This window comes from Vibrio tapetis subsp. tapetis, from assembly GCF_900233005.1.
Classification (GTDB): Bacteria; Pseudomonadota; Gammaproteobacteria; order Enterobacterales; family Vibrionaceae; genus Vibrio; species Vibrio tapetis.
Genome location: NZ_LT960611.1, coordinates 518806 through 634148 on the forward strand (window position 1 = coordinate 518806; position 115343 = coordinate 634148).

The window sequence follows — 115343 nt, forward strand, 5'->3', positions numbered from 1 at the left end:
GGGTTTTCTGTGGGTAGGTTTCAAAACGTACCCCCATCATTTGTTCCATACAGTGAACAACCTGACAGCTGTAACCAAATTCATTGTCATACCAGATGTACAAGACGCAACGATTATCTTGAGCAATCGTTGCTGCACCATCCACCACGCTTGGGTGTCTTGAACCAACGATGTCGGTAGAAACCACTTCGGTAGAGTCGGTATAATCTATTTGACCAGAAAGCTCGGAATTGAGTGCCATTGAACGCAAATACTCATTCAGTTCATCTTTATCTACCGTGCTGTCCAAATTCAAATTCGCTACCGCCATCGATACATTTGGCGTAGGGACGCGAATTGAATTACCGGTAAGTTTGCCCGCCAGTTCAGGCATGGCTTTGGCAACGGCGCTTGCTGCACCCGTCGAGGTTAGAACCATATTCAAAGAAGCCGATCGACCACGGCGCTCGCCGCTATGGAAATTATCAATCAAATTCTGATCATTGGTGTATGAGTGCACCGTTTCAATGTGGCCAGAAAGCACACCGTATTTGTCATGTACTGCTTTAAGTACAGGTGTGATGGCATTGGTGGTGCAGCTTGCCGCGGAAATGATCGTATCTTCCGGTTTAATCACAGACTCATTCACGCCGAAGACGATGTTCTTAATGTCTCCTTTGCCCGGAGCCGTCAGTAAGACTTTACCTGCGCCATGACACGCTAAGTGGTTATTCAACCCTTCGCTATCGCGCCACACACCCGTGTTATCAACGACTAACGCATCTTTAATGCCATGTACGCTATAGTCGACTTCAGCTGGGCTATTTGCGTAAATAAACTGAATGTAATTACCATTAACAATGAGTGCTTTGCGTTCTTCATCAACGGTAATACTGCCATTAAAATTGCCGTGAACAGAGTCTCGGCGTAGAAGGCTTGCACGTTTTGCTAAGTCGCCTTTTTTGCCTCCACGAACCACAATTGAACGAAGGCGTAACGGATAGCCTTGGCCACTTTTTTCGACCAGTAGTCGAGTCAGTAGTCGACCAATACGGCCAAAACCGTATAAAACCACATCTTTAGGTTCCGTCATTGGTGCTTGGTTAAGAGGCGTGTCTAGTGCGGTATGAAGGTAGTCATTAAGATTATGAAGATCATCGTGATCTTGCCAATAATCAAAAGCCAATTGTCCTACGTCAATGCGGCATGGGGAAAGCGACATTTCGTTTAAATGTTGAATAATAGGAAGCGTTTGGTCTGTTGTGATGTCTTGGCCAACATAACGGCGTGCCAAGCGGTGTGCTTTGATGATATCAATCGTAGAGGCATTGATCATCATACGGCCAAAGATAGTAACTTCAACGCCTTTGTGGCGGTATAACTGACCAAGAATAGGGGAGATTGCTTCGGAATTGGTTTGGCTTGTTTGCCAATCGAGAAGATAGCTTTCAGGACTCATCGCTGTTTGGACCTTTCACGTTTTTGGGCCGTTTTTGTTGGGTACATTACGGCCGATTGAGGGATCATTACTCAGTAAGTAATGTTTTTCTTTTGTTATTTTTATGTGGCGGGATTGTAGGTTTGAAAGGCTTATTCTGCTAGTAAAATTAATGTGACTGAAACATGACCAATATTGAGTAAGATAAACCCAGTTGTTTGAAAAATGGTGCAATACCTAGCGTGTTTTGTGTGGGAATAATGAAGTTAATTTGCGATGAAAAATGTACTGATCACAGTGAAAGTTAAATACGTAACAGTTTACATAAGTTCACTGTGATCTAAGTCGCCAAAATTGGCGTTGATATTTTAGATAGAGAAAGTATTCGCTGAGTTAAAATCATTAAATTTAGATAGTTCGAATCTTATACTTTGGGCCTCGGTTTCTGGCGAGTTTCGAGCTGATTCTGTTTTAATCGTTGCGAGCGAATTTGCATTTTTGTGATCTGAAAAGTCAACATGGGTTTCATCTCCCTGTTTTTGTACAACCTGATTGTTTGCACTATTTCGATCTGAAACCACATCATTACTTGGCGTGTAACTAATATAGGCTGCCGTAATGGCGGCTGACAGGTAAAATGCCAACCCCGTTTGTTTACGTAATGCTCGCTTGAATCGGGTACGTTTACTTTCTGCTGATATCTTCATAATCGCCCTCAATCACATTTGAATCAGAATTGAACGGTTGCTGCTTTTGCATTTTACTTTGTAGGCGTTTGCCCGTAATTAACGCTGCAATGCCAATAAACACAGCCATGAATAGGCCAGTAAACAAAGTGATAAGACCAACAAACAGTGAAGCAACAGTAAGTAATATTCTTTTCATAGTTCCTCATAAATCAATAAAGCTAACAATTTGTAGCTATTAGGGACTATCTTAAACAGAGTAACCTGAATGGCAGATGAACTGTTTGTTCAAGTTCATTGGTGTTTCTTTAAGGTAATCGTTAAAAATGTTCAATTCAGCGTGCACTAAGACGCTAATCGTTGGCTAATTTGGGCTTAGGTCACAATTGTGTTGCTGTTCAAGGGTAAAAGGCGCAAAATGGCGCACTTTTGTTGAGCACTTTCAACTAATTTCCAGTTAACTGAGATTTTTATATGAGTTTTTCCTCTTTGGGGCTATGCCCATCTATCCTGAAAGCAATTGAAGAACAAGGCTATGATAAGCCGTCGCCGATCCAAGAAAAGGCGATCCCTGCAGTAATTTCAGGTCAAGATGTCATGGCAGCTGCGCAAACAGGTACGGGTAAAACTGCCGGTTTTACATTGCCGATACTAGAGCGTTTAGCAAAAGGCCAGAGAGCAAAAAGCAATCATGTTCGTGCTTTGGTATTAACACCAACTCGTGAACTAGCGGCTCAAGTAAATGGCAGTGTTGTAAAATACGGTAAATATCTAAACCTAAGTTCAAACGTTATTTTTGGTGGCGTAAAAGCGAACCCACAAATGATGAAACTGCGTCAAGGTTCAGATGTATTGGTTGCAACGCCGGGCCGTTTGATGGATCTGCATCAGCAAAATGCGGTTAAGTTTTCTCAAGTAGAAGTGTTGGTTCTAGATGAAGCCGACCGTATGCTTGATATGGGTTTCATTCGCGATATTCGCAAAATCCTTAACTTGCTACCAAAGAATCGTCAAAACTTGCTGTTCTCAGCGACGTTTTCAGACAGCATTCGTGAACTGGCTAAAGGCTTGGTTAAGAACCCGGTTGAAATTTCAGTTAGCCCGCGTAACGCAACAGCAAAAACCGTTGAGCAGTTTATCTACCCAGTAGACAAAAAACGTAAAGCTCCGGCTTTGGCTCGTTTAGTGAAAGACAATAACTGGCAACAAGTGCTGGTATTCTCTAGAACAAAACACGGTGCCAATAAACTGAGTAAATTTTTAGATGACGAAGGTATTTCATCTTCTGCAATTCACGGTAATAAGAGCCAAGGCGCACGTATTAAAGCGTTAGAAGGCTTTAAGAATGGCGATGTTCGTGTTCTTGTTGCAACCGATATTGCAGCGCGTGGTCTTGATATTCCACAACTTCCGCAAGTGGTTAACTTCGATTTACCAAACATTGCAGAAGACTACGTACACCGTATTGGACGTACCGGCCGTGCTGGTGAGTCTGGTAAAGCGTATTCTTTAGTGTGTGCTGATGAAGCCGATGACTTGTTTGGTATTGAGCGCTTAATTCAAAAGCTGATCCCACGTGTTGAACTGGAAGGTTTTACGCCAGTTAATACACTGCCAGAGTCGCGTTTGAATAGCCGTCCAGTCAAAGCGAAAAAGCCGAAGAGAGATCATTCAAGAAATGATCATCAAGATGGTCAACGTTCTGGTGAAGCAAGACGCGGTCATAAACCTGCGGGCAAAAATAAGCGACACTTTGGTCACAATGCTAGCCAATCTTCTGGTAACTCAAAAGAAGGTGGTGAAGCAACGTCAAGTGATCACAAGAATAACGGCAGCAACTTTAAAAAATCGCCAAAGCCGGCAGGCCAAGGTAAACCACGTTCAGGTAATAAGCCTAGTGGAAATGGTAATGGCCAACAGCGTCGCCGTAAGCCACAGCAAAATGCGAAGCCAGCTCAGTAAACAACTTAGCTAGCCCTTAAAAAAACATTCAAGCAGTAACCTAGGTTGCTGCTTTTTTTGTGCCTGTCGCTTTTGCATCATCACCGCTGAGTGCGATGGCGCTTTTCGTCCTATTACCACTTGTGGCAGATTGAATCGCTTTCACGTCAATGGCTTTGGCTTTTTCGGCGCGCTTTTTGGCATAACATTTCGGTTTTCTTGGACACTGCGCACCGCGAGAACAAATCAAACGAGCGCGGTTATCTATGCCGCGTTCAATCCAGTTAATGTTCAAAATACGCGCTACCGTCATAAGAAGCTTACGTACTTTTAACGGAATAACGGCAGTGCCTCCATTTTCGACACAAGCGTCTTTCAAAATGTTCGCGATGGCGACCGCGTCGTGACCTTGCGCTGAAATCGCAGGGTTTAGATCAACACCGCTGCACAAAACGTGCGGGTTCCCGGCCAAATCTTGAACCTTAACCGACTCACAGCAGTAGATGTGAGGCACATTGTTTTGATGAAGGATCGAAATTTGAGCAACACTGGTATTGAAGTCTTTGTCTTTGGTGACCATGCGGAAAACCGACCAATGCTGGCACGGATCTTCTACCATTTTCATGTTGCCCCACGGTAGAGGAATGCCATTTCCTCGATACACGGCTTTAAGCTTCCCAGGATTATACGCATCAAAATAATGCCAATGAGGATAAGGCGAAACCGCGGTCATACGGCGCATTACAATCGACTCAGACACGCCAGCAAGCTTAGCGACACTTAACTCATAACCGTTACGATCAAGCAATTGCCTGAACGGCACGCGAGGGCAGAGCAGAGCACCTGCAAAAAACGAACACTCAAAATCACGCCATGCATGTAGGATTTTGGTTGAATCTAGCTCAACCGATCCTTGTTTCTCATCTCGAATGCCATAACTTGGGTTACTGTCTGCCACCACCATACTTTTTTCACCATCACCATCGTGCAATACCATATGGCCGATGTTAACGGCTAAATCGTATTTCAGCCTGATCTCGTCTTTCTTGAGCATCGTATTAAGGTGCAAGGTGTTAGGCGCTTCAAAATAAGACCGAACCACACGCTGTCGCTCAGTCGAATCCGCTTTGTTTTGCAGTGTACCGCGAACATTGTCGTCGGTGACGCTTTGCGGTGCTTCTTTAAACCACTTTATGTTCAAGCCAATATCAGTACAGATCTCCATTAAATCGGGAACGCTTAATGGCATGCGCTTTTTGCCGACTTCTTCTGCAGCACGCTCTAGATCGGGGAAGTGGTTTTGATGATGCTCTTGGTGAGCACGAATTAATAGGTGAGCAAATTGCCTACCGGTAGTTCCGGTTTGTGCCAGCATTTCTGGAATGGCTATTTGTAGAATTTCATTGGAAAACAAAAAGCTTGGCTCAAGAGCCATTCCGCGAATACCGCCGCGAGTGCCTTTTTCTGGCACCATGTCTTGCTGCTCCTCGGCATCATCGAGAAACCATTTCACTTCTTTTTGAAAAACGGCGGCGATCACTTCCAACATTTCTTCACTCGGAACGCGTTTTCCACGTTCAATCATCGAAAGATAAGAAACTGATGGCGCGTACTCAGCGTCGAGTTTTATACACCTTGAAGACAGATCATCCAAAGTTAAATGGTTACGTTTCCGTAGGTTACGTATCTTTGTGCCTAGAAAATGCGACTGACGGAATAGACTTTTGTTTGTTTTCATATTGTAAAATTCACACTGTGTAATTTTCTTTGTGAAATTTTAGTTATTTTTTAGTTAAAGTAAAAGCGTAAAAGATAACAAGTGAGCAATTAGTATCCAAATAGAGAACTAAGTCACTGAATGAGAAAGTTAACTCGATGAGAACAACATCGAATCAAGGATGAAAAGGAAGGAAGGAAGCCATGAACTTACCACTTACCAAGGAATGTCAAATCCATCAGGGCTTCTATCAGTTTGTGAACAAAGAAGTGTTGCCGCTAACGGGAATGAATGCCGACAAGTTTTGGCAAGATCTTACTAACCTGGTAAACGATCTTACGCCAACGAATCAGGCTTTGTTGCAAACGCGTAGTGACTTACAAACTCAAATAAATGAGTTCCACAAACAACACCGTTCATTCAGTTCAGAGCAGTATCGAGTATTTTTAACAGAAATCGGTTACCTACAAGAAGAAGGTGAAGATTTCTTAATTGAAACAGAAAACGTTGATGACGAAATTGCAACAATTGCTGGCCCACAACTGGTCGTGCCCGTAAAAAACGCACGCTTTGCTTTGAATGCAGCAAATGCACGATGGGGCAGCTTATATGACGCACTGTATGGCACTGACGTAATTAATCAAAAAGAAGCAGGCTTGCAACCGGGTAAAAAATACAACCCGGCTCGTGGCAAGCGCGTAATTGGGTACGCAAAAGACTTTTTAGACCAAGCATTTCCACTGAGTGAGGGATCTCATCACGATGTTGAAAGCTACACCGTATATTTCAAAAACCTGTTGGCTTATTTCCCTGATGGCAGCCAGACCGGACTTAAAAAACCGGGACAATTTGTGGCTGCCAATTCTTTAGAAAGCGAACCAACGTCAATTGTTTTGAGAAACAACGGTCTGCACGTAGAAATTATCATTGATAGCGCAGGAGCAATCGGCAGCCAAGACTTAGCGAGTGTCAACGACATTCAAATTGAATCAGCCATGTCTACCATCATGGACTTTGAAGACTCCATTGCAGCGGTAGATGCAGAAGATAAGGTAGATGCTTACCGAAATTGGTTAGGGTTAGTTACGGGGTCACTATCTGCACAGTTTAGTAAAGGTGGCGAAACTCTAACAAGAAGAATGAATAAAGACCGCACTTTTACAGGAAAAAGAGGAGAGGACTACACCCTTCATGGTCGTTCGCTACTGTTAATCCGAAATGTAGGCCACTTGATGTGCAGTGACTTGATGATAAATGCAGAAGGTGAAGAAACACCAGAAGGCATTGTAGATGCCGCAGTAACCGCATTAATTGCGAGTATCGAGCTTAAAAATCGTGAAGCATGCCGAGTACAAAATAGCCGTACAGGAAGCATCTATATTGTAAAACCCAAAATGCATGGGCCTCAAGAAGTGGCGTTTTCATGTGAATTGTTTGGCCGAGTTGAACAAATGCTAGGCCTAAAAGAAAACACAATAAAAATAGGCATCATGGATGAAGAGCGTCGTACCTCTTTGAACCTGAAAGCCTGCATCCGAGAAGCGAAGTCTCGAGTGGTATTCATCAATACCGGATTTTTAGACCGTACTGGTGATGAGATTCACACCAGCATGCAAGCAGGACCATTTTTGCCAAAAGGTGAGATTAAGAACCAACCTTGGATCAGCGCATACGAGCAAAATAACGTCGCCATTGGCCTTGCGTGTGGTTTCTCAGGCAGAGCACAAATTGGTAAAGGCATGTGGGCAATGCCAGATGAAATGTCGCAAATGATGCAACAAAAAATCGCTCACCCGCAGTCTGGCGCAACAACTGCTTGGGTGCCATCGCCAACAGCTGCAACATTGCACGCATTGCATTACCACCAAATGAGCGTAACGGAGCAGCAACAAGCACTTGAATTCGACCGCCCAGCACTACGCAAGCAAATGCTGAAAATTGCCTTAATGCCACAAGAGACACAGCTATCACAACAAGATGTAGAGCGTGAATTAGAGAACAACATTCAAGGCATTCTAGGGTACGTAGTTCGTTGGATTGAAATGGGCGTTGGCTGTTCAAAAGTGCCAGACATCAACGATGTGGGGTTAATGGAAGACCGAGCAACACTGCGAATTTCGAGCCAACACATTGCCAACTGGTTAACGCACAAAGTGTGCAGCAACAGCCAAGTAGAAACCATTCTTGCTCGTATGGCAAAAGTGGTAGACGAACAAAATGCGGGGGCACCAGGTTACATAAACATGACCCCAGATATTGAAGACAGCCTTGCCTATCAAGCAGCAAGAGCCCTGATTTTTAAAGGCGCGGCACAACCAAGCGGTTACACCGAACCATTATTGCACGACTATCGTCGGAGAGCTAAAAGCTAAAAGCTAAAAGCTAAGTACTAAAGGCGAAGTACTAAAAGCGAAGTGAAGAGCCTAGAGCCTAGAGCCTAGAGCTTAGAACTTAGCACTTAGAGTTTAGGACTTCGAACTTCGAACTTAAAACCAACAACGTCAACGGATTCTAACAAGTCCACCAAGTGAAGCTAAAGAGGGAATACCATGGAAAATTACAGAACGGAAACTAACAACGCAGCGAACACTATCGAGCAGCAAGGCCAAACTTGGGCGGCGATTAACCCTGAATACGTAGCTCGTATGCGTTTGCAAAATCGCTTTCACACAGGTCTAGATATTGCTAAATACACAGCAAAAATCATGCGTGAAGATATGGAATCTTACGACCAAGATTCGGCTAAATACACTCAGTCTCTAGGTTGCTGGCATGGTTTTATCGGCCAACAAAAAATGATTTCGGTTAAGAAGCACTTTGAAACGACTCGCGGTCGCTACCTTTACCTTTCAGGTTGGATGGTTGCAGCGCTTCGTTCAGAGTTTGGTCCACTGCCTGACCAATCAATGCACGAAAAAACCACCGTACCTATGTTGATTGAAGAGCTTTATACGTTCCTAAAACAAGCGGATGCTCGTGAGCTTAACCACCTATACAAAGATCTAGACGCAGCACGCGCTTCCGGTGATACGGTAAAAGCGCAAGCGGTTCAAAATCAAATCGACAACTTTGAAACACACGTTGTGCCAATTGTTGCGGATATCGATGCGGGTTTTGGTAACGAAGAAGCAACTTACCTTCTAGCGAAGAAAATGATTGAAGCGGGTGCGTGCTGTATTCAAATTGAAAACCAAGTATCAGATGCAAAACAATGTGGTCACCAAGACGGTAAAGTAACGGTTCCACATGAAGATTTCTTAGCGAAAATCAATGCGGTTCGTTACGCATTCCTAGAAATGGGCGTTGATGATGGGGTTATCGTTGCGCGTACCGATTCACTAGGAGCTGGTCTTACGCAAAAAATCCCGGTGTCTCAATCTCCTGGTGATTTGGCTGAGCAATACAACGCATTCATCGATGGCCAAGAAATTACGTCTTTGTCTGAGCTAGAAACCGGCGATATGGTTCTGAAGCAAGGTGAGCAATACATTAAACCGACGCGTCTTCCAAACGGTTTGGTTCGCTTTAAGCCAGATACAGGCGAAGATCGTGTGGTTCTTGATTGCATTACTTCGTTGCAAAACGGTGCGGATCTACTTTGGATTGAAACAGAAAAACCAAACGTAGAGCAAATTGCAGGCATGGTTAACCGTATTCGTGAAGTAATTCCAAATGCGAAACTGGTTTACAACAACAGCCCATCGTTTAACTGGACAATGAGCTTCCGTCAGCAAATCTTTGATGCATGGAATGAAGAAGGTAAAGACGTATCAGCGTATGACCGTAATCAACTGATGAGCAGCGTATACGATGAGTCTGACCTAGCAAGAGCAGCGGATGAGAAAATCCAAAGCTTCCAACGTGATGCAGCGCGAGATGCGGGTATTTTCCACCACCTAATCACGCTACCAACGTACCATACCGCTGCGCTTTCAACAGATAACCTAGCGAAAGACTACTTCGGTGAGCAAGGCATGTTGGCTTACGTTAAAGAAGTTCAACGTAAGGAAATTCGTCAGTCATTGGCATCGGTTAAACACCAAGATATGTCAGGCTCTAACATTGGTGATGACCATAAAGAGTACTTCTCTGGTGAACAGGCACTGAAAGCGTCCGGTGAAAACAATACGATGAACCAGTTTGCTTAACCGCAAGGTCGCGTAAGCGAAAGCTAACAGAAGTTTAAGAATAAGAATGGAGAGGGGTGTGCGTTAATCGCCAGCCAATAATGCACTGAGACTTCATTGTTAAAAAGCCAACCTATTATCAGGTTGGCTTTTGTTTTTTCTGTAAGCTTTTGGTTATTTAACCAGCTTTGCCAAATCAGCAGGGCGGTAGTAAACCGATTTCAAAACCTTGCCTTGGCGAATGGTTTTGCTGTCTGTTGTTACGTCTTTCGCACATTTGGCGATAACGTAATTGCCTTTAGTCACAGACATCAGTTCAATATCTTGCTTCGCGTAGAATTCTTGCGTGTCTAAAAATTCCTGCTCATTGCGGCATACTTTGCTCATGTTGCTAGAGTGAACTTCATCCCAGCAAGGTGTGAAGTCAATACCACGATTGGCAGCAACGTGAAGCAATAGATCGATCAAGTAGCTAATGGCAAGGTTGTCTTCCATTTTGCTGTGGCCTAAATGCACTAGGCGACCAACCAAAACATAAACAGAATCGATGATGGCATCGGCTTGCTCTACTTTACAGTCAGCTTCTGCAAGTTCAGTTAGCTCTTCAATCGCAAGAGATGAATGCAGTTGATCCGCTTTAGCATCAAGGCTTGCCGCATCGTTCACAGGAAGATCGAACGTTGAACGGAATTCCGTGATGTCGCGGTAAAGATGATCGTACAGTTCTTGCGTAAGTAGAGTCAGTTGCATAGTTTTGAGTTCCAAAATTTTTTCCGAATACTAGCAGATTAAGGCTATTGAGATAACCGTCTGCATCAACTTTTTTAGTTAAACCGATTTAAAATCCCGTTTGATCAAGGCAGTATGATCATCTGAAGGAATGACGGATCTTAGGCTGAGTAAAAGGGAACACGAAAATGACGAGTATTATTAATGAACAAGCGTTAACCGACTACGTATTAGAGTCTCGCGGAAGTGAGCAAAGTTACCCGTTTGGCCCTGACGCCGCGGTATTCAAAGTGCGCGACAAGATGTTTGCGCTGATTGCTTTTCATAAGGAAAAACTGTGCATCACATTGAAAGCCACTCCCGCAGATGTAGAAGTACTCACTGAACAATTTGATGCGATTATTCCCGGATATCATATGAACAAAAAGCATTGGATTACCGTGACCGTCGAAGGTGACGTGAGCGAAGGCATGATCCAAGATTTGGTGGATGGGTCTTATAAGCTGGTGGTGTCTAAATTGCCAAAGGTTCAGCGTGAGGCTTTATTGGTAAAATAAACTGACCCAGCAGGGCGCTAGGTCAGTCATAAAGATCACTCATTACAGCGGGTGTTTAGTAGCGCTTTTGAGACAAGTAGCGTACGCGGAACTGCTTGCCTTTCAGTTTACCTGCTTCCAATTTCTTGAATGCTTTTTTCGCTACGCTTTTTTTCACTGCAACATATGCGCTCACTGCCGTGACATTGATTTTACCAACGTCTGTGCCTGCAATGCCGTTTTCGCCAGTCAGTGCTCCTAAAATGTCACCTGGGCGTACTTTGTCTTTCTTGCCGCCGTCGATTTGCATCGTGATCATCTGAGCTTGGTACGGTTCGTTATCTAAGTACTTCTCGCTAGGCAGCGCTGAAGGCATGATAGCGGTGTCCATGTACTCATCAATTTGAGCCACTTTGTAGCTTTCTTTTTCGGTAAACAGGCTACATGCAATGCCTTTCGCGCCAGCACGGCCAGTACGACCAATGCGGTGAACGTGCGTTTCTGCGTCACGTGCCAATTGGAAGTTGATGACCGCATCTAGGTTTTCAACGTCTAGGCCACGAGCCGCGACGTCTGTTGCAACTAAGATAGAAGCACTCTTGTTTGCAAACTGAAGTAACGCTTGGTCACGTTCACGTTGTTCTAAGTCACCATGTAACGCGATAACACTAAAGCCGTAGTGTGCCAGTTCATCGGCCACTTCTTGCGCGTCTTTTTTCATGTTACAGAACACAACCGCAGATTCAGGTTGGTGCTGAAGAAGAAGTAAACGGGTTACATCCAGACGGTGTTCGAAGTCGTCTACTTTGTAAAAACGCTGTGCAATGGTCGAGTTATCATGTGTCGCTTCTACTTTAATCAGCGTTGGCTTGTTCATGATACGTTTAGCAACAGACTCAATGGCTGTTGGGTACGTTGCACTAAATAGCAGTGTTTGGCGATCGGTGGGTGCTTCATCAATGATGGCATCAAGAGCATCTTGAAAGCCCATTTCTAACATGCGATCGGCTTCATCAAGCACTAACGTGTTCAATTCGCTTAAATCGATGCGATCTTTTTGTAGGTGATCCAGAATACGGCCCGGCGTACCAACCAAAATATGAGCGCCATGTTCTAAAGAACCAATTTGCGGGCCCATTGGCATGCCGCCACATAATGTCAGCACTTTAATGTTGTGAACCGCACGAGCCAGTTTACGAATTTCTTTTGCCACTTGGTCTGCAAGCTCACGAGTTGGGCATAGCACCAAGGTTTGTACGCGGAAGCGCTTCACATTCAAATTCTGTAGAAGACCAAGACCAAACGCAGCCGTTTTACCCGAGCCAGTTTTACCCTGACCAATCACGTCTTTTCCATCAAGGATAAGAGGCAGGCTTTCGGCCTGAATTTGTGTCATGTGCTCGTAACCTAAAGAATCAAGGTTGCTGGCTAATTCAGGTTTCAGGTTTAGTTGAGAAAACGGTAATTGGCTCAAAGTGGCTTCCTACTGTGGTACAAAAGAATATGGATGTGGAAAGTAACGACCTACAGGCAATATTGCAAACGTTAATTGGTCTAAAACAACAAATAACTCCCCGAGGCTTAGCATTAACTTAATAAGTAAGGAAACAGCTTACGTCTTTCTTCTGGGGTGAGCGATTCTACTCGAGCGATATTGGTATCGGGAATGGCTTCAGGGTTAGGGTAATGCTTCAATACTCTTGCCATACTTTCTTCACGGATCAAGTGAAACAAAGGATACGGAGAGCGGTTGGTGAGGTTCTCTGCGTCTTCTGGTTCTGTGCCACCAAAGCAATAATCTGGATGAAACGTCGCAACTTGGAAAATACCATCCCAGCCTTGTTGTTTGATTAACGCTTCAACCCAATCAATGAACAAGTTGTAGTCGAAGAAGTCTTGCAACATGTCTGGCACGGTAACAATCGTGGTTTCAAGAACGTCCGCTTCCGTTGAATCCAGTTCCATCAGCCACGCCAAAATGTCTTCAAGCAGCGCTTGTTCTTCGGTTGCGTGACTGATCGCAATTTTGATCTGCTTATTGCGGTTTGGTTTGGCGGCAAATGGGCAAAGATTAAGCCCAATAACGACATCCTCAAGCCATTGGTTTACTTGAGCATGAATGTTTTGATCTTCCGGTGTCATGGTGGTTGGCATAAAACGGTACTTTCTCATTGGAATTATGCCGCAAAGGGTAGCATAGCTTTAGCACTGTTGCGGAGACATTCCTTTGTTCGCCGCGAGTACATATTGATTTAAACGCCAACACAAGCCATAGATACCTAAATACAACAGACTAGCGCCTTCAATGACCGATAACCAACCGCCATGCTGCCAGCAGAAAATTAGCCAGAAACCACCAATACTGCCCCCGATATAATAATGAACCAGATAAAGTGCCGTCGCCGTTGCCTTGGCGGTTTTGGCTTGCTGGCTTACCCAACTATAAGCTAAGGAGTGAGTGAAGAACGCGCCAAAACTGACCAGCATTAGCCCACCTAAGATGGCTGGGACGGTTTCAATATACGCCACCAGCATGCCAAGTAAGCTGATGCTGGTGCCGACTACCATGCCTAAAATCTTGCTATGGTTTTGGCTCCATACTCCGCTAAGTCGTGCACTGATGGTGCCGGCGAGATAGCAAAGAAAAATGGTAGAAGCCAAGCTCACTGGCCAGTTGTATGGCGCGGCCGTTAAGCGAAAGCCAGCAACAGAGTAAAGATTCACAAAAAGAGCAAAATTTAAACCACCAATCAGCATCGCTAACAAGAGTTTGGGCTGTTTTAAATGCTCGATAACGCTTTTGTTGTGGTGGAAGAACAAACCGCGCTGCGGCTTAAAGTGACGTTGAAGCTGTAGAATTTCTCGATTTTTCACCGATTTCCCATGTTTTTATCGTCATTAATCCTACTGGCAACGGCGTAAATACTGCTCGATGGTAGCGGCCTTTATCATGGTAAGGAAAGATAGAGCGACAGGATGAGAGTTAATTTGGGTTTTTCGCTGATTTTAGAGGTTTTACCCTCTAGATGATGCAATTCCGTAGCTTTTCCATGTTGTGAAGCATGCTGAACATCGCCCATTGGGCGTTCACTTTCTCTTGTCCTCTTAGCGTAAATCGATTCATCTGTTTGTTGACGGTGATGTTGCCAAAAACAGGTTCAACACACCCAAGCCGTTTACTGTATTGCCGCCTTCCTTCTGGGCTATCAATCTTGTCTTTCATGGCTTGCATGTGGTCAAAGTCTTTGGTGTTTTTGTAGATGAAGAAGACTTGTCGACCGACTTGCTTGCCAGGCGGTTTTCTCATGCACAGCGGTTGATGAACGCATTGTCTGCAGTCGTTTAGGTATCCACAAAACTGAGCACCACGCTCTCCACGGATGACGGCGTTCTTGCTGCTCAGCCGCATCATATTTCCTGCAGGGCATCGGCAAGTCATGTCGTCTTGGTTGAACTCGAACATAGAAATGGAGTAACAGGTTTTACCTGTTTTCGAGCGTTTCTTTCGTTTTTTCGCTTGCTCGGTCTGATAGGTTTCACTGTTTTGAAACAGCGGATTACGGCTGCGAAATCCAGTGTCTGCTATGTAACAATCATAAGGAGTCTCAGACAGGAACTTGAGGTTGGTTTTACTATGAAATCCGCTGTCTGCGGTGAACTTGGTGGTGCGCTTTGAGCTGTTGGGTAGCTTCTCTAATTGTTCTTTCAAAGCGAGCACTGCAGGCTTTAATGTTTGCTGTTCACCAACGCTTCCCCACACTTGGCTGTGTAAAATAATTTGGTGCTTGTCATCCGTGATGGCGATGCCGTTATAACCTTGAATCGTACCTTTTGAGGTGGTCATTTTAGCGCTGTCATTGTCCGTGATGTTGCTTTTTACGGGTTTTTTACTGCTGCCCAATTTGTCTTTAGTGCTCGCCAGAAATGAACCTATTTTATCGGCGCTGCTATCAAGCTTTTGTTTTTGTCTTAGGTCTTGTTCGATAACTTCATTTGGGAGCGAATCTTGGCTTTGATGACGCTCGATAATTCGCTGGCTCGCCCGCTGTAGTTTTTCTTTTTTACGGCGAAGCTCTTCGTGTGTGCCACTCCATTCCTTACTGGCATTGGATGAAATTTTACAGCCATCAATAGCAAACATGTTACGGCCTATTAGGCCTTGTTCATCGCATATCATGAGAACCTGAGTGAACAGTGGTTCGATGGTGTCCTTCATTTGTGCGATGAAAGCCGCGATAGTGGTGAAGTGTGGTCGCTCGTCGCCCGATAAGCACATGAAAGTGACATTGTTGATGCAGGCTCTTTCTATGCGTCGGCTAGTTAACATGCCGAGGGAATAGGCGTAAAAAATAACCTTAAGCATGATGGAGGGTGGATAAGCCGCCGCCCCGTTTTTGTCGTTGTGGTAGTGCGCATCAAAGGGCGAGAGGTCGAGGTGGTTATCGACAATGTGGGAAATCGCATACTCAATAGTTCCGGGGATGAGTTGTTCATCGATGATGATAGGGACGAACATGTTTTGGTTCGAGTAATCGGTTTTGAAGTTGGGCATAACCGTGTCTTGTGGCGAATAATTTAGATTAGATCACAAGGAGTTAGTGCGTTCAAGTTCATATCGTGATGAAATGGCGGCAGGATCAGAATTGAGACGGGCGAGGAGAAATTCTACAGCCTCGTTGGGCTGGCAAGGCCTTCATGACGAGCAAGGCTCCGAGTAAAGAGAATACGGCCATTGCGATAACGGCGGTTTGCCAGTTATACCAGTCTGAAACGATCCCACCGAAAATTCGTCCGGCAATGCCGCCAAGGGAGTTGGCGCTAACGTAAGTGCCCACGGCTAAAGCCAGTGCTTTAGGGCTAAACTCTTCCGCCATATAGGCAACCGCCACGGCGGCAAACCCAGCGAGTGCCACACCCATGGCTCCGCGAGCGAGAGATAACCCCACAATACTGGTACTAAGTAACATGGTTAGGCCAACCACAGGCAATAGAAATAGACTAAGCAGCATCACAAATCGACGCCCTATCATTTCCGAGCAGACAGCCCACGGCACAAGACACACCGCTAAGGTCAGCGTACTAGAAGCTTGCAGCCAATTAACTTGCGTTGCAGACACCGAAAAGGCATCGGCCATTAACGGAAGCATGGGTTGAAATAAATAGAGATTACAAAAAACCAAAAAAGACCCAAAGGCGAGGGCAAAGCTGACGCGGCGGTAAGCGGGCGTTTTAGGTTCTATCATAATGGGCTTAAGTTGGCTGGAATATGTGATCAGGTTATCAAAGTGTTTTTGATATATAAAATATATTGTAATTATTGCATCGATAATAAAAGTATATCGATAGGGCGACACTGTCGACTTTGGAGGAACGTGAATTGGAAAGCAAACCGTTACGCTATTTTTTAGCCGTACACAAAACGGGTAACATGACGCAAGCCGCACGAGAGCTGCATATTGCTCAGCCTGCATTAAGTGTCGCGATTAAAAAGCTCGAAACCCAGCTAGATGTGCGCTTGTTTCGCCGAGATGAACGAACCATGGCGCTGACCCAAGAAGGGGAAGTGCTGTTGCCGTATGCGAAGCGTGTGATTCAACAGTTAGATGACGCCCACCTTGCAATGCAAGAGCTTAAGGGGCTTGAAAAGGGCGAAGTAAAACTCGGTGTACCAAGCATGATGGGCTCTTATTACTTTCCTGAAATATTGATGGGCTTTAAATCTCGATACCCAAAATTAAAACTCACGATGGTAGAGGCGGGCGCACAATCTTTGCGCAAAATGTTATTAGATGGGGAACTCGATATAGCGGTTATCCTAAATGAAGACATTCCATTGTCGCTTGAAACCGATTCAATATTAACGTCCGAGATGGTCGCCGTTACTTCTCCTACGCATCCCTTGGCCCAAAAAAAACACATCAGTTACCAAGAGTTTTTCTCACAAGAGCTGGTGATGTTTAAAGCTGGGTACTTTCATCGTGAATTTATTGATGAGGTTTGTGTTACGCAGGGTTACCAGCCACATTTTTCGTTTGAAACTAACCTCGTGCCAATGATCCTCAAGATCGTCAAACAAGAATTTGCGATTACCGCTTTGCTTAAACTTGTTACAGACAACGAAGCGGATGTGGTTGGAATTTCATTTGAACAGCCTGTCTATCTTGATCTCGCGCTGGCATGGCGTAAAACAGGCTATTTATCGATTGCAGAACGGACGTTCATTGAATACGTCAAAACTCAAACTCATTAGAGGCTTCTGCCTAGGTTATAGAGCATCGACGTATGCGCTGAACGGTTAGTTCGAAGAACTGTTGTACATCTTGTCGAAGTTCTTCTGATTCCATCCGACCATGACTTGATCGCCAATTTTTAACACAGGAATTGAACGGGCGCCCATCGCTTGAAGCTCCTTACGTCCTCTTTGCATTTTCGCATTGGTCAAACGGTAACTGATTTTCTTAGAATCAAGATAACGTTGTGCGTCTTTACAATGTGGGCATTTGTCGCTGATGTACAAAACAACTCTTTTCATGATCGTCTCTCTTTCGCTTTGAGGGCGAGATTCTAGCCTAAAGTCGCATAGGGAAAAAGCCTTACTAGGTCTATGCTGGTAAAAAGTGCAGTGAACAATATGCCACTGTAGAGATATACGAGCACAATTTTGCTCATTGGCTATGCTTATAGAGATTGCTTCTTCAAGTGAGTATGGCTCTGACAGCCCTGTGTATAATTTGATGTTGGCGAACAATGGTGCAGATACCAAATGACGAATCATTTAACGAATGCAATAAACCGCAATGATGAACTGGCTTCACCGCTAGAGTCGGTGAGTGGGCTCAACACTTCTGACGCCATGGCGAGGTTCGGCAACAACAGCAACATTTACCATGATCTCTTAAGTCAATGGATAGAGAGTGAACGTGACTTTAATGTGCGTATTACCTCAGCCATGTTGCAGCATGACTACCAATCCGTCGCCATGTACTTGCATACGTTAAAGGGTACCAGCGCTAATTTGGGCGCGATGAGTATTTCTGATAAAGCCCGAGAATTGGAATTCTTATTAAAAGCCAACCCGAGAGGCGAACGCATCACTGAAAAACTTGGGCAACTCTCGAGTGATCTTTCGTTCTTTTTTGAACAACTCAATGGAATTATTCAAACGGAAGAACAGAAAATCAACGGCTCATCTCAAAAAAGCACAAGCGGTATTAGTCACTGGGCTGAGGGGCATTTCGGTGCTCAAACAGACGATCCAACCCAGGTGCGACGAGTTTTAAATGAGCTGCTTCATTTCTTAGATAATTACGACACGTGCGCCATTGAGTATGTTGAACGGCATTACACCGAACTAGATTATGCCTTAGGAGGCGAGCAGTTTGAGTTTTGCTACAAGCGCATCCATCAGTGTGATTTCGAAGCCGCAGGCAAAACGCTACGCCAGCTATGGCCAGAATTAGAGTAAATTTAACTTAGGTGAACAGACAATGGTTCAAGCAAAGAAATCGAAAACCGTATTGGTTGTGGACGATACCGCAGATAACCGGACACTGCTTACGCAAATATTGAAAGACGACTATAGAGTGTTGGCCGCTGTCAGTGGTTTGCAAGCCATAGAGCTGTGTGAACGGTTTATGCCCGATCTGGTGTTACTTGATGTCGTTATGCCAATGATGGACGGATACGACGTGTGCTTAAGGCTGAAAAACAACCCGATAACGGCGGGTATTCCGGTTGTGTTTTTGACTGCGCGATCGCAAATAGAAGACGAACAACGAGGCTTTGATGTTGGTGCCGTTGATTACATTCAAAAGCCGTTGAGCCCGCCAATCCTACTCGCTCGTGTGAATACGCATTTGAAGTTAAAAATGAGTATGGAACGTTTAGAGCAGCAAAAAGATGAGCTGGAGCTACGCATACGAGAGCGAACTCGTGAACAAGATATATTACAACAAGCGATCATGACCGCAATGGCGTCGTTGGCTGACGCGCAATACAGTGGCAGCCAGCAAAAGCGCCGGGTACGAATTCAGAAATACGTCAAGTTATTAGCCGAGCACGTGGGAAACGACAGGCATCTTTCCTCGGTTGTTGCTGATCAAATCCCGTTGAACTCGCGTTTAATGGTGGTGGCCGAAGTTTACGACGTTTTGATTTCCTCCAAGAGTTTACCTGTGGTGTTGGATCATGATAAAGCAGTAGAAGTGCTGTTGTCGTCGGCTGGCAATTATTTTGATAGTGAAGTAATAGAAGCTTTTTTGTTGGTCGAACAACAGTTAGCTCTTATTGCCTTAGAGTATGCTGAGCAGGATGAAAGTAAAAAAATCAGTGCGAAAACTTAGCCGCTTTCGTAGCTTTATCTTTGATACCCAGTACAATAGCGCGCTCCTAGTATTTACCTCATGTTTAGGCTTATGCCGTTGAAGATGAGGCAAATTGTCTCGTCCTATATTGAAATTCGTTATTATGCCTAAATCTGCGCCTAAAAAAGCTTCGACCACTCATTCCTCTTCAAAACGTCCTACTAGTAAGGGATCGGCTCCTAACAAAAGATCGCCAGCGAAAGCGGGTTCTAATAAGGGCAGTAAGAGCCTGAATAAAAATGCCGGCAATAGCAAGGCTCCGAGCAAAAGAGCGGCACCGAAGGTTTCTCTAAAAGGGGCGGATGACGAGTTATTTGACCTTGGTGAACACGTGAAAACGGTGACCATGACAGAGCTGCACTCTCGCAACGATCACACAGGCCGTTACGACTTTGCTAAATTAGTGGAAGCCTTACCGGGGCTCGCGCCGTTTACAATCGATAATCTTCGCGGTGATACGTCGATCAATTTCTCAGATGACGAATCGGTAAAAATGCTCAATAAAGCCTTACTGGCCTTGCATTATGGCGTTAACGTGTGGGATATCCCTACGGGTTATTTATGCCCACCCATTCCAGGCCGTGTCGATTACGTTCACCACATTGCGGACCTATTGGCTCAATGCAATAAAGGCAAAGTGCCTATGGGTACTAAAGTGACAGGGTTAGATATCGGCGCGGGTGCTAACGCGATTTACCCGATAGTGGCATCAAGCCGTTATAAGTGGGGCATGGTGGGCAGTGATATAGACCCTATTTCAGTAGAGAACGCGCAAAATATTGCTCGTGATAACGCTCACTTAGCTCAGAAGCTGCAATTTAGGCAACAAGAAAACAGTCAGCATTTTTTCGCCAATATCATTAAAGATGGCGAGTTTTATGACTTTACTATTTGTAACCCTCCATTCCATGCGTCTCAGGATGAAGCAAACAAAAGCTCGCAAAGAAAACTGCAAAATTTGGTGATAAACCGAGAAAAACGCGGTCAGAAACCAGAACCTGCCAAACAATCAGCGCTGAACTTTGGCGGCCAGAACGCAGAATTATGGTGTAAGGGCGGAGAAGAAACCTTTATTCGTAATATGGCTTTTGAAAGTGCTGATTTCAAAAATCAATGTTTGTGGTTTACAACACTCATTTCGAAGAAGGAAAACGTTCGTCAGTTAACTCGCGCTTTAGATAGCATCGGGGTGACGAATATCCACGTAGTAGAAATGAAACACGGTCAAAAAATTACCCGCTTTGTCGCATGGAGTTTCTTAACACCGGCGCAGCAACAATTGTGGGCGAGCGCCAAGTGGAAGTAACCACCTATATAGTTAAGTCATAGCACCGTATTGGTGATAACAGTTAGCGAGTGACACCTTGCTAACTGTTCCTTCCTATCAAACCTAGCTGCTCCGATGTCCGCTCAGTATGAAATTTTCAGCCGTTAGCTCCGTTCTTACTAGGTATAGTTATCTATATACGTGGCAGGACAGGGGAGCCAATGCGCGATATTGAAATCTACTTGCCTTGCGATCCAGATTGGTTTTGTGACGGGCTTTTAACCGTTTTTATGGCGATATTTGGTGTGGCCTTAACCATTTTTATTGTCATGCTTTTTCGCGAATACAAAAAACTGTACCCCCGACAAAAACCAAACAAAAATCGAAGCCGAGGTCACTCGAACAATAAGCGGCATTAATCGTCGTCATTCAGAGTGGGATTAACGCTCTATTGCTTGCGCGAACATCTCGGTGCTTGCACTAACCTCTAATTGGTGGTGCTAACATCTAATTGGTGGTGCTAACATCTAATTGGTGATGCTAACATCGCATTCAACCTGGTTTTCTTTTTGAGGTGCCGGCTCACTTAGCCCCCATTCGCCGACGATAAGGTTTGTTAGCCAATGCTGTGCAAAAAGGTGGCTGGGTAATGGTTTATCAAACAAGTATCCCTGCGCCGCTTGGCAACCAATTTCCATAATGAAATCAACTTGCTCTTTTGTTTCTACCCCTTCAGCTACCGTGCCGATATTGAGCGAATTTGCCAGTGAGACGATGCCATTGACCAAAGGTTTGTCAAAGTCATTATGGGCGCTATCGACGATGAATGAGCGCTCGATTTTGACACCATCAAAGCGAAATTCACGTAAATAACTGAGTGATGAGTATCCGGTGCCAAAGTCGTCTAACCACACTTCAATACCTAGACCGCTTAGGTTATTGAGCACTCGGCTTGCGGTGTTGATGTCGTACATAAGCTGGTGCTCGGTTACTTCAACATGTAACTGCTTGGCATTAAGCTGGTACTTATCAATTTGAGCGTTAAAGATACCAACGAGATCTTGGCGACAAATTTGCTTGGCGGAGAGGTTAATCGCGATGTGAAAATCGTCGGAGATCAGTCCTTTCCAACTGTGTAGCTGTTTGGTGGCGGTTTCAATAATGTGCTGACCAATCTCTAGGATCATCAAGCTATCTTCTGCGATAGGAATAAAGCGATCAGGGGAGATAATGCCACGTTCTGGGTGGTTCCAGCGGATCAAGGCTTCTGCACCAATTAAGCGATTACTTCTGACATCGATCTTGGGCTGATAATAGAGCTCGAACTGATGCAAGTTTTCAAGAGAGCGACGCAATTCTCGTTCAATGTCGGTTCTTTCCAGCAATTTTCGGTTCATTTCCTGATTGAAGAAACTAAAGGTGTTTTTACCTTGGCTTTTCGCATCATACATGGCGATGTCAGCCGATTTAATCAACTGCAGAGCATTGGTGCCACATTCAGGGTAAGAAGCAAAACCGATACTGCTACCCACGATGACCTTTTCACTGTCAACCTGAATGGGTTCATTGAGCAGTTTTAAAATGTGATGAGCCATCTTGTTTGCGCCGTGGCGAGAAATGTTTGGCACGCAGATCAGAAACTCATCGCCCCCAACGCGGCCAACCATGCACGCATCTTCTTCATTGAAACTGCATAACTCTGGGCTGATGAGTGCGTTTTTAAGCCGTCTGCCGATTTCAATTAACAGTGCGTCGCCGGCATCGTGGCCAAAGGTGTCGTTCACTTGTTTGAACTCGTCTAGATCGATAAAACACACCAACAGGGAAGTTGTCTCTGGTGAGGCTATCTGTTCGCTAACGTGTTTTACAAACAAAGTACGGTTGGGTAGCAGAGTCAGAGAATCGTGAAACGCCATGAACTTAATGTCTTCCGTTCGGCGGTTAATTTTCTCACCCATGATATTAAAGGCGTGAACTAAATCGCTTATCTCATCATCTTTTCGCTCATGCTCAATGGATTCAAAGCGGCCATCACCGGTTAAAGAGATATGCTGAATGAGCTGTCGAATAGGTTTGGTTAGTGATCGCCCAACAAGATAAGACAAGACAATACCAATTAAGAAGCTGGCGATCGTCACCATGCCATGGGTGAGTTGCAGTTGCTGGTTTTCTGCGTATTTGACTTGCTCTAATAAACGTTGATTAGAAGCGATATCGTGTTTGAGATTATCCAGCCCCATTTCTAAATACACAACGCCCAGTACCACTTGAGCTTGTTGTATTGGCATTGCGATTCTTAAACGATTGTCCGAGCGATCGATGAATGGCTTATTATTCTCAAGTGCGTATCGAATCGCGGCGCGGTTTGGGTGGCGTAAACCAAAGGATTCGAGTGTGGAAGTACCATCGTGAAATATGAGCCCGTGGTTATCCACGACATTGACCATCCGCACTTCGTGTTGCGACATTACTGGCAACAATAGTCGATAGACCGCATCTAAATTATTGGTGTACATCGGGTCGAACAGGCTTTCGGTTAAGAAGCGGGCTAGGCTCATGCCTCTAAGTTGAAGCTGGTTGGTTAAGCTCTGCTCGGTATTTTGAGCAAGCTCTGTGGTTAAGGTTTGCGTATTACTTTCATACAGGCGTTGCTGAAGAAAGTACTGCATTGCAGACATTACCAGTACGATCGCGGCCGTTGCGACGATAAATCGGGCTTGAAGACGCAAGTTGGGGGTCATGGATTACTCGCTAATGCTAAAATATTGCTAATTTGATCCCGAGCCGAATCCATGACTTTCTGATCGCTATCAGACAGGGTTTCAAATTTAGTGGTGGATTGTAGAGCGTCTAAAATGGGCTTTCCATGCGGCTCTAAGTGCAACGAAATCAGAATGTCTTGTATTTTCTGGGCGGTTTCGCTGTCTAATTTGGGTGATGCAGAAACAAAATTTCTAGGAATTTCATTCGTTCTATAAAAGATGTTCATGCGAGCTTGGATATTGACGGGCATACTTTGATGGGTTTGCCAATTGTCGTTACTGAACGCACAAGCATCAACTAGGCCTTTAAGAACCCACAACGACATGTTTATTTCATCTGTGCGCTGTAGGTGGTCTTGTATGAAGACGTAGCCAATCTTATTTGCATCCGGCTTTATGTTGGGTGAACTTAAATGCTGAACTTGATAGCCTTGGTTAAGTAGGTCGATCATCGGTAAGAAATAGGCGCTGGTGGACGTATTTCGCTCAAAAACGATGGTTTTACCTACCAAGTCATCCAGAGAGTTTATGGATGAAGTCCTCAAGCTGAAAAATACCGAATGATAGCTACCTAATCCGTATTTCCATCTTTTGGCCAAGATATTGATGCCATGGTGTTGCTCTAAAATAAGTGCGGAATAGGTACTTGCGCTGGTTAAGTCAATTTCACCACTTTCCGCTAATGATGCGAGTTCAGCATAACTATTGCAGATGCGCACTTCACCGGATTGATAACCTAGCTTTTGCGCCAACAAGTCCATCAAAGGTTGAAAGTGAGCGATGTTTTCTTTGGCTTTGTTTGATACCAACCCAATGCTGAGCGTGTTGGGGTCATTTTGAGCTAGAGTGTTTGCACTATATGTTATGAGCACTAAGAACAGGCTTAACAAGCAGGCTGCTCTTTTATTTGTGCGAACAAACATCAATTAGTATGCCAAAAATTAAATGGGATTACGTTGAACTATATCACTGTTCGTTGGTGATTGAAAAGGTTCGTTGTCAAATATGTTGTGGTGTTGGTTAACATAGCACCTGTGGTCGAGATGATAATGTATCGGCGTGAATTGACTTCGACACGCATCAACGTAAGATCAAATGGTTAGAAATTTATAACCATAACAGAGGGACTGATGAGCAACACGAGCGTAAACAAAGAAGAGCAATTAGGGCCTTTTCAGATCTTCATCCTCTTATTATCAGTATTCGTGCTGATTTCACTCATCGCACAGATGACGCTGTCTTTGCCTGATGATGTTAGGCAAATTCTTCAATGGACCGATGGGTTCATTTGCTTCTTCTTTTTTATCGACTTTCTTGTTCAATTGAAGCACGCATCCAATAAATGGCACTATTTTAAAACATGGGGTTGGATAGACCTGTTGTCTTCGATCCCGATGGCGTCGTATTCTCAGATTGGTCGTATTGTCCGTGTGATCCGCTTACTGCGGGTTATCCGCTCTACGCGTCATCTGGTTCTGGTGTACATGCGAAATAAGGTCAAGAGTTCGTTCTCTTTCGTGGTTTTTGTCTCTATCTTGGTTCTTACCATCGGTGCCATCGCGATTCTTATTTTCGAAGCCGACGTGGAAGGCGGCAATATTAATAATGCTGCAGATGCGTTTTGGTGGGCATTTGTGACGATCACAACCGTCGGTTACGGAGATTTTTATCCAGTAACAATTGAAGGGCGCGTGGTCGCGGCAATGTTAATGACAACCGGCGTGGGCTTGTTTGGTACGTTTACTGGCTTCGTTGCTTCTTGGTTTGTGGAAGATGACGCGGAAGACCAAGGTAAACACATTATTGCCAACCTCAGACGGGACGTCAGCGAACTGAAAGATGACATTTCAGAGCTAAAAGCACTTTTAATACAAAAAGAAGCACCATCAATACAGCAAGAAGAACACGATAAAAACCATTGATCTAGGTAATGAAAGTGAGTCCTTTTATAGATTTCGCAACGTCAGTTTAAAGTCAATTTAGCGCATAAATTGAAAGCATTCACAAGTTTTATAGAGTGCGGTATTTATATGCAATAAATTACATTAGTATGAATGAATCTGAGTAGCGAGCTAAGTTAGGAAACTCTCTAGCACCTCGAGCCATAAACAGTTAAAACCGAACCGTTCATACGAGTAGCCGTGCCGCTGCCGTATTGTGTTCGGTTCACTCTTCTTGAAGCTACTCAAGCGCATTTTACGGTTAGTGTCTCTTTTACGGTTAGTGTCTCTTTTACGGTTAGCGTCTCTGTGCGAGGTTCAATATGTCTGTGTTTGATCTAAATGGTAACTGGCAACTCTCATCTCCTGAACACCCTCAAATCTGCGTTCCTTGCGTTATTCCTGATCCTTACTTTGGCTGCCTAGAGCAAGAAGTGCAGTGGGTTGGAGAGTCTCGTTGGTTATTATCTCGCACCATTAACGTGGTTGAGCAAGATTTGGCGGTCACCGCCATAGACGTTACGTTGTCTCGTGTTGATACCTTGGCTGTATTTAAGGTAAATGGCGTTAATGTTTTGCAATGCAGCAACATGTTCAAGCAATACAAAGTAGATATTCGCCCTCATCTAAAGCTTGGACAAAATGTACTGCAATTTGAGTTCTCCAGAGCAGACGAAGAAGCCCTAAGTCGGGCACGCCAATTGCCATTTCCTATTCCATATTCTGAAGGCAACAACAAAGTTCCTCATATGAATACCCTCCGTAAAGCGCAGTGTCATGCAGGTTGGGATTGGGGTATTTGTTTAATGGTCAGCGGGATCTACGACAAGATAAAAACAGACGTCGTCAACAACATTCGTTTGCACAGTATGGATTACCAACAAAAATGGTTGTCTGACGATCTCGTGGCCATTTCTGTTACCGCATTTCACGATGACAGTTACAGTAGCGATTTACGGGTTGAATTTGGCGAGCAATCCCATTCGGTTAGAACAGAGCTGAACAGCCAGAGCACCAGAGTTGAATTCATCATCAATAACCCTAAGCGTTGGTGGCCAGCAGGTTACGGCGAACAACCCCTGTACGATCTATTGGTAGAACTTGATGGGCAAGTCATAGAGAAAAAAATCGGGCTACGTGAATTAGAAGTGGTAACAGAAAGTGACCACATTGGCAGTGCGATGACCATTAAGGTGAACGGTTACGCAATTATGGCCAAGGGGGCGAACTGGATACCAATGGATGCCTTACCACAGCGAGAAAGCAACCCGCGTTATGAGCAATTGCTGCAAGACGCCGTAGACGCAAACATGAATATGATCAGAGTGTGGGGCGGTGGGCAATACGAAAGCGATTTCTTCTATGAAAAGTGCGATGAATTAGGGTTGCTGGTATGGCAAGACATGATGTTTGCATGTTCATTGTACCCGTCAACAGACGTATTTTTGCAAGACGTAGAAGGCGAGTTACGTTACCAAATTAATAGGCTCAAACACCATGCGTGTATTGCTTTGTGGTGCGGCGACAATGAAGTGATTGGCGCGATAGGCTGGTATGATGAGTCCAAGCATCAGCGAGAGAAGTTTACCGTGAACTACGATCGCTTAAATCGCCATTTAGAAAAGGTCATTTTTGAAGAAGACAGCAGTCGTTGTTTTTGGCCAAGTTCACCGTGTAATGGCGAATTGGATTATGGCGACGCATGGCATGATGACACCAGAGGAGACATGCACTTTTGGGATGTATGGCACTCAGGCAAGTCGTTCGATGCGTATCAAAAAGTAAACCCTCGTTTTTGCAGTGAGTTTGGCTATCAATCTTGGCCTTCACTCGCAGAGGTGAAAAAGTTTGTGCCGGAAAGTGACTGGAACATTACTTCACCCACATTTGAAAATCACCAGAAAAACCCGCGTGGTAATAGCATAATCGCGGAAAACTTCACCCGTTATTTCCGTTTCCCGTCGGGGTTTGAAAACATGCTTTATTTGAGCCAAGTACAGCAAGCAATGGCGATTAAAACAGCCTGTGATCATTGGCGCTCAATTAAGCCCATTTGTCGGGGCATGTTGTTTTGGCAGTTAAACGACAATTGGCCGGTTAGCTCTTGGTCAAGCATTGAATACAGTGGGCGATGGAAACAGTTGCAATACCATGCGAAGCGATTCTTTGCGCCGCTATACGTGGCCTACGTAAACAAAGGAAATAGCATTACGTTATGCGCGCTTAATGATGCGAAACACACCGAAAAGCTAGAAGGTAAAATAAGTTGGATAACGTGGCAAGGTGAAGTGCTTAAAGAATGGACTGTAAATACCACCATTGCAGCGGATGGCAACCAGCCAATATGGGAACTCGCTAAAAAAGAACTCAATGCCAATATCGGCTTTTTGCACCTTAGTTTTAATGATGGTGACATCGAATCAAGCTGGTTTGCGGATGTGCCGAAAGTACTGCCAATGGAGAAAGCTCAGATAGAGTGTCGAGTAGAAAATAAAACGATCAAGTTAACCAGTAATAAACCGGCGTTTTTTGTTCACTTAGAGCACGATGGTAAAGGGCGATTCTCAGATTCATCCTTTACGGTATTAGCCAACGAGCCAAAAGAAATAGAATACATAGGGGATGACGAACAAAGCTTAAAAGAGTCATTACGAGTCTATGACCTAGCCAGTAGCTATTAAATTCAACGCGAGACAAGAAACAAAAAAATGAGCTCATCAAGAGCTCATTTTTACAACGGAATCATTTGCCTTCTTCACCCAGAACCCTATACCTCAAGCCTTTGCCTTATGTCCAAAGCCTTATGCCCTTTGCCTAAATTCCGCCTCATGCCTAACCCCCCTTAACAGTAGCGGTTTAACATGTATTCATCACCGCTTTTGCTGGTAAATTCTTTTTCAACACTATGAGCAATTGGGTCACCTTTTGCTCCGCACTCCATCAAACTTATCCAATATCTGTGGCTGGATTGACTCTGAGTACAAAGTGACGTTCTTGACTCGAGCTGTACGTCAGTGATCTCGGCTAGCGTTTTTAGCCCTTGGCGAGCGCCTAGACAAATTTCTAAGTGACTGCCTTGATCGTCTTTTAGCAAGATAGAGTCGGGTTCCAGTTTGTGCCCAGCAAGCGCAACAAACTGGCTTGGGTTTTTAAGGCTAGTTAAACGGCCATCTGCGAAACAAGCAACAAGGTTACAGTAGTAAACCATGTAATTGGTGACATCTTGGTGAGATCCTTCATCTAGCGGAAAGGCTGAATCTAGAATTTCTTTTGCTCGTTGTTGTTTTTCTGTCGCTCGTTGTGCTTTCACATTTTCAGCATTGAGGACAGCGTTCGCATCAAACATAGGCTCGGTTTGTAGGTTTTGGTTATTCGTAGCTGTTGACATCGTCATAGTGGTGTCCTCGGTAATGGTATTTATCAGTATTGATAGAACAGAATGACTTTTCGCTATTGGGTTGCGTAGGTGACTCTGTACATTTTTAGATTAACCAACTTTTCGTCAAAAATTCACAATAAAAATTATACAGTGTAAATTTTACAAAAATACGGTGTAAAATTTACACGGCATTATTTGAAAACAAATTGAAGTAACGGCTACGAATTGGTCTAGAAAACTAATTCAATCATCCCCATAACAAGAAAGAAGGCGTAGTATGGTGGAGAAGGCTGAAGTGAATAGGTGTGTAGATCTTGTTGTCCCATTTTTTGACAACACCGATTTCATCAGCAAGAGGAAGCGACATGACGATTATTTCAACTCTAGAGCTACAAGAAAATTTTGACTACTTCGACAAAGACAGCGACGGCAAGATAGAACTCAGCGAATTTAAAGCGTTGCTGGAAGCGCTAGATTCTCTTGGGCAGGGTGAGTCTTGGAAGTTAGGATTCAACGAAATTGATTTGGATGGCAATGGCAGTATCGATTTCGAAGAGTTTTCAGCATGGTTTAATCAACAGTAAACACTAAAAAGGCGCAATTAAGCGCCTTTGTTTAACTGTTCGAGCTTCACTTCGCGTACAGAACTTAGCTTATCTCGTTCATTGTCGCGAACTGGCTCTCACGTTAAGTTACTTTTCACTGAGGTTTTGTAACATATCAATTAAGTCGTTTTCAGACGTAGGTTCCCTTCCTAAGTCAATCTCAGGTGATGCGCCACCCTTGAGCATATAAGCTTCTGTACCACAGTGGTCATAGTGAAACCAACGACCATTTACACAAACATCGGTGTAGCAACGCGGATCTTGTTTTAACATATCTGGCTCTCCCTTTACAGTATGTTTACATTTACACTAACCAGAAAAAGCCGTATTAAAAATGATCTAAATCAATTTACTTGCTTTAAGTAGGGTTATTATCTGTTTTTGTTGAACTCACGCGACCGCCAATACCTGTCAGCCTTTCAATGCAAACTACTAATTAAATTGTCAGTTACTTGTTGTGAACAGTGTGCAGATGGGGATTGTTGCCTATGATTAAAAAAAGACATGGGCAGAGAGGCAAGCGATGGAGCCAATTATTTATGGTGTCATTGGGGTTGTATTGGCAGTAGTTGTTTGGAAGGGAGTGGGGTTGATTAAGCGTTTGAATCAACGTAAGAGCGCGTCTGAAGGCCAACAACAGAACCAGCTTCTATCTGGCATTCACATAGAGCACTCCGGCCTATGTACTCGGTCAGCTTCTAACCCTGGTGCAAGTAACTCTCGTTCTAATAGCCCAACAACCCATCGGTTTGGTAAGCGCAAAGCAACGCAATTGCATTTGGTTGCGTCAAACGCTGCCGCCTCTAAGGGGAAAGTAACCAGTAAAGCCACAGCCGCGGGTGTCGAGGTCGCCGTTAAAAAAAATGGTCCCCCCATAAAGCGCAAAAATAGCGCTGAGGTGATAAAGCTTGTTTACAGCAGAGATGACGATGTGGTGCAAAGTGCCGAGAAGTAAAGCCGCTTAATCTGAAGCGAACTCAATATTTGCGCTGGTTCTTATTTTTGCCAAAACCAGCTAGAAGGGGATCCACAGTTGAGTAATTATGAGCAATCGTGCTCAAGCACAGCAATAGTCAAAAGAGGGTGATTATGGAATGGATGTTTGTTGCGTTTACGCTAACAGGCGTAGCAATACTATTTACTATGCAGCGCTTAGCAAAGAATAAGCAATTTCGGCCTCACTTGAAGGTTGTCGAACCAGAGCGTATTGAACCGATTGTTTTGCCTGATGCCTACAAAGTAAACGACAACTTGAGTCAAAATGGCTCGACGATACGAGTGGTCGCTTGTGAAAGCCGGTTATCAAGAAAACTGAGTGGAAAGCTAAAATAAGTGACGTGAATCGACTTATCGATTGGAGTTGAGATCTGGCTCAAAGAATGCCATATCAAGCATTAATTTACATTAAGAAACGATTTTCAAATTTAGCTCGCAAAAAAAGTACGATGCTCATTACTGATAGTTAATTCAGTTGCGTCAAAAATAACCGAGTGATAGCTTATTTGCAGCATTATTCCAGCAGAGCAAAAGCGCCCGTACTTGGTCTGTATTAGTGTTTTTGCACTGCTGGTTAATGTATTTGATGAATGGCTAGTTGCTTGTATTCGCGGTCACTCGTTTATATTAGCGCATCCCACATCGGCTTATTAATATCGTGTTTTTCTACCCACGATTCATCTTGCCTTGCCTCTAAATACAGTTGTATACCATTAAATTTAGCAAAGGCTCCAACACCTCCAAGATGTTGAAAGGCATCAAAAAAATCATCTTCAGACTGCAACAGTTTTGCAAGCGTCGTTATCTTGTTGTTCATCAGCCATGCAATGGCATCGGGCTCGGCGACGACGCCTGAGATAAGCACCGCTTCTGGTTCGTGTCTACCTTGATTATTGCCTTGATGCTGTAAAGACTCGGCTTCGGTACGCTCCAATTCTTGCTGTTCAATTTCTTTTACGATACTGGTGCGTTTTCGTTCGGAGATGCGTGGGTTTAACCTTGCAATTTGGATCGCATAACTTAACCGTTCGATGCCGACAACATCGGTTAATTGCTCTAGCAATGGCTTATCTAAACCCAGTGAAGTGGCATAGTGGTCAATACAAGCCTGTAGGTTTAGGTAACGCATTCCGTCAAATTCAAAACAAGACGTTTCGTCGTATATTTCTATTGGCATGTCATCGAGCGACAGTGGCCAGCCTTGATAGTCTATTCGTGCTTTGGCAATTTCATACATCGCCCAGGCGCTGCGTCTAAAGCCTTCTAACGCCGCCCCTGTAAACTCAGACTCTTCTAGCTCTTCTTTTGTCCAGTTAAGGCCAACAGCTAATGCCTGAGCGTGCTTTTTCAATAAGCCATGTTTCACTTCACTTTGCAGTTGCAACACCGAATTCGCATCGCTTGCTTGGCTAATGCTATAGCATTCATCGCAGCTTGGGAGTTCAATGGATTGGTGCTCAACGGTGGTGCGAGTCTTCTTGTTAGGGAAGGGCGCATAAACATGGCTTGGTTCGCCACAAAACCAGCACGTATGACGAGAATTAAAGGGAATGTCTATGCATTGCGAAGAAGCCATGTACCAAGTTCCAAAGCCAATAAATAAGGGCTGGCAGCATATATCAGGCAGGTGGGGTTAATCAATCGTTATAGACGTAACGAATCACTTACGTCGAAGCGATTCACTGATTATTGAAAACAAGGATGAAGTAGGGTTATTTCGCCGAATAAGCGAGCAAACGATTGCGTTGGGTGTAAATAATATGAAAACGCACTTGATTTGTAATGCGAAATAACTAGAATCCTCGTTTTATATCAAACCTAATTCTTGGTTTGAATTTATTAGTTAGGAAATGCAACATGCAACTAATCAAGTCGTTTACTAAGCTTGCTGCCGTTAGCGGGCTGGTATTGGGGGCATTTACTGCCCACGCGGATCTCGTAATTGACAATGAGTTTGAAGTAAAAGAACAAAACGTATTTTTCTTGAGCCCTCATCCAGATGATACTTTGCTTACGTTTGGTGGATTGATCAACAACATGCAGTTGACCAATCAGTTGCATGACAAAAACGTTATTGGTGAAGTTTTCTTTTCAATGTCTAACTACAGCACCAACCACTTTGATGAGTTAAGCAACAAACGCATTTTCGACATTACGACAATGCGCTTCAAAGAAGATTTGGCTGCGCACATCGATATGTTCAAATCTTGGGATAAATTTCGTTACAAAACAAATGGCTTTGGTGACGCGCCATTGCGTAAATACCAAGGTTCAAAAACAGCAGGTGGCGGCCCAGGTGGTGACTTCGCAGATTTTCGTGAGTCAGAAGAAAACATATATTTGCGCATGGCAGAAGACATGAAGCCGATGCTTAAAACAGAAAACTGTGCGGTATTTGCGTTGATTGCTAATGGTTCGCATATCGACCACTTTATTGTGAGAGAAGCGCTGATTAAAGCTGCGTATGACCTAGGTGACGAAACGAAATGTCAGATCTACTTTGGTGAAGATCAGCCGTACACGGGCGCGTTCATGACTAAGCGTGACGATCAGTTTAAGTCGCTCAAAGAACGTTTACCAAAAGGTTCACTAACACCCCGTGACTACGGTGTTGATTATCGTTACAAAATGGCTTTGTACAAGAAACACTACTTAAGCCAGTACGATACAGGTTACATCCCTAGCTTAAAGAAAAACAAAATCGAGCGTTTATACACATGGGATAAGGCAAGCTACAAGCAGATCAAAACCCACGAAAATTGTAAAGGCGACTACTGCCGCCTAGCAAGATAAGCATTTTAGAAAAACGCTAAGCCTCTCACTCGAGAGGCTTTATCATCTTTAAGCACGATACCAAAAGGAAGTGGTTAAACAACGACAGACAAAATGATCGCAGGTATACTCTTTTTGAGATCTATGTCTAACGATGCCAACGGCTAGCAATGAAAAATAAACTAAAGTACGTACAAGGTTACCCTGAACACATCCTCAATCAAATATCGACCCTTATCGAACAGAATAAGCTTGAGCCGTGGTTGAAACAAAAATACCCACAAAACCACACCATCACCTCGGACAAAGCCTTGTTTGAATACACAATGGCGATTAAAAACCGTTACTTAAAAAAGTCCTCACCACTGAGTAAAGTGGTTTACGACAAAAAAATCCACATGGTGAATAACGCACTGGGGCTGCATAGTTTTGTGTCGCGTGTTCACGGCGGCAAACTCAAAGCTAAAAATGAGATCCGGATTGCCACCCTGTTTAAAAACGCACCAGAGCCTTTATTGCGGATGCTGGTGGTACACGAACTGACTCACCTTAAAGAGAAAGATCACAACAAAGCTTTTTATCAACTTTGCTGCCATATGGAGCCGGATTATCACCAGCTCGAACTGGATGCCAGGTTGTATTTGACCTCTCTGGAGCTGTAAGAGCGCAACGCCTCACTTTAAGTAAACACACAAAACTCTCAACCCCCATTTCCCTTTGAGAGTACCGCAGTTTTTTGCCCAACTAGCTTCAGTGGCCGCCCATGCCGCTGGAGAAACGTGATTTCATTTCAGGCCCAAACACCTCCTTTTTGCTGCATTAAACGCACGAATAATGCCCAAACTTAAGCAGCAAAAAACTCGCCCATACAGAAAAGCTTAGTGTTCTAATGATATTAAAATGGCACTAAATACGTTTTTATTGTGATTTTGATCTCATTTATTGACCGTTAATCCATCAAATTTTGATTTTTACCTGCATTGTGTGCGTAATAAAAGGATAAATTTATTTAGAGTACGAAGGAATGTATTTACACATGATCACATCAGCACCTTGGGTGATGTATCCTGAGATTAGCGAAGATCCAAATGCAAAATGGCTGTTTTCAGAGCCCAAAGCAAAAGATGGCGACGAAGTTTCTTGTCTCATTGCGGCTTGTCCCCCCCCTTGATGTTAACTCATCGTATTGCAATTTCCTCCAATCGACCCATTTCGGTTCAACCTGCATTCTCGCAAGGTATAACGGCGAAATAGCCGGATTCATTTCGGCTTATCGAAAGCCCGATGAACCCAATACTCTATTCATTTGGCAAGTCGCTGTGTCTCCTAATTATCGAGGCAAAGGGCTAGCATTTAGCATGCTGCACGAGCTGCTTGGCCGAGATAAATTGAAAACCGTGACGGCGATTGAAACGACCATCACGGAAGACAACGACGCGTCGTGGGCTTTGTTTAAAAAGCTCGATATTGAAAACGGACAATGCGGCGAAGTCAGCACCTTTTTAGATGAACAAGCACATTTCAAAGGGAAGCACGATACAGAATATTTGTATCGAATCCCGTTAATCCTCAAAAAATAGGAATTTATACGGTCTCATCATGGATATTTTTAACAAGCAAGAATCGAAAGTACGTTCTTACTCAAACAGTTTCCCCGTAGTTTTTGCAAAAGCTAAGGGCTGCTGGTTAGAAACTGATGACAATGAGCGGTATCTCGACTTTCTTGCTGGCGCAGGATCATTGAATTACGGACACAACAACCCTGCATTAAAACAATCGTTGCTCGACTATATAGAAATGGATGGCATTACTCATGGCCTGGATATGCACTCCGACGCCAAAGCTGATTTTTTAAGTGCTCTTAAGCAATACATTCTCACGCCGAGACAACTTGATGACAAAGTCCAATTTACTGGCCCAACAGGCACCAATGCGGTAGAAGCAGCGCTTAAGCTGGCACGTAAAGTGACTGGCCGAAGCTCTGTTGTGGCATTCACCAATGGTTTTCATGGTTGCACAGCCGGAGCAGGAAACCAACATCACCGCCAAGGTGCTGGCACAAGCCTTAATAACATCACACGTATGCCGTTTGAAGGCTACGCCGACATAGATGGCCTTAAGCTGTTTGAAACCATGCTGGCAGACAACTCTGCAGGCATAGACAAGCCTGCCGCCGTGCTACTTGAAACCGTACAAGGTGAGGGCGGGTTGAACGTTGCATCCAACGAATGGTTACAGAGATTAAGTCGAGTGTGCAGCAAAAACGACATTTTGCTGATTGTGGATGACATACAAGCAGGTTGTGGCCGTACTGGCACCTTCTTTAGTTTTGAACCGTCAGGGATCAAGCCCGACATCGTGACGTTATCTAAGTCTATTAGTGGCTATGGGCTACCGATGGCCGTGGTACTGCTAAAACCCGATCTGGATATTTGGCAGCCTGGCGAGCACAACGGAACATTTCGTGGTAACAACCATGCGTTCGTTACTGCCACAAAAGCACTCGAGGTTTATTGGTCTGATAACCGTTTTGAAGCGCATATCGCCCGCAATTCAGACAAGATCTCCGATGTTATTAAGCGCTGCATCAAACGTCACCCGGAGCTTTTTGTACAACAAAAAGGGCGGGGCATGATGATAGGTGTTGAGTGCCACAACGGCGAATTGGCCGGTCACATCGCGAAAACATGTTTTGAAAACGGCATGGTGATTGAAACTGCCGGGCCTGATGATGAAGTGGTTAAATTTTTCTGCCCACTCACGATAACGGAATCTGAACTGGATCAAGGCCTGAGCATTTTTGAAAACGCCGTAGAATCGGTTGTCGCAAAGCATTTTAGAAAAGCATCTTAATTGAAGGAACAAAGATGATAGTTAGAACCTTGGATGAGTGCCGCGATAGCGAGCGCAGAGTGGTATCGGAAACTTGGGAAAGTGTCCGCATGTTGTTAAAAGACGATAAAATGGGTTTCTCTTTTCATATTACGACCATCTATGAAAACACCGAAACCCACATCCATTACCAAAACCATTTGGAGTCTGTTTACTGCATGAGTGGTGAAGGGGAAATTGAAGTGGTGGGTGGTGAAACCTATCCGATTAAGCCCGGAACGCTATACATCCTAGATAAACATGACGAACATTACCTGCGAGCATATCAAGACAAAGAAATGGTCATGGCCTGTGTCTTCAACCCGCCAATCACGGGTCAAGAAGTACACGATGAAAATGGTGTTTATCCTCTCGTCGATTAAATAGCAGATTGAGCAGCCAATAAAGGCTGTTTAAACAGGATCAATAAGCGGGGCTTAAACCTCGCTTATTGATTTATTCCCCTGACATATCGCGTCCAATTCGCCCTTTTTATGATCAATTACCCAAACCTAATCAATTGATTAGCGTTAATATCGTAATTCATTCCAAACCAGATTAACCTGCATATTATAAATTTTGTCGTTGCTAAATCGCCTACGAGCGTATCAGGTAATCTTATGGCTTTTCGTACATTGTTCATCGCATCTCTAATTGGCTTTTTCAGCGCTATCGTATCGGCTAACGAAGCCAGTGACGTTGACAGTGATGGACTGCCTAATATCTCTATTGTAGAAAGCGGCCTTATTACCCAAAAAGGTAAACAATACCGCGTAGAGAAAGCCAAACTGGTGCGCCCAGAAGTTGGCCAATACATAGGCTTTCGCTATAAGCTGACCCTGCCTGAACGACATAATGTATCCCAACTCCCGATAACCGTGACAATGTCACACCCAAAAATCACCAACCCTGAAACCAAACAAAGCTCAACAAGATCAAGCTGGCCCGACACCATGTATCGACACGATCAAAACTTGGCCATGTGGTACTTCGGTGACGAGTTCGAGATTCAAAGCGGGATATGGAAGCTTGAAATCCGATTTGAAGACAACCTACTCGCCAGTCAGTCTTTTACTGTAGCAAACATGGAACAGCTCAATTCATCCATTAAAGACAACTTTGAAGCAACAGAACGGCTTTCACAAATTGCCGCCATTGCAACAGAAGGTGAAAAGCTATTATGCAAAAACCCAAGGTTTAGCACTTGCATGGCGTTCGACACCCAGCAACGCTGTGAAACAGGCATGGCCGAGCTAAGAGGCACCTGTGCCAGCTACGCCAAAGATAAAACCAAGCAACAAAACCCCCACCAAACAGAAGTCGTAAAAGCGTTTTATAGCCACTTCACCGTATGCATGGCAAGCAGAAGAATGAAGAGCGCAAAGCTGAACGAGAGTGAGGTAAAGGCGTGTTTTAGGAAGTAAATAATGATGAACAAGCTCAAAGTACGAGTATTTCTAGTACCTTGAAAACAGGTCAGATAAACGATAAAATAGATTCAACATTGAATCTATAAAGATTGATCTAGGGCATATAAAGTTATCGTAATGAGATCTATGCTAATGATTGTCTATATCAATAGAGATAGAATTACTTTTAAATCATGGCTTTGTAATTTACGTGAACTCAACTATCAATTTTTATCATCAAAACGCACAAACAGTAAGCGATCAATACCTCTCGATATCGTTCGAGGAGGTACATCAGTCGTGGAAGCCGTATTGGCCGTAGTTAGTTGACAGTACCTATTGGATTTTCTAATGGTTCCTGGTTTTACAAGTTAGATAACTTAAGAGAATATATCCGCGATATTTACCAAGCTTGTGAAGCCTCAAAAAGAATTAGAGATAGTATGAAGTATCAATCAAAGGTGAGCTTACAACAGCATAACTAAACTCTATAACCAATTTCGATTTACCAGATGAGAAGCCGTTATGAGCTTCAAATTTGTTTGCATCTTGGCAGCGTATTGTGCCGAATACATATCGGAGTAGGGGCTAGGACGGAAAGATATTTGATGGAATTGATACTTGGAGGTTTTGGTAGGTTAAGGACTGTCTAGAGCGCTATAAGCCGCTTATTTATGCTTGGTTTTCTTGTAGTATGTAATAGAAATGGTAAGATGTAGTGTATTTTTTTATTTTTAGCAATTGCTCCTAACTGGTTGTTTTTAAACTAAGTTTTAGTGAGCGGCTTGAAGTTCTAGTTTTTATCTGAAGGTTGATTTTGAACAAATATACAGCACGATTTTCTGGGCACCAAACCTTTCCACTTCGTTATGGGTGGCTTTATAAATTTTATCAGACTAGTCAGCTTGAAGGCTTCGATACACTATCTGCCGATGATTTAATGGTTGAGTGGGGCGTGGGCAAGAATATGGTTGATGGAGTCAAATATTGGGCCGGACGTGTGGGTATCTATGAGCAGACAGATGGTCATAAGGTTAGTGATGAGTATTTTCAGATTGATCAACAAGATAAGCACTTAGAAAATATAAGTTCATTATGGCTTGTTCATTGGCTTCTATGTAGAGATGTATCCGAATTGACAGCTTATCGTATATTTTTCAATTTTTACAACGGACAGACGGTGGATAAAGAATCACTTCTCGTGTTCATAAAAGAGCTGTTTGCTACAAAGCAGTTTGAATCAGATACCAAGAAGAAAAGCATTTTACAATTACCAGCAGACAATAGTTTAACTAAAGACATCAGTACGTTCTTCCTTACTTATGCAAAAGGTAAAGCGAACAAAGTATCGGAAGATAGTTTCTCTTCGCCATTAAGCGAGTTAGGCCTTTTGAAGCAATTTGATAGACAGAAATTTTTGTGCGAGTTAGAACCAAGGAATACTTTAAGTGATCAAGTATTTACTTTTGCTCTTATTGATTACTTTTCGATGTTGTCGGGTAAAGACAGCGCTACCACGATGTCATTTGATTCGTTCTTACTTGATCCAGGTAGCCCTGCTCGTGTTTTTCGTATGGCTCAAACAGAAGTAGAAAACCGATTAGAACGAGCTTCAGAGCTTACATCAGGCTTAATTGGCTGGACGGATACTCAAGGTCTTCGTCAAATACAAATTAAAGATATTGATGTGTTGAATAATAAAAATACCTTTCTCGCTAAGATTTATAAGTAGGTTCTCGTGTCAAATTTAAAAGAACATATTAATGTTAATATTCGCTTTCAACGCTCAACACGCATAGATTCAGATTTAGATCTTGATGGTGAATTCTTTAATGGCTTTGTTTTTCATGGTACCGCAGAGAATACTTTAAGAACGATCGCAGAGGGCTATCAACAGTCAAATCGCAAAACCTATACAGTTACTGGCCCATATGGGACAGGAAAGTCAACCGTTGCTCTGTTGTTAGCAGGTTTGCTATCCTCGAATAATAATCTTAGAAGTGTTGCTTCTGATGTAGTTAAGTCGGAGTTTTCTGAGCTCTTTTATAAGAAGATACCAGTAGAAAATGGTTGGTTTGTAGTTAAATCTGTTTGTAGTTTTGAGTCTCCAATAACTGCATTATGGACATCAATAATTGCTGAGGCTGATGTTCACAATATCGACGTCTCTCATATACCTCGGCCACTCGATGAGAAATCCTTTTTTACAGCATTCAACAAAGTAACCAAGTTGGTTGAAAAATCGCTTGATGGGATTGTCATTCTATTTGACGAAATGGGTAAATCATTAGAGTTTCTTAATTCTCAGCATCTAGACCTCCAGTTTTTTCAAGATTTTGCCGAGAAAATGGCACGCAAAGAATTTCCTGTTTTATTCTTAGGCTTTTTACACCAGGCTTTTGCTGAGTATGCTCGTGGGCAATCACAGTCGGTAAAAGAAGGCTGGGCTAAAGTACAGGTCGTTATACAGATCTATTGTTTAATGTTTCTGAAGATGAAACAGTCACACTTATTGGCAATAGCATCGTTCAAGAACCTTCTTATAAACCTAATAGCTCGGTTGTTGAGAGTACTCTCAAAGCATTGGAAGAGACCCGGGTCTCGAAGTCTATAAATATTAAGCTTAAACTAGAATCAGCTTTACCACTACACCCATTAACCACTCTACTACTAGGGCCTCTTTCCAAGCGTCGATTTAGCCAGAATGAGCGTAGTACGTTTGGATTTTTGGGATCTGTCGAGAATCATGGTTTTCAGTCTTTTATTAGTAATAATAAAGCTGAAGTATTGTATCGCCTCTCTGACTTATATGATTATATTGAGGCCAACTTAGACCATCTAATACTCTCTTCTCCTGATGCAAGAGCATGGTCAGAAGCTAAAGATGCCGTTGAGCGTACGCAAGCAAGAGAAAAAGGTTTTGTTGAAGAGCTAATTAAGACTGTTGCAATTTTGAACATGTTCGGACGTAAGTTAGGTCTTTACTCTACGAAGAGTGTTCTGCATGCAGCATTAGACGAATACAATTCAGATGAAATCGATTTATCTCTTGAAAAGCTACAACAGCAAAAATTAATCGTCTATCGAAAGCACTTGCAGTCATTTGCTGTTTTTGAAGGTAGTGATGTTGATATTGATGAAGAGCTTGAAAATGAAAGAGTCAAACAGCGTAATAGTGATGAATGGAAAAAGTTTTTAGAGACTAAGTCAGACCATGTTGTTGCTAAAAGCCATTATCATGAAATTGGTGTTTTGCGCTGGATGAAAATGGCTTTTGAAACCGGTAGTTTTGATGCTAAAAAGTTCAAGAAAAAAAATAGCCTTAATTCAACGGAATTCTCTGTATTCATATTGTTGACATCTGGCGACTCAGATATTGCAAATATTGTTTCAAAACAGCACCCAGAATACGTTTTTGGAACAGCCCCTAAAGCTATTGAACAATTAAAGTCGATTATTATTGACTTAATCTGTTTAGACAATATCTCCCGACATAACCCAGTAATTCAACATGACCGTATTGCTCGTAGAGAGCTAGAATCTCGTGTTAATTTGTCGCAAGTATCGTTTGATAATTTATATGCAGATTTGTTTGAAAGCGCAACTTGGCATAATAAAGGCAAGAAAATTGATGGTGTAAACCTATCAATGGTTGCAAGTAATGTCGCAAAAGATCTTTATCCAAAATGCCCTAAACTTTATAACGAACTTATCAATCGAGCTAAACCCTCAGGTGCTGCAGTATCGGCAAGAAAGAAACTGATGGTAAAAATGGTAGACGAGTATTTTGAAAAAGATCTTGCCATCGAAGGGACTCCACCCGAAATGGCAATGTATAAATCTTGTTTACAAAATTTGGATTTACATGCTGAAAATAGCGAAGGTGATTTTGATTTTGTAATGCCATCAATTGACGCTAAAGCAACTGGAATGCGGCAAAATCATCAAGAAAAAGTATGTGAGCTGTGGGATGATGCAATGAGTATCATACAGAAGCGTAGTGTTGATGGCGTCGTTCCTCTTAGTGATATCGCAGACCTTTGGTCAGCTGAACCCTATGGTTTGACAAGCGGCCTAATACCTATTTGGACTCTATCTCTTGTTTTAGCGCAAAGGGATAACTTGGCGTTTTATGATAAAGACGTAACTAATAAGTTTATCTACATAACCGGTGCTGATGAAGAATTCGTAAATAAACTGATTAAAGAGCCAAAGAGTGTTGGTGTAAGGTATTTTGAAGATGACGGTGTCAAGAAAAGTTATATTGAGTCGTTATGCCGAATAATAAACAAATCAGATGCTACAAAGAGTACGCTTTATGCCGCTCAAGGTTTTGTTTCATTTGTTGCAAGCCTATCTGGATGGGTGAAGAATACTCAACAACTATCGAATAACGCCAGAGCATTTAGGTTAGTTGCTTTGAAGGCGGATGACCCGAATAAATTCTTACTTGAAGACCTACCAACGGTTCTACATACAAAAGATGATGAAGAATTAGTTCACGTTATAACCGAGATTTGTGACGAGCTGAAGTCAGCTCATAGAAATATGTTGAGTGAGTTTAGAGAGCGTATCTATACATTATTCAATGGGTCTGTTGATACTACTTTTATTGAGCGCGTAACTAGCGTTGAAAGTTATACCGCTGATTCAGGGTTGAAAACATTTGCCCGACGCCTTGGTGAGTTTACTAGTAAAGATACAGATGAATGGACATCTAATATGATCTCCTTTTTATCTGCAAAAGCAGAGCGTAACTGGAGTGACTTAGCAATTGAAAAGGCTAACTCAGAGTTAGTGGTATTTGTAGAACGTTTTAAATTAGCGGAATATTTCGCTAGTAATATTGGAAATATCGATAAATCGTTAGAAGAGAAAGACCATCAAGATGACCTCAATAAAATAGACAAAATGTTTGCTGGCGTGTCGGTACAAGAGCAGAAAATAATACTGATGAAGTCTCTTGAAGCATTGTTAGGAGAAAAGACCAAATGATTGACCCTAATAAGAAACAACTCCATGTGCTCGGGTTATCAGGCGGTAAAGACAGTGCTGCTTTGGCAATTTATATGCGTGACAAACACCCCGAAGTTGATTTGACTTACTACTTTACTGATACCGGTAAGGAGTTACCTGAAGTCATTGAGTTTGTAAATCGACTAGAGGGGTATATAGGTAAGAAAATAATAGATCCATACGAAGAGATTTGTACGTCGAACCGAGAGAAAAAAGACTTCGATTATTGGCTGAAAGAGCACAATGACTATTTGCCTTCTCCACAAGCTCGTTGGTGCACGATACAAATGAAGCTTGTTCCATTTGAGAAGTGGATTCAACAGTACTTAGATGATGGTTACCAAGTTGTTACTTATGTCGGAATTAGAGGCGATGAACCCTACCGAGAAGGTTATCAAGCGACGAGTAATCGAGACATTGTTACTGTTATGCCGTTTCGGGATGATGGCATCGACTTGGCGGGCGTCAAAGAGATTTTACAGCAAGCCGATTTATTTGCTGATACGGAAGAAGCACGCAATAACCCTAAGAGCGCCCAAGCCCAAGGGCTACCTGGATACTACGATTGGAGATCACGTAGTGGCTGCACGTTCTGTTTCTATCAAAGAAAAATCGAATGGGTTCGCCTTAAAGAGCGCCATCCAGAGGCGTTTGAAGAAGCTAAGAATTATGAAAAAAGAGCAGAGGACGACCAAGGTAATGGAACATTCTATTGGCTAGGTAAAGATACACCTTTATCTACTCTTGAAGACCCCAAACGGATTGCTCGAATAAAAGCTGAACATGATAAAAAAAGAGAACGTTTTCTAAAACGAAAGCGGATCAATGTTCTACAAGTAGATGTAAGCGATGTCGACCGAGATTTTATGGATGAAATCTATGATGAGCAGGAAGGCGGTGGTGCATGTGTGACTTGTTATAAATAAAATTTAAATTAGATGTTAATATAACTAGAGAGGAACAATATGTCGTTGGATAAAATATTTAAATCAGAACCAAAATCTATTAATGATATTTTTGTAAAGGATAGAAATTTAGGTTTCTATATGCCTGCATACCAGCGGCCATACTCGTGGAATCACGAAAATATTAATAACCTGATTGATGATATTGAATCATCTTTTGATAATTTGTTGCAATCTGATGAAGCTATAATATTTCTTGGGACTCTTTTAACTGTAGATGATGATAAAGGGGAATCGATCTACAGAAAAGATGAGGCTATTCTCCCTGAACGGATTAAATTAATAGTAGATGGGCAACAAAGAATTACAACTTTAATTTTATTATTGACAGTTTTACATGAAGCTATGCTAAAAGGTGAATCTGCTCTTCAATCAGACATAAAAAATGTAGAACAAGATGCTATGAAGAGCCACTTTCAGGCATTACATCGTCAGATAAAGGGTTTGATAAACCAAACCGGTGGTTATCCAATAGAGTCGGCCTTAGGTGAAGATGAGTATAGATATTTACCTAAGGTAATTAGATCTATGCACGGTTTACAAGAGGGGCATGAGCTAAAGTATGACCGTTGGGGAGACAATAACGATATTGGTAGATACCAATCTCCACTTTCTCAGTATCTCTTTCGCTTTCAATCAAATTTACTGAACCAGTCAGGTAAATTTAAAGAGCTGGATCTTAAGCAGTTTTCAGGTCCTGAAATGACATTGATTCGCAAAAATATTGAATTCATGCGTAAGGTCTTCAAAGAGGCACCTAATTTGGTGCTGGGAGTACGTAGAAATGAAGATGATGAATTAATTGAGTTCTGTGAACTAGGTAATAAACACTTACAAGATTGCATTCATTTTAATGTGAATCGAGAGCTGTATGATTGCGAAGCTTTATCGGATAAAACTAAGAATTTGGTTAATATTGCAGCCTTTGCTAGTTTTGTTTTACATCGTATATGCGTAACATTTGTCACGGTAAATAGTGAGTCCTATGCATTTGATATGTTTGAAGCTCTTAATACAACGGGTGAGCCTTTAACAGCATTTGAAACCTTCGTTCCTAGGGTAATCGAGCATTTACAGTCTAAAGATGACTTGAATGCGGAATGCGAATATAAAAAAATCAATTCAATTAGTGCAAGGTTCGAAGAACTATCTTCAAATGAAGCAAAAAATAAACAAACGGAGAAGATAATTATTGCATTTATGAGAGCATATAACGGAAAGATTCCTAAAACTAAGGTTCCTAGTCAACGAGAAGCTTTATTATCTTCATATAATAGCTGTAATAGTCTTGCAAAGGACAAATACCTTGAACACTTTAAGCAAACTGTCGATCTAATCTTTGATACATGGAACAAAGGTGAAATAGAAGGCCTTTGTTCAGATAATGATACGGAGATTTTTTCTCTTTGTTTGAATTATCTTGTCGATATAAAACATACTATATCTTTAAGTTTGCTTGCTCAGTTTAAGATAAAAGACAGCATGCTCGAAGATAAAGAGGATCGCGTTCAGCTTGTAAATGCAATAAAAGCTATAACCGCATATAGTGTTCTGTGGCGCGCCATGAGCGGTAAAGCTGATGGTATCGAGTCTGAGTATAAAGCAATACATAGTAAAATAACTAATGTAGATGGTAATGAAATTGGTCCCTTTAAGTTAGAAGGAGCTAATGAATACGGTATTGACTTAGATGGATTAAAAAAGTACTTAAGTAATTCATTAAGTCAAAAAATAAAAAGCAAAAACCCTAAAGATGGCGAAATAAAAGCGAAATGGATTGAAGTGTGTGCACAGTCGCCTCTTCTTGAAAAGAAAATTGAATCAAATAGATTGCTGATAATGGCAGCAATGCACAATTTAGATGTGGCGGGCGGTGTTTATCAAAGTAGCTATGATTTTAAAAATGAAGTGCTGAATATAGATACATGGAATGAGTTGAAATTAGAAAAAAACTCGATTAGTAAAATATATAACCCGAAAGTTGCTGGTGTAACGTCACTCGGCTGGAATGTTGATGGCAGCATCAATAAGGATCAATATATCGGCAATGTTTTTGTTGATATTGCTGGAAGATTCAAGAGTAGTGATAAACAATCTTGGACAGCATTGCGCAGTTCAATGAAAGTTCATATTGAAGAGCTCGAGCTGGTTTTTGCTGAAAAAAATGTAAAATCTTTGAAGACAAGTTTGATTGCCGAAGCTAGATTTGCAGCCAAGATGCAAGATATTGCATATATAGAAGAGTGGAATGAAGAAACGATCAATTTCCGTTCAGAAAAGCTTTTATCAAACGCTTGGGATAACCTTATTTCTTGGATGAATTGATATGTTGGAGAAACTTAACCTCAAATTCACGTACAACACTGAAGATGACGATATTTTACGCGATTTTTATATACCTGCTTTGTCGAATTCTGTTTCATACGATAGGGCGGTTGGTTATTTTTCTTCACATGTGCTTGTACAGTTATCTCAGGGGTTAAAGTCTTTAGTTCAATCGAAAGGGCGAATGAGGCTTATCATTGGTGAGCCTTTAACCAAAGATGAGTTCAAAGCAGTATGTATAGGAAATTTGCAAAAGATTGATGAGCTCTCTAAATCGTTCGAGGCACTAGTTTCAGATGAAAAAGTAGCGGGTTCTGAAATATTAACCTATTTGATTGCATCCGATAGGTTAGAAGTGCGATTTTCGCTAAGGCGCAGAGGAATGTTTCATCAAAAAATTGGGGTGTTACGAGACCACAATGGATTCGTTATTGCATTCAATGGCTCAGCAAATGAGACAGTAAACGCTTTAGAAGACATTAATTCTGAAGAAATTAGTGTTTACCCATGTAACCACCCGGTCTTTGAAACTCACGGAATTAATTATGTTAAATCATTTGATAAGTTGTGGAGTAACGAAGCAAAAAACACCAGAGTAGTGAAGCTTGATTCTGCTATATATAATAGAATTCAGTCAAAGGCAAACTTACCTCAATTAAGGGAAGCTCTGGGCGTAGTTGATAGTTGGGAGGATTTTGAAGTTAATGATGTGGCCTTAAAATATGAAATTCCTAGAATTCCTAGCGCAATCAATGGGGAGAGTTTTAATTTACGAGAACATCAAAATTGTGCTATAGCTAATTGGAAAGAAAATAGTCACAAAGGAATATTGGAGTTAGCAACAGGATCTGGAAAAACGGTAACTGCTTTGTGCGCCTTGGTTGAACTGTACGAATCTAGAACGTCACAAAAATTACCAACGACTGTGATAATTTCGGTACCATATATACCATTAGCAAAGCAATGGTTAGGTGAGCTTAAGTTATTTAACATATTCCCGCTCGAATGTTTTGACAATCAACACAATTGGTTTGGAAATCTTAAACGGAAAATTAAACTAAAACAATTTGGAGAGATTAATTTTCTTTGCATTTTGGTAGTGAATAAAACTCTAAAATCGGAAGTATTTCAAGGTCTTATAAGAGGCATTGATCCTTCTGAAATATTGGTGGTTGGTGATGAATGCCATCATCACGGCGCTGAGAGCACTGCGGAGGCATTACCTCTGTGTACACATCGTTTGGGCCTATCTGCAACCCCGTTCATAAGCGACGACGATGAACAAGAATCGCCATTTCCAGATCTAGCGAAAGAACGGTTGATAAAATACTATGGCGGCATTGTAGCTAAATATACATTAAAAGATGCAATAATTGATGGCGTATTGACCCCCTATGACTATCATATAATCCCTGTCTATCTGAGTGCTTTTGAACAAGAGAACTATGATAGTTTATCTAAGTCAATTAGTCAGTTGGTTATTATTGCAAATAAGCGTCGTTTAACTAATCAAGAAACACTCAACTTTCAAATATTATGTGGTAAAAGAAACAAGTTAATGGGTGTAGCTGAGAATAAACTTACAGCATTAAGAACTATACTAGAAAATAAATATGGTAATAGTAGAAAAGGGACATTGTTCTATGTTGGAGAAGGGAGGGATTCATCCGAACAAAACGATTATATATCTTTAGTCACAGAAGAGTTATATCGTCAGGGATGGAGTGTTGCTAAGTTCACATCTAAAGAAAGCATGAAGGAAAGAAAGAATATACTAAGTGCATTCAGATCTAATGACCTAGAGGCTCTAGTTGCAATGAAAGTGCTAGACGAAGGTATTGATATTCCCGCATGTGAGACGGCATTTATACTAGCAAGCACAAAAAACCCAAGGCAGTACATTCAACGAAGAGGTCGAGTTTTAAGAAAAAGTCGCGGAAAAATAAAGGCAAATATTTATGATTTTGTTTTGTTACCCAATGAAGGGGTTTTGAGCGACTACTCAGATTCTTTGAGAAAATCTGAGCTGGAGAGGGTGAGGGATTTTCAATCTTTGGCTCTTAATAAAGACGATATTGCTGTTAAAGTAAAACTACTAGGGCTAATTTAAGAGAGTGTAAACATGCTTGATTTTGAAGAATTAAAAGCACAGTTGAAAGAGATAGACCAACAGACTAATTCAGCGGATGAAATTTTCAAAAAACGCTCAACGACTCACAAGGTTGCTGCTCAGATTATGGACATGGAAAGGCAAAATTATTATCAAGGTAATAGAACCCATGATCACCTGATGTCGATTCGTAATATGATTGAAAAAAATGTAGAAGAGATTTGCAAAGATGAAATTAATTAAGATTATTATCAAAAATTTCAGACAGTTTTATGGTGAGCAAGAAATAAATTTTTCTACGGACAGTGAACGGAAAATAACTCTATTTCATGGAGAGAATAATGGAGGTAAGACAACATTGCTTAATGCTATTCGCTGGTGTCTATTTCAAGAGTTTACTTCTAACTTTCATGAAAAAACCAACTTGGTCAACGAAACAGCGAGCCTGAATGGAGTTAGTGGTTTTAAAGTGGTATTAACTCTGGAGAATAATGGAGTTGAATACATTATTCAACGCATATCTGAATCAGGTAGCAAGAAAGGTCAGTTGTCTGTATATATAATAAATAGGGGTGTTAAGGAATTTCAAAGTAATCCTCAGTTTATTATTAATACGATTATTCCGTCCGACATGGCTCCATTTTTCTTCTATCAAGGTGAAGGTGACGGCGGATTAACTAATGAGAATAATTTTTCTTACATAAAACAGTCGATAAAACGGATCTTGGGCTTTGAAGTAGCAGAGAAAGCGTTAAAAGACTTAGATAGTGTTTTAAAGGTTTATAACAGAAATTTAGCTGAACTTGATACTACTGGAGTGCTCGAAGATTTATATTTTAGACAGCAACAGATGTCTGTTAAAGTAGATAGAAATAAAAACCAAATTAATAATTTGCTTTCTAGTATATCTCGTAGGGAAGAAAGGCTAGAAAATGCAATTCAAAGATTGATTAATTCAAATGTTGACTATGTACAGCAACAAGCAAAAATATTGAATGGTTTGGAAGAATCACTAAAATACATTGACTCGGAACTTGTTAGTCTTTCTAGTGAGAAAAATGAAAAGCTGTCATCGTCCTGGGCATTAAGTTCTTTTACGTCAAAATTAAGAAGGTTTACTATCGGATCTATTGATACATCTGAGTTAGACCTTTCCCACCAATTTTCCGTAAATAAAGATCTACTTAGACATATATTGGATATCAATCAATGTATTTGCAATTCAGATTTGGACAAAAGCATAAGTAAACGTGATGCGATAGAGTCACTATTAGGAAGTGCTATTGATTTGAAGTTAAAAGCTAGATGGAAAAGGGTTATTAACCTTTACGACTCGCTAGACAACAAGCCAAATTTGGCACTAAAAGCAATGATTGAGCTAACTCGTAAACAAGACCAATTACTTGAAAATAAGCATAAAAAGCAAAGAGAGATTGAAGAAATTGAGGCTACTATTAAGTCTAGTAAAGTTGATGCTAGTGAAGCTAAATTATTACAAGCAGATAGGGAGCAGCTTAAATTAAAGTTAGAATCCGACAGAAATAAATTGAGAAATATTGAACCTCTGTTGAAGCAAGAAGAAGCTCAGTTGAGATCTATTAAGAACGAGATAGCGACCCATGAAGGCTCAGTACCACAAGCAGAAAACCTTAAGAATATAGTTAGTGCTACGAAAAAAATAATCAAGCTAATTGAGTCAAATCTGAGTGACGCCGAAAAAGGTTCTGATTCAATTGTATTAAAAAAAATGCAAGATTTTTTCTCTCGTGTAGCATTTAATGAAAACACAGTTAAAAGTATCAATGGCAGTTTCAGAATTGTGAATAAACATGGTATTCCTCAAGGAGTTGGTGGAGGGTATCAGACTATGCTTTCCGTTTCCTTTATTGTCTCATTAATACAGTATTCCAAAGACCGTTCAAATAGCAAAAACTATTTATTAACACCAGGGACAGTTGCCCCTTTCATGGCTGACGCTATCCTATCAGAGATATCACTAGATCATGGTCGAGAGATATTGGGTTATATAACAGAGTGTGTCGATCAGTTTATTTTATTGTTGTCTCAGACGCAATGGAGAGAAGATAGTTCTGATACCCTAATTAGAGAACACATTGGGCGTGAATATAATTTTGTGCAGAATGTAATGATGAGCGAGAAAGAATGGAAAGGAACTTATCCGACTAAGTTAAAAGTTCGGAATGGAGAATATGATGTTGTAAGGTTTAATAGTAGCTTTGTAGGCACTACCATAGAGGAAGTTCAATATGTCTGATGATTTGAATTGGCGTGCTTTAAGTGTTAATAGAGATAAGAAATATGAACACTTGGTGAAAAAATTCGCGTCTCCAGAACAAGGTAAAACTAAGGTATTCAAGAATATTAAGGACTTCATGGTTTTTGCTGCATTAGTAGCATATGAAGCCGATAAGTATATACCTTTGAAGGCGGAAGCTAAGGTTTCAATTTCTCTGGAAACATACGCGAACACCGAGCACGATTCTTATATTTACCTATTAGCATTAACCAAGAGTCCTAATATAGACGCGCTAAAGGGAGAAAGTTTAGCATTATCAATCAAACATTTTGAAGCATACTGTAACGCGGGTCTTGAAATAATAGATAGCTGGAATGTAAAGCATACTTACGATGATAGTGGTTTTGAAATGCTATTTGATGAAAGCTTCGAACATATAGCGTCAATCCTTGATTACTAATTAAAAATGGCTGCCGATGCCAATATGCTATTATCATAAAAAGAAATTCTTACAGTATTGAATGCTTCCTCTGCACTAATATTCATTGCTGTAAGAACATGTGAAGGCTCAACATGTTGTGAATTGCACGCTGAACCTTGAGATACACATATACCTGCTTGAGATGTGTACTTAACATAGTCTACATCGCACTCAAATGTAAGATTAATTACATTGCTAAGTGTATCAGTACCATTTATTTTATATTTAACTTTTAGGTTATCTAGAGTTGCGATAAATTCATTTCGAAGACTTTCCAAGTAGTCGCTTCCAAACTTGAAATATTCAAATGCTACGCTCATACCTACTATCAATGGGGTAGGTATTGTCCCACCACGTATTCCGATTTGTTGTCCGGAACCATGTATTACAGGTTCTATATTGAGATTTCTTGCCTCTCTAAGATATAAAAAACCAATGCCTTTTGGACCACCAAACTTATGTGCTGATGCAGATAGAGCGTCAATATAATCATCGACAACATCAATATCTAGCTTAGCTACTGATTGAGCAGCATCTGTATGAAAAACTATGTCCTTGCTAAAACAAAGCTCACCAATATCTCGAATAGGATTAATAGTACCGAGCTCGTTATTGACATGCATGATGCTAACAAGGATTGTATCTTCTCTTATGGCCTCTTTAATCTGTTGCGCTGTATGGATTCCCATCTGACTCGGTTTCAGATAGGTAACTTCAAACCCTTGCTTTTCTAGAAAAGAAAATATATTTAAGACACAACTATGTTCGATTTGGCTTGTGATTAAGTGCTTTCCACGAGTTGAATTGAGCTCTGCTAGGCCTTTTATAGCTAGATTGTTACCTTCAGTAGCCCCAGAAGTAAAGATAATTTCGCTAGCTTCAGCCCCAATTTTGTCTGCAATAGTTCTTTGACAATTTTGAAGCAACTCTTGTGAATGCTTACCACATGCATGATTAGACGAAGGGTTTGCATATAGTTCCTGCCATGCAGTAGTCATAGCCTGTAGAGCTTCTGGGCAAAGTGGTGTACTGGCAAGATAATCTAGATACATAGTGAATACTTGAGTTGGTGGTTTGAAGGCAACAGTATAATTGATAATGTCGTGCTGCAGGCAGTTTTTGAGTGCTAATGTGGACGTTTTTCAGGTTTTCTGTTTCAGTTAGCTTGTTTATTAAGCAGAATCCATCTCTGGATTCGGAACGATTACACTGATTGGCTTACAGTCTGCTCTTCTACAGTGGAACTAAGAAGTAGGTGAGGCCGAATATGGCCTCACTGCTTGACTAAATTGCTTATCTAGCAATTAGTTCATCCAATCTACAGTTTTATCCCAAACACGCTCTAGAAGATTAATCGATCTTTGCTCCACATATTCTGATGTCCAGTCTGCACATCGCGAGATTGCAACGATATGTGGATGAAGTTTAGATTCATTCTTTAAGATATTACCCTGATTCGCGGTGAGTATCTTTTGACTAACAGCTTCTGTAATCAACAACTCTTTGGCTGCAGCGTTTGATTCGGAAAGGATTTGATAGATAGTTTTTTTCTCATCCCAGTTTTTGTTTCCAGCGATGGTGTTCTCTTTGCCTGGCAACATAGACAAATTACCAAGTGAATTTAAATGACGCTCTGGGTCGAGTTGGCTATCCCAATTACCACAACTATTTTGAGGCCAAACATGTTCAACGCTATTAAATTCAGTCCATACATTTAGGTTTAAATAGGAGCTTAGAGAGCTTGTACCTTGCGTAAGGTGACCTTCGTTGCCTAAATCGCAAACACTATTTTCGAAACTAATGAGTAGCATTAGCTTTGATAAGTCTTTACGGTTTTTATAAAGATCCTGCGTTTTCACAGCGTGCAACCAAGCATCTTTGCCATTTCGGTCACTTACAGTAAGCTTTAAACTCATAAGGTCTTTAAGCTGAGATACTGAACGGAAAGGGACACTATTTTTTGCCAAACCATCGCTCATTATTTCACGGTATTTAGTATCGATTGCGTCAGTGCCGTGCGTAAATGAACGATAACGAACGAAAAATGCTGTCGTACACAAAATAGCCTTGATATATTCATCCAATTTTTCGTAATTGTAGTTACTACTTTTAAATTGGTAATAGAAAGAAGCAAGCAGGCCACACACAATTTTGTGGTTAGCGGATTTAAGCGCTTTAATGCAAAAATTTGCTTTATCAATATCAGGGTGAGACATCAAGATCATCAGTTCTTTTGATGAACAATTAACCGTTTCCAATATGCTAGGTTGAGGCGATTCCCATACTTCTGAGATAAATTCGCAGCACGCTGACATTAACATTAAGAAACTTTTTTTGTCTTTCGTTGAGTCGAAAGCATCGTTTATGTAACGCCTTTGTACGCTTAGGTGCCCACCTAAAGAGTTACCTTCATACGCTATGCTGAATGCCTGAAAAAGAGCTGTGGTTTTTCTGTGTTTATCTTCTGCTTTTTTATATTTGCTAAGGAGCTCTTCAGTAATGCAAAGAATCTTTGCTTCTTCAGTTTTATTGTAGTCCTTGTCATATTGCTTTTGGCAGTACTCAACAACTTTCGGTTTGAAAGTTTCAAAAGCAGTTAATGGTTCGCCGGTTGTATTTAACGCTTCAAACATGTCAAAAGCATAGTTATCATCAGAAACTTCAACAAAAGTAGCGACTACGCGTTTAAGTATAAAGTTGCCCAGCATCACAACGCGAATAATATCACTACATTTTTCGAGTTCATCCTTGTCAATGTCGTCAGATAGATCTGAATTGACATTTAGGAAGCGTTCGAGCATTAGTTTACTATATGGTGTTTCAGAGGAAGGGATTAGGTCGTCATCCGCAGCTAGCTCTTTTAACTCAAAGCATAGCGTTTCAAAGTTATCTGCAACTATTGAGTGTAGGTCATTCTTTTTTGAAAACACTTTTGGGTCAAACGTGGAGTCTACCTTAGTTATATAATGGCGAATAAACTTATGCATAAAAGACGCGACAGGTGACTCATATTGCGCGTCTTCTTCAAATTTTGACCAAGCGTCTTCATTAGCTCGAGTAATCTTAGGATAGAAGTTATAGCCTGCATCAACGTCCCCATCATCACCCATTTCAATAGAAATGCTGTTTTTAATGGTTTTCTGAAGCTCGCTAACTTTACTATTTACCCAGCGCTTCAAAGTTGTACAAATATCGGGTTCTACTTCGCGCTTGTATCGAGTGTTAATGTCTTCCAATACAGTGTAGTAAGCCATCAGTATCAAAGAATAGCTCGTTAGCCGCTGTTGGCCATCAATAACATGATGAACCTTTGTAGGTAGCTCGTTCTTTAACTCTTTTTTCGCTGCGACACCTTCATTGTTTGCAACAGTGATGACTGTTCCAATGAAAGTAACTGAGTCTTCATACTCGCGTAAACGTTCAATGCACGATTTGATATCGCCCATCATTCTAATGATGTTTGATTTACTCCAAGTGTACTGACGCTGATAGATCGGTATAAAAAAACCTAGGCCTGGACTTAATGCCGATCGTTTAGCTACTTGAACGATCCTCCAGAGGCCTCATAATCGGTCGTAACGTAAGTTACGGCCGATTTTTTATGTCTGAGTTTTCAAAAGAGTTACAGGTTACCGCAGAGTTTTGCCACGAACGTCCAATCGATGTGTTTAATAAACACATTCCTTGGGAATGGGTTGAAGAAGCTGTTCAACAAACTGGACGAGTATCGCTCAGAAAGCGACGCCTCCCCGCAGAGCAAGCTGTTTGGTTAGTATTAGGGATTGGGCTCCAACGTAATCGCTCCATTCAAGATGTCTGCGACAAGTTGGAGTTAGCATTCCCTGATGTAGATGGTGAACTCACACCTATGGCAACAAGCAGTATTATCAAGGGGAAAGAACGCCTCGGCGATAAACCTATGCGTTACTTATTTAAAACTACAGCCCAACAGTGGGAGCAACAATCAGACTTTGACGAAGTTTGTGGCTTAAAGCTTCTTAGTGTCGATGGAACGTATTTCAAAACTCACAATACCGAAGAAAATCAGCATTTTGGGTTTGCTCAAAAAGGTGCATCATTTCCAAGCGTGTTGGCAGTAACATTAATGTCTACACGTAGCCACCTTGTGTCCGATGCTGCTTTTGGACCAGTAACAAACAGTGAAATATCATATGCCCAACAACTTGTGGGGTCAGCACCAGATGACTCATTAACACTTTTTGATAGAGGGTTCACTTCTGCGGAGTTATTTACCAGCTGGCAGGGTGCTAGCAGTAACAGCCACTGGTTAACACCAATCAAAACCAAAATGCGCTATGACATAATCGAGAGTTATACTGATTATGATCATCTCATTGAGATGCCTGTTTCACCACAAGCTCAAAAGCAGACTCCCTATCTTGGCAAGAGATGGCAAGCACGCCTTATTCTAATTCCAACCCCTAAAGGTGAAATCAAAGGCTTCATTACTTCGTGCTTATGCCCTGAGCGCTATCTGTTTGATGACTTAGTTAAAGTGTATTGGGAGCGTTGGGAAATCGAACGCAGTTACGGCGAACTAAAGCAGTATCAGTTACAAAACAAACCAACATTACGAAGTAAGAAAAAAGTCGGGATATATCAGGAGCTATGGGGAATATTAACCAGCTATAACATCGTGAGGCTGGAAATGGCTGAGATGGCTAAACAACATGAAGTTGAGCCTCTACGGATCAGCTTCATTAATGCCTTATTTTTGATTATGGATGAGATGATTTGGGCGAGCGACACTCGAAGTCCAGGAGCGATACCAAAAAACTTAAAAGCTCTCAGGGACAATGGGAAGCGGCTTATTCTCCCCAAGAAACGGAAAAGGAAACCATACCCCAGAGCGGTTTTAAAAAAGCCAGCCCGATACCCCAATAAACATGCCACTCGCTCTTAAGCGAGTGGCATTAAGGCCTGGACTCGGGTTGTAGAGTGATTGAATATCTCGAGATTCGGCATTAAATATGTTTTTGATGCTTATAGTCACAGCTTGTCCCAGTTATAAAGGGGTCGCATCATACCTTTATAGGGATGAGCATGATTAAGTTGTTAGTATAGTATCATTAACTAGTTCTATTTTTAAACAAAAATACTCACAAAAGTTGTATGGTTAGAGGTGTGAGGTCAGATTTATGAATAACTATGGATAGATCGTTCAATAGGTTAGGGAATATTTTTAATGACATGGGTTAATTCGGTGTTGGAAAGTGACTAACTATTGTTACTCTACTTGAACAGTTATGTTCGATGTCGTTCTTTTTTGATGCGGAGATTAATGCGCAGACATTCTTTTGAAATCTTAAATCTACTTACCTTCTAATTCTCTTTGGCTAAAACATGCGCTACACCATTGCCGCGAGTAGGCTTTTCGTCAGCATCATAACTACGTGATTTGGCTAGGCGCTTATCGAGCTTTGTCGCTTCTTGAAATTTGCTACTTGGTTCGAAATATTAAGGCCTATGTAGAGTAGTGGTCTATGTTTTTTGTCATTGTACAAAAAAACGGCTGTTTTGGCTTAAAGCACTAAAAAACACTGTCAACGTGATATTCCTACAAGAGCATTAAAAAAGCATGATCGTTACTCTGCTTCATTCCAGAAATTAGCAAAGAGATATCCATTAGTTACATACCCACACGATGTGGTTTGGTTTTTGTGCATTTTGATTTTGCCTTAAATGTAAGAGGTGAAAAAATGGCGGTAACTCATTTATATCTAGGTTAACAATGAAGCAGCTAAAGAAATTCCAAACATTGATCTACTCAGAATCGGAAACAAAAGAAATATTGATTTTCTTTTTCCCGGTTGAAAGAGACCGAATTGAATCGATGGTGGTTGACGATAAAGTAAGAGAGTTCGCACAAGGGTTACTTGTAGAAGCGGTGGATGCCTCATACAAAATTGGTTTTATCGAAGCAACTTGGAGAAGCACGATAAACCCACGTAAACCAATTGCAAAAGTACTTAATGAATTGGCAAAAGGAGCCTTATCTCATGCTTTTGATCACGCCACGACGAACGATTTGAGAAAAATTAAAATCTACCAGTTGGTTATGAGCGCAATAAACCGTAACTTCAGGAGTCAGCTGGCGATGTTTCTCGACGGAATTGCGTGTAATAACGAAAAGCCGTTATTGATACCGACTTATAAGATCGCAAGTGGTAAGCAAAGACTATGGGCGTAATTAAGAAATGGTGGTTGCGGTTTCTTCTGCTGGTGAGTGCATGCGTCGCTGTTATTATCGGGAGCTCTATTCGCGAAGAACAATTTTTTACCTGTGTGATGGGGGTTGATTTGTTAGGGGCCACGCCTGCGCAATGTTTATGGGTAATTGAAACCATAGGCCCAAGTGAGGATCTGCTTTTGTTAGTCGAAGAGGAATGGTCTTTAAGTGCGGTGCTCAGCTATCCGACACCAGAAACCTTGGCTTTGGCTCAGCTTCTAATCGACCATGGTATAGATGTGAATTCTCCCCAACGGGTCAATGGTGTTGAAATTCCGACGATTCACGGTGCTATCCTCTCAAGAGAGCTAGAAGCATTTAATCTATTGATTAAAAATGGAGTCGACATCAACCAAGTCTATTCAGCAACTGAAGATAATGCACTGCAGTTTGCTTATAGACTTCAAAAGAAGAGAGCTAGCGTCGAACTGGGTAAAATGATCTCTACGTTGGAATCCATGCAGTGATTTTTCATGACAGTTTGGTTTATGTAGCAAGAAGGCCGTTCTTGCTACATAAGCTCATCCATCAATCAGTCTCCAACCACTCACTTTCTTATTCTCTTTCTCTAACAGTACGTGGTATTCCATTGCCGTGAGCAGGCTCTCTTTGTCGGTGTCGTAGTCCAAGAGTTTGGCTAGGCGTTTATCAAAGCTTTGTTGCTTTTTAAAGTTCGGATCTTGGTTTGAAATATAGAGACTTTTGTTGAGTAGTGGTGGTCTTCGTTTTTCGTCTACGTAGTCAAAAAAGTCGATTTCTTGATCGGCCATTTTGATTTTGATCCGCTCAACTAAGAAAGGAACGGATTTCCCCGCAAAGTCATCGTAGTTGGTTAAGGTGAGCTTACCGGATGATATATGAATTTTAATTAGGTCAATGGCTTCGTCCAGTTCGCCATACATTTGTAACCCAGCCCCCACGTAGGCGCGTAACAAGAGTGGAAGTGAATCTAAGTACTCTTTATGGAAGATCAAAGAGTGGCCAGTGTTAAGTATGCTTGCCGGTAAGATTTGGTTAGCTTTAATGCACTGCGCTTCTAATAGTTCTGTGTCGGCAATGGCAAATAGCAGTTCAGTAGCAAGGTTTAACCCGGTGCTGTATTCACCAAATAGCGCTTTGATGTCGCGTTTTAGTTCGTCTGGTTGTTGGGTGTAGGGTTTTCGTTTTTCAAATAACCCCATGGCGAAGTACAACAGTAAGTCTTCTTTACGCGCTTTTTCGGCTTTAGAGAACTCTTGTGTGTCGTATAGATCTTCTAGTAGCGAGAATACTTTTTTGTGGGAGCCTACTAATTCACGGATCTGCTGTGTGTGTTCAAATTCTTCATTGGATGGGATTCGGCCTAACTCTAGGCAGCGGCTCCAAAAGTCATCAAACAGGCTTTGGTTTTGAGTGATCACCAGTTTGGCTTTGTCTTTTGCTTCAACAGGCTGCGGGGAGGTGAGTTGCTTCCAGTTATGGTGTCGCTTGTATTTGCTTTGCAGGTATTGTTGCTCTTCTAGTTTGTCTTTGAATAGGTAGAAGATACCAGGAGCAACGGGGATTGCTTCTTCTTGTAAGCTGCGTTCTAGATAAGATTTAATCTCAGATTGTGCATAATATTTTTGGAAGGTGTTGCGAGAGGTAATCACGCCGTCTTTATACGGTTTGAATTGGGCCATATAACTTTCATTGGCGAGCATGACAGAGACAACTAAAAATTTGTTTGTTAATTCCCAAGCACCAAGTAGGGCGTCTAGTCTTTCATCTTGGTCTTCAATTACGTTAAGTACAAAGCCCATGTTTACGATGTCTGATGTTACTTTGTCGGCATCGGGGCGGAAATTTGGGTCCCAGCCTATGGCATCTAGGCCGTGTGCTTCTAACTCGCGTAGGTCGTCGCCTCGGCCGCAGCCATAGTCAAAAATGGTATGGTGGCCTTCTAAATAGCCGTGCTTTACTAGGGTTTTCATTGGCGCAGAAAGGTCATGACGAACAATAGCGGTTCTGTGCCTGTCTATGCCTTGTTCGAATTCTTCGTTGTGGTTTTTAAAGGTAGAGCTTCTGAACAGCCGTCCATCAACCAGCTCATAGCCGTGTTTTTCGATTAGGTTAAGCCAAGATCGTTGAAAGCCGATTAAGCGGCTATTTTGATATAAGCCCGCGTTCTCGCCTTCTTGCGTTAATGAGGTGAAATGTTCGTAGTATTCGCTATTAGGCAAAATCATGGTTTCTTTACGGTGGAGAATCGGCGGGTTATCCGACTCCTGATAGCGTGTGATTTTGTGGCTAAGCTTTGTTAAGTCCACGTTTAAGCTTTGCTTTAATGCAGGGTAGGAGTCGGTATAGAAATCGGGATAGCTGAGCAAAGACAAGCGAAATTCTTTTTTAAACAGTTTCACTATGTCCCAGTTTGAATCTTCTAAGCTTACGGCTTTTGCAACCGCAGGGATGAACTGAGCAAGCTGGCCGGGTAGGCTGCTGAATGCGTCTTTATGAAGGTACACTGCATCAGGCAGTTGTTTACCTGTTTTTGCTTTTGTGACTAATTCCGAGAAAAGTTTTGCATCCATGATATGAGCCGCTGACCGTTTTTTTTGATTATACGTTATCAAAAAGATCGCGTGTGGCTTCCCCAATCGCGCTTTTTCCATTAACGCGACGTCCGTCACTTCGAGTGTTTCGAATTAGGGCATATTTTGCTTGTTCGGGACCAATGCTTATGTGTAATGGTTTGTTTTTGCCATAAAAGTAAAGCCGATCGTAGTTCAAGTTTTCAGTGATGAAACGAGCGATTTCGTCCATTTTGCTTTCAAAACCTTCGACTAAAATGTCGCAAGATGCGCCTTCTCGTTTGCAAATACGGTTGCCACGAGAGTTCAATTCAGATGAAGCGTGTTGATCGAGAGTCGGGCCCATATCACCAGGGCTGTGTTTATTTAGGTAGCAAAGCAGGTCATGGGATGTAAAGCCGTAGGTGATGGTCACTTTCCCTTGTTCGTCCTCTATTTTTACTAGCATTTCGCTAAGCTGCTTGAGGTATACAAGGCTCTGATTGGCCTTCGGCTTGTTATTGCCTTTGAAGTTAGGGTGTTTGTGCTGCGGCCAATTGCACAGTTTTTCTAGTTGTTTTGAATTTTTCTGCGCCATTAAATCCTCGTTCCAGTAAGCGGGATCATTTCATTGAGTGAACAGTTTACTGCATGTTTATTGGGTCTTAGAGCGATCTCGAGCTTATTTCTTGATATTAATTTATGGTCTAAATGTCCTCGTTTTGCTTCAAGCCTACTTATACTTAGCTGGGTAAAGTGAATAGGTTGAGGTTAAGCATGTTTTTGACGGTTGCATTGATATTACTCGCAATATTAGGTTATTTGGCTCAAACGACGGGTCTTTGTATGGTTCGTGGTGTCAATGAAGCACAAAATGGCAAGCCGTTGTTTTTAATGGCTATATTGTTGAGCGGATCATTTGCGTGGTTGGGAGCGATTGTTTCCTATTTCTCCGGTATAGCAATGAGTCCGTTTGCTTTTAATGCGTCTGTTTTTTCTGTGGTTGGGGGGCTGTTGTTTGGTATGGGAGCCGCATTCAATAATGGCTGTGGTGTATCGACGATCAGTAAACTGGCGAGAGGGCAGTTTGCCATGATAGCAACGGTGACAGGCTGGTTTTTGGGGTGGATCGCATTTGCAGTTTTAACGCCTATTTTATCAACAACGCAATTAGACATTACTCCTGAATTTCAAAATATAGGGTTAGCTCTGGTTTCGCTGATTGTCGTTTTATGCATCTATCGTATGGATCGTGTTAATCGTAGGCTCTGGTTGGTAATGATGGTTATTGGCGTAATGGCCAGTTTGGTCTTTTTGTATGAACCTAAATGGACGCCTAGTGGTTTGCTAAAAGATGTGAGTTTGGGTGTGTGGTATGGGGATGCATCGTTGTGGCCGTCTGCAGAGCGGTTTTTACTCATCGGCAGTCTACTCATTGGTATGTTTTCGGCGGCCATTCATAAAAAGTCTTTTGAAGTCGAGCTAGTGGGTATGCGTGGTGCGACTAAACACTTGTTTGCTGGTGTGTTAATGGGCATTGGCGCTGTACTAGCAAGTGGAGGAAACGATACTCAATTATTACTCGCACTTCCTGCCTTTTCTCCGGCGGGTCTGCTTAGCGTGATATCCATGTTATTGGGCATTTACATTGGTCGCCGAGTTGTGCTTTTGATCCAATAGGTTTCTCTCTATTGCTCATATGGGTCATAGCAATTAACTCAACCATAAATTACACAAACGCGTGAAGCGTGCCGCTACTTTTCTAACCTCTCTTTAATCAGTCTATTCGTCCCTATTTTATTCGTTTATCTTATGCCTGATATTTCATTTATTGGGATGGATTCAGTTGTTATGGAAAAACTCATGGCCTTTATCGAGGAAGGTTATATGTCTGGTATTGATTATTTTGGTTGCACTATTAATAAAGGAGGCGAGTGCGATGTTTTGGCCGTTTAAGCGTTATGACGTAGAGATGTCGCCACGTGTGGCTGGGCGAGTTATGGATGGTGATAAGCCTGTCGTTGGGATCGAAGTCTTTAGGGTGTTGGTTTATCAAGGATATAAAAAAGGAAAAGAGTTACGAGCTTCGACAGTAACAGACTCAAAAGGCAGATTCGAGTTTTCAGAATTAATGGTTCGCTCTCGGTATCCAGGAGATATTTTTGGGCAAAACTTTGGTGTCTATCAAGGCGTTTATTTAGACGACGGGCCGGAAGTGACGTATCTGTGGTCGACGAACAAGCCGCCTCATCATATTGCTACCTTGGCTAAGTTAATTTCGAATTTGGATTGTGAAATCAAAGCGAAAGAAAAGGATTATGAAATTGATGTCTTGGCGGAGGGAGGTCGGCGAGAGCAGCCAATTACATCTATTTGCGTATGGAATAACACTTACTTGAAAAATATATCGAAGCACTTATAAATTTAGGCATGAAATTTAATCTAAATGGGATATTTAATGACAACACTTTCTCCAAAAATTGCTTCTCAATTGGCGTTCGCTGCATATGGCGCAATGAATATTTCAAAAGGCATTAAACTAGCCGTTGGTGATGAAACAAAGAGAAATTTCAGTTTCGACCTAACCAATACAGTCAAAGGTACGACGGGTGGTTTCTTTTGGCGGCAAGAAACAGGCTTCGCGTTACTTGGAAAAGGTATCAGTCAGAAGCACAAGAATGATCATGTGATTGCTATTCGTGGTTCTCAAAGTGTAGCTGATGGCTTAACCGATATGACTTGCCACACTGCGGGCGGAGACTCCGGTAGTAAAGTTCACACTGGATTCCAGCGTACATTTGCCTCCATGCGGCCTGCTTTGGCGCGTTACTTAAGACAAACAGGTGCTGGGCAAAAAAACAGTGTGGTGCACTGTGTTGGGCATAGTTTAGGGGGCGCAGTTGCATCTTTGGTTGCGGACTGGATTAAGTTCTCGCCTGAGTTTAAGGGCAAGGTGTATTTGTATACGTTTGGCTCGCCTCGTGTTGGGCTTAGGGGCTTTTCTGTAAATACCACCGGGCGAGTGGACAAAATGTTTCGTTGTGTACATGGCGGTGACCCTGTGCCGAAAGTACCGGTATGGCCTTTTTTTCATGCGCCTTACAATGGGCAGGAGTATCTACTTAATAGGCAGCAAGGGTTTCATCCGGCTTCTCACTCAATGGAGAGTGGGCCTGGTTATTTAAATACCGCTGATCATGGTTCGTGGGATACGATCAATAGTCAAGTTACATCAAATATTCGCCAGCGAGTTGTACTTAATTATCAAAATCGCGTGCAGGCGAGTGGCTCGGCAACTTGGGCTGATAAAATCGGTGCGGCATTAATGACGGTTTTAGTCGATGGTGGGTATGCTGCAATGGTGGGTGTACTTCAAGCTACAGGTACCAGTATAGGCACCGTTTATGACACCGTTGCTCGCTCGCTAGTTTCAATAACCAAGCTCTCTGTGGCTTTGTCGGATCAAGTTAAGGGTCTACTCGGGCATATGTTGGTGTTCGCTGGTAAAGGAGCGAATGTTTCGATTAAATTTACCGAGCGTTTTGTTCGTTGGGTATTTGAAGTCATGCTGAGCAAAGTAAATAAAGCGGCCAAGATGGCACTCGGTAGAAATGTTTAGTAGAGGCTTAGAACCGAAGAATATAGGTGAACCAAATAGCTATGATAAGAAATAACGTTGGCAAATTATTGATGGTTGTTTGTTTTGGCCTACTTATTACGATCGGAAGTTCAATTAATGAAGAGCATTTGATGCTGTGTGTCATGGAGGTGGATCTCTTTGGGGCAAGTCCATCTCAGTGTTTGTGGGTTATCGAGGCATTTGGGCCAAGTAAAGAGCTCTTAAACACTGTTAAAAATGACTGGACGTTAGTTGGGATACTTAGTTTTACTTCGCCAGAAGTATTAGCGATGGCACAATTGTTTATTGATCACGGCATTGATGTTAATGCGCCACAGATCGTGTTGGATAGAAAGTTGCTTCCGATTCATAGTTCGATATTGAGCGGGGAGCTAGAGGCGTTCAATTTATTGATTGAGAACGGCGCAGATATCCTGCTGGTTGGGGAAGTTAGCCACGGCAATGCTTTACAGTTTGCATATCTATTACAAGATATTAACCCTGTAGGAGTACGGGAAGAGATGATTGCCGTTATGGAGGCGCTGGACTAGTTACCTCTGAGTATTGGAATACGTATTACCCAAATGACATTACCTGACAATAACCAGACATATTTGTCGCGTAAATAGCATTAGAATGGCTTAAAGGAATTGTTGGCCGGCTAGGATACGTTGATACCATTATGAATGACAAAATTGATAGCAATCTCGATAACCCAGAAGAGCTCGAGCGTTTTTACCGACAATCCCCACAGCAATTTGAGCAGCAGCTCAACGCCAGCCTTGGTCAAAACCCTTCAAACCTAGTATTGCGAGTGTGGCACGCTCTTTTGAATTATCGTCCTGAAGAGATGATAAGGTTTTCTATTTTGTCTGTTCTGTTGTTATGTTTGTTCGCTAGCGTGTTCATAAAAATACCGATGTTGTTCGATATTAACGACGACTGGTTCTTCGAACGATTTTTATTTATGTCGGTCGCGTTACCGTTGTCGATTTATTTCTGCGAATTCTCGCTTAAACAGCGAATCAGTCGGGTGTTACTTGGCGGTTTTGTGTTGTTTGCGTTGTATTTTGGTTTTGTACCGGAAAGTCTGGATTCAGACGCGTCAACCATGGCGTATATTCATGGCCCGCTCTTGTTATTGTCTTTTATTGGGGTAAGTTTTGTTTCATCACAGTGGAAGCTTGCAGAAAGCAGGTTGAATTACGTTCGATATCTGGGCGAGGTTATGATTTATTCCATCCTGTTGCTCATTGGCGGCATGGTGCTTACCGGGTTGACGGTAGGGTTGTTTGAAGCGATAGGATGGGACATTCACACTTGGTATATAGATTATGTGGTTATGTCTGGCATTGTGTCGGCACCGATTGTGGCAACCTATATTTATGACCAAATGCTAAATAGGCAAAGTAAATTTGCTACCGTGTTGTCGAATGTGTTTTCGCCACTTCTTCTGTTCACCGTGTCGGCCTATTTATTGGCGTCTGTTAGCGACGGCAGTAACCCGTATTTAGACCGAGAGTTTTTAATTCTGTTTAATGGATTAATGCTTGTGGTGTGGGCCATTACGGTGTTTTCAATATCAGGTAAGTCATCTCATTCACGGGTCACTAAGATGGATTACGTCAATATTGCGTTGATCGGTGTTACCCTCATTATCAATGCTATTGCTCTGTCGGCCATTGTGTATCGCTGGTGGGAATTTGGTGTGAGTTTCAATCGAATTGTTGTAACCGGAGCAAACGTGCTGATATTCACCCATCTTTGCTTGATCTTAAGAGCGTATGTGCGCTGTTTAACAGGGAAAGGGACGTCTCATTATCGCTAACTATTTACCGGTTTATAGTGCTTGGTCTGCTGTTGTGGTTTTTGTGTTACCGATGGTGTTTGGTTGGTCTTAAGAAGGCACTGCGGCTAATTCTTCTTCTGACATAGGAATGGTAATGGTGAAAGTGCAGCCGTTTTCGCCTGCAACCTCTATATTTCCAGCAAATTTTTGGGTGCAGATGTTGTAAACCATGTGTAGGGCAAGCCCTGTTCCACCATTGGAACGCATGGTGGTAAAGAAAGGCTGGAATAGCTTTGAACAAGCTTCGGTATTTACGCCATTGCCATTGTCTTTTATTTGCATAACAAGCTGGTTTTGAACAACGTCAGCGCTTATTTGAATCTGGTTGTTGTCTCGCTCTTCGAGGTGAGAGAACCCGTGCATAATGCTGTTTGTTATTAACTCCTCAAGTACGTTGCGCAGTGCGAAAATCGGCAAAGTTACTCTTAATGATGTTGAACATGCAATGTGAGTGGCGATACGGTAATTGCTCAGTTGTTCGTTCAAGTCTTGGGTAATTTCTGTTAATAAGTCATGCAGTTGAATCTGTTGATTGTTTTCTGGCGTTAGTTTTTGATCGATGGATCTTAAACGGTCAACCAGCTCAGCAGAACGTTGAACATTTCTTAGCATCATATCTAGGCAATCATTGGCGGTATGTAAGAACTGTTTCATCTCAGCTACGGTCATGGTTTTTTCGTGAAAGGCCTGTGTGATTTTTGTAATGCAGTCTTGTAGTAATGACATGCTGGTAATTGTTACGCCAAGAGGGGTATTAAGCTCATGAGCCACGCCTGTAATCATGTTTGTAAGTGCGGCCATTTTTTCTTCTTTCATCAATTGAATCTGGGTGTGCTTAAATTTAGATATGAGGTCTTTAACCGATTGTTCGTTTTTATCGAGTAGTGCATTTTTGCTTGTGATTTGTTGTTCTGCTTCATCAATGAGGTCACATAAACTTTCAACCATGGTTTGTAATGAGTTTGCCAGTAGGTCTTTCTCGCTTGAAGGTTGCACTACGATGTCTTTGAGCTGCCCTTGAGATATTTTGTGCAGTATATTGATGTTGTTTTCTAGTTTGTCCATTAAGTGATTAAAAGAAGTGGCAACATCGCCAGCTTCCGTGCCCACTTCTACAGGCACTCTTTGGCTATAATCACCTTCAGTGCTGATCTTATCGATGGTATTCAATGTTTCTAACCAGCTCATTTTAATGCCGTGTTCACTGATGTTCAGGCCTTGTTTTTCGTCATCTGAATTGACTCTATGCATGGAAAACAATTTCAAAAGTGAGAAGAGTAAAATAGCGATCCCGCCCGCCCATAATGATACCGACACAATACCTATTAATTGCACAGTGAATCGCATGTATAAAGAGGCATCATTTTCAATGAGTAGAGCGGCATAAAGTGTGCCGAGTATTCCGCAGAAAAAATGGGCAGAAACGGCACCGATGGGGTCATCTATTTTGAATTTTATCAGTAGTTTTTCACTGAAATGCACGATGAAAGTAGACAGGACACCTAAGATAAGGAGATCTTCCATTCTCGCTAAGTTTGCGCAGGCGGTTATGGCGACTAGACCGCCAAGAATGCTGTTTAAAATGAAGAATACCGGCACATGACGACGGCGGATCACAAACAATAAGGCGGTGGTTCCTGAAACAGCCGCCGTTAATAGGGTATTGAAGATGATGAGTGGAACTTGATCGTTAAATTGATACAGGCTTCCTCCATTGAACCCCATCCAAGCAAACAGTAAAAAGAAAATACCTAAGGTTGCTAGAGTATGGTCGTTGGATGGCAGTTCATCGGAATAGGTAAAGGACACAAACCTGTCTGAACGAGGCCCAATAATATAGGTTCCGACCAAGCCGACAATGCCGCCAACAATATGAACGACGGTTCCTCCTGCAAAATCTTGAAATCCCAGTTGGTTTAGCCAGCCGGCAGGGTTCCATACCCAGAATGCCACTATGGGGTATATCAGCGCGGCCATAACAATGGAGGCGATGATGTATCCACGAAAACTCATTCGTTCCGCAACACACCCTGAAACGATAGTCGCAGCCGTTGCAACAAACATGATACTAAATAACACCAGAGGTGCAGACGAGGTGTTGACAGGGAAAGTTGAAAAGGAAAAAAGCGAGTTGCCGTTGGCAAGATGGTAACCCCAAAAAGCGTAAATAACGCCGACGACAACGAAATCAGCTAGGTTTTTCATTGCGACGTTAACGGAGTTTTTTGCTCTGACACTGCCGGTTTCCAATAAAGTAAACCCAGCTTGCATCATAAAAGATACACAAGCACAGCCAAGAATCCACAGCAGAGTCAGATCGTTATTCATATATGTTCAAGTAGATATATATCATTAATTAACTTTAGTCGATAAAAGGACGAAACGAGATAAAGAAATAACATTTCACCATCTTTCCGGGTGATTTAGTAACGATATTCGTTTATTTCACATTTGTTTTTTCGATCGGTTACTACTATAAAATACAGAGCATAGATTTATATAATAATTAAATTAGCTTTAACTAACATATGTCTTATTTGGCCAAGATAATTGGAAATAACGAATAATAACTTGAGGCAAGTATGCTTAAAAACCAATCTGTTACTCAAAAAGAGTTAAAGTACCCGGCGAGTTATAATTTGCTTTCGGTTACTAGTCCATCCAGTCACATCACGTACGCCAGTAAAGAATTTTGTGAAGTAGCAGGTTATAGCCTAGAGGAGTTAGTCGGCCAGCCGCACAATATTGTCCGCCACCCAGATATGCCGTCAGAAGCATTTAAAGATATGTGGGATCATCTTAAGTCTGGTAAGTCCTGGATGGGGATGGTGAAGAACCGCTGTGCCAATGGTGACCATTATTGGGTGGATGCGTTTGCTTCTCCGATTGTTGAAAAAGGTCAAACGGTAGAGTATCAGTCGGTGAGGCTTTGCCCTAGCCGCGACGCCGTAGAGAACGCAGAGAAAATCTATGCGCAGATAAAATCTAACAAAACACCTTATCAATTAAAGCTGCCCCGAACTCGTTTATGGCAACGGGCGGCGTTATTGTTTGTCCCGGCCGCAATTATATCAGCGGTAGTAGACAGTTATGTGCCGTCTCTTGGTACATGGGTTATGTTGGTCTTGGCAGCTCTCATTGTGCATCGTCTTACTCGTCGGCTAGAGCAGGTGTCTGCTAGAGCACGTAAGGTGTTCGATAATCCGTTAATGGAGCTTGTGTACACCAACCACGTCGACGATATATCCGAAATCCAACTCGCGTTAAAAATGCGCCAATCTGAACTGAATGCAGTCGTTGGGCGAATTCAAGATTCTAATGAGCAAATTGGGGCAGCGGCGCGTTCGTCCTCTCAAAATTGCGAAACAACGGCAACCAACCTTGAAGGGCAGACTCACGAGACAGAGCAGGTCGCGGCGGCGGTAAATGAAATGCACTCTACCGCCAATGAAATTGCCCAAAACGCGCAAAGCGCTTCGGATGCTACGGTCAATGCGCATACTGCGGTTAACGAAGGGATGGATTCGGTTCGTCAAACCGTTGAATCGATTCAAATGTTATCCACTCAACTTGATGAAGCTTCAGATCTATTCTCTCAGTTAGAGAAGCATGGGAATACCATTGGTGAGGTGTCAGGGGTGATCCAAAGTATTGCTGAGCAAACCAATTTGCTGGCACTAAATGCAGCGATAGAAGCCGCGAGAGCCGGTGAGCAAGGAAGAGGGTTTGCGGTGGTTGCTGATGAAGTCCGAACGCTTGCACAGCGAAGCCATGAATCTACTCAAGAGATTCAAGCGGTGATCACTCATATTCAAGACAGCACGCAAAGTGCGGTGGAGGCAATGCAGCAAGGAAATAATTTGTCAAAACAGTGTGTAGAGAGCGCAGAAGTATCCGGTGAAAAACTTGGGGTAATGTTGCAACAAGTGTCTGATATTTGAGATATAAATAACCAAATAGCAACGGCTGTAGAGGAAATGGCCAGAGTGACTGAGGACATGAACTCAAGCGTTCAGTCGATAAGTGAAGTATGTGCGGCAACCAATATTTTGGCCAATGACACTCGAGACGAGTGTGGGGATTTGGTTAACAATTTGGACTCGCAAGGGAAGTTGGTAGGGCAATTTAGACGGTTAGATTAGGAATATTCTGTAGCGGTTATTGTAATGCCTGATATCAGGCTAGGGTTCTACATTTTATGAAAGCACATTCTGACACGCTCATGGTACTTTTGTTCTGTCTTTGTGTCAGCTGTGGCTCGAGTAGTGCGTGGTCTGCACCTCAGACCATGCACCTTACGCTACCGGCCTTTGAAGACGACAGCCATCAATATTTCCATGAGTTGTTAACCGATGCATTGGCCGACATCGATGTGACTCTTACTATCGAGGCGTCTTCTAAGCACTATTCACAACGACGTACCGTTAAATTATTGGAAAAGGGGGAGTTGTCGGCCATGTGGTTGGTAAGTTCTCGTCAGCGCGATTTGTTGTTTCATCGCGTGAATGTGCCACTAACCAATGGCCTAATTGGTAAACGGGTTTTGTTGATTCCTAAGGGGGCACAGTCACTTTACAACCGCATTCAATCTTTGGAGGATTTACAAAAGAGTGGGTTAGTTGCTGGTTTAGGCGTTGGTTGGTTTGATGTGACTGTTTGGCAGGCCAATGGTTTAAAATATTTAACTAAAGATGGTGAGTGGCGCCAGTTATACAATATGTTGTCTAATCGAGGGGGCGTAAATTACTTTCCCCGAGGTTTAAATGAGGTGGTTAATGAGGCCAAATTAAACCTGCATTTGGATATCGAGCAGAATTTCGTGTTTGAATATGAGCGTGATTTTGTATTTTACCTCAGTAGCGTAGACGGTTATCAAGAGAAGTTGATTGAAGAAGCCTTGGTCAAGGCGCAAAAAACAGGTTTAATTCAAAAGCTTATTGATAAATATTGGCAACAAGATTTTGAGCATTTAGGCCTTGAGAACAGAAAAACCATCAAGTTAGTCACCCCAAAATAATTGATTTATCGCTGACTTTGTCCAAGTAGCTGAAAGAAAATCAAAAATCCCTCTTCAAGTTCCTGATATACAGATATAATCAATTGAATACTGCAAGGTACTCTGAATTCCACTCTAAAGTATGGTTACTTCGGTTTGATGTTTAGTGATTTACCGTTAGAAGATTGATTGATATAAGGAATGGATATGGAAAGCGTTGCTATTTTGCTGATTGTGCTTGTAGCGTTTTTTATGATGTACATGCGCTATTTTGCGAAGAATTATGAACCGATCACATACCCATACAAAAAAGTAGGGCGGTTACTTAATCAGTCAGAAAGTGCATTTTACAATGCGCTTATTGCAGCGGTAGACAACAAAGCGGTGGTGTTTTCTAAAGTACACATGGCCGATGTGGTCACTCCACCTGTTGGTAAAAACAAGAAACGTTGGGCAGCTGCTTTTAACCGAATTGCTCGTAAGCATATCGACTTTGTAATATGTCGCCCGGGCACGCTTGAAGTGCTGTGTGTGATTGATTTCAACGATGGTTCACAACTGGATAAAACAAAAGCGGAACGCGAAAAGCTGCTTATTCATGTTTGCAAAACGGCGGGGATTCCTCTGATTGGTGCCAACTCTAAATACAGCTATCAAGTTGGGCGATTACGTAAGATCTTAGCTGAATATGTAGATACGATTTCGATCGAACCAGAAATCCGATTTTGTAAGGAATGCCATAGCCCAATGGTGATGAGGGTGTCTAACCAAGGTGAGTTTAAAGGCCGACGTTTTTACAGCTGTAGCCGCCCTGCGTGTGGTTACAGTGAAGAATATTCTGAAGAAGTGGAGTGGGGTTAAAGCTTAAACTCCTTACTGAATACTGAATACTGAATACTGCATGTTTAGTGTTACCCAACACAGCGAAAGCATCTGTTTAGCCGTTAGCTGTGTTGGTTCTTATCTGCTGTTACTTGCCAAGAGTGACATCAAACTGACGTAAATACTTTGGCATCACGGAATCTAAGTTTTCTATATCGCTATCGTTGAGCTCTATTAAGTGCAATCCAAATTGCTGGTACAGCGCCAGTTTGGATTGCTTTTCTTTTTCTTGCTCAGCATCTAGCTCATGCGCAAAAAATTCGATGTATATTTGCCCTTTAGGTAAGTAAAAGTCGCTGTAAACCTCTTGTTCTATTGGTAGTTTTCGCTCGTAGGCGTGAACTAACCCTGTCATGTATAACCAGTTATCAATGAGCATCTCTTGTTTTGAACGCACGTAGTGGCCGTCTGCGGTGCGGTACTTGGCTTCAAATTTTTGCCGAAATGAGCTGTATGATTTGTCGGTAGAGGAGTGGTTGGTATTGTTGCCTTGCACTTCGTTTATTGAATTTCTTAACCGCTTATTGCTAAAGATAGCGGCATCCCATACAACGAACGCAATGTCTGATTGGCTGTTTTCCCGCTGCAAGCCACCAAAGTGCTGACCCAAGTGTGTAAGGTGCCAGCCTTTGCCATGTTTGGTTATCCAGCCGAGTTCTGCGAACAACTGGTTGATCTTTTGAGAGGGCAGATCAAATCGCTCACCAATTTGAGATGCCGTGTGCTTTTCGCTTTTTGCATCAAACCGAGGTAAAGCAAAGTCGGTTGGCCAAACGATGTACTGGCCGAATTTTGTTGAGGTAATGTATTCGCCACCAACGGAAACGCCTGCTTGGGTAAGTTGCCAGCCTTCGTCTTGTTTTTTGATGTAACCAAAGGATTCCAGCTGTTTAAAGAGTTCACCTGATTTTATGTCTTGTGCTTGTGCTAGCTTCGACGTAGAGAGCTTTTTGTCCACATGAACCTCTGATCTGTTTATTTATACAGGTATCATAACTCACCGCACTAAATACATCAAAGTTAGGCTTCCTGTTGGTTTTATTGGTTAGGAAAAATGTGTGATAGGCGAGGTTTTGGCACTGGCCTTTGCTTTAAAGTCTTAATATCACACCGATTTATAGCGAGCTATGAAACTTAGTCTATAGTTATTGATGAATCGTTATAAAAATAAGATCACGAGCAATGTCAGATAAAAGAGTATTTGTAACCGCTGCAGAAGTGGCGGCAGAGTTGAATAAAGGAATGGTGATTGCCAAGCGTTTATTGCTCATTGCGAGTAACGCTCGGGCGTTGGCATTACGAGCGGGCGAAAGCGCTGCTGGTTTTCGCCCCATTACCGACTCTATCGACGACTTGGTGCGAACCACACTGGATTCTTCCAAAATCATTAATGGTAAGGCGCAAAGGTTAAGCCGAATTGCAACGGCCGAAAACCGATCTGCGCTGGCGCTATCAAAATTTCACGTGGTGTATGAGAAATACGAGGATGCTGGTTATATATCCAGTATATCGCCTGCGTATGAAAAAACCCGCAAACAGCACATGGTGCTCATCACGGAGTTTAGAAAAGAAGCGAAGGCACTCAACGACTTGCTTCAAGAACTCTACAGTGAGTTACGTACTGCACAAATCATTTCTACTATGTTAAGCGTAGAAGCTTCTCAAGCCGGAGAGCTCTATCAAGACCAACTCAATAGTATTGCCTCTAGTGTGTCGGAATCGGCAAACGCGATTCAAAAACATGTATCTCAATCACTCAAGTTGTTTTCAGAATTAACAAAGGCTGTTTATGCAATCAAAAGTACTCTATAGCGAAGGCTCGCACCGTTGGATTGTGTTTGGACGAGACCCAGACAAACCAGACAAAATTATCGATACCAATCAATATATGATCGCGAACAGAAATGAAGCAATATTGCTCGATCCGGGCGGCATTGAACTGTTTTCTGCGATGTTGGGCAGTGTGGTGAAAGAGGTGCCGATAGAGCAGATTACCCATTTGTTTGCCTCGCACCAAGATCCGGATATCATTTCGTCTCTTGGGCTTTGGGATCAAGCCTTAGAGTCAGCTAAATTACATTCTCCTTGGCTGTGGGAGGGGTTTATTCGCCATTATGGCATGGAGAAAATTCAGTTTGAGCCGATTCCTGATGAGGGAAGAAGCATTACTATTTCAGGTCTGGAAGTGCAATTTGTTCCCGCCCATTATATGCATTCGTCTGGCAATTTTTCAGTTTATGATCCTGTCGCGAAAATCATGATGTCGGGCGATATTGGCGCAGCACTGGATGCCGCAGATGCGCCTATGTTCGTTACCAATTTTGACGAGCACATTCCTAAAATGGAGTATTTCCATCAACGTTGGATGCCCTCTAATAAAGCGAAATCACGTTGGATTGACCGGGTCAGTAAGCTGGATATAGACATGATGTGTCCGCAGCATGGTGGCATATTTAAAGGCGATGACGTAAAGCGCTTTTTAGATTGGTTAGACAAACTCGATGTGGGAGTGGCGATTAAATAGTGTGTTGTTCGGTTTAGAACCATGCAAAATAACGATTAAAACCAATGAGGTTCAAGGTTAAGGGCATCGGCCTAATTTCTTTGAGCCTTTTTTATCTGTGATTTCGTTTGCATCGGGGTCGAACGTGTATCGATATGAGCTAAATAATGAATTTTCCTATCCATATATAAAATTGTTACCTATTGATGTAAATATTCCGTCAGTTAATGGGTGTGGTGTGTTGTTCTATTGTGTTTTATGTAGTACCTTCTTGCGTGTTTATGGTTAATGTCCATCTAGAGTTATTTCAACAGCGATATGTAACATGCGGAGCAAAGACATGTGTCTTGATAACAACTTCTTCGACCAAAGGGATCAGTGGTTGGCTCAACAAGCACAAAATGGATCAGTGCGACTTTTTGATTTTTGCTTAGATTTTGGATTCAAATACGAAAACTTAATCTTTGCCGGTATTTTAGAACGAATCCAGCACCGAGAGTCTAAATCTTTGGTGGATTTCAAGTTAACGGAAAAGGGCAGTGACTTTGTTGATTGTGAATTTGAAACGTTCATGGTCAAAGGTCCGCAGCTAAATGAGTTAGCAGCCTATGTTGAAGAGTTCTTCTTGAATCAATTTCTACGTACGGCGTAGAGGTAAAGGTTAAAAGGCTTTAGGCGAAAGGCATCAGGCAAGAGGTTTGATGTTGGGGGCGCGGTTAAAGCGTAGATAGATAAATCAGTTGTTAAAAAAAATGCGCCTCTCTTGGGCGCATTTTTTAGTACACGACTGAGCTTGGCACTAAAAGCGATAGTTCATTGCAATCATTGGTCCGTAGAACTTTAAGTCGCCAGTATCGTCACCGTAGTCTAAGCCGACTTCGTAGTAACTGTAAGAGCCTATAACGTCTAGATTGTCGGTAAAACTGAATTGAACACCAAGTGCCGTGTCTATTAGAAGCCCTCTGATGGCTTGGTATTTAATGTAGAAAAACTGCGCGTGAGAGACCAAGCTCCAATCTTCATTAATGTCGTAAGCGCCGATTAAGCCAAAGTTGGGAAGTGGTGCGGTTACGGTTTCAAATACAGAACGATCGACAGGAATAACATTGCCCGTGTCATTTGCTCTGTAACCTAGTTCACCACCCAGTCCTACCTCGATACGCATGATGTGCAAACCTGCGGTCGCATCTATTTCCCAGTTGCCTTCGTCGAAAAATGTGTACGCGTAACCCGCTCGGGCAACGTCGATGTTGAGTGTCGAGTTTAGGCGAGCACCAACTTGTACTTCATAATCTTTGCCATCAATAGGGATGACAAACGCTTTAGATATTCCTTCTATCGTCGCGTTTCTATGCAAGCGACGCCAGTCAAAAAAGACGGTGTGAGTGTCGTTAAAATCGTATGCGAAATATAGGTACGGTGAGATCTCTCGGTCTTTTAACGCTAAGTCGTCCTCTAAATCCAGTTTAAACTCTTGAGATAAATCAGTGGAGTAAACACCAATTTGGGTATTTGCTTGTGAGAATAATCCGCCAGCAGAAACATGAAACTCACCGGCAACGCTGCTGGTGGTATAGAGGCTTGCAGATAATCCAAGAGTAGAGAGCGCAATAGCAGAAGATAACAATGTCCGTTTGTTACTCATAAGCTAACTTTCCTTGTCTATAATGTTGTTATTTATTGCTTTTAATTATCATACGTTATGATTTCCTTGTTATCCATAGAGATTGTCACATTGCTCTTTATGGTGTGAAGAGTCGCGGTTTATCGTTTGATTAGCACAAGGGGCTCGGTTAGCATGTGCTGCATATTTTATAGGAATCGATATGGCTATAACCCTTTATTTAGTACGTGGCTTACCCGGTTCAGGAAAGTCGACTTATGCTAAAAAGTTGGATGCAGTGCATTTAGAAACGGATATGTACTTTGTTGACAAGCAGGGTAATTATCAATTCGATGCCAGTGTGCTGTCACAGGCTCATGAGTGGTGCCAACAAGAAACGGAACAGCAGTTAAAGCAGCGTCATAATGTGGTGGTGTCGAACACCTTTGTACAACATTGGGAAATGAAACCTTATTTAGCGTTGGCAAAAAAATACCGAGCTAACGTGATGGTGAGTGTTTGTTCTGGAGAGTACAGCAGTATTCATGATGTGCCATTATCGACCATTGAAAACATGCGTAACCGTTGGCAAAAATAATAAAACCGCTTTGCAAATAACCAGTTAGGGTCAAACAAAGCGGTTTGGATTGGATAAGCAGTTTCTTGCTTATTTGTTGGTTTCTTTATGCGTTTTTACGAACTAGCCAATGACAATTTGACCTAACACGTAACCAAGACAACACGCCCCGATGACACCGATCAAACCGACCGACATAAACGAGTGGTTAAAATACCATTTACCAATTTTAGTGGTGCCGGAAGTATCAAAGTTAACCGTTGCAATGTCTGATGGGTAGTTTGGAATGAAGAAGTACCCGTAAACAGCAGGCATTAAACCAATCAACAAGGCAGGATCTAGCCCCAAGCCAAGACCAACTGGTAGCATCATACGAGCGGTTGCAGCTTGAGAGTTTACCACTACAGATACGATGAATAGTGCTAATGCGAATGTCCAAGGGTAGTTAGTTACCATTTCAACAATGCCTGAACGGAACTGAGGCATTGCATACTTGAAGTAGGTATCAGACATCCAAGCGATACCGAAGATCGCAATTGCCGCCACCATACCAGACTTAAATACCACGCCGTTAGGCACATCCCGTGGGTCTGTTTTTGTTGCTAAAAGGATCACACCACCAAAGGCCAACATCATCATTTGAATGATGACAGACATTTTGATGGGTTTGTCGCCGTCGACGATGGTTCTGATCTCGGGCACCATTGCGATAACAACAATAGTCAGGATTGCGCCTAGGAAAATAAGCACTGAGTTACGTGCAGTTGTAGGCAATTCTTCATCTAAAGACGTAGAGGTCGTATTTAGAATCTTCTCTTTCCAGACCGGATCTTTAAGCCGTGCTTGATATTCTTCATCATCGTCCAGTTCTTTACCGCGCTTTAAGCTGTAAAGAGACATAAGAAGAGTACCGAACAAAGTTGCAGGTACTGTCACCATAAGAATGGATAGCAAAGTAATTTCATGCTGAATGTCTGTTAGCTGCGCTAAGTAGTACACGACGGCGGCGGAAATTGGAGAAGCGGTAATTGCAATCTGAGACGCTACGGAAGACGCTGCCATTGGCCGCTCTGGTCTTATTCCGTTTTTTAATGCGACATCACCAATGATTGGCATAATGGAATAGACAGCGTGTCCGGTACCCAATAAAAAAGTCATTGTGTAGGTAACAAACGGAGCAATCAGGGTAACACGCTTCGGGTTGGCTCTGAGCAGTTTCTCGGCCACCTGTAACATATATTTAAGGCCACCAGCGGCTTCTAAAATAGAGGCACAGGTAACAACGGCAAGAATGATCAACATTACGGTGATTGGCGGTGATGTTGGCGGCATCTTAAAGATGAACACCTCAACGACTAAACCAATCCCCGAAACTACGCCAAGGCCAATACCACCATATCGAGAACCGATATAGAGCATGACGAGTAGGAACAGGAACTCAAAATACAACATCTACATATCCTTATTAATTTACGATAACTGTATTTTCCTCCTTAAAAGCAAATAATTATCTAATACTCCTCACATTTAATGCGTGAATAAAGTTGACGTTTATGTAATCTGAAGGCAGTCACGCTATAGCGAGCAAAGGTTATCGACTTATAAGGTATATGTGTTTTAGGTGTAAATAATGGTTTGAATTTTAGATACAAAAAATCAGTAGAACTCGTTAGCTTATGCAGTAATATTCACGGCAAAATCTAGATTGAGCATTATGCAACCATAATGTGAACAAAAAAAAGCCGCTTCAAAATCGAAGCAGCTTGATGTTAGGGTTAAGGCTAAAGGCGTTGGGCTCTAGGCTGTTTCTTTCTGCCTTCTGCCTCCCGCCCATAACCCACCTAACTTTCAGTACTTAAATACTGTTTCATGAAGCGGGTGATGTTCACCATGTCTTGAACCGCAATGAACTCATCTGTGGTGTGTACTTTAGACATGCCAGTAGAAAGGTTGACGGTTTTTAGTCCCTTGCTGTTGAAGATATTTGCGTCGCTGCCGCCACCTGTCGATTTGGTCATAGCATCAATGCCAATGGCAGCAAAGCTACGTTTAACGCTTGCTACATGTGCATCGTCATCGGCAATTTTGTAAGCGTTGTATGCGCGGGTTGAGATGATCTCTACTTCTGCGCCGTGCTTGTCAGCAGAGGCACGGAAGGTTGCTTCCATATGCTCAACTTGTTTTGCTAGTTTTTCGTCATTTAACGAACGGGCTTCTGCTTCAATATACAACTCAGGCATCACAATGTTTGTTGCTTGGCCGCCGTTGACGACACCGATATTTGCGGTGGTCTCTTCATCAATGCGCGCCAAGTTCATGCCATTGATTGCGTCAGCCGCAACGTAAAGCGCGTTAATGCCGTCTTCTGGGGCTAAGCCCGCGTGTGCAGGGCGACCTTTAATGGTCACTTTGATGTTTTGCTGGCCAGGAGCTGAAGTAATAATGGTGCCAATAGGGCCGCCTGAATCCAGTACGATCGCGCAGTCAGATTCAATGTGTTGCATTTCAAAGTTCTTAGAACCGTGTAATCCACCTTCTTCATGGACGGTGAAAGCGACTTCAACGGTTTGGTGAGGGAGGGACTCTTCTTGAATACAACGCACCGCTTCAATTAACGCAGAAATGCCAGACTTATCATCACCGCCTAAAATTGTGTCGCCTTTAGAACTGATGATGCCGTCTTCAATGATAGGTTCGATGTTGTTACCCGGTGTGACGGTGTCCATGTGCGCGCTGACTAAAACGCTACCAGGTAGTGTGCCTTTTAACTTGCCGTAAACATTGAAGCCATTTGAAATGTCGGTCGGTACATCAAGCTTTTTAACTTCAAAGCCTAATTGGCCTAATTGCTCGGCAATTTCAATCGACATGGCTTTTTCGTTACGGGATTCGCTGTCGATTTTCACTAGATCAATAAAGTGTTGGATCAGTCTATCTTGATTAATTGTCGTCATTTTTATTGTCTCTCGCTTAATTTCACTCTACTTTACGCGATCAAAATGTGATTTAAGGCTGTTTAGATCAATAAATTATAAAACTTAACGCTAGACAAGTTAGACTTGATAGACAGATATCCTAATAATCATTTGTTGGTTGAATGTTTGTCTGGTCTAGGTATTAAGCGCGTTGATGTGAGTGCAAGTTCTCGGTATCTTTGGCTTGCTCTGTGCTAGTGTTAAAAAGAAAGGGTTTAGAGACGAGATAATGAAGAAGCTATTGATATTAATTGTGATCTTAGCGTTGGCTGGCGGCGGCGCTTACTATTATTTCTTCATTATGATGGCCGAAGAAATGGTAGAAGAGTCATCGAAAGAAATGGATGCGCCTATCGAAGAAGGTGAAATCGATCTCAGCGCTCTTATGCCCGCTGAAGAAACCATGAAGCCCGGAGAATACTACGTTACGTCGAGCAGCCTAAACGTCAGACGAGAACCAAGCAGCAAGGGGCGCATTTCAACCGTACTGGATATCGGTACCAAGGTCGATGTGTTAGAGGTGCAATCGGGTTGGGCGCGCATTAGTGAATATATTGAGTTTGTCGATGGGAATTTGGCCCAGTGGGTTTCGACTGAATTTTTGGCTGATGAAGTACCGAGTAATATGGCACAGGTACGTTCTGGACGTTTAGAAATCAAGATCAAGCATTCAGACGATTTTATGGATCACCGCGGTGTTTTTATGAGTGTGTCGCAACAGTTGATCGACAGTGGCCAATGCTCTGATGATGATTTTTCCCAAACCAAAGGCTGGTTAGCGTCCACAGTGTTCGCAGACCGAAGTGTGTATTACACATACTGCGGTGGGCTAGAACGCGACGACAAGATTTACCTCGATACCGAAACGAAAGAAGTCTTTTCTGAATAGAGGCTGCCACAGATCGAGTGTCACTGACATTTAGCCAAAAACACCCATTAAGCAGCCGAACCGATCGGCTGCTTTTTTTACAGCACCCCTCAATTTTCACATCATTCCTAACCAGCTAATCTTATCTAAACCAATCTGTTACTATAAAACACCCTCTCGTGTAACATTTTGTTTACATTTAAGTGCCTAATGCTCATCTTTCTCAATTCAAGCGACAAACTTTCTTTTTTGCACCTGCCATCCATTTTTATTGAAGTATGGGGCTAAGTACTAAAGGCTAAGTACTAAAAGCTAAGTACGGAAAAAGCCCAAAGCCTAGAGCCCCTAGCTTTTAACACTTAGAACTTAGCACTTAGCTTTTAGCACTTAACTCTTAGCACTTAACTCTTAGCACTTAACTCTTAGCACTTAACCCTTAGCACAGACAAAAGGACAGATAGTAATGGATGGATTGAACCCTTTAGGTACAGATGGATTTGAGTTTGTTGAGTATACGGCAGCCGATCCGCAAGGGATTGAAGCGCTCAAAAACCTTTTCTTCCAGCTTGGTTTTACGGAAATAGCCAAACATCGTTCTAAGCAAGCTTGGTTATACCGCCAAGGTGATGTCAATTTCATTGTTAATGCCCAGCCACACAGTCAAGCAGAACAATTTGCAGCCCTTCATGGGCCCTCTGTTTGTGGTATGGCTTTTCGGGTTAAAGATGCGAGTGCGGCAATGGCGCAGGCCTTGAGTAACGGGGGCACTGAGTATCGAACAGAAATTGGCCCTATGGAGCTGAGTATTCCAGCGATCTATGGCGTAGGGGAAAGCTTGCTCTATTTTGTTGACCGATATGGTGATCATGAGATTTACGATGTCGATTTTGTGTTTTACAGCGATCACCAGAAAAAAATGAATGAACACAGTGTGGGCTTGTATGAAATAGATCATCTTACTCATAACGTTAGACAAGGACAGATGGACGTATGGTCTGGTTTTTATGAGCGCATAGGCAACTTTAGAGAGATCCGCTATTTCGATATCGAGGGTAAGCTGACCGGTTTGGTAAGCCGCGCCATGACCGCGCCTTGTGGCAAGATCCGAATTCCAATTAATGAATCCTCTGATGATAAATCCCAAATAGAAGAATTCATTCGTGAATACAACGGCGAAGGCATTCAACACATTGCAATGACAACCGATGACATTTATCAAACCGTTGCTACGTTGCGTAGCCGTGGTATGGACTTTATGCCAACACCAGATACGTACTATGAAAAAGTAAATGAACGTGTAGAAGGGCATAGTGAAGACCTTGAGCAATTAAAACGCTTAAGAGTCCTGATAGACGGAGCGCCGATGAAAGATGGCTTTTTACTGCAGATCTTTACGCAAACGGTCATTGGCCCAGTGTTCTTTGAGATCATTCAACGCAAGGGCAATGAGGGCTTTGGAGAAGGAAACTTTAAGGCATTGTTTGAATCGATAGAAGAAGATCAAATACGTCGAGGAGTGCTAGACGATGCGTAAACCTTTTCAATTTCCCATTCGACAAGGCACTTGTTCACGACAAGCTCATGCGGATTTTCCAGAGCAGGCCGTGTATGAACGCGAAGCCGGACGCAGTGGCTTTTTTGGCGCAGCGAGTCATTTTCATCATCAACATGCCCCGACATCTTGGAATAATTGGGACGGAGATTTACGCCCACATAGCTTTGATTGTACGAAACTTGAGAGTAGCAATAGCACCTGTCCTTGGAGTGTGCCCAATGTATTGGAAAATAGTGACTGCAAAATCCGAATTTGGACGTTAACAGAGTCGATGACTGAATTGGTAAGGAATGCCGATGGTGACGATCTGTTGTTTATTCATCAAGGAAAGGCTGAACTGTTTAGTGATTATGGGCACATGAGCATCGAAGAGGGAGACTATGTTGTTATCCCACGTTCTACCAGTTGGCGTTTGGAGGTGGTAGAGCCACTGTTTGTACTGATGGTAGAAACCACGGAAGGGGGTTATAGCCTTCCCGATAGAGGCTCAGTTGGCCAGCATGCGGTGTTTGACCCTGCGGTGCTGGATGTACCGCAAATCAACGATGCCTTTAAGGCGCAATATAGTGAAACGCCAACCAAGGTGCTGATCAAGCGATTTGGTCGTGTTACGACGGTGAGTTACCCATTTAACCCATTGGATGCCATTGGTTGGCATGGTGATCTCAGTGTGGTTCGGCTAAATTGGCGAGATATACGCCCCCTCATGTCACATCGATATCACTTGCCGCCTTCGGCGCACACGACCTTTGTCGCCAATGGCTTTGTTATCTGCACGTTTGTTCCTCGACCTATCGAAAGCGACCCTGGTGCGCTGAAAGTACCGTTTTATCACAGTAACGATGACTACGATGAAGTGCTTTTTTATCATCAAGGTGACTTCTTTAGCCGTGACGGCATAGAGCCGGGCAGCGTTACTTTGCATCCGTTGGGTTTTCCCCATGGGCCTCACCCAAAAGCGTTTGCGGCGGGGCAACAACACGCCAAGAAATTTACTGATGAAGTGGCGGTGATGATAGACACAAACCAGTCTTTGGTGATTACCGACGCGTTTAAAAAGGTTGAAAATCTCGAGTATGTAAACAGCTGGAAAGCAGGGGAATAATATGAAATTAGCTACGTATGATAATGGTACACGAGATGGTCAACTTATGGTGGTTTCTCGGGATTTGTCACGTTGCTTAAGCGTGTCTAACTTAGTTCCTACGATGCAGGCGTTATTGGATGAATGGGAGCAACATGCGTTTCAACTTCAAGCAATGTACGCCGCCATGAATCAAGCTTGCGAATCGGACAATGCGGATCAGTACCCGCTGTTTGAGCAAGCCAACTGTCTTTCTCCGTTGCCCAGAGCTTATCACTGGGCGGATGGCTCGGCTTACGTGAACCATGTTGAATTGGTACGCAGAGCAAGAGGCGCAGAAATTCCGGAGTCCTTTTGGACCGACCCTCTCATGTATCAAGGTGGGTCAGACACGTTTTTAGCACCAAGACAGAATATTCCGTTAGCGGACAGTCATTGGGGTTTAGACTTTGAAGCAGAGGTGGCGATTATCACCAAAGATCTTCCTGCTGGAGCCTCTCATCGTCAAGCCGAAGAGTCGATTTGCTTGATGATGTTGGTCAACGATGTTTCTTTACGTAACTTGATCCCAAATGAACTCGCGAAAGGATTTGGCTTTTATCAGTCTAAACCTTCCAGTGCGTTTTCTCCTGTCGCCGTAACGCCAGATGAACTCGGGCTAGCATGGCAGGACAATAAGGTGCATTTGCCGCTTAGAAGTTACTACAACGACACGTTATTTGGTTACCCCAATGCAGGGCAAGACATGACCTTCGACTTTGCGGCATTAGTGGCTCACGCCGCAAAATCTCGTGCTTTGTGCACAGGGACCATTATTGGCTCGGGTACGGTTTCAAACAAACAAGATACCGACTATGGTTCGAGCATTGAACAAGGCGGTGTTGGTTATTCGTGTATTGCTGAATTGCGAATGATAGAAACCATTTCAGCGGGCTCTCCTTCAACAGAATTCATGAAAATAGGTGACACTGTCGCGATTGAGATGTTGGATGAAAACGGGGACTCTATCTTTGGGCGAATAGAACAGGAGGTGGTCAGTGCTAACACTTTATGATTACTGGCGTTCTTCTGCGAGCTATCGGGTGCGAATTGCATTGGAAGTTAAAGGGATAGAATACCAAAAGGTAGAGGTGAACATCGCACCAGGATCCGACCAACAGCTTGCACAAGAGTATGTAAACGTAAACCCAAATAAGCTCGTGCCTTGCCTAGAAGATGGAGAGCTGAGACTGCATCAATCACTCGCTATTATCGAATACCTAGATGAGGCGTGCTCGCCAAATTCGTTACGTTTGATCCCTCAAGATCAGGCTGTTCGGTATCAAGCAAAATCATTGGCCTATGATATTTGTTGTGACGTGCACCCACTCAATAATTTAAGGGTCTTGAAGCAGTTAACTCGCCAGTTTGGTGCTGAAGAAGAGCAAAAGCAACAATGGTATACCAAGTGGTTAACGGAAGGGTTTGCACCGTTAGAGAAGCGCTTGTCAGGCTATGAAGGCAAGTATAGTTTGGGTGACGACGTAACGTTAGTGGATTGTTGTTTGATCCCACAACTGTATAACGCCCATCGTTTTAATCTGGATATGACGAACTTTCCAAGAATCAGTGACATTGAGCGAAACTGTTTATCGTTAGCGTCATTTCAACGCGCTGTTCCGACCCAACCAATTTGATTAGGACGTTAAATTAGGCAGAATGAGGGACAAAAAAAGGAGATCATATGATCTCCTTTTTTAATGTAGAGCTTACTTACACGCTTAGTCGCGGAAGTTCTCGTATTGGAACGGCTGGCCTAGTTCGCTTTGCTTAAGCAGTGCGATAGCTCCTTGTAGGTCGTCACGTTTTTTGCCCGTCACGCGTACTTTTTCACCTTGAATTGAAACTTGAACTTTCAGTTTCGCATCTTTGATCGCTTTTACGATCTTTTTAGACATTGGGGCATCGATGCCTTGCTTAAACTGAATGTCTTGGTTCCAAAGCTTGCCAGACGCATCCGATTTTTGAGATTCCATTGAATTCACGTCAATGCCACGCTTAGTCAAATTGCCACGTAAGATATCGCGCATTTGTTTAAGTTGGAAATCAGCTTCAGCAGAAAGTTTTACCACTTCGTCTTTGAGTTCAAACGTTGCTTTAACGTTACGAAAATCAAAGCGAGTAGTAATTTCACGGTTTGCGTTATCAACCGCGTGACGCAGTTCGACCGTATCGATCTCTGAAACAATATCAAAAGAAGGCATGAAGTTGTCCTTATGCTTGTGTTCTAAATTTGATTGCAGATGCTAACATATCTAGCATCTCTTCGGTATGGTCCCAGCTCAAACATGGATCGGTTACCGAGCAACCATACTTAAGATTATCAAGGTCGTTCATTGGCTGATTGCCTTCCTCAATAAAGCTTTCTGCCATGATGCCAGCAACTTTATGAGAGCCGCTACGGATCTGGTCACAAATGTCTTGTGCGACTTCAAGCTGCTTACGGTGTTGCTTTTGGCAATTCGCGTGGCTGAAGTCAACAACCAAACGCTCTGGTAAACCGACGGCTGCTAGTTGCTCACAAGCGTTCGCAACAGACTGGCTATCGAAGTTCGGGCCAGTGTCGCCGCCACGAAGAATAACGTGACCAAATGGGTTACCTGCGGTGCGGTAAACCGTCATGCGGCCATGTTTGTCTGGCGAGTAGAAGTAATGCTGTGCTTGCGATGCACGAATAGCATCAATCGCAATTTTAACGTTGCCGTTGGTGCCGTTTTTGAAACCGACAGGGCAAGAAAGGGCAGAGGCCATTTCACGGTGAATTTGCGACTCAGTGGTACGTGCACCAATGGCACCCCATGTGATCAAGTCTGCAATGTATTGCCCTGTGATCATATCTAAAAACTCAGTTGCTGTTGCAAGGCCAAGCTTATTGATATCAAGCAGCAATTTACGTGCTTTATTAAGACCCGTTTCTAATGCGTAAGAGCCATCGAGGTTCGGATCGGTGATCAGACCTTTCCAGCCAACAACGGTGCGAGGCTTTTCAAAGTAAGTACGCATCACAATGAAAAGTTCATCTTTGTATTGGTCTTGGATGTTGCTTAAACGACGAGCATAATCAAGAGCTGCTTCTGTATCGTGCACCGAACATGGGCCAACGATAACGAGAAGGCGGTGGTCGTCGCCAGTTAGAATAGCTTCAATTTGGCGGCGAGATTGAGCAATTCTTTCTGCAACATCGTCCGTGATAGGGTGAGCTTGAACCAATTCAGCGGGAGTTGGCATTGGGCCAAGGGGCTGGGTTCTTAATTCATCTGTTTTTAATGGCATTTTCGCGCCTGCTTATTACTGCAAAGGCGTTAAGATAACGGAAATGGCAGCTGGAATAAACCATGATTATCTGATCAGGCTTAAATCTTACGTAAATCCATGAATAAATGGCCCTGTTTCTGGTGGCATTAGTCTCAGATTATGATTCGATTTTCGAAAAGGTTGTGTTACTTTCGATGAAAAGAACCCATATTAATCGATTAATGGAGAAATCATGCCCACAGCAAGTCAAGGAACGATACACACCGACCTCTTATTAGGTGATGTTCTACCTGCTTATTCTCAACCTCATCAGTCTGATGAACTGACCGTCTTTTTATCTGGCTTGATTCAAGAAATCATTTTCTATCATCCGAGCTTAGTTGATGACCAAACTCAGCTGTCTGATCGCGACAAAATGACGTTGGATGGCGTTCTGGCGGGCACGGCACTCAATAGCCATTTTGTTGATACTCTAGTCTCTGCCGTTGAGCGTTCTATATTGCCTCATCATAAAACGGTTCGCGTTTGCTTAAGTGATGCTGATAGCCACAGTTTTGGCGCGTTACTAGGTGGTGCGTTTGAGTTGTCGGAACTCAACCCTGCGATGGGCCGAAGAGGGGTGTCTCGATTTGCAAGCAGTGCTTATAAATCGGCCTTTGCGCTAGAGTGTGAGGTGATTAAGCAACTGCGTGCTAAAGACGTTGATGTTCAGATCATTGTGCCATTTGTTCGTTCACTCAGTGATGCAGCAAAGATAATTGATCGTCTAGCGGAGCAAGGATTACCAAGGGGCTTGAATAAGCTTAAAGTAATTTATGGGTGTGATTTACCCTCTTCAGCACTGCTTTCTGAGCGTTTGTTACAGTATTTTGATGGGGTTGCCATCAACATTGATACGCTAACCGAGTTTACTTTAGGCGTGGATCGTAAAAATGAAGAGGTAGGGCCATTCTTTGACCCTCAGAATGATTCGGTCATCGAGCTGATTAGCTTAGTTGCTAAAAATGCTAAAGCATTAAATAAGCCTGTTCTGGCTATCTGCGATGAGCTAATCAACTATCCAAAGTTACAAGAAAAATTAGCGGAAAAACAAATATCTTGTTTTATTACAATGTAATAGGCTGATTTTTATAAACTCGACTAAATTCTAATAGCACCACGGTGAGAATTTTGTTATGGTTCACACTGTGGTGTTTATTTGTTAACGAACTGTTGACTTAAGGTTGCATATCCATTTAACTGGTCTGACATGTCTAGGTAGGTGATTTATGCTTTCTTCTCTTCAAAAATCGAATTTGTACTTGAATCTGTTCGGATTCTTTAAGGTTCCACTCATTTGGCTTTGCCGCCCCAAAATTCTTCAATTGGATGACGAGAAAGTCATCGTAAAAATCCCGTTGCGTCGTCGTACTAAGAATCACCTTAACAGTATGTACTTTGGTACATTAGCGGTGGGTGCGGATGTGGCTGGTGGCTTCATGGCGATGCATAAGGCTGATCAACGAGGTGGTAAAGTTTCGCTGGCATTTAAAGGTGTGAGCGCTGAATTTTTAAAGCGCCCGGAAGCCGATGTGATTTTTACTTGTGTCGATGGGAACAAAATCGACAGAATGCTTGATGACACATTTGAAAGTGGCGAACGTGTCAATGAAGCCGTTAAGATCATTGCAACCTGCCCAAGCATTCATGGCGAAGAACCCATGGCCGAATTTGACTTGGTCTTATCGCTCAAAGCTGTCGGTGTGAAGAAAGCAAATGAAGCGTTAAAGAGTACTACTTAACGGTGATCTGTTCGATATCGACAATTTTTGAGCGGTTGATGACTATCTTCCATCGATAATAGGTCTCTTCACCTAAATGATTGTCTTCTTTTATGATCAAGTTAAGTAAGTGACGTTTTTCAACCGATTCTTTGCTCACCTGCCCATCTTTAAGTTGGTAGATTCGGTTGGAGCCTTTTTCCATTAAACGTGCAATTTGTGCCAAGCTGATATTTAGGGTTTCTCGTGTTTGTTCATAACCACTCATAAATAGGGTAGTGGTCATTTCTGTCTGGCAACGGTAATGCAGTATTTGCTCTTCACGTTGTGATACACGATGCTTTCTGATGCTCTGCATTTGATAAGGCAGGTTGTTGAATTTTGTGTAGTCCAACCATTCTATTTTTCGCCCTACAACCTTGTTAGTACTTGGATCAAAGTATCGGGCACGCCATTTAGGCTTGCCTTTACGTATCCAGCGTAGCATTAGCTCTCTTAAATCGTCTTTAAATACCTCACGAAACGCATAAACAACCGACATGGCTAAAATGAACGAAGCGGTGATTTCACCCAGGTAATCTCTCGCCATTAGCATCGTTGTGGTCACGAATAACATCACGATACCTGTTGCTATGCCTTTCACTGCGCGAATCATGTTGTTACCCATGGTTGTGCTCTTTTTACGTAGCAATATTGGGTATTCGATAAGGCGTCGCAGTAGGCGCATTTTATTCGACATGCGGGTGATGTCTTCACGGGCTTTCTTTGAGTTGTATTTATTGAGTTCTCGGTGCGCTTTTTCTTTTTCACATAGCACGATCAAGCGCTGTTTCACTGTGCTGTAATCACCACCACGGGGTAGATGGGCAACCAAAGACAAAAAGTGCTGCTCTGTATACCAAGATAAGTAGTTATCGATGTTGGCGTAGTAACGCTTTAATGTTTCGTCATAAGGAATTGAGCGTCGCAGACGTTTGAGAATATCTAACGATAGCTCAAGAACTTCGTCAATTTCGTCTTCCGTTACAGTGTCTCGTTTTTCTTGGTTGAGTTCATCAACCGCTTTGTCGAGCGCAATAACGTATTGGTAGGCGAATAAGCTCAAACTGACACGGTATTGGTTGTTAGACAATCGCCCTCGTTTTGCTAAACGAGCATGCACCAAAGGTAAGAGTGTTTCGTCACTGTAATAAGCGCGTTTTTCACTCATGGCGCCATAGTAAAAGTCGTTTTCGGGCAATACGATGGGGCTGAGAGGGATGTCTCCCGGAACAAATAGAGCAAATTCAAAGTCCAGTTTTTTCGAAGCAGGCATTACGTGCGTTATCTTTAGTGTAAGCGCATCTTGTTTTTCAACGTTGATCACGAAGTCACCTTTGCTTTGTTATTGGTGATGAGAAAGTACTGGTAGGAATAGAGTCTCGGGAACAGCAAGTAATATATTACCTTCTACAGTTAATAATAGGTCGAATTTCCTCAGCAAGAATACCAGAGTTAACGTATAATCTCCTCCAAATTTGTGATGAGTAACAAAAGCATGATTAAAATTGGTCAAACTAATACCCTTGAGGTAGTCCGTAAAGCGGATTTCGGTGTGTTTCTAGATGCAGATGACTATGGCACTGTTTTACTGCCGAACAAGTTTGTGCCGAGTGAGGCAGAAGTTGGCAAGCCGCTTGATGTCTTCTTATATTTCGATTCTGACCACCAGCTGTGTGCAACGACTGAAACACCTATTGCTGAAGTCGGTCAATGGGGCTTAATGCAGGTTGTTGGCGTAAATAGTACTGGCGTTTTTGTTAACTGGGGTATCGATAAGAAAGACTTATTGGTTCCGTTTAGTGAACAACGTACTCGCTTTGTAGAAGGCCAAGAGATCTTGGTTTACGTATACACAGATACGGCATCTGGCCGCATTGTTGGTACCACTAAGTTCAACAAGTGGTTGGATAATACACCTGCCAACTACGAACAAAACCAGCAAGTTGATTTGATCATCGCTGAGCGCAGCGATCTTGGCTATAAAGCGGTTGTTAATGGTGAGCACTGGGGCATGATTTTCAGCTCGGATGTGTTTGGTAAACTGTTTATCGGCAAGCGTTTGAAAGGCTATATCCGCCAAGTACGTGAAGACGACAAAATTGATTTGTCTTTACAGAAGATCGGCACAGCGAAAATGGACGATCTGAGTGAGCGTGTTTTAGACGTGCTCGCGAAAAAAGACGGTTTCTTGCCTTTGAATGATAAGTCTAGCCCTGACGCGATTTTCAACGTGTTCAGAACCAGCAAAGGTACGTTCAAAAAGACCATTGGTGGTTTGTACAAGCAAGGCAAGATCGTTATCGACAAAGAAGGCATCCGCCTAGTTTAAGTTGTCTTCAAACAAGCGGCCTTCTAATAGGTTATGCCCTAAAAAAAGCCCAGAACGATACCTGTTCCGGGCTAGGGGAAAGACTCTTAATTAAGAGTCTGCGCTAATTGCCGTTGGATTTATAAAACGCACTTATATCTAAGTGGATTTATAATCAAGCATAGTATAGCCAGACTCATTTACCACCATATCTAGTGTTTTTGACGACTCAATAAGGTGGTGAGAGGCCTTTAAAACAGGTTAACGTCTCTAACTTGTTCTCTTGGAAGACCATTTTTAATTCGGTTCCCTACCCATTTTCCTAAGCCAATTACGTCATCAGCCAGTTTTACGATCACTTCACCTTTACCTGATAGGTTTTCTGGGCGTACGTCTCGGCCCATGTACCACTCTCTCGCGTCATCAACAGACAATGACACACAGTTTGACTCGTGACCGGTTGCTAGCGCCATAACGGCTTCATGCTGCCAGCGATAACCATGCTTGTGAGTTTCTGCCAGTTTTACGCCCATACGAGAAAAGCGAATTTCTCCAATCAGATTTTCTAATGTTGCTGGAAACAGCCAGACTTCTTTGTCACGTAGCCAAACTTGGCTGTGTTCAGGTACAACAATATCAAGGGTTTTTAGCAAGCTTTCCGCCACTTCTTGGCTTACTTTTGCGTTGGCTTTTTCAAACGGGAATTTGCCCAAGCGTTTTTTTACTTTTGGTGTTTCTACGCTGGCAAGTTTTCTGATACGAGCAACGAAGAAGCCTTCACTGTCGAATATTTGTGGGTAAACGTGTAGGTAACCTTCAACAGTAGCCGCAGCGCTAGCGTTGTCGAACAAATCGGTTAAGGGTTCGAATTCTACCGCATCACCAAAGGTGTCTTTTAGGTGCTCACACACTTGTTGGTTTTCTTCTAGGTTCAAGGTGCAGGTTGAATACACCATGATTCCGCCGGGCTTTAGAGCTTGGAAGGCACTTTCGATTAGGTCTTTTTGAGTCGCCGCAATGTCGAAAACGGATTCACGACTCCAATTGACCATAGCATCGGCGTCTTTACGAATTGCGCCTTCACCTGAGCAGGGGGCGTCTAGCAACACGGCGTCGAATTGTTCCGGTAACCAACCTCCAAACACGCGGCCATCGAAATTGGTCAATGCAACGTTTCTAACGCCACAGCGTTGAATGTTTGAGTGAAGCACTTTGACTCGGCTAGCGGAATATTCATTGGCAACCAAGGTGCCTTGGTTATTCAAAATAGCGGCAATCTGTGTGGTTTTAGAACCAGGAGCTGCGGCGACATCCAGTACTCGATCAAGTTTGTGCTCGTTTTCTAGCAGTAGCGCGGTAACGGGCATCATAGAGCTGGCTTCTTGGATATAGAACAGGCCAGCCATATGTTCCGCTGTATTACCTAGCGGCACGGTTTCGGTTTCGTCACGTTCAATCCAAAAGCCGGTGTCACACCACGGCGCTGGTTTTAGTGTCCACTGTTTGTCTTTTGCACGCACTAAGAAATCTTCTACCGATATTTTAAGTGTGTTGACTCGAATGCTACGGCGAAGGGGTTGTTTGCAAGACGCGATGAACTCATCCATGTTTAAGTGACTTGGCATGGTTTCTTCGATCTGACGGATAAATTCGTCTGGCAATTTAATATTCTGGTGCAAAGTGACGATACTCTAAAGGTTATTTGGCGCTAATTCTAACTGATACAAAAAAAAATGCAGCCTAGCTGGCTGCATTCTATTAGAAATTTTAAGGCTTACTGACCTTAAGGCCTTGCCTGTTGTTTAATTCTTGCCTTCTGCCTTCTGCCTACAGCCTATCTTGGCTTCGGAATAATCGTACGCCACTCTTTCCATTCCGGTTGACGGGCGTCGTGAAGCAAGAAAGCTTGGTTAGCATCCGCGATAGGTTTTAATGGGTTCGTATCTGGTGTTGCAAACTCAATTCCGCCTCTAACGATGCTATCAACGGTACCGGCTTTGATTTTAGCTCCGGTTAAACCAATAGAGACATCAACTCCTGAGACATTCCAAAATAGGGTGTTCTCGCGCACGAGGTACGCATATTTTGGCGCAACCTCTATCGTGGTGATAATGCGGTCGGATAGATCACCTAAAGTCACATTCGTTACTTGGCCGACTTCGATATCTCTAAAGAGAACCGGTGTGCCTTCAGCCAAAGAAGAGCGGCTTGGGCTTTGCAAAAAGAAGACTTTCCCTTTGGTTGCTTTGCTCTTATTTTCTAGTGCAAAGGTGTATTTTGCTTTAGTGCCAGCGGGTTCAACCTGAATATATTGGCCAAGTAGGGATTCAATATTTTTGACTCCACGGATACCCAATTGTGGCTGCACAATCCAAAAGTGGCTGTCATTTTTTGCTATGTGACTAACGTACTGCGGAAGAATCCTAGCAGAGATAGAAACATTCTCTTGGTGGAAGTTTGGCGTGACGGAGGTGACTTCACCGACGGGCACACCTTGATACTTCAATTTCATGCCTGCAGTAATTGCCGCATTATGATCGCTGGTCAACGTGATCTGTTTGCCATATTTTTTCGCTTCGTCGTAGCTGTTGTATAGCTTCCAGTGGTCACGCTCTTTATTTTCAATGCCATCAAGTGAATCAAAGGCAATACCGCCTTTGATCATGTTGAGGAGTGGGGCTGCGGTAATGTCGACACCATTGAGATCGGCTTTAACTTTGATCCCAGAATAATTCCAAAAAACGGTATTTTTAGATAGCAGGTGTTTGTATTGGTTGTTGATTTTTAACTTAATTAAGACACCATTTTTACTGAGCGCGTAGCTTGAAACTTTACCAACTTGTAGGTTTCTGTATAACAGAGGGCTTCCTTCTGAGACGGACGGTAAACTTTGACTGAATACAGTTAAAGTTTGAGAGCCTGACTGATTGAAATCGGCTAATTCAGCCAGTGCTTGGCTAGGAAACAGTTGGTATGAATCGCTTGGTGTTGTGACGCCGTCACTCGTAAAGCTAATGGCACCAGACAATATCTGTTTTGCAGGCGGTACGTGAACGCTGATGCCTGAATCGGTTAAGTCTGCGGTGATGTTGCCAGAAATGTAGAATCGGTTGTTACTTTTAATAAGGGGGGCGTAGACCTTGTCTATCAAGGCATCAATAATTACTTTCTCTTTAACCAGTTTGATGTCTGAAATAGAGCCGACGGGTAACCCGCGATAATGAATGTTAGAGCCCGCTTCTAAGCCATAAGAGCTCTCGGCAATTAGTTGGATTGGTAATGAGCCATTTTGCTCACGAAGTAGGGCGTCTTTACGTATAGCTGTGAACTTTCGGGCTTTTTCTCCTTCACCGGGAACGAGCGTCAAGAAATTACCCGTCACCAAGTTACCAAGGTTTTCCACGCCCGATAAAGACAGTTTGGCTTCTTCTAGCAAAAAACGGGTACCTGTGTTCAGGGTATCCGCAAAGCTTGGCTGTACTGAAGCAAATGCGATGATGTGCTGTTTGTCTTCTGACAGTTGAACATCGGTCACTTGACCCACTTCAATGCCCTTGTACATGACAGGCGCACCATTAGTATTGATTTTGTTGTCGTTCGGCAGCATGACTTGAATACGAATGCCGCGACCTGCTGTGTTGAGATCTGGGTAAAGTTTGTATTCATCGCCTTCTTGCAATGGTGCACCTTCGTCAGGTGAGTCAACAGCAATTGCGCCACCAAGCATGGCACTTAAGCTTTCAATTTGCACATCTACACCACCAAATCCGATGTGGGCTCCGATGCCACTGACGTTCCAAAAGCGGCTGTTGCTTGAAATGAGGGAGGTATACTCGTCTTCAATGAAGGCTCTGATCTGAACAGATTTGGCGTCTTCATCTAATTGATAGCCGTATACTTCACCGATTGGGATTTTCTTGTAGACGATCTGAGAACCAATTGAGATAGAACCTAATTCAGTAGAGCGCAAGAGGATGTTAGTCCCTTCGCTGGCCAGTAAGTCGCTTGGGGCATGATCTAAACCTTGAAATACGGTCTTGTCGCTATCATCGTTGTCGGAGATCTCTCCACCTGGATGGATGGAAATATAATTACCTGACACCAAAGCATCTAATCCTGAAATACCAGAAAGACTGGCGGTGGGTTTTACGAGCCAAAAACGCGTTTTGTCGCTGAGTAACTTTGTGGCTTCTGGGTATACGTCGGCGTCGACAAAAATGCTTTCGAGATCATCGGCCAATTTGATGTCTTTTACCATACCGACTTCAAGCCCTTGATAGCGAATGGTGGTTCTGCCAGCGATCAACCCTTGTGCGTCGGAGAAGTGAATTTGAATACGTTCACCGGCATCATTGATGGCACCCATTACCAACCATCCCGCTAAAATGATGGTGACAATAGGCAATAACCACAATGGGGATAAGCCAGACTCTTTTTTCACTTTAGGAGAAAATGAGTCTTGTTGATTTTCGTTACTGCTCATTATTTTTTGAAGTCCGTTTTGAGTTGGGGTAATTATCCCAGATCAGTCGAGGGTCTAGGCTATCTGCTGCTAGCATGGTAAGTACCACTACAATAGCAAAAGCAATAGCGCCATAGCCGGGGGTAAAATCAAGAATTTGTCCGCGGTCTAATAATGTCATCATGATTGAAATTACAAATAGATCCATAACAGACCACTTTCCAATCCATTTCACTGCAAAAAAAATCGTCATTCTTTGTTTATGAAAACAACGCCTTTTAAATTGTATTGCGAGCATGATATAGCCAAGCCCGAGAATCTTTGCAACAGGTACAACAATACTCGCGATAAAGATAATAGCGGCGATACCGGGCATGTCGTTTTTGACCAATGATGCGACACCGGAGAAAATGGTGTCTTCTAGCCGTTTACCATTGGTGAGTAATATAGAGATAGGCAGCACGTTGGCAGGAATAATCGCAATGGATGCAGCGATTAAGTACGCCCACGTTTTTTGAATAGAATTGGGCTTGCGATGATAAAGCTTGTGATGACAACGATGGCATTGTGAACCTTCAGGTTGAGACAGATGGCAATTGCGGCAATGCACTTGTTTGTTATCACACTGGTAGCTTTCTTCTGGCTTCCAGGCTTCCCAGTAACGCCTTACGCTAATACGTGAGAGAAGAATAATGGTCGTCAGTTGCAATAAGATAAGGCCTGTTAGACCCCATCCGATAAATATATCGGCGTATTCTTGCAGTTTAAAGCAAGAGATCGCAATGCTAACAAGGAACACATCGAGCATCATCCAGTGTTTAAAGTAGTGAATGGTAACCAACGAATACCTAAGTGGTTTAAACCACCGAAAACGCAGCGATAAGTGAGACAACAGCACCGCCGAGCAAACTATGAATGGCGCGATCGATGTACAAAAGAGCACTAATAAGCCAAGAGAGCCGAACCCGTCGCGTATTAAGTCGAAGGCACCACTTGGCAGCGTCGCTGGGATCATGACGCCAAAGAGTCGAATACTGATGTAGGGAAAGAAGTGCGAGGGAATGAAAAGTAATAAGCAAGCGATGGCAACCGCGAGATCGCCATTAAGCGTTCTGTCGCCACCTCGGTAAAGTTGCGTGTTGCAGCGAGGGCAGTATGCACTAGAACCTTTCGGTACTTTAATTTGGTCGACAGGCAGTTCGCACCCTTGGCATAGGCGAACTTTACTTGGAGATTGTGCGTGATCGACTAAAGCGCCCATTTAAGGCGTCGGCCTTTTGGAAAGGGCAACGTTCTTGTGGAAAAGCCTGATATCGCGTTTCGCTATGTCAATGTTCTGTTGAACCATCTATCGCTACCTGTTGTCGTAATCACGCCACCATTTTGTAATGGCAGTTATAACTATTCTAGCAATAGCAAGACCTTATTGCCTGCTGTTGGGTTGTAACTTGGTTTACGCCCTTAAAGATAAGGAGGTGAGATATTATGCCTGAAGTTAGCTAATACTTGTATATGTACTTGTAACACAAAGGCTATTTTACCACGAGTTACTCTAACATCACTAGTTTAAGTGCTCTGACCATCAAGTACGAATAGAAAGAGGGGCTGGCGGTTAATTATACAATTAGATGTTTATTACGGCCAAATAGCAGAAAACGGCATAATTTACCTTGAGTTAATCGCTAAGAATCGCTAATAGTGGGATATCGACTATTTAGTGCGACTTCATCAGTAAATGGATGTAGGCAATAACAAAGCTTGAAATTTAAGGACAAAATGAAATGACAGAAGTGAACTACCAAACACTGACAAAACAAGCGATAGCGATCATTGAAGATGAAAGAGACTTGATTGCTAATTTGTCGAACATCAGTGCATTACTGAATATGGAGCTCACCGATCTTAATTGGGTGGGGTTTTATTTAATGCGCGATGGCGAATTAGTGCTCGGTCCATTTCAGGGTAAACCTGCCTGTAATCGCATCCCCGTCGGGCGTGGTGTTTGCGGTACGGCGGTCGCGACAAACTCGGTGCAAAGAATTCATGACGTGCACGAATTCGAAGGTCATATCGCTTGTGATGCAGAAAGTAACGCTGAGATAGTGATCCCGTTTAGCATTAATAATGAAATTGTTGGAGTTTTAGATATTGACAGTCCCAAAATTGGCCGATTTAGCGAACTAGATGAGCTCGGGCTGACAAAAATGATGCTAGAAGTTGAAAAGATGCTCAATTCCCATGCGAACAAGGATTAAATTGTTACTTGGTTGTGGTTTTTCCTAGTCATCTCACTATAATAGCCAAATATTTATATGAACACCCTGCGAGAAGGCTCGCAACAACCAGGAATCCACATGGAAAACACTGAAAAGTTAAAAAACAGCAAAGAAGTTATTGCATACATTGCTGAATGTTTCCCTAAATGCTTTACTTTAGAAGGTGAAGCTAAGCCACTAAAAATTGGCATTTTTCAAGATCTCGCTGAACGTTTAAGCGAAGATGAAAAAGTAAGCAAGACTCAGCTTCGTGCTGCACTTAGACAATACACGTCTTCGTGGCGCTATCTTCACGGTGTAAAACTTAACGCAGTTCGTGTTGACCTTGATGGTAACGATTGTGGCGTTCTAGAAGAAGAACACGTAGAACACGCGAAAACTGCATTAGCAGAAAGTAAAGCTCGCGTACAAGCTCGTCGTAAAGAAAAAGCTGAGAAAGCTCGCGAAGAAGGCAAAGCGAAGAAAGCCGCTAAACCTCAACAACCGCGTCGCGCGAAGCCAAAAGCACAACCTAAACAAGAAAAGGTAGCAGCACCTACACGTCCTCTTGAGTCTGGCGATATGATCGTTGGTAACTTAGTAAATGTGAACATGGGTACAGGAAATATGGCTGCTACTATCGTAGAAATTAATAAGGATGATGTGCGTGTGCAACTGAATAACGGCCTGCAAATGGTTGTAAAATCGGAGCACTTGCGCGCATAAAGGAGATAATCCTACGCATGAAATGTCGTTCTAAACTGACACTGATCGCTGCCAGCTTTTGCTTGGCGGCGTCAGCGCAGGCTCTCGAAGCCAAATTATCAAAAGCCGATTTAACTAAGCTTGTTCCTGAAACTCAACATGCCACCGCGAGCAAACGCATTACTTCGCGTTTAACTCGTTCTCACTATAAGCATTTCAGTCTTAATGATGCATTTTCTGAAGCGATATTTAATCGTTACATAGAAATGCTTGATTACAATAAGAACATTTTTACTCAAGCCGATATCGATTCTTTCCAAGATTGGTCTGTCTTATTAGACGATCAGCTTAAATCTGGAGACAATACCGTCGCGTTTGATGTCTATAATCTGGCAAATGAACGACGTTTCGAGCAATTTGCTTATGCGTTAACTCTTCTGGATAACGAAATTACGTTCGAAGCAGAAGAGAGCATGCAACTTGATCGCAGTGAGGCTACTTGGCCGAAAAATAAAGCCGAAGTAGACGAGCTGTGGCGTAAACGTGTCAAATACGATGCGCTTAATTTGAAGACGACTGGCAAAGACTGGTCTGAAATCAAAGAGACATTGGAAAAACGCTATAACAATGCAATGAAACGAATCTCACAAACGAAAAGTGAAGATGTGTTTCAATTGTATATGAATGCGTTTGCCAGAGAAGTTGATCCCCATACTAGCTACCTTTCCCCTCGTAATGCAGAGCAATTTCAAGCAGAAATGAATTTGTCTTTAGAAGGCATTGGTGCTGTATTGCAAATGATTGACGACTATACCGTGATCCGTTCAACCGTTGCTGGTGGCCCCGCGGCAAAAACCAAGCAATTAGGTGATGGCGACCGCATTATAGGTGTAGCTCAAGACAAAAAAGAAATGGTCGATGTGATTGGTTGGCGTCTAGATGACGTTGTTCAGCTAATTAAAGGGCCAAAAGGAACTAAGGTTCGCCTAGAAATCCTGCCTGAAGCAAAAGGCGCTAAAAGTTACGATGTCACTATTGTCCGAGACAAGATCCGTCTAGAAGATAGAGCGGTGAAGTCAGAAGTCATTGAACAAGACGGTAAGAAAATCGGTGTGTTAGAAGTACCGAGCTTTTATGTGGGCTTGTCTAAAGACACCGATAAACTGATCACCGAGTTGAATGAAAAAAACGTAGACGGCATTGTTGTCGATTTACGTAACAATGGTGGTGGTGCGTTAAGTGAAGCGACGGCGTTAACTGGGTTGTTTATCAAAAGTGGGCCCGTTGTTCAGGTTCGTGATAGCTACGGTCGTATTGAACAAAACAGTGATACCGACGGTCAAATCAGTTACCAAGGTCCATTGACGGTTTTGGTTAACCGATACAGTGCTTCGGCGTCAGAAATCTTTGCGGCGGCTTTGCAAGATTATGGTCGTGCTGTTGTATTGGGTGAAAACTCGTTTGGTAAAGGGACTGTGCAACAACACCGTTCTTTGAATCATATCTATGATCTTTTTGATAAAGAACTTGGCTATGTGCAATACACCATTCAAAAGTTCTACCGAATCAATGGTGGCAGTACTCAGCATAAAGGTGTTATCCCTGATATTCCGTTCCCTACGGCCATCGTGCCAGAGGAAACAGGCGAGAGTGTTGAAGATAACGCACTTCCTTGGGATAAAATCAAACCTGCTAATTATTCGATGTTAACGGACAGAACCGATACCATTGCTTACTTGTCGACATTGCACGACAAGCGTATCGCAACGGATATGGAATACGGGTTTATTCAAGAAGATATCGTTAAATATAAACAGGAAAAAGAAGATAACTCTATTTCTCTTAATGAAAAAGCAAGAGAACAAGAGCAAGATGAAGCCGAAGCATTGCGCCTTTCTCGCATCAATCAACGCCAAAAAGCAGATGACAAGCCTGAATTTAAAACGTTAGATGATGTGCCAAAAGACTACGAAGCTCTAGACGCTTATCTCGATGAAGCGGTTGCCATAACCGTTGATTTAATTGAGAAAAAATCTTAATTTTCACCAGTTTTTAGCATTAAATTAAAGAAGCGAACCCGTTGGTTCGCTTTTTTTTTCGTCAAAAATTAATGTGATATAGATCAATTTTCTGTGTTTATTTTATTTCTATGCCTAAGCTTAAAGAAAAGTAAGGGGGTTGTTATGAGATTGTTGATTGTACTGCTTGCATGTTTGACAATGGGTGCTGGCCAAGTGGCGGTGCCAAGTAAGACGGATCTAACTCAGTTTAACTATCCTTTCCTTATTGGCGACTGGTACATGTTTAATCCAGAACCGCTGGAAAGCCCCGAAAATTTCTTAGCTATTCGCCTCACGTTAGAATCAAACTACATTTTTACTATCGAAATCCAGAAGAAGGACAGCAGTGTTGATTATTGGCAAGGGAGATACGAGGCCGATGAAACAACATTGGTGTTAGGACTCGATTCACCATCCCCACAAGTGTATGCCTATAACAACAATCATAATCAACTGAATCTAAATGGTGTGTTGTTCCATAAAGGATTGCCTGATGCGTTAGTTGGTCAGTGGACCAGTGAACAATTGAAAGGCGACTCCATACTCGCCAGTGACGTCAGCCAAATGGATCTAATTTTACAGCCCGATTTTGTATTTCAATTTCGCGTGGTTTCCAACGACGGTTTGGAGGCGGTGCATGACGGAATATATATAATAGAAGATGACCATATTGTATTGATGTATCGTGATGGAGAACAAGATTCACGTTACACCTTAGTGGAAGATAAATTGACCTTGGCGAGTGAATCGTCAGATATGTATGCTGTGCTCAATAGAGTGAAATAGTGTGGGACGCTACACTTAAAACATGCTGTGCGTAATAAAATCGGGGCTGATGCCTCGATTTTTCTGTCTCAAGCATTATTGATCTGTATAAAGAGCGACAGACCTGGCGGATATGCACACCCGAAAGAGGGCAAGGTTGGTATTCTTGGTAACGATTGTTTATTATGGTTACAAGTGTTTGAACTGTATGTTGCAATTAGTATAGTTGGCTAGTTTATCGTCTCTAGTTAGCGTTAAAATTCGAGTTGAATATAATTTAAGCAATTATTGATTGCATAAGAACACATTTCCAGATGAACAAAACACCAAAAATTTAATAAATCCTGTTAGGGAAACAAAAGGAATATAGCATGGCTCAGAATCCTCAAGCCAAATACCGTAAAGATTACCAATCTCCAGAATTTACCATTTCTCACCTCGATCTTACCTTTGATCTTTATGACACCGAAACGATCGTTACTGCGATTTCTAACGTAAAAAAATTAAAACAAAGCAGTACGTTATTGTTAGACGGTGATGATCTTGTTCTTAAAGCGGTAAAGGTAAATGGAGAAGACTGGAAAGATTACCAAGAACTCACGAGTCAGCTTGAAATCAACAATCTTCCTGATGAGTTCGAGTTAACGATTGAAACTCAAATTGACCCAACGGCTAATACGGTACTGGAAGGTTTGTACAAGTCAGGCGGTGCATTTTGTACTCAGTGTGAAGCTGAAGGGTTCCGTCGAATTACTTACTATCTAGATCGCCCCGATGTTTTGGCCATCTTCACAACAACGGTTATTGCAGACAAAAAAGAGAACCCATTCTTACTCAGTAATGGCAACCGTGTTGAAGAAGGCGAGGCTGACAATGGCCGTCATTGGGTCAAATGGAATGACCCACATCCCAAACCTGCGTATCTATTTGCTTTAGTGGCTGGTGACTTTGATGTGTTGAGCGATAGCTACACGACAAGTTCTGGCAGAAACGTTGCACTGGAGATCTTTGTTGATAAAGGTAATCTTGATAGAGCGCCTCACGCGATGACCTCTCTTATCAATTCGATGAAGTGGGATGAAGAACGATTCGGTCTTGAATACGATCTTGATATCTACATGATCGTCGCGGTTGATTTCTTTAATATGGGCGCAATGGAAAACAAAGGCTTAAATGTTTTCAACTCTAAGTTTGTATTGGCGAATGAAAAAACCGCAACCGATACTGACTACCTTGGCATCGAAGCCGTAATCGGGCATGAGTACTTTCATAACTGGACAGGTAACCGAGTGACATGTCGTGACTGGTTCCAACTGAGCTTGAAAGAAGGCCTAACCGTATTCCGCGATCAAGAATTTTCTTCTGATCTAGGTTCTCGTTCTGTTAACCGTATTAGCAATGTACGTACAATTCGTGGCCCTCAGTTTGCTGAAGATGCGAGCCCAATGTCTCACCCAATTCGTCCTGAAAAAGTGATAGAAATGAATAACTTCTATACGCTAACAGTGTATGAAAAGGGCAGTGAAGTGATTCGCATGATGCACACCTTGCTTGGCGAAGACAAATTCCAAAAAGGCATGAAACTGTACTTTGAGCGCCATGATGGTACAGCTGCAACCTGTGAAGATTTTGTACTAGCAATGGAAGAAGCTTCCGGTGTTGATCTTAAGCAGTTCCGTTTATGGTATAGCCAGTCTGGCACTCCACTTGTTAAAGCGACCAGCCAATATAATGAGAGCGACAGTACTTTCTCATTAACCTTGACGCAATCAACACCAGCGACGCCAGATCAAAGTGATAAACAGCCGCTTCATATTCCTATGAACGTAGAATTGTATGCACAATCTGGTGACGTTTTTGAGTTACGCCGTAACGGTTTAGTAAGTGGTAACGTTTTAGACTTTACCGAGCAAGAACAAACGTTTGTGTTTGAAGGGATTAGTAGCGAACCCGTTGTTTCTTTGCTACGCGAGTTTTCCGCTCCGGTCAAATTAGAGTACAGCTATCAAGATGCTGACCTGATGTTCTTAATGGTAAATGCGAAGAACGATTTTGCTCGCTGGGACGCTGGTCAAATGTTACTGGCTAAATACATTAAGTTGAATGTAGCACGTGAACAAGCAGGCGAAAACTTCGAGCTACCAAGCTCGGTTGTGGATGCTTTCCGTGGTGTATTACTTGATGCATCTTTGGAGCAGGCATTCATTGCTGAAGTACTCACCTTACCAAGTGAAAACGAAGTAGCAGGTTGGTTTAAGCCAGTCGATGTGGATGCGATCAATCACGTTCTTCATTCGATTAAGAAAACATTTGCCACTGAAATGGTCGAAGAGCTTTCTGCAACTTATCATTCATTAAAGCAAAACGGCTATAGTATTGATCATGATTCTATTGGTCGACGTGCATTGCGAAACAAGTGCCTGGGCTATTTAGCACTGACTGAAATTGGCAACCAAACCGTTGTTGATCAGTTTGCACAAGCGACAAACATGACGGATACGATGGCAGCATTAGCGAGTGCAAATCAGGCGCAATTGCCTTGCCGAGCCGAGATGATGCAGTCGTTCAGTGATGAGTGGGAACATGACGGTTTGGTAATGGACAAGTGGTTCATGTTGCAGGGAACGAACCCAGCACATGATGCACTGCCGGTTATCAAACAAACTATGTCCCATAAAGCGTTTGATTTGAAAAACCCGAACCGTACACGCAACTTAGTCGGTAGTTTCTTTGCGAACAACCCAGTTCATTTCCACGCAAAAGATGGCAGCGGTTATGCTTTTGCCGGTGAGATTTTAGCTCAACTGAATAAGAGTAACCCGCAGGTAGCTTCGCGTTTAATTGATCCACTTCTGAAGTACCGCAACTACGACGAATCTCGTCAACAGTTAATGCGTACCGAGCTAGAAAACATCGCTAAGCTGGACAATTTAGCGAAAGACTTGTTCGAAAAAGTGACCAAAGCGTTAGAGCAATAATAGCGGGTGCACAAGTGACTAAGTCATAATGATAGGCGCTAATTCGTAATCGTTGTAAAATGGATTAGCGTCATCTTTCTATTAAAATCTTTCTACCAGAAACCAAACCAAGGAGTAAAAACAGCGGCATGAACCAGTACCATTTTTCAATCAGTATTCCTTATCATGAATTTCTGCAACATTATTCTGGTAGTGCTGCCAGTGTGGTTGTCTTTACCGATCAAAGATTAAGGCTTCAGTTGCCTGCTACTAGGTTCAGACCTTTTTTAACACAAATTGGCGTGAAAGGACGCTTTAGACTCACAACTGACCATAATAATAAGTTTGTTAAGTTAGAAGCTCTGTAAATTTACTGAATTTCAGTTAGTTAAATAGGCATCTAAATCACACTATTCAACATTTCCCTCCAACACTTCAGTTTTCTTGTAACCTTTTGTCAATATTACTTTTACAATAATAGGTGGAGATACCACATTGCGTAACCGCAAGACTCTATTATGATTATTGATACATACGAGTATTTGATAATCGAAGCGAATGATCGCGATTTATTGGCAACCACTACTATTCTAAGATTGGAGCGTTTTATGGCCGCACGAGAAAACGTTGTGCCGGTACTGCTTGAAAAAGTTTACCGACTAATTCAAGACAAACTAGAGCTTACCCATCAGCCCCTTGTTACTCAACTTGCTCAACACTTGTTTAGTAATATTTCACAAGACGATCTAGTCCAGCGAAATGAGTCTGACCTTTATGGTGCTGTTATCAGCCTTTGGCATCATATCTGCGAAAAGAAACCTAACGATATATCCGTCCGAGTATTTAACCCGACCGTAAGTCGACACGGTTGGCAGTCTACTCATACGATTGTAGAAATCGTAGTACCAGATGGGCCGTTCTTAGTAGATTCGGTCAAAATGGCATTGGTACGTTTAGATCTTTCTAGTCACTTAATGTTGCATGGCCCAACAAAAATCTCTCGAGACAAAACGAATGCCGTTACAGCACTGAATGACCCAGACGGGAAAAGACTGTCTTTGTTTCACATTGAAGTGGACATGCTGACAGATAAAGCTTTAATGACTGAGCTGAAAAATGAACTTAAATCCATTTTAGTGGATGCTGGTTTGGTCGTATCAGGCTGGAAGCCAATGGCGGCAAGACTCAATCATGTGATTGAAGAGATCGAACAACAAAAAAATTCTCTACCAATAGAAAACGAACGAATTAATGAAACCATCGCATTTTTGCGCTGGCTCGGTGATCACAACTTCACTTTTATGGGTTACAAAGAATATGACTTGGTGGCGGTAGAAGGCGATCATGAGTTGCGTCCAACGGATGAACAGGGGATGGGCATACTGTCGGTCGGTGAACGTGTTCGTAGCATCAAGTTATCTAACCTTGCAGATTCAGCTCGAATAGAAGCCAAGAAACCTTACTTATTGATCGTAACAAAAGGCAATACAGCTTCTCATATTCATCGCCCAGCTTATACAGATTACATCGGTATCAAGAAATTTGGTAAGAATGGCAAAGTGGTCGGCGAGCATCGCTTTACGGGTTTGTACACTTCTGCGGTATACAATCAGAGTGTGTCAAATATTCCGTTGATCAACGAAAAGGTAGAGCGGATCCTTGATTCAAGTGGCTACCTAGCAGGATCGTATTCATATAAAGCGCTTAATAATATTTTAGAGAACTTCCCTCGTGATGAACTACTGCAAGCCAGTGAACATGAGCTTCTAGAGGTGGGTTCCGGCGTTGTACAAATGCAAGATCGAGACATGTTACGTTTGTTTGTAAGGCGTGATCCGTTTGGTCGTTTCTTTAGCTGCATGGTCTATGTGACTAAGGAAAGATATAACACGGAACTTCGTAGGCAAACGCAGCGAATCATTGGTGATTATTTTGACTCAGACCAAGAAGTTGAGTTCACCACATTCTTCTCTGAAAGCCCACTTGCTCGTACGCATTACATTGTGCATGTTAAAAATAACAATATGACGGTGAACGTGAAAGAAATAGAACAGAATCTAGTAGAAGTCTCTTCATCTTGGGATGACCGATTACAAGACGCAATTATTGCAAATTTAGGTGAAAGTACCGGGCTTCCTCTTTCAAAAGAGTACTTAAAAGCGTTCCCACGTTCTTACAAAGAAGCGATGATGCCAGGAACGGCCGTTGCTGATATTGAAAGATTAGAGTCTCTTAACGACGATAATAAACTGGGTATGCTTTTCTACCGTCCTCAGGAAGAGCCATCGGATTCCAAAGCAGTACACCTTAAGTTGTACCATAGTGACGAGCCAATCCATTTATCAGATGTGCTACCTATGCTTGAGAACCTCGGTTTAAGAGTAATCGGTGAGTCGCCTTATGAGGTAACTAAGTCTAATGGGACAGTTTACTGGATCTTAGATTTCTCTATGTTGCACACCAGTGTTAACGACCTTGATTTGCGTGAGGCAAGAGATAAGTTTCAACAAGCATTCGCGGCGATTTGGGCCGGAGAGCTAGAAAGCGATGGCTTTAACCGTTTGGTACTGGGCGCCGGTCTTACTGGTCGAGAAGTGACTATTCTACGTAGTTATGCCCGTTACATGCGTCAAGTCGGCTTTCCATTTAGTCAAAGCTACATTGAAGACACACTAACGCATCACACGGACCTTGCCAGAGGTTTGGTTGATCTCTTTATTAAGCGCTTTGATCCAAAATACAAAGGCAGTAAGAAGAATCAAACTGAGTTGATCAATAAGATCACCAGTGAATTAGATAATGTAGAAAGTTTGGATGATGATCGTATTATTCGTCGTTACATGGAAATGATCATGGCAACGTTGCGAACGAACTACTATCAAAAAGACGAAACAGGGCAGCCAAAACCTTGGTTAGCACTCAAACTCAAGCCAACTGAGATCCCTGAAATTCCACAGCCGGTTCCTGCTTACGAAATCTTCGTATACGCACCAGACATTGAAGGTGTTCACTTACGAGGCGGCAAGGTTGCACGTGGTGGCCTTCGTTGGTCAGACCGTCAAGAAGACTTCCGTACGGAAATTCTTGGTCTTGTGAAAGCGCAGCAAGTAAAAAATACCGTTATTGTACCGGTCGGTGCAAAAGGTGGTTTCATTTGTAAGCGTCAGCATAACTTTACTGGCCGTGATGAAATCTTTGCTGAAGGGCAACGTTGTTATAAACGCTTTATTCGTGCGTTATTGGACGTGTCGGATAACATTATTGAAGGTGAAGTTGCACCTCCTAAGAATGTGGTTCGCCATGATGAAGATGATCCGTACTTAGTCGTTGCTGCGGATAAAGGCACGGCTACGTTCTCTGATTTGGCTAACTCTGTGTCTGAAGACTATAACTTCTGGCTCGGTGATGCCTTCGCATCCGGTGGATCAAACGGCTACGATCACAAAGCCATGGGGATCACCGCAAAAGGTGGTTGGGAATCGGTTAAGCGACACTTCCGCGAGATGGACATTGATTGTCAGTCTACGGATTTCACTTGTATCGCGGTTGGTGATATGGCGGGTGATGTATTTGGTAACGGTATGCTGCTGTCTAAGCACATACGTCTACAAGCCGCGTTTAACCATATGCATATCTTCATTGACCCGACACCGAACTCGGCAAAAACTTGGCCGGAACGTGAGCGCCTGTTTAATCTACCGCGTTCTAGCTGGGAAGATTACAATAAGAAGTTGATCTCTAAAGGCGGCGGTATTTTCTCTCGTCGATCTAAATCGATCGATCTAACGCCTGAAATTCAAAAAATGCTTGGCACGCGTAAGGCTTCTATGGCGCCTAACGATCTGATCAAAGCTATTTTGAAAATGGAAGTGGATCTACTTTGGAATGGCGGGATCGGTACGTACGTTAAATGCTCAAGTGAAACCCATACTGATGTTGGTGATCGTGCCAATGATGGTCTTCGCATTGATGGCGGAGACTTAAGAGCGAAAGTGGTCGGTGAAGGCGGTAACTTGGGGATGACTCAGTTAGGTCGTATTGAATATGCGTTAACTGGCGGCCGAGTGAATACCGATTTTGTTGATAACGTTGGTGGTGTAGATTGCTCGGATAACGAAGTTAACATTAAGATCTTCCTTAATGCCCTGGTTGCGAATGGCGACTTAACCGTTAAGCAAAGAAACCAGATTCTCAATAAAATGGAAGATGATGTTGGTGAGATCGTATTGCACGATGCATATTGCCAGTCAGAATCTATCTCTGTGAGTGAGCGCCAAGGTGCGGCGTTGGTTAAAGAGCAAATTCGCTTTATTCATACAATGGAAAAAGCCGGTTACCTAGATAGGGCGCTTGAGTATATTCCTGATGATGAAACCCTACTAGAAAGAGAGAAAATGGGTAAAGCGTTAACTCGCCCTGAAATCTCTGTTCTTGTTGCTTATGGTAAAATGGTTCTTAAAGAGCAGTTAGTGTGTGATGAAATTTCAAATGATGAGTTTCATGCAAAACAAATTGTTAATTACTTTCCAGATGAGTTACGCCGTAACTACCTAGATCATATGGCGAATCATCCACTGCGAGCCGAAATCATTTCAACGTGTTTGGCTAACCAAATGGTTAATGAAATGGGCTGTAATTTCGTAACTCGTATGCAAGAAGAGACGGGAGCAACGGTTGTTGATATTGCGAACGCGTATTCGGCCGCACGAGAGATTTTCGATTTTGGTGATATTTTAACTAAGATTCGTAGTGCAGATAACAAAGCCACGACGGATGCTCAATATGACCTGATCTTTAATATACGTCGAACGCTTAGACGTTTGTCTCGCTGGTTACTAAGAAATCGTTCAAGTAAATACACCGTTCAGCAGCTTATTGATTTGTACCATGACGACGTTCAAGAGACGATGACCGGGCTTGATACGTTATTAGTGGCTGGTGAAGTAAAAGAGCATAACGATTTAGCAGACCGCTGGATTGAAAAGGGCATTGATCGCTCGGTTGCAAATTACGTGGCAAGACTGTCTAGTTTGTACTCAGCACTGGATATATCCTCAGTAGCTCGTGAACAGGGTAAATCGGTCACTCAAGCGGCAAAATTGTACTTCACGCTCGGAGACCGTTTGTCACTGCATTGGTTCTTGAAACAAATTAACAATCAAGCGGTGGATAATAACTGGCAAGCGTTGGCAAGAGCGACATTCCGAGAGGATCTCGATTGGCAGCAAAGATTGTTAACCGGACAGGTTATGAGTTGTAATTGCACCAACGATTCGTTCGACACCGAAAATGCTTTGGATGAATGGATAAAGCAAAATCAATCATCTCTAGCACGTTGGGATAACATATTGAATGAATTCAAAGTCGGCTCCGTACATGAATTTGCTAAATTTTCAGTCGCATTACGAGAATTAGCACTTTTAAATTTGAATTGTGCTGCAAATGAGTAAATAATATAGCCCCGTTTAACGGGGCTTTTTTCTATCGGAGGCACAATGCTCTACCGTCTTGCCAGAACTGGCATTTTTAAACTCGACGCTGAGAAAGCACATGACTTAGCTATCGAGAATTTCAAACGTTTCACCGGCACACCTATCGATCTCTTCTATCGTCAACAATTACCTCAGCGCCCAGTCGAGTGCATGGGGATCACATTCAAAAATCCAGTCGGCCTTGCTGCCGGTCTTGATAAAAACGGCGAATGCATCGATGCATTTGGCGCGATGGGTTTTGGCTTTGTTGAAGTTGGAACAGTGACTCCTCGTCCGCAAGATGGCAACGACAAACCACGTTTGTTTCGTCTGATTGAGGCGGAAGGCATCATCAACCGTATGGGCTTTAATAATCTTGGCGTCGACAACTTAGTTGAGAACGTGAAGAAAAGTAATTACGACGGTGTACTTGGCATCAACATTGGTAAGAATAAAGACACCCCGATTGAAAAGGGTACTGAAGATTACTTGATCTGTATGGAAAAAGTATATCAGTACGCCGGTTACATTGCGGTTAACATTTCTTCGCCAAATACTCCTGGATTGCGTAGCCTTCAATATGGCGAAGCACTAGACGAGTTACTTGCAGAATTAAAAGCCAAACAAGCTGAACTAGAAAAGTTACACGGTAAGTATGTACCGTTAGCTTTGAAAATTGCTCCAGATCTAAGTGACGATGAAATCAGCCAGATTTGTGAATCACTAATCCGTCATGGCATTGATGGTGTTATCGCAACGAATACAACATTAGATCGTAGTGTTGTAGAAGGGATGAAACACGCCAATGAAATGGGTGGTCTAAGTGGACGTCCTGTTCAGTCTCGTAGTACTGAAGTCGTTCGTAAGCTTCACCAAGAGCTTGGAGATAAACTTCCAATTATTGGTGTTGGCGGGATTGACTCATATGTTTCTGCAAAGGAAAAAATGATGGCAGGTGCTAAGCTTGTTCAAGTTTATTCTGGGTTCATTTACAAAGGTCCTGGTCTAGTTAGAGATATCGTTAAAAATCTCTAATACCTTCGCTTCAAACGACTGCATTCTAAGTCATTTCATAAAATAGAAAAGGGGAGTTTTCCCCTTTTTTTTTGCCGATCGCTTTGTAGAATAAGTTGATATACGCAATTAACGTCATCCATTAGATAACGCTAACATGCTGAACATCATCACTATTCGAGATTCATCATCATGGAAGAGATCGCCAAAATGCTAAAGCCAACTAATCATTGGAAATGGTGCTTTGATAAGAAAGAGAACGCTCTATTCTTATCTGGTCTTGCTGATGGTATGGCTTATCAGTCCAATATCCCAACCAAGTTGCTGGTGGATTGTGCCTTATGCACGAACGAATTTACCGTTGATGATGCCGCAAATTTTAATTCATTTAAAGAATCAACCAATGGCTTACCTCTTAGCCAAGTCCGTCAAGATGAACTTATCCTAGCATGCGTGGCGATTCGTCGTTTCCACAAGCCTGTACAGCCTAAGAGCTGGTTCTTTGACTTTCAAGGGGGAGGCTATGCGCCAGAAGAAGGCGAACTGGTTTATTTGAAGAACAGTTTAAATCAAGGGCTATTCGTCGTAGTTGAATCCGGCGAGAACGCAAGTGTTTGTATTTCTGTTGATTTAGAGGGGTTCTTCTTGAACGGCTCTAAATTACTTCCTTTCTGCCACCCGATAAAAGTAATGCATGATCGCCTTGCTCGGGCTGAATTGGTGGACTCTTTCGCGCCTGTGGCGCTGGTAGGTTAACGCTACCGACCCTTTATAGATCGTTCCTTAAGCCGATAATTCTCATTATCGGCTTTTTTTTGCGCCAAAATACTGAGCTTTTAGCCTATCGAAATGGCCAGTAGGTCAAACGGCCAGACCAAAACTTGCTGCTAAGTTCTAATCGTGTGTACTTAGTCCTCAATCACCCCGTTCAATAATGAGACATTGCCCTCAATTTACCTCTATATCGTATTTTTTTTATACGTTTATTTCGTCACATTGGAGGGAAATTGAGCCATATATTCCTCGTTTACTCTCAAAATAAGGGCGTAAATGAAGCCAAAAACCCATCTGGTATAGTCCAATTTTGGTGTGAATAAGTATGCACTTACTTGTTATCCCTTTAAATACGTACAGAGAATCAGTTGCTGAGTACTTACTTTTTTTGTTGTTGGTTTTGTCAGAGTTGATGCGTTTTTGATGGTTATTTGGGCAGCTAAGAAGAGGTTTTGATAAAAGTAGAAAGAACGGTTCTGTAATCAAGGAATTGTCAGGTATAATCGAGGCCATTTTTGTTATTAAAAGACCAGTATGAATCAGTATTTAGCAATCACATCGAATGGGATGGAAAACCTCCTAGCAGACGAACTTAAGCAACTTGGCATTGATAACCCAAAGCCTGTACAAGCGGGGGTTAAATTCAAGGCGACAAATGAACAGATTTATCGTTGCTGCTTATGGAGCCGCTTGGCTTCAAGATTTGTGCGTGTGCTTGCGGAATTCACTTGCCAAGATGATATGGATTTGTACCTGTCAGCAACGGCAGTTAACTGGCCTTCATATTTCGACTGTAAAAAGCGCTTTGTTGTGGACTTTAATGGTACAAACCAAGAAATTCGTAACAGCCAATACGGCGCTCTAAAAGTAAAAGATGCCGTTGTCGATTGCTTTACTAAAAAGAACTTTGAACGACCATCGATCGATAAAGAGCAACCGGATCTACGCATTCATGTTCGATTGCACCGTGACAAAGCGATCTTGGGTATCGACATGGTTGGTGCTGGTTTGCACCACCGCGGTTATCGTACTGAAGCGGGGCGTGCGCCACTGCGTGAAACGCTCGCTGCTGCGATTATTTCTCGTACAGGTTGGGACAGTTCAAAAGCACTTCTTGACCCAATGTGTGGTTCGGGCACTTTATTGATAGAAGCGGCGATGATGGCGGCGAATATTGCCCCTGGTATTAATCGTCAGAGCTGGTGTTTTGAGTCTTTGAAGGACTTTGAACCAGAGCTTTGGACTGAAGTACAAGCAGAAGCAAACGTCCAAGGCCGTCGTGGCGTAAATAAAACAACGTGTCGTTTCTATGGTTTCGATAACGATGCTCGTGTATTGAAGTTAGCGAAAGACAATGCTCGTCGTGCCGGTGTGGCTTCTTTAATTGATTTTGAAATGGGTGATGCAGCGCAAATACGCAAACCTGAAGGGTTTGATCAAGGCCATATTGTCTGTAACCCGCCATATGGTGAGCGTTTAGGTACTGAGCCTGGCCTTATCGCGTTATATACAGCGTTTGGTGCGCAACTTAAAGCTGAATTTGGTGGCTGTCAGGCTTCTATCTTCTCTTCATCGGACGACTTATTGAGTTGTTTACGCATGCGTGCTGACAAGCAGTTCAAATTGAATAACGGCGCGTTACCGTGTCACCAAAAGAACTACGGTATCAGTGCGAACAGTGCAGCCAAAAAACAAGAAAATGGTGAGCAGCAGCTCATTGCACCAGACTTCTCTAACCGTCTAAAGAAAAACCTATCGAAAATCGGTAAGTGGGCAAGAAGAGAAAAGCTAGAGTGCTACCGTGTGTACGATGCTGACTTGCCAGAGTACAACGTTGCCATCGACATTTATCAAGATCATGTCGTTATTCAAGAATACGCAGCACCAAAAGACGTGCCTGAAGAAAAGGCAAAAAGTCGCTTAACAGATGTTATCCGCGCAACTATTCAAGTGACTGGAGTCAACACCAATCACGTTGTTTTGAAAGTTCGTGAGAAAAAGAAAGGCAGTTCTCAATATCAAAAGTTGAGCCAAAACTCAGAATTTATGCAAGTAGAAGAATACGGTGTTCAACTGTTGGTTAACCTGCATGATTACTTAGATACGGGTTTATTCCTTGATCATAAGTTAACTCGTCGTAAAGTCGCGCAAATGGCGCAAGATAAAGACTTTTTGAATCTGTTTGCTTATACAGGTTCTGCTACAGTACATGCAGCTTGTGCCGGTGCTAAATCGACGACAACGGTTGATATGTCTAAAACCTACTTAGAATGGGCGAAAGAGAACTTAAACATTAATGGTCAATCGGGCAAACAACACCAGTTTATCCATGCTGACTGTCTGCAGTGGTTACAGCAAGCGGGTGGTCAATATGACTTAATCTTTATCGACCCGCCGACATTCTCAAACTCTAAGCGTATGGAACAATCTTTTGATATCCAGCGTGACCATATTCAGTTAATGAAAGACCTGAAACGTTTGTTGCGCCCAGAAGGGGTGATCATCTTCTCAAACAACAAACGTCACTTTAAGATGGATTTGGATCAAGTCGCTGAATTAGAGCTGCAGGCCGAAAACATCTCATCTAAGACGTTACCACTCGATTTTGCAAGGAATAAGCATATCCACAACTGTTGGATTTTGAAGCACAAAGCATAAGTTAAAGGATTACGGATTGATTACGCTTTACAGCACGCAAGGGTGCCATCTATGTGAGATGGCATTTGAATTGACTTGCCAGCTCGGAATCGACGGTCTTGTGAAGACCGTCGATATTGCTTTTGATGACGCATTGTTTTCTCGTTACGGCGTCACTATACCTGTGCTTCAATACGGCAGCGATGAGCTAGGTTGGCCCTTCACTTTACAAGAACTTCAAATTTGGTTAGGAAAACATGGCATTAATTACCATACATAATGGTCAACTCGCATTTGGTGACCACCCGTTATTAGATAAATCTGATTTTGCACTTCAAGAAAATGAGCGTGTTTGTCTTGTTGGCCGAAATGGCGCAGGTAAATCAACGCTGATGAAAGTCATTTCGGGCGAAATCATCATGGATGACGGCAAAATGCAGGTCACTCAAGATGTTGTTGTTTCTCGTCTAGAGCAAGATCCACCAAGAAACGAAGCAGGCACCGTATTTGATTATGTTTCCGGAGGACTTGCTGAAGTCGGCGAGCAGTTGCGGATCTACCACGATCTTCTTGATCTTATGGTTACAGACCCAAGCGATAAGAACATTAATCATTTAGCAAGAGTTCAAGAGCAACTCGAGCACGCCGGTGCATGGCGTTTTGAAGACCGCATTAAAAACGTAATGGCGTCTCTTAAATTAGATGGGAGCACACTGTTAACAGACCTTTCCGGTGGTTGGCAGCGTAAAGCGGCCTTAGCTCGCGCGTTGGTTTGTGATCCTGATGTCTTGTTACTGGATGAACCGACTAACCACTTAGATGTAACGACCATTGAATGGCTAGAGAACTTTTTGAAAGATTTCCGCGGTTCAATTATCTTCATTTCCCATGACCGTGCCTTTATTCAATCCATGGCGACTCGAATTGTCGACCTTGATCGTGGCCAATTGAGCAGCTTTCCTGGAAATTACGAAAATTACCTACTTGAAAAAGAAGAGATGCTTCGTGTTGAAGAAATGCAAAATGCCGAATTCGATAAGAAACTGGTGCAAGAAGAAGTGTGGATTCGTCAGGGCATCAAAGCCCGTCGTACTCGTAATGAAGGCCGTGTTAGAGCACTTAAAGCTCTGCGTAATGAACGTAGCGAGCGCCGAGAAGTGCAGGGTAAAGCGAACATTCAAATCGATACCTCTGCGCGTTCAGGTAAAATCGTATTTGAAGCTGAAAATATTTGCTTCCAGTTTGAAGGCAATAAAATTGTTGATGACTTTAGCTTTAACATCATGCGTGGCGATCGAATTGCACTGATTGGCCCAAATGGTTGTGGTAAGAGTACGTTACTTCAATTGCTATTAGGTAACCTTCAGCCAGATTCAGGCCGTTTACATTGCGGTACCAAACTTGAGGTCGCGTATTTTGACCAGTACCGTGAAAAGCTCGATCCTGAGAAAACCGTAATTGACAATTTAGCTGATGGTAAACAAGAAGTGACCGTTGGCGGCCGTGAGCGCCATGCTCTTAGCTATTTGCAAGATTTCTTGTTTGCACCTAAGCGAGCAAGAACGCCAGTTAAAGCGCTTTCTGGTGGTGAAAAGAACCGTCTATTACTGGCTAAAATCTTCCTTAAATCAAACAATCTATTGATTCTTGATGAGCCAACCAATGATCTAGACATAGAAACTTTGGAACTTTTAGAGGATTTGCTTGCCAACTATCAGGGTACTTTGCTTTTAGTGAGTCACGATCGTCAGTTTGTTGATAACACCGTGATGAGCAGCTGGATTTTTGAAGGTAATGGTAAAATCGAAGAGTTTGTTGGTGGCTATCACGATGCCCAGCAGCAACGCTCTCAAGTATTGCAAACACGAGCGCCTGAAAAACCAGCAAAAAGTAAAAAACAAGTTGAGGAAACTCCCAAAACTTCTCAGCCAGTTGTTAAGGCAAAGAAGTTATCGTATAAGCTACAACGAGAATTGGAATTGTTGCCTCAACGCCTAGAAGATCTAGAGCAAGAGATTGAAGATTTGCAGGGTCAAGTGAACGATCCTAGCTTCTTTAATAAATCTATCGACGAGACTCAAGCTGTATTGGATAAGTTATCCGCTACAGAACAGGAATTAGAAATTGCATTCGTACGCTGGGAAGAGCTGGATGCAATGTAATAGGACAAGATGTAATAATGAGTAGTAAAGCATTTAAACTGTCTACTTTAGCTGCCATGGTGATGGCAGCAACAAGCGCAAATGCTGCCCTCTATACGATAGAGACAGTTTCTGATGCTGATAACGAAAATTTCTCGACAGCGGTTCAAGAGCTAACGAGTGGCGTTGACTGCTTTAATGGAACGGACTGTTCGACTCAAACCTATAAAGTTGCATCTCGCGGCCGTTTGGGCGAGGCAGGACAGTTTATTAATCATGAGGTCGATCTACAGTTTGATAACCGCCTAAACATGGTTTTAGAAAGTGATATTCGCTATCAGTACCTAAAGTACTGTGAGTGGAACTACAAATACGAAACCTGTACCAACTGGGCTGATCGCTACACTTGGGGCAACGGTGGTTCTGGCGGTGCAAACAAGGTTATTAATTCTTGGGGCCAAACGTTCAATGCAGATAATAACAATACTAAAGGTTATGTCGATGGCATTCGTTTGGATATTCCTACCACGGTCGGTACGGCAAAAACGTCTACCATAACGGGTACTCAAGAGGTTGTGGTCAACTCTATTGCTGATAATGGTGATTTAATTGCGAATATCAGTAGTGGATATGTAGCGACTAACTCTGGCAATAGTGGTCGAAATTATAAAAGCCGAGCTATTGTATCTAAAAGTGGCGCGGTAACAGAGCTCCCTTCATTTTTGACTTCTGGTA

General features: G+C 42.6%; 90 protein-coding genes and 4 pseudogenes (2 of these 94 only partly in view). 63 read left to right on the forward strand and 31 right to left on the reverse strand.

The genetic code is table 11. From position 1 onward, the window contains the following. From VTAP4600_RS02430 to VTAP4600_RS02440, 3 genes are all read right to left on the reverse strand, one after another. Nucleotides 1-1438: the 5' portion of a glyceraldehyde-3-phosphate dehydrogenase gene (locus VTAP4600_RS02430; protein WP_102521332.1), read on the reverse strand. It extends 5 nt beyond the left edge of the window; 1438 of the gene's 1443 nt are visible here — the first part of the coding sequence; the start codon lies at nt 1436-1438; its stop codon lies beyond the left edge, outside the window. Between the two features lie 347 nt (nt 1439-1785). After that, a complete protein-coding gene (locus VTAP4600_RS02435; RefSeq protein WP_102521333.1) occupies nt 1786-2124 on the reverse strand; it encodes a hypothetical protein in 339 nt (112 codons plus the stop codon). Next, nucleotides 2102-2302 carry a hypothetical protein gene (locus tag VTAP4600_RS02440; protein ID WP_102521334.1) on the reverse strand — a complete coding sequence of 67 codons (201 nt, stop codon included), beginning with the start codon at nt 2300-2302 and terminating at the stop codon, nt 2102-2104. Before VTAP4600_RS02440 ends, VTAP4600_RS02435 begins: the two co-directional genes overlap by 23 nt. A 275-nt stretch (nt 2303-2577) precedes the next feature. Between VTAP4600_RS02440 and VTAP4600_RS02445 the strand changes: the two genes are divergently transcribed. Then, nucleotides 2578-4065, forward strand: coding sequence for a DEAD/DEAH box helicase (locus VTAP4600_RS02445; protein WP_102521335.1), 1488 nt, complete (start codon nt 2578-2580; stop codon nt 4063-4065). A gap of 40 nt (nt 4066-4105) precedes the next feature. On the opposite strand, the gene VTAP4600_RS02450 is transcribed toward VTAP4600_RS02445, so the two are convergent. After that, entirely contained in the window at nt 4106-5782 is a 1677-nt protein-coding gene (locus tag VTAP4600_RS02450) for a DUF3612 domain-containing protein (RefSeq protein WP_145958548.1), read from the reverse strand. A gap of 182 nt (nt 5783-5964) precedes the next feature. Here VTAP4600_RS02450 and VTAP4600_RS02455 point away from each other — a divergent pair, with 182 nt between their 5' ends. Together VTAP4600_RS02455 and VTAP4600_RS02460 are read left to right on the forward strand one after the other, a co-directional pair. After that, a complete protein-coding gene (locus tag VTAP4600_RS02455; RefSeq protein ID WP_102521336.1) occupies nt 5965-8133 on the forward strand; it encodes a malate synthase G in 2169 nt (722 codons plus the stop codon). A 177-nt stretch (nt 8134-8310) separates the two neighbouring features. Then, nucleotides 8311-9909, forward strand: a complete 1599-nt coding sequence (locus tag VTAP4600_RS02460) for an isocitrate lyase (protein WP_102521337.1) — start codon at nt 8311-8313, stop codon at nt 9907-9909. Between the two features lie 153 nt (nt 9910-10062). Here the strand turns inward: VTAP4600_RS02460 and VTAP4600_RS02465 are convergent, their stop codons facing one another. Continuing rightward, on the reverse strand, nt 10063-10638 hold the full coding sequence (locus tag VTAP4600_RS02465; RefSeq protein WP_102521338.1) for a nucleoside triphosphate pyrophosphohydrolase family protein: 576 nt from the start codon (nt 10636-10638) through the stop codon (nt 10063-10065). A gap of 167 nt (nt 10639-10805) precedes the next feature. On the opposite strand from VTAP4600_RS02465, the gene VTAP4600_RS02470 reads away from it, so the two are divergent. Beyond that, complete coding sequence (locus VTAP4600_RS02470; protein WP_102521339.1) at nt 10806-11174, forward strand: MmcQ/YjbR family DNA-binding protein; 369 nt, start codon at nt 10806-10808, stop codon at nt 11172-11174. Nucleotides 11175-11229: 55 nt separating this feature from the next. On the opposite strand, the gene dbpA is transcribed toward VTAP4600_RS02470, so the two are convergent. The 5 genes and pseudogenes from dbpA to VTAP4600_RS02495 all read right to left on the reverse strand — a co-directional run. Further along, a complete protein-coding gene (dbpA, locus tag VTAP4600_RS02475; RefSeq protein WP_102521340.1) occupies nt 11230-12627 on the reverse strand; it encodes an ATP-dependent RNA helicase DbpA in 1398 nt (465 codons plus the stop codon). 113 nt (nt 12628-12740) lie between these two features. Then, on the reverse strand, nt 12741-13307 hold the full coding sequence (locus VTAP4600_RS02480; protein ID WP_172443145.1) for a DUF1415 domain-containing protein: 567 nt from the start codon (nt 13305-13307) through the stop codon (nt 12741-12743). 48 nt (nt 13308-13355) lie between these two features. Continuing rightward, nucleotides 13356-14012: pseudogene (locus tag VTAP4600_RS02485) on the reverse strand (MFS transporter); the annotation flags it as partial. A gap of 163 nt (nt 14013-14175) precedes the next feature. Continuing rightward, nucleotides 14176-15705 carry a transposase gene (locus tag VTAP4600_RS02490; protein WP_102521342.1) on the reverse strand — a complete coding sequence of 510 codons (1530 nt, stop codon included), beginning with the start codon at nt 15703-15705 and terminating at the stop codon, nt 14176-14178. A gap of 121 nt (nt 15706-15826) precedes the next feature. Then, nucleotides 15827-16396 (reverse strand): annotated as a pseudogene (locus VTAP4600_RS02495) (MFS transporter); the annotation flags it as partial. A gap of 134 nt (nt 16397-16530) precedes the next feature. Here VTAP4600_RS02495 and VTAP4600_RS02500 point away from each other — a divergent pair. Further along, nucleotides 16531-17403 carry a LysR family transcriptional regulator gene (locus VTAP4600_RS02500; RefSeq protein WP_102521344.1) on the forward strand — a complete coding sequence of 291 codons (873 nt, stop codon included), beginning with the start codon at nt 16531-16533 and terminating at the stop codon, nt 17401-17403. Between the two features lie 45 nt (nt 17404-17448). On the opposite strand, the gene VTAP4600_RS02505 is transcribed toward VTAP4600_RS02500, so the two are convergent. Continuing rightward, nucleotides 17449-17685 carry a glutaredoxin family protein gene (locus VTAP4600_RS02505; RefSeq protein WP_102523875.1) on the reverse strand — a complete coding sequence of 79 codons (237 nt, stop codon included), beginning with the start codon at nt 17683-17685 and terminating at the stop codon, nt 17449-17451. A 231-nt stretch (nt 17686-17916) separates the two neighbouring features. Between VTAP4600_RS02505 and VTAP4600_RS02510 the strand changes: the two genes are divergently transcribed. From VTAP4600_RS02510 to rlmF, 3 genes are all read left to right on the forward strand, one after another. Continuing rightward, nucleotides 17917-18618 (forward strand): Hpt domain-containing protein, encoded by a 702-nt coding sequence (locus tag VTAP4600_RS02510; RefSeq protein ID WP_102521345.1) that lies wholly within the window; start codon nt 17917-17919, stop codon nt 18616-18618. Between the two features lie 22 nt (nt 18619-18640). Next, nucleotides 18641-19495: a response regulator gene (locus tag VTAP4600_RS02515; protein ID WP_102521346.1), complete on the forward strand. Its 855-nt coding sequence runs from the start codon at nt 18641-18643 to the stop codon at nt 19493-19495. A gap of 94 nt (nt 19496-19589) precedes the next feature. Next, nucleotides 19590-20822 (forward strand): 23S rRNA (adenine(1618)-N(6))-methyltransferase RlmF, encoded by a 1233-nt coding sequence (gene rlmF / locus VTAP4600_RS02520; protein WP_172443051.1) that lies wholly within the window; start codon nt 19590-19592, stop codon nt 20820-20822. Nucleotides 20823-21310: 488 nt separating this feature from the next. Here rlmF and VTAP4600_RS02530 read toward each other — a convergent pair whose 3' ends face one another. After that, nucleotides 21311-23524, reverse strand: coding sequence for a putative bifunctional diguanylate cyclase/phosphodiesterase (locus VTAP4600_RS02530; RefSeq protein ID WP_102521349.1), 2214 nt, complete (start codon nt 23522-23524; stop codon nt 21311-21313). Next, nucleotides 23521-24468: a phosphate/phosphite/phosphonate ABC transporter substrate-binding protein gene (locus tag VTAP4600_RS02535; RefSeq protein WP_102521350.1), complete on the reverse strand. Its 948-nt coding sequence runs from the start codon at nt 24466-24468 to the stop codon at nt 23521-23523. Before VTAP4600_RS02535 ends, VTAP4600_RS02530 begins: the two co-directional genes overlap by 4 nt. 207 nt (nt 24469-24675) lie before the next feature. On the opposite strand from VTAP4600_RS02535, the gene VTAP4600_RS02540 reads away from it, so the two are divergent. Together VTAP4600_RS02540 and VTAP4600_RS02545 are read left to right on the forward strand one after the other, a co-directional pair. Continuing rightward, entirely contained in the window at nt 24676-25467 is a 792-nt protein-coding gene (locus tag VTAP4600_RS02540) for a potassium channel family protein (RefSeq protein WP_102521351.1), read from the forward strand. Between the two features lie 341 nt (nt 25468-25808). Further along, complete coding sequence (locus VTAP4600_RS02545; protein WP_102521352.1) at nt 25809-28166, forward strand: beta-mannosidase; 2358 nt, start codon at nt 25809-25811, stop codon at nt 28164-28166. Between the two features lie 161 nt (nt 28167-28327). Here VTAP4600_RS02545 and VTAP4600_RS02550 read toward each other — a convergent pair whose 3' ends face one another. Continuing rightward, on the reverse strand, nt 28328-28879 hold the full coding sequence (locus VTAP4600_RS02550; protein WP_102521353.1) for an aldolase/citrate lyase/malate synthase family protein: 552 nt from the start codon (nt 28877-28879) through the stop codon (nt 28328-28330). A 350-nt stretch (nt 28880-29229) separates the two neighbouring features. On the opposite strand from VTAP4600_RS02550, the gene VTAP4600_RS02555 reads away from it, so the two are divergent. Then, a complete protein-coding gene (locus tag VTAP4600_RS02555; RefSeq protein ID WP_102521354.1) occupies nt 29230-29448 on the forward strand; it encodes an EF-hand domain-containing protein in 219 nt (72 codons plus the stop codon). Nucleotides 29449-29556: 108 nt separating this feature from the next. Here the strand turns inward: VTAP4600_RS02555 and VTAP4600_RS02560 are convergent, their stop codons facing one another. Further along, on the reverse strand, nt 29557-29742 hold the full coding sequence (locus VTAP4600_RS02560; RefSeq protein WP_102521355.1) for a hypothetical protein: 186 nt from the start codon (nt 29740-29742) through the stop codon (nt 29557-29559). Nucleotides 29743-29992: 250 nt separating this feature from the next. Here VTAP4600_RS02560 and VTAP4600_RS02565 point away from each other — a divergent pair, with 250 nt between their 5' ends. Beyond that, on the forward strand, nt 29993-30424 hold the full coding sequence (locus tag VTAP4600_RS02565) for a hypothetical protein (RefSeq protein WP_102521356.1): 432 nt from the start codon (nt 29993-29995) through the stop codon (nt 30422-30424). A 134-nt stretch (nt 30425-30558) separates the two neighbouring features. Next, entirely contained in the window at nt 30559-30801 is a 243-nt protein-coding gene (locus tag VTAP4600_RS02570; protein WP_102521357.1) for a hypothetical protein, read from the forward strand. Between the two features lie 286 nt (nt 30802-31087). Here VTAP4600_RS02570 and VTAP4600_RS02575 read toward each other — a convergent pair whose 3' ends face one another. Further along, nucleotides 31088-32041: a hypothetical protein gene (locus VTAP4600_RS02575; protein ID WP_102521358.1), complete on the reverse strand. Its 954-nt coding sequence runs from the start codon at nt 32039-32041 to the stop codon at nt 31088-31090. Between the two features lie 281 nt (nt 32042-32322). Here VTAP4600_RS02575 and VTAP4600_RS02580 point away from each other — a divergent pair, with 281 nt between their 5' ends. From VTAP4600_RS02580 to VTAP4600_RS02650, 14 genes and pseudogenes are all read left to right on the forward strand, one after another. Continuing rightward, a complete protein-coding gene (locus VTAP4600_RS02580; protein ID WP_102521359.1) occupies nt 32323-33258 on the forward strand; it encodes a hypothetical protein in 936 nt (311 codons plus the stop codon). A gap of 149 nt (nt 33259-33407) precedes the next feature. Beyond that, entirely contained in the window at nt 33408-33899 is a 492-nt protein-coding gene (locus VTAP4600_RS02585) for a M48 metallopeptidase family protein (RefSeq protein ID WP_102521360.1), read from the forward strand. Nucleotides 33900-34273: 374 nt separating this feature from the next. Continuing rightward, nucleotides 34274-34817, forward strand: a pseudogene (gene ectA, locus VTAP4600_RS02590) (diaminobutyrate acetyltransferase). A 19-nt stretch (nt 34818-34836) separates the two neighbouring features. After that, complete coding sequence (ectB, locus tag VTAP4600_RS02595; protein WP_102521361.1) at nt 34837-36090, forward strand: diaminobutyrate--2-oxoglutarate transaminase; 1254 nt, start codon at nt 34837-34839, stop codon at nt 36088-36090. Nucleotides 36091-36104: 14 nt separating this feature from the next. After that, a complete protein-coding gene (locus VTAP4600_RS02600; RefSeq protein ID WP_102521362.1) occupies nt 36105-36491 on the forward strand; it encodes an ectoine synthase in 387 nt (128 codons plus the stop codon). A 237-nt stretch (nt 36492-36728) separates the two neighbouring features. Next, entirely contained in the window at nt 36729-37532 is an 804-nt protein-coding gene (locus VTAP4600_RS02605) for a DUF3859 domain-containing protein (protein WP_102521363.1), read from the forward strand. Nucleotides 37533-38334: 802 nt separating this feature from the next. Continuing rightward, nucleotides 38335-39249, forward strand: a complete 915-nt coding sequence (locus VTAP4600_RS02610; protein ID WP_172443052.1) for a DUF4007 family protein — start codon at nt 38335-38337, stop codon at nt 39247-39249. Nucleotides 39250-39992: 743 nt separating this feature from the next. Then, complete coding sequence (locus tag VTAP4600_RS02620; protein WP_145958549.1) at nt 39993-42512, forward strand: hypothetical protein; 2520 nt, start codon at nt 39993-39995, stop codon at nt 42510-42512. Beyond that, nucleotides 42509-43459, forward strand: coding sequence for a phosphoadenosine phosphosulfate reductase domain-containing protein (locus VTAP4600_RS02625; RefSeq protein ID WP_102521367.1), 951 nt, complete (start codon nt 42509-42511; stop codon nt 43457-43459). Before VTAP4600_RS02620 ends, VTAP4600_RS02625 begins: the two co-directional genes overlap by 4 nt. Before the next feature lie 39 nt (nt 43460-43498). Further along, nucleotides 43499-45823 carry a DUF262 domain-containing protein gene (locus VTAP4600_RS02630; RefSeq protein ID WP_102521368.1) on the forward strand — a complete coding sequence of 775 codons (2325 nt, stop codon included), beginning with the start codon at nt 43499-43501 and terminating at the stop codon, nt 45821-45823. 1 nt (nt 45824) lies between these two features. Beyond that, the gene (locus tag VTAP4600_RS02635) at nt 45825-47933 is read left to right on the forward strand and encodes a DEAD/DEAH box helicase family protein (RefSeq protein ID WP_102521369.1); all 2109 of its coding nucleotides are present in this window, start codon (nt 45825-45827) and stop codon (nt 47931-47933) included. A gap of 12 nt (nt 47934-47945) precedes the next feature. After that, nucleotides 47946-48176 carry a CxC ATPase DNA modification system associated small protein gene (locus tag VTAP4600_RS02640; RefSeq protein WP_102521370.1) on the forward strand — a complete coding sequence of 77 codons (231 nt, stop codon included), beginning with the start codon at nt 47946-47948 and terminating at the stop codon, nt 48174-48176. After that, on the forward strand, nt 48163-50208 hold the full coding sequence (locus VTAP4600_RS02645) for an AAA family ATPase (RefSeq protein WP_102521371.1): 2046 nt from the start codon (nt 48163-48165) through the stop codon (nt 50206-50208). Before VTAP4600_RS02640 ends, VTAP4600_RS02645 begins: the two co-directional genes overlap by 14 nt. Beyond that, entirely contained in the window at nt 50201-50650 is a 450-nt protein-coding gene (locus tag VTAP4600_RS02650) for a hypothetical protein (protein ID WP_102521372.1), read from the forward strand. The genes VTAP4600_RS02645 and VTAP4600_RS02650 overlap by 8 nt, the downstream gene beginning before the upstream one ends. On the opposite strand, the gene VTAP4600_RS02655 is transcribed toward VTAP4600_RS02650, so the two are convergent. Together VTAP4600_RS02655 and VTAP4600_RS02660 are read right to left on the reverse strand one after the other, a co-directional pair. Then, nucleotides 50647-51723, reverse strand: coding sequence for a cysteine desulfurase family protein (locus tag VTAP4600_RS02655; RefSeq protein WP_102521373.1), 1077 nt, complete (start codon nt 51721-51723; stop codon nt 50647-50649). The genes VTAP4600_RS02650 and VTAP4600_RS02655 overlap by 4 nt on opposite strands. A 252-nt stretch (nt 51724-51975) precedes the next feature. Further along, nucleotides 51976-54120, reverse strand: coding sequence for a GmrSD restriction endonuclease domain-containing protein (locus VTAP4600_RS02660; RefSeq protein WP_102521374.1), 2145 nt, complete (start codon nt 54118-54120; stop codon nt 51976-51978). Between the two features lie 152 nt (nt 54121-54272). Here VTAP4600_RS02660 and VTAP4600_RS02665 point away from each other — a divergent pair, with 152 nt between their 5' ends. The 3 genes from VTAP4600_RS02665 (at nt 54273) to VTAP4600_RS02675 (ending at nt 57388) form a co-directional block, all read left to right on the forward strand. Further along, on the forward strand, nt 54273-55595 hold the full coding sequence (locus tag VTAP4600_RS02665; protein ID WP_012397019.1) for an IS4 family transposase: 1323 nt from the start codon (nt 54273-54275) through the stop codon (nt 55593-55595). An 828-nt stretch (nt 55596-56423) separates the two neighbouring features. Next, nucleotides 56424-56882 carry a hypothetical protein gene (locus tag VTAP4600_RS02670; protein ID WP_102521375.1) on the forward strand — a complete coding sequence of 153 codons (459 nt, stop codon included), beginning with the start codon at nt 56424-56426 and terminating at the stop codon, nt 56880-56882. Beyond that, nucleotides 56873-57388, forward strand: coding sequence for an ankyrin repeat domain-containing protein (locus VTAP4600_RS02675; protein ID WP_102521376.1), 516 nt, complete (start codon nt 56873-56875; stop codon nt 57386-57388). Before VTAP4600_RS02670 ends, VTAP4600_RS02675 begins: the two co-directional genes overlap by 10 nt. Before the next feature lie 54 nt (nt 57389-57442). On the opposite strand, the gene VTAP4600_RS02680 is transcribed toward VTAP4600_RS02675, so the two are convergent. Beyond that, nucleotides 57443-59473: a DNA phosphorothioation-associated putative methyltransferase gene (locus tag VTAP4600_RS02680; RefSeq protein ID WP_102523876.1), complete on the reverse strand. Its 2031-nt coding sequence runs from the start codon at nt 59471-59473 to the stop codon at nt 57443-57445. Between the two features lie 28 nt (nt 59474-59501). After that, nucleotides 59502-60050, reverse strand: a complete 549-nt coding sequence (locus VTAP4600_RS02685) for a hypothetical protein (RefSeq protein WP_102521377.1) — start codon at nt 60048-60050, stop codon at nt 59502-59504. Between the two features lie 179 nt (nt 60051-60229). Between VTAP4600_RS02685 and VTAP4600_RS02690 the strand changes: the two genes are divergently transcribed. The 5 genes from VTAP4600_RS02690 to VTAP4600_RS02710 all read left to right on the forward strand — a co-directional run bounded on the left by VTAP4600_RS02690 (nt 60230) and on the right by VTAP4600_RS02710 (nt 64899). After that, nucleotides 60230-61132 carry a YeeE/YedE thiosulfate transporter family protein gene (locus VTAP4600_RS02690; RefSeq protein WP_102521378.1) on the forward strand — a complete coding sequence of 301 codons (903 nt, stop codon included), beginning with the start codon at nt 60230-60232 and terminating at the stop codon, nt 61130-61132. A 259-nt stretch (nt 61133-61391) separates the two neighbouring features. Continuing rightward, nucleotides 61392-61874: a DUF6795 domain-containing protein gene (locus tag VTAP4600_RS02695; RefSeq protein WP_102521379.1), complete on the forward strand. Its 483-nt coding sequence runs from the start codon at nt 61392-61394 to the stop codon at nt 61872-61874. A gap of 36 nt (nt 61875-61910) precedes the next feature. Then, nucleotides 61911-63071 carry a lipase family protein gene (locus tag VTAP4600_RS02700; protein WP_102521380.1) on the forward strand — a complete coding sequence of 387 codons (1161 nt, stop codon included), beginning with the start codon at nt 61911-61913 and terminating at the stop codon, nt 63069-63071. A gap of 26 nt (nt 63072-63097) precedes the next feature. Then, entirely contained in the window at nt 63098-63622 is a 525-nt protein-coding gene (locus VTAP4600_RS02705; RefSeq protein WP_145958550.1) for a hypothetical protein, read from the forward strand. 131 nt (nt 63623-63753) lie between these two features. Further along, a complete protein-coding gene (locus tag VTAP4600_RS02710; protein ID WP_102521382.1) occupies nt 63754-64899 on the forward strand; it encodes a hypothetical protein in 1146 nt (381 codons plus the stop codon). A 69-nt stretch (nt 64900-64968) separates the two neighbouring features. On the opposite strand, the gene VTAP4600_RS02715 is transcribed toward VTAP4600_RS02710, so the two are convergent. Next, nucleotides 64969-67248 carry an ATP-binding protein gene (locus VTAP4600_RS02715; protein WP_102521383.1) on the reverse strand — a complete coding sequence of 760 codons (2280 nt, stop codon included), beginning with the start codon at nt 67246-67248 and terminating at the stop codon, nt 64969-64971. Nucleotides 67249-67502: 254 nt separating this feature from the next. On the opposite strand from VTAP4600_RS02715, the pseudogene VTAP4600_RS02720 reads away from it, so the two are divergent. From VTAP4600_RS02720 to VTAP4600_RS02730, 3 genes and pseudogenes are all read left to right on the forward strand, one after another. After that, nucleotides 67503-69062: pseudogene (locus VTAP4600_RS02720) on the forward strand (methyl-accepting chemotaxis protein). 56 nt (nt 69063-69118) lie between these two features. Then, entirely contained in the window at nt 69119-69937 is an 819-nt protein-coding gene (locus VTAP4600_RS02725; protein ID WP_231897853.1) for a hypothetical protein, read from the forward strand. Between the two features lie 186 nt (nt 69938-70123). Beyond that, on the forward strand, nt 70124-70777 hold the full coding sequence (locus VTAP4600_RS02730) for a DUF2726 domain-containing protein (protein WP_102521384.1): 654 nt from the start codon (nt 70124-70126) through the stop codon (nt 70775-70777). Between the two features lie 109 nt (nt 70778-70886). Here the strand turns inward: VTAP4600_RS02730 and VTAP4600_RS02735 are convergent, their stop codons facing one another. Beyond that, entirely contained in the window at nt 70887-71756 is an 870-nt protein-coding gene (locus VTAP4600_RS02735; protein WP_102521385.1) for a glycerol kinase, read from the reverse strand. A 224-nt stretch (nt 71757-71980) separates the two neighbouring features. Here VTAP4600_RS02735 and VTAP4600_RS02740 point away from each other — a divergent pair, with 224 nt between their 5' ends. The 3 genes from VTAP4600_RS02740 (at nt 71981) to VTAP4600_RS02750 (ending at nt 73953) form a co-directional block, all read left to right on the forward strand. Further along, nucleotides 71981-72610, forward strand: a complete 630-nt coding sequence (locus VTAP4600_RS02740; RefSeq protein WP_102521386.1) for a chemotaxis protein — start codon at nt 71981-71983, stop codon at nt 72608-72610. Further along, entirely contained in the window at nt 72588-73322 is a 735-nt protein-coding gene (locus VTAP4600_RS02745; protein ID WP_102521387.1) for an oxygen-binding di-iron domain-containing protein, read from the forward strand. Before VTAP4600_RS02740 ends, VTAP4600_RS02745 begins: the two co-directional genes overlap by 23 nt. A 319-nt stretch (nt 73323-73641) precedes the next feature. Beyond that, a complete protein-coding gene (locus VTAP4600_RS02750; RefSeq protein WP_102521388.1) occupies nt 73642-73953 on the forward strand; it encodes a hypothetical protein in 312 nt (103 codons plus the stop codon). 147 nt (nt 73954-74100) lie between these two features. On the opposite strand, the gene VTAP4600_RS02755 is transcribed toward VTAP4600_RS02750, so the two are convergent. Continuing rightward, nucleotides 74101-74946: a hypothetical protein gene (locus VTAP4600_RS02755; RefSeq protein ID WP_102521389.1), complete on the reverse strand. Its 846-nt coding sequence runs from the start codon at nt 74944-74946 to the stop codon at nt 74101-74103. Nucleotides 74947-75133: 187 nt separating this feature from the next. On the opposite strand from VTAP4600_RS02755, the gene VTAP4600_RS02760 reads away from it, so the two are divergent. Continuing rightward, nucleotides 75134-75502, forward strand: coding sequence for an ATP-binding protein (locus VTAP4600_RS02760; protein ID WP_415239682.1), 369 nt, complete (start codon nt 75134-75136; stop codon nt 75500-75502). Nucleotides 75503-75604: 102 nt separating this feature from the next. On the opposite strand, the gene VTAP4600_RS02765 is transcribed toward VTAP4600_RS02760, so the two are convergent. Then, the gene (locus VTAP4600_RS02765) at nt 75605-76933 is read right to left on the reverse strand and encodes an anaerobic C4-dicarboxylate transporter (protein WP_102521391.1); all 1329 of its coding nucleotides are present in this window, start codon (nt 76931-76933) and stop codon (nt 75605-75607) included. A 389-nt stretch (nt 76934-77322) separates the two neighbouring features. Next, a complete protein-coding gene (locus VTAP4600_RS02770) occupies nt 77323-78435 on the reverse strand; it encodes a M20/M25/M40 family metallo-hydrolase (RefSeq protein ID WP_102521392.1) in 1113 nt (370 codons plus the stop codon). Between the two features lie 250 nt (nt 78436-78685). Between VTAP4600_RS02770 and VTAP4600_RS02775 the strand changes: the two genes are divergently transcribed. The 5 genes from VTAP4600_RS02775 (at nt 78686) to maiA (ending at nt 83639) form a co-directional block, all read left to right on the forward strand. Next, nucleotides 78686-79345: an SH3 domain-containing protein gene (locus VTAP4600_RS02775; RefSeq protein ID WP_102521393.1), complete on the forward strand. Its 660-nt coding sequence runs from the start codon at nt 78686-78688 to the stop codon at nt 79343-79345. 442 nt (nt 79346-79787) lie between these two features. Beyond that, complete coding sequence (gene hppD, locus VTAP4600_RS02780; protein WP_102521394.1) at nt 79788-80858, forward strand: 4-hydroxyphenylpyruvate dioxygenase; 1071 nt, start codon at nt 79788-79790, stop codon at nt 80856-80858. Continuing rightward, entirely contained in the window at nt 80851-81984 is a 1134-nt protein-coding gene (locus VTAP4600_RS02785; RefSeq protein ID WP_102521395.1) for a homogentisate 1,2-dioxygenase, read from the forward strand. Before hppD ends, VTAP4600_RS02785 begins: the two co-directional genes overlap by 8 nt. Before the next feature lies 1 nt (nt 81985). Beyond that, entirely contained in the window at nt 81986-83017 is a 1032-nt protein-coding gene (locus tag VTAP4600_RS02790) for a fumarylacetoacetate hydrolase family protein (RefSeq protein WP_102521396.1), read from the forward strand. After that, complete coding sequence (gene maiA / locus VTAP4600_RS02795) at nt 83001-83639, forward strand: maleylacetoacetate isomerase (RefSeq protein ID WP_102521397.1); 639 nt, start codon at nt 83001-83003, stop codon at nt 83637-83639. The genes VTAP4600_RS02790 and maiA overlap by 17 nt, the downstream gene beginning before the upstream one ends. 84 nt (nt 83640-83723) lie before the next feature. Here maiA and VTAP4600_RS02800 read toward each other — a convergent pair whose 3' ends face one another. Continuing rightward, on the reverse strand, nt 83724-84206 hold the full coding sequence (locus tag VTAP4600_RS02800; RefSeq protein ID WP_102521398.1) for a YajQ family cyclic di-GMP-binding protein: 483 nt from the start codon (nt 84204-84206) through the stop codon (nt 83724-83726). Between the two features lie 10 nt (nt 84207-84216). Next, nucleotides 84217-85275 carry a 3-deoxy-7-phosphoheptulonate synthase gene (locus VTAP4600_RS02805; protein WP_102521399.1) on the reverse strand — a complete coding sequence of 353 codons (1059 nt, stop codon included), beginning with the start codon at nt 85273-85275 and terminating at the stop codon, nt 84217-84219. A gap of 214 nt (nt 85276-85489) precedes the next feature. On the opposite strand from VTAP4600_RS02805, the gene VTAP4600_RS02810 reads away from it, so the two are divergent. Together VTAP4600_RS02810 and VTAP4600_RS02815 are read left to right on the forward strand one after the other, a co-directional pair. Next, nucleotides 85490-86374 (forward strand): putative PEP-binding protein, encoded by an 885-nt coding sequence (locus tag VTAP4600_RS02810; RefSeq protein WP_102521400.1) that lies wholly within the window; start codon nt 85490-85492, stop codon nt 86372-86374. Nucleotides 86375-86525: 151 nt separating this feature from the next. Continuing rightward, nucleotides 86526-87038, forward strand: coding sequence for a DUF4442 domain-containing protein (locus VTAP4600_RS02815; protein ID WP_102521401.1), 513 nt, complete (start codon nt 86526-86528; stop codon nt 87036-87038). On the opposite strand, the gene VTAP4600_RS02820 is transcribed toward VTAP4600_RS02815, so the two are convergent. Then, entirely contained in the window at nt 87031-88383 is a 1353-nt protein-coding gene (locus VTAP4600_RS02820) for a hypothetical protein (protein ID WP_102521402.1), read from the reverse strand. The genes VTAP4600_RS02815 and VTAP4600_RS02820 overlap by 8 nt on opposite strands. 171 nt (nt 88384-88554) lie before the next feature. On the opposite strand from VTAP4600_RS02820, the gene VTAP4600_RS02825 reads away from it, so the two are divergent. Next, entirely contained in the window at nt 88555-89388 is an 834-nt protein-coding gene (locus tag VTAP4600_RS02825; RefSeq protein ID WP_102521403.1) for a CvfB family protein, read from the forward strand. 230 nt (nt 89389-89618) lie between these two features. Here the strand turns inward: VTAP4600_RS02825 and rsmF are convergent, their stop codons facing one another. The 3 genes from rsmF to VTAP4600_RS02840 form a co-directional block, all read right to left on the reverse strand. After that, on the reverse strand, nt 89619-90992 hold the full coding sequence (gene rsmF / locus VTAP4600_RS02830; protein ID WP_415239683.1) for a 16S rRNA (cytosine(1407)-C(5))-methyltransferase RsmF: 1374 nt from the start codon (nt 90990-90992) through the stop codon (nt 89619-89621). Between the two features lie 209 nt (nt 90993-91201). Next, nucleotides 91202-93850, reverse strand: a complete 2649-nt coding sequence (locus tag VTAP4600_RS02835; RefSeq protein WP_102521405.1) for an MlaD family protein — start codon at nt 93848-93850, stop codon at nt 91202-91204. Beyond that, on the reverse strand, nt 93840-95090 hold the full coding sequence (locus tag VTAP4600_RS02840; RefSeq protein ID WP_102521406.1) for a paraquat-inducible protein A: 1251 nt from the start codon (nt 95088-95090) through the stop codon (nt 93840-93842). The genes VTAP4600_RS02835 and VTAP4600_RS02840 overlap by 11 nt, the downstream gene beginning before the upstream one ends. 520 nt (nt 95091-95610) lie before the next feature. Here VTAP4600_RS02840 and VTAP4600_RS02845 point away from each other — a divergent pair. From VTAP4600_RS02845 to VTAP4600_RS02905, 13 genes are all read left to right on the forward strand, one after another. Beyond that, entirely contained in the window at nt 95611-96084 is a 474-nt protein-coding gene (locus tag VTAP4600_RS02845; RefSeq protein ID WP_102521407.1) for a GAF domain-containing protein, read from the forward strand. A 99-nt stretch (nt 96085-96183) separates the two neighbouring features. Beyond that, the gene (gene proQ / locus VTAP4600_RS02850) at nt 96184-96810 is read left to right on the forward strand and encodes an RNA chaperone ProQ (protein WP_102521408.1); all 627 of its coding nucleotides are present in this window, start codon (nt 96184-96186) and stop codon (nt 96808-96810) included. A 17-nt stretch (nt 96811-96827) separates the two neighbouring features. Then, nucleotides 96828-98828: a carboxy terminal-processing peptidase gene (gene prc / locus VTAP4600_RS02855; RefSeq protein WP_102521409.1), complete on the forward strand. Its 2001-nt coding sequence runs from the start codon at nt 96828-96830 to the stop codon at nt 98826-98828. Between the two features lie 144 nt (nt 98829-98972). Further along, complete coding sequence (locus tag VTAP4600_RS02860) at nt 98973-99635, forward strand: hypothetical protein (protein WP_102521410.1); 663 nt, start codon at nt 98973-98975, stop codon at nt 99633-99635. A gap of 350 nt (nt 99636-99985) precedes the next feature. Next, nucleotides 99986-102592: an aminopeptidase N gene (gene pepN, locus VTAP4600_RS02865; RefSeq protein ID WP_102521411.1), complete on the forward strand. Its 2607-nt coding sequence runs from the start codon at nt 99986-99988 to the stop codon at nt 102590-102592. A gap of 128 nt (nt 102593-102720) precedes the next feature. Next, a complete protein-coding gene (locus VTAP4600_RS02870; protein WP_102521412.1) occupies nt 102721-102939 on the forward strand; it encodes a DUF2835 domain-containing protein in 219 nt (72 codons plus the stop codon). 240 nt (nt 102940-103179) lie between these two features. After that, nucleotides 103180-108021 carry an NAD-glutamate dehydrogenase gene (locus VTAP4600_RS02875; protein WP_102523878.1) on the forward strand — a complete coding sequence of 1614 codons (4842 nt, stop codon included), beginning with the start codon at nt 103180-103182 and terminating at the stop codon, nt 108019-108021. Nucleotides 108022-108066: 45 nt separating this feature from the next. Next, a complete protein-coding gene (gene pyrD / locus VTAP4600_RS02880) occupies nt 108067-109077 on the forward strand; it encodes a quinone-dependent dihydroorotate dehydrogenase (RefSeq protein WP_102521413.1) in 1011 nt (336 codons plus the stop codon). 189 nt (nt 109078-109266) lie between these two features. Beyond that, nucleotides 109267-109812: a cell division protein ZapC gene (locus VTAP4600_RS02885; RefSeq protein WP_102523879.1), complete on the forward strand. Its 546-nt coding sequence runs from the start codon at nt 109267-109269 to the stop codon at nt 109810-109812. 552 nt (nt 109813-110364) lie between these two features. Then, on the forward strand, nt 110365-112488 hold the full coding sequence (gene rlmKL / locus VTAP4600_RS02890; RefSeq protein WP_102521414.1) for a bifunctional 23S rRNA (guanine(2069)-N(7))-methyltransferase RlmK/23S rRNA (guanine(2445)-N(2))-methyltransferase RlmL: 2124 nt from the start codon (nt 110365-110367) through the stop codon (nt 112486-112488). A gap of 16 nt (nt 112489-112504) precedes the next feature. After that, on the forward strand, nt 112505-112747 hold the full coding sequence (locus VTAP4600_RS02895; protein ID WP_102521415.1) for a glutaredoxin family protein: 243 nt from the start codon (nt 112505-112507) through the stop codon (nt 112745-112747). Continuing rightward, entirely contained in the window at nt 112725-114629 is a 1905-nt protein-coding gene (locus VTAP4600_RS02900) for an ABC transporter ATP-binding protein (RefSeq protein WP_102521416.1), read from the forward strand. The genes VTAP4600_RS02895 and VTAP4600_RS02900 overlap by 23 nt, the downstream gene beginning before the upstream one ends. A gap of 17 nt (nt 114630-114646) precedes the next feature. After that, a protein-coding gene (locus VTAP4600_RS02905) for a DUF3466 family protein (RefSeq protein WP_102521417.1) crosses the window boundary here: on the forward strand, nt 114647-115343 show its 5' end (the start). It continues 1187 nt past the right edge of the window; the window shows 697 of its 1884 coding nt (coding positions 1-697); it begins with the start codon at nt 114647-114649; its stop codon lies beyond the right edge, outside the window.

Excerpts from the sequence above, each read along its gene's own strand:
- VTAP4600_RS02460 (WP_102521337.1), top strand. The coding sequence starts at position 8,311 with ATGGAAAATTACAGAACGGAAACTAACAACGCAGCGAACACTATCGAG.
- VTAP4600_RS02685 (WP_102521377.1), bottom strand. The coding sequence starts at position 60,050 with ATGGCGCAGAAAAATTCAAAACAACTAGAAAAACTGTGCAATTGGCCG.
- VTAP4600_RS02660 (WP_102521374.1), bottom strand. The coding sequence starts at position 54,120 with ATGATGGGCGATATCAAATCGTGCATTGAACGTTTACGCGAGTATGAA.
- VTAP4600_RS02690 (WP_102521378.1), top strand. The coding sequence starts at position 60,230 with ATGTTTTTGACGGTTGCATTGATATTACTCGCAATATTAGGTTATTTG.
- rlmKL (WP_102521414.1), top strand. The coding sequence starts at position 110,365 with ATGAATCAGTATTTAGCAATCACATCGAATGGGATGGAAAACCTCCTA.
- VTAP4600_RS02480 (WP_172443145.1), bottom strand. The coding sequence starts at position 13,307 with ATGCCAACCACCATGACACCGGAAGATCAAAACATTCATGCTCAAGTA.
- VTAP4600_RS02435 (WP_102521333.1), bottom strand. The coding sequence starts at position 2,124 with ATGAAGATATCAGCAGAAAGTAAACGTACCCGATTCAAGCGAGCATTA.
- VTAP4600_RS02505 (WP_102523875.1), bottom strand. The coding sequence starts at position 17,685 with ATGAAAAGAGTTGTTTTGTACATCAGCGACAAATGCCCACATTGTAAA.
- VTAP4600_RS02885 (WP_102523879.1), top strand. The coding sequence starts at position 109,267 with ATGCTAAAGCCAACTAATCATTGGAAATGGTGCTTTGATAAGAAAGAG.
- VTAP4600_RS02770 (WP_102521392.1), bottom strand. The coding sequence starts at position 78,435 with ATGACGACAATTAATCAAGATAGACTGATCCAACACTTTATTGATCTA.
- prc (WP_102521409.1), top strand. The coding sequence starts at position 96,828 with ATGAAATGTCGTTCTAAACTGACACTGATCGCTGCCAGCTTTTGCTTG.
- VTAP4600_RS02860 (WP_102521410.1), top strand. The coding sequence starts at position 98,973 with ATGAGATTGTTGATTGTACTGCTTGCATGTTTGACAATGGGTGCTGGC.
- VTAP4600_RS02440 (WP_102521334.1), bottom strand. The coding sequence starts at position 2,302 with ATGAAAAGAATATTACTTACTGTTGCTTCACTGTTTGTTGGTCTTATC.
- VTAP4600_RS02575 (WP_102521358.1), bottom strand. The coding sequence starts at position 32,041 with ATGGCTTCTTCGCAATGCATAGACATTCCCTTTAATTCTCGTCATACG.
- VTAP4600_RS02560 (WP_102521355.1), bottom strand. The coding sequence starts at position 29,742 with ATGTTAAAACAAGATCCGCGTTGCTACACCGATGTTTGTGTAAATGGT.
- VTAP4600_RS02755 (WP_102521389.1), bottom strand. The coding sequence starts at position 74,946 with ATGAGTAACAAACGGACATTGTTATCTTCTGCTATTGCGCTCTCTACT.
- ectB (WP_102521361.1), top strand. The coding sequence starts at position 34,837 with ATGGATATTTTTAACAAGCAAGAATCGAAAGTACGTTCTTACTCAAAC.
- VTAP4600_RS02815 (WP_102521401.1), top strand. The coding sequence starts at position 86,526 with ATGCTTTCTTCTCTTCAAAAATCGAATTTGTACTTGAATCTGTTCGGA.
- VTAP4600_RS02730 (WP_102521384.1), top strand. The coding sequence starts at position 70,124 with ATGGAAAGCGTTGCTATTTTGCTGATTGTGCTTGTAGCGTTTTTTATG.
- VTAP4600_RS02510 (WP_102521345.1), top strand. The coding sequence starts at position 17,917 with ATGACGAATCATTTAACGAATGCAATAAACCGCAATGATGAACTGGCT.
- VTAP4600_RS02565 (WP_102521356.1), top strand. The coding sequence starts at position 29,993 with ATGGAGCCAATTATTTATGGTGTCATTGGGGTTGTATTGGCAGTAGTT.
- VTAP4600_RS02695 (WP_102521379.1), top strand. The coding sequence starts at position 61,392 with ATGTTTTGGCCGTTTAAGCGTTATGACGTAGAGATGTCGCCACGTGTG.
- VTAP4600_RS02630 (WP_102521368.1), top strand. The coding sequence starts at position 43,499 with ATGTCGTTGGATAAAATATTTAAATCAGAACCAAAATCTATTAATGAT.
- pyrD (WP_102521413.1), top strand. The coding sequence starts at position 108,067 with ATGCTCTACCGTCTTGCCAGAACTGGCATTTTTAAACTCGACGCTGAG.
- VTAP4600_RS02715 (WP_102521383.1), bottom strand. The coding sequence starts at position 67,248 with ATGAATAACGATCTGACTCTGCTGTGGATTCTTGGCTGTGCTTGTGTA.
- VTAP4600_RS02810 (WP_102521400.1), top strand. The coding sequence starts at position 85,490 with ATGCCCACAGCAAGTCAAGGAACGATACACACCGACCTCTTATTAGGT.
- VTAP4600_RS02640 (WP_102521370.1), top strand. The coding sequence starts at position 47,946 with ATGCTTGATTTTGAAGAATTAAAAGCACAGTTGAAAGAGATAGACCAA.
- VTAP4600_RS02625 (WP_102521367.1), top strand. The coding sequence starts at position 42,509 with ATGATTGACCCTAATAAGAAACAACTCCATGTGCTCGGGTTATCAGGC.
- VTAP4600_RS02645 (WP_102521371.1), top strand. The coding sequence starts at position 48,163 with ATGAAATTAATTAAGATTATTATCAAAAATTTCAGACAGTTTTATGGT.
- VTAP4600_RS02785 (WP_102521395.1), top strand. The coding sequence starts at position 80,851 with ATGCGTAAACCTTTTCAATTTCCCATTCGACAAGGCACTTGTTCACGA.
- VTAP4600_RS02605 (WP_102521363.1), top strand. The coding sequence starts at position 36,729 with ATGGCTTTTCGTACATTGTTCATCGCATCTCTAATTGGCTTTTTCAGC.
- VTAP4600_RS02845 (WP_102521407.1), top strand. The coding sequence starts at position 95,611 with ATGACAGAAGTGAACTACCAAACACTGACAAAACAAGCGATAGCGATC.
- VTAP4600_RS02550 (WP_102521353.1), bottom strand. The coding sequence starts at position 28,879 with ATGACGATGTCAACAGCTACGAATAACCAAAACCTACAAACCGAGCCT.
- VTAP4600_RS02540 (WP_102521351.1), top strand. The coding sequence starts at position 24,676 with ATGAGCAACACGAGCGTAAACAAAGAAGAGCAATTAGGGCCTTTTCAG.
- VTAP4600_RS02725 (WP_231897853.1), top strand. The coding sequence starts at position 69,119 with ATGAAAGCACATTCTGACACGCTCATGGTACTTTTGTTCTGTCTTTGT.
- VTAP4600_RS02570 (WP_102521357.1), top strand. The coding sequence starts at position 30,559 with ATGGAATGGATGTTTGTTGCGTTTACGCTAACAGGCGTAGCAATACTA.
- VTAP4600_RS02635 (WP_102521369.1), top strand. The coding sequence starts at position 45,825 with ATGTTGGAGAAACTTAACCTCAAATTCACGTACAACACTGAAGATGAC.
- VTAP4600_RS02600 (WP_102521362.1), top strand. The coding sequence starts at position 36,105 with ATGATAGTTAGAACCTTGGATGAGTGCCGCGATAGCGAGCGCAGAGTG.
- VTAP4600_RS02740 (WP_102521386.1), top strand. The coding sequence starts at position 71,981 with ATGTCAGATAAAAGAGTATTTGTAACCGCTGCAGAAGTGGCGGCAGAG.
- VTAP4600_RS02765 (WP_102521391.1), bottom strand. The coding sequence starts at position 76,933 with ATGTTGTATTTTGAGTTCCTGTTCCTACTCGTCATGCTCTATATCGGT.
- VTAP4600_RS02515 (WP_102521346.1), top strand. The coding sequence starts at position 18,641 with ATGGTTCAAGCAAAGAAATCGAAAACCGTATTGGTTGTGGACGATACC.
- VTAP4600_RS02710 (WP_102521382.1), top strand. The coding sequence starts at position 63,754 with ATGAATGACAAAATTGATAGCAATCTCGATAACCCAGAAGAGCTCGAG.
- pepN (WP_102521411.1), top strand. The coding sequence starts at position 99,986 with ATGGCTCAGAATCCTCAAGCCAAATACCGTAAAGATTACCAATCTCCA.
- VTAP4600_RS02450 (WP_145958548.1), bottom strand. The coding sequence starts at position 5,782 with ATGAAAACAAACAAAAGTCTATTCCGTCAGTCGCATTTTCTAGGCACA.
- VTAP4600_RS02900 (WP_102521416.1), top strand. The coding sequence starts at position 112,725 with ATGGCATTAATTACCATACATAATGGTCAACTCGCATTTGGTGACCAC.
- VTAP4600_RS02825 (WP_102521403.1), top strand. The coding sequence starts at position 88,555 with ATGATTAAAATTGGTCAAACTAATACCCTTGAGGTAGTCCGTAAAGCG.
- VTAP4600_RS02750 (WP_102521388.1), top strand. The coding sequence starts at position 73,642 with ATGTGTCTTGATAACAACTTCTTCGACCAAAGGGATCAGTGGTTGGCT.
- VTAP4600_RS02665 (WP_012397019.1), top strand. The coding sequence starts at position 54,273 with ATGTCTGAGTTTTCAAAAGAGTTACAGGTTACCGCAGAGTTTTGCCAC.
- VTAP4600_RS02675 (WP_102521376.1), top strand. The coding sequence starts at position 56,873 with ATGGGCGTAATTAAGAAATGGTGGTTGCGGTTTCTTCTGCTGGTGAGT.
- VTAP4600_RS02545 (WP_102521352.1), top strand. The coding sequence starts at position 25,809 with ATGTCTGTGTTTGATCTAAATGGTAACTGGCAACTCTCATCTCCTGAA.
- VTAP4600_RS02445 (WP_102521335.1), top strand. The coding sequence starts at position 2,578 with ATGAGTTTTTCCTCTTTGGGGCTATGCCCATCTATCCTGAAAGCAATT.
- VTAP4600_RS02470 (WP_102521339.1), top strand. The coding sequence starts at position 10,806 with ATGACGAGTATTATTAATGAACAAGCGTTAACCGACTACGTATTAGAG.
- VTAP4600_RS02805 (WP_102521399.1), bottom strand. The coding sequence starts at position 85,275 with ATGCCATTAAAAACAGATGAATTAAGAACCCAGCCCCTTGGCCCAATG.
- VTAP4600_RS02490 (WP_102521342.1), bottom strand. The coding sequence starts at position 15,705 with ATGCCCAACTTCAAAACCGATTACTCGAACCAAAACATGTTCGTCCCT.
- VTAP4600_RS02455 (WP_102521336.1), top strand. The coding sequence starts at position 5,965 with ATGAACTTACCACTTACCAAGGAATGTCAAATCCATCAGGGCTTCTAT.
- proQ (WP_102521408.1), top strand. The coding sequence starts at position 96,184 with ATGGAAAACACTGAAAAGTTAAAAAACAGCAAAGAAGTTATTGCATAC.
- VTAP4600_RS02775 (WP_102521393.1), top strand. The coding sequence starts at position 78,686 with ATGAAGAAGCTATTGATATTAATTGTGATCTTAGCGTTGGCTGGCGGC.
- VTAP4600_RS02790 (WP_102521396.1), top strand. The coding sequence starts at position 81,986 with ATGAAATTAGCTACGTATGATAATGGTACACGAGATGGTCAACTTATG.
- VTAP4600_RS02530 (WP_102521349.1), bottom strand. The coding sequence starts at position 23,524 with ATGACCCCCAACTTGCGTCTTCAAGCCCGATTTATCGTCGCAACGGCC.
- VTAP4600_RS02655 (WP_102521373.1), bottom strand. The coding sequence starts at position 51,723 with ATGTATCTAGATTATCTTGCCAGTACACCACTTTGCCCAGAAGCTCTA.
- VTAP4600_RS02835 (WP_102521405.1), bottom strand. The coding sequence starts at position 93,850 with ATGAGCAGTAACGAAAATCAACAAGACTCATTTTCTCCTAAAGTGAAA.
- VTAP4600_RS02875 (WP_102523878.1), top strand. The coding sequence starts at position 103,180 with ATGGCCGCACGAGAAAACGTTGTGCCGGTACTGCTTGAAAAAGTTTAC.
- VTAP4600_RS02700 (WP_102521380.1), top strand. The coding sequence starts at position 61,911 with ATGACAACACTTTCTCCAAAAATTGCTTCTCAATTGGCGTTCGCTGCA.
- VTAP4600_RS02580 (WP_102521359.1), top strand. The coding sequence starts at position 32,323 with ATGCAACTAATCAAGTCGTTTACTAAGCTTGCTGCCGTTAGCGGGCTG.
- VTAP4600_RS02585 (WP_102521360.1), top strand. The coding sequence starts at position 33,408 with ATGAAAAATAAACTAAAGTACGTACAAGGTTACCCTGAACACATCCTC.
- VTAP4600_RS02745 (WP_102521387.1), top strand. The coding sequence starts at position 72,588 with ATGCAATCAAAAGTACTCTATAGCGAAGGCTCGCACCGTTGGATTGTG.
- VTAP4600_RS02650 (WP_102521372.1), top strand. The coding sequence starts at position 50,201 with ATGTCTGATGATTTGAATTGGCGTGCTTTAAGTGTTAATAGAGATAAG.
- VTAP4600_RS02800 (WP_102521398.1), bottom strand. The coding sequence starts at position 84,206 with ATGCCTTCTTTTGATATTGTTTCAGAGATCGATACGGTCGAACTGCGT.
- VTAP4600_RS02555 (WP_102521354.1), top strand. The coding sequence starts at position 29,230 with ATGACGATTATTTCAACTCTAGAGCTACAAGAAAATTTTGACTACTTC.
- VTAP4600_RS02840 (WP_102521406.1), bottom strand. The coding sequence starts at position 95,090 with ATGGGCGCTTTAGTCGATCACGCACAATCTCCAAGTAAAGTTCGCCTA.
- VTAP4600_RS02535 (WP_102521350.1), bottom strand. The coding sequence starts at position 24,468 with ATGTTTGTTCGCACAAATAAAAGAGCAGCCTGCTTGTTAAGCCTGTTC.
- VTAP4600_RS02465 (WP_102521338.1), bottom strand. The coding sequence starts at position 10,638 with ATGCAACTGACTCTACTTACGCAAGAACTGTACGATCATCTTTACCGC.
- VTAP4600_RS02870 (WP_102521412.1), top strand. The coding sequence starts at position 102,721 with ATGAACCAGTACCATTTTTCAATCAGTATTCCTTATCATGAATTTCTG.
- VTAP4600_RS02680 (WP_102523876.1), bottom strand. The coding sequence starts at position 59,473 with ATGGATGCAAAACTTTTCTCGGAATTAGTCACAAAAGCAAAAACAGGT.
- rsmF (WP_415239683.1), bottom strand. The coding sequence starts at position 90,992 with ATGCCAAGTCACTTAAACATGGATGAGTTCATCGCGTCTTGCAAACAA.
- hppD (WP_102521394.1), top strand. The coding sequence starts at position 79,788 with ATGGATGGATTGAACCCTTTAGGTACAGATGGATTTGAGTTTGTTGAG.
- VTAP4600_RS02670 (WP_102521375.1), top strand. The coding sequence starts at position 56,424 with ATGAAGCAGCTAAAGAAATTCCAAACATTGATCTACTCAGAATCGGAA.